This is a genomic window from Cupriavidus sp. FW216-B1, assembly GCF_058789195.1.
The window spans coordinates 133,246-227,459 of sequence record NZ_JBYTEL010000006.1 but is presented as its reverse complement, the minus strand read 5'-3'; the positions used below and the strand labels follow the sequence as shown (position 1 = coordinate 227,459).

The 94,214-nt window shown below is 69.4% G+C and carries 82 protein-coding genes, 1 tRNA gene and 1 pseudogene; 40 read left to right on the top strand and 44 right to left on the bottom strand.

Features of this window, described 5'->3' with window-relative positions:
• Window positions 1–181: 181 nt before the first annotated feature.
• Both AC3WXD_RS15500 and AC3WXD_RS15495 read left to right on the top strand, forming a co-directional pair.
• On the top strand, window positions 182–1,066 hold the full coding sequence (locus AC3WXD_RS15500; RefSeq protein WP_492324108.1) for a metallophosphoesterase family protein: 885 nt from the start codon (window positions 182–184) through the stop codon (window positions 1,064–1,066).
• A 43-nt stretch (window positions 1,067–1,109) separates the two neighbouring features.
• On the top strand, window positions 1,110–1,481 hold the full coding sequence (locus AC3WXD_RS15495) for a cupredoxin domain-containing protein (protein ID WP_020206029.1): 372 nt from the start codon (window positions 1,110–1,112) through the stop codon (window positions 1,479–1,481).
• Window positions 1,482–2,349: 868 nt separating this feature from the next.
• On the opposite strand, the gene AC3WXD_RS15490 is transcribed toward AC3WXD_RS15495, so the two are convergent.
• From AC3WXD_RS15490 to AC3WXD_RS15480, 3 genes are read right to left on the bottom strand one after another with little or no spacing between them, the layout of a single operon-like run.
• On the bottom strand, window positions 2,350–5,547 hold the full coding sequence (locus AC3WXD_RS15490; protein ID WP_454731061.1) for an efflux RND transporter permease subunit: 3,198 nt from the start codon (window positions 5,545–5,547) through the stop codon (window positions 2,350–2,352).
• Window positions 5,544–6,776: an efflux RND transporter periplasmic adaptor subunit gene (locus tag AC3WXD_RS15485; RefSeq protein WP_454731062.1), complete on the bottom strand. Its 1,233-nt coding sequence runs from the start codon at window positions 6,774–6,776 to the stop codon at window positions 5,544–5,546. The genes AC3WXD_RS15490 and AC3WXD_RS15485 overlap by 4 nt, the downstream gene beginning before the upstream one ends.
• A 34-nt stretch (window positions 6,777–6,810) precedes the next feature.
• Window positions 6,811–8,316 (bottom strand): efflux transporter outer membrane subunit, encoded by a 1,506-nt coding sequence (locus AC3WXD_RS15480; protein ID WP_492324107.1) that lies wholly within the window; start codon window positions 8,314–8,316, stop codon window positions 6,811–6,813.
• A gap of 620 nt (window positions 8,317–8,936) precedes the next feature.
• On the opposite strand from AC3WXD_RS15480, the gene AC3WXD_RS15475 reads away from it, so the two are divergent.
• The 3 genes from AC3WXD_RS15475 to AC3WXD_RS15465 all read left to right on the top strand — a co-directional run bounded on the left by AC3WXD_RS15475 (window position 8,937) and on the right by AC3WXD_RS15465 (window position 11,042).
• On the top strand, window positions 8,937–9,221 hold the full coding sequence (locus AC3WXD_RS15475; RefSeq protein ID WP_020206761.1) for a winged helix-turn-helix domain-containing protein: 285 nt from the start codon (window positions 8,937–8,939) through the stop codon (window positions 9,219–9,221).
• A 149-nt stretch (window positions 9,222–9,370) separates the two neighbouring features.
• Window positions 9,371–10,051 carry a 2OG-Fe(II) oxygenase gene (locus AC3WXD_RS15470; protein ID WP_492324106.1) on the top strand — a complete coding sequence of 227 codons (681 nt, stop codon included), beginning with the start codon at window positions 9,371–9,373 and terminating at the stop codon, window positions 10,049–10,051.
• Between the two features lie 82 nt (window positions 10,052–10,133).
• Complete coding sequence (locus AC3WXD_RS15465) at window positions 10,134–11,042, top strand: LysR family transcriptional regulator (protein ID WP_492324105.1); 909 nt, start codon at window positions 10,134–10,136, stop codon at window positions 11,040–11,042.
• Here the strand turns inward: AC3WXD_RS15465 and AC3WXD_RS15460 are convergent.
• Window positions 11,039–11,980, bottom strand: a complete 942-nt coding sequence (locus AC3WXD_RS15460) for a GGDEF domain-containing protein (protein ID WP_020206764.1) — start codon at window positions 11,978–11,980, stop codon at window positions 11,039–11,041. The two genes, AC3WXD_RS15465 and AC3WXD_RS15460, sit on opposite strands and share 4 nt — an antisense overlap.
• A gap of 47 nt (window positions 11,981–12,027) precedes the next feature.
• Window positions 12,028–12,744 (bottom strand): hypothetical protein, encoded by a 717-nt coding sequence (locus tag AC3WXD_RS15455; RefSeq protein WP_492324104.1) that lies wholly within the window; start codon window positions 12,742–12,744, stop codon window positions 12,028–12,030.
• Window positions 12,745–13,077: 333 nt separating this feature from the next.
• Here AC3WXD_RS15455 and AC3WXD_RS15450 point away from each other — a divergent pair, with 333 nt between their 5' ends.
• A complete protein-coding gene (locus AC3WXD_RS15450) occupies window positions 13,078–13,365 on the top strand; it encodes a hypothetical protein (RefSeq protein ID WP_492324103.1) in 288 nt (95 codons plus the stop codon).
• Window positions 13,366–13,405: 40 nt separating this feature from the next.
• On the opposite strand, the gene AC3WXD_RS15445 is transcribed toward AC3WXD_RS15450, so the two are convergent.
• Window positions 13,406–14,410: a zinc-dependent alcohol dehydrogenase family protein gene (locus tag AC3WXD_RS15445; RefSeq protein WP_492324102.1), complete on the bottom strand. Its 1,005-nt coding sequence runs from the start codon at window positions 14,408–14,410 to the stop codon at window positions 13,406–13,408.
• 337 nt (window positions 14,411–14,747) lie between these two features.
• Here AC3WXD_RS15445 and groES point away from each other — a divergent pair, with 337 nt between their 5' ends.
• Both groES and groL read left to right on the top strand, forming a co-directional pair.
• Window positions 14,748–15,038, top strand: a complete 291-nt coding sequence (gene groES / locus AC3WXD_RS15440; protein ID WP_017225479.1) for a co-chaperone GroES — start codon at window positions 14,748–14,750, stop codon at window positions 15,036–15,038.
• 38 nt (window positions 15,039–15,076) lie between these two features.
• Entirely contained in the window at window positions 15,077–16,720 is a 1,644-nt protein-coding gene (groL, locus tag AC3WXD_RS15435; RefSeq protein ID WP_059410720.1) for a chaperonin GroEL, read from the top strand.
• A gap of 140 nt (window positions 16,721–16,860) precedes the next feature.
• Here the strand turns inward: groL and AC3WXD_RS15430 are convergent, their stop codons facing one another.
• The 14 genes from AC3WXD_RS15430 to AC3WXD_RS15365 all read right to left on the bottom strand — a co-directional run bounded on the left by AC3WXD_RS15430 (window position 16,861) and on the right by AC3WXD_RS15365 (window position 30,054).
• Window positions 16,861–17,649 carry a metallophosphoesterase gene (locus AC3WXD_RS15430; RefSeq protein ID WP_020204517.1) on the bottom strand — a complete coding sequence of 263 codons (789 nt, stop codon included), beginning with the start codon at window positions 17,647–17,649 and terminating at the stop codon, window positions 16,861–16,863.
• A gap of 121 nt (window positions 17,650–17,770) precedes the next feature.
• Entirely contained in the window at window positions 17,771–18,451 is a 681-nt protein-coding gene (locus tag AC3WXD_RS15425) for a methyltransferase family protein (RefSeq protein ID WP_020204518.1), read from the bottom strand.
• A 67-nt stretch (window positions 18,452–18,518) separates the two neighbouring features.
• Window positions 18,519–19,982, bottom strand: coding sequence for a vWA domain-containing protein (locus AC3WXD_RS15420; RefSeq protein ID WP_492324101.1), 1,464 nt, complete (start codon window positions 19,980–19,982; stop codon window positions 18,519–18,521).
• A 34-nt stretch (window positions 19,983–20,016) separates the two neighbouring features.
• Window positions 20,017–20,655: a TadE family protein gene (locus AC3WXD_RS15415; RefSeq protein WP_020204520.1), complete on the bottom strand. Its 639-nt coding sequence runs from the start codon at window positions 20,653–20,655 to the stop codon at window positions 20,017–20,019.
• Window positions 20,655–21,134 (bottom strand): TadE/TadG family type IV pilus assembly protein, encoded by a 480-nt coding sequence (locus tag AC3WXD_RS15410; protein WP_020204521.1) that lies wholly within the window; start codon window positions 21,132–21,134, stop codon window positions 20,655–20,657. Before AC3WXD_RS15410 ends, AC3WXD_RS15415 begins: the two co-directional genes overlap by 1 nt.
• Before the next feature lie 69 nt (window positions 21,135–21,203).
• Window positions 21,204–22,160 (bottom strand): type II secretion system F family protein, encoded by a 957-nt coding sequence (locus AC3WXD_RS15405; protein ID WP_492324100.1) that lies wholly within the window; start codon window positions 22,158–22,160, stop codon window positions 21,204–21,206.
• Window positions 22,161–22,191: 31 nt separating this feature from the next.
• Complete coding sequence (locus tag AC3WXD_RS15400; RefSeq protein WP_020204523.1) at window positions 22,192–23,166, bottom strand: type II secretion system F family protein; 975 nt, start codon at window positions 23,164–23,166, stop codon at window positions 22,192–22,194.
• Window positions 23,167–23,197: 31 nt separating this feature from the next.
• Entirely contained in the window at window positions 23,198–24,553 is a 1,356-nt protein-coding gene (locus tag AC3WXD_RS15395) for a TadA family conjugal transfer-associated ATPase (RefSeq protein WP_020204524.1), read from the bottom strand.
• A 67-nt stretch (window positions 24,554–24,620) separates the two neighbouring features.
• Entirely contained in the window at window positions 24,621–25,832 is a 1,212-nt protein-coding gene (locus AC3WXD_RS15390; RefSeq protein ID WP_020204525.1) for a CpaE/TadZ family protein, read from the bottom strand.
• Window positions 25,833–25,919: 87 nt separating this feature from the next.
• Window positions 25,920–26,240, bottom strand: coding sequence for a hypothetical protein (locus tag AC3WXD_RS15385; protein WP_020204526.1), 321 nt, complete (start codon window positions 26,238–26,240; stop codon window positions 25,920–25,922).
• A gap of 14 nt (window positions 26,241–26,254) precedes the next feature.
• On the bottom strand, window positions 26,255–28,162 hold the full coding sequence (locus AC3WXD_RS15380; protein ID WP_492324099.1) for a type II and III secretion system protein family protein: 1,908 nt from the start codon (window positions 28,160–28,162) through the stop codon (window positions 26,255–26,257).
• A gap of 68 nt (window positions 28,163–28,230) precedes the next feature.
• A complete protein-coding gene (gene cpaB, locus AC3WXD_RS15375) occupies window positions 28,231–29,082 on the bottom strand; it encodes a Flp pilus assembly protein CpaB (RefSeq protein WP_059410725.1) in 852 nt (283 codons plus the stop codon).
• Window positions 29,083–29,230: 148 nt separating this feature from the next.
• Window positions 29,231–29,758 (bottom strand): A24 family peptidase, encoded by a 528-nt coding sequence (locus tag AC3WXD_RS15370; RefSeq protein WP_059410726.1) that lies wholly within the window; start codon window positions 29,756–29,758, stop codon window positions 29,231–29,233.
• Between the two features lie 110 nt (window positions 29,759–29,868).
• Complete coding sequence (locus AC3WXD_RS15365) at window positions 29,869–30,054, bottom strand: Flp family type IVb pilin (RefSeq protein WP_020204530.1); 186 nt, start codon at window positions 30,052–30,054, stop codon at window positions 29,869–29,871.
• 1,259 nt (window positions 30,055–31,313) lie between these two features.
• Here AC3WXD_RS15365 and AC3WXD_RS15360 point away from each other — a divergent pair.
• Window positions 31,314–32,387 (top strand): YjgN family protein, encoded by a 1,074-nt coding sequence (locus AC3WXD_RS15360; RefSeq protein WP_492324098.1) that lies wholly within the window; start codon window positions 31,314–31,316, stop codon window positions 32,385–32,387.
• 36 nt (window positions 32,388–32,423) lie between these two features.
• A complete protein-coding gene (locus AC3WXD_RS15355; protein WP_492324097.1) occupies window positions 32,424–33,572 on the top strand; it encodes a M48 family metallopeptidase in 1,149 nt (382 codons plus the stop codon).
• Here AC3WXD_RS15355 and AC3WXD_RS15350 read toward each other — a convergent pair.
• A complete protein-coding gene (locus AC3WXD_RS15350) occupies window positions 33,569–34,609 on the bottom strand; it encodes a LysR substrate-binding domain-containing protein (RefSeq protein ID WP_492324096.1) in 1,041 nt (346 codons plus the stop codon). The two genes, AC3WXD_RS15355 and AC3WXD_RS15350, sit on opposite strands and share 4 nt — an antisense overlap.
• A 77-nt stretch (window positions 34,610–34,686) precedes the next feature.
• Between AC3WXD_RS15350 and AC3WXD_RS15345 the strand changes: the two genes are divergently transcribed.
• Window positions 34,687–35,994 (top strand): MFS transporter, encoded by a 1,308-nt coding sequence (locus AC3WXD_RS15345; protein ID WP_492324095.1) that lies wholly within the window; start codon window positions 34,687–34,689, stop codon window positions 35,992–35,994.
• Between the two features lie 48 nt (window positions 35,995–36,042).
• Here AC3WXD_RS15345 and AC3WXD_RS15340 read toward each other — a convergent pair whose 3' ends face one another.
• Genes AC3WXD_RS15340 through AC3WXD_RS15330 form a run of 3 tightly spaced genes read right to left on the bottom strand, consistent with a single transcriptional unit; the run spans window position 36,043 to window position 38,140 of the window.
• Window positions 36,043–36,549, bottom strand: coding sequence for a TPM domain-containing protein (locus tag AC3WXD_RS15340; protein WP_454731074.1), 507 nt, complete (start codon window positions 36,547–36,549; stop codon window positions 36,043–36,045).
• Window positions 36,550–36,555: 6 nt separating this feature from the next.
• Window positions 36,556–37,449, bottom strand: a complete 894-nt coding sequence (locus AC3WXD_RS15335) for a TPM domain-containing protein (RefSeq protein WP_492324094.1) — start codon at window positions 37,447–37,449, stop codon at window positions 36,556–36,558.
• A gap of 58 nt (window positions 37,450–37,507) precedes the next feature.
• Complete coding sequence (locus AC3WXD_RS15330) at window positions 37,508–38,140, bottom strand: LemA family protein (protein ID WP_059410731.1); 633 nt, start codon at window positions 38,138–38,140, stop codon at window positions 37,508–37,510.
• A gap of 454 nt (window positions 38,141–38,594) precedes the next feature.
• Here AC3WXD_RS15330 and dapA point away from each other — a divergent pair, with 454 nt between their 5' ends.
• Complete coding sequence (gene dapA / locus AC3WXD_RS15325; RefSeq protein ID WP_454731076.1) at window positions 38,595–39,527, top strand: 4-hydroxy-tetrahydrodipicolinate synthase; 933 nt, start codon at window positions 38,595–38,597, stop codon at window positions 39,525–39,527.
• Window positions 39,528–39,550: 23 nt separating this feature from the next.
• On the opposite strand, the gene hemL is transcribed toward dapA, so the two are convergent.
• Window positions 39,551–40,843: a glutamate-1-semialdehyde 2,1-aminomutase gene (gene hemL / locus AC3WXD_RS15320; RefSeq protein WP_492324093.1), complete on the bottom strand. Its 1,293-nt coding sequence runs from the start codon at window positions 40,841–40,843 to the stop codon at window positions 39,551–39,553.
• Between the two features lie 214 nt (window positions 40,844–41,057).
• On the opposite strand from hemL, the gene AC3WXD_RS15315 reads away from it, so the two are divergent.
• The 6 genes from AC3WXD_RS15315 (at window position 41,058) to AC3WXD_RS15290 (ending at window position 51,765) form a co-directional block, all read left to right on the top strand.
• Complete coding sequence (locus AC3WXD_RS15315; RefSeq protein ID WP_017225880.1) at window positions 41,058–41,228, top strand: rubredoxin; 171 nt, start codon at window positions 41,058–41,060, stop codon at window positions 41,226–41,228.
• A 412-nt stretch (window positions 41,229–41,640) separates the two neighbouring features.
• Window positions 41,641–42,159, top strand: coding sequence for a response regulator (locus AC3WXD_RS15310; protein WP_454731078.1), 519 nt, complete (start codon window positions 41,641–41,643; stop codon window positions 42,157–42,159).
• Between the two features lie 20 nt (window positions 42,160–42,179).
• Entirely contained in the window at window positions 42,180–42,548 is a 369-nt protein-coding gene (locus AC3WXD_RS15305; RefSeq protein ID WP_020204541.1) for a response regulator, read from the top strand.
• Between the two features lie 58 nt (window positions 42,549–42,606).
• A complete protein-coding gene (locus tag AC3WXD_RS15300; RefSeq protein WP_020204542.1) occupies window positions 42,607–43,179 on the top strand; it encodes a chemotaxis protein CheW in 573 nt (190 codons plus the stop codon).
• Between the two features lie 148 nt (window positions 43,180–43,327).
• Window positions 43,328–45,493 (top strand): methyl-accepting chemotaxis protein, encoded by a 2,166-nt coding sequence (locus tag AC3WXD_RS15295; protein WP_020204543.1) that lies wholly within the window; start codon window positions 43,328–43,330, stop codon window positions 45,491–45,493.
• 71 nt (window positions 45,494–45,564) lie between these two features.
• A complete protein-coding gene (locus AC3WXD_RS15290; RefSeq protein WP_492324092.1) occupies window positions 45,565–51,765 on the top strand; it encodes a hybrid sensor histidine kinase/response regulator in 6,201 nt (2,066 codons plus the stop codon).
• A gap of 111 nt (window positions 51,766–51,876) precedes the next feature.
• Here AC3WXD_RS15290 and AC3WXD_RS15285 read toward each other — a convergent pair whose 3' ends face one another.
• From AC3WXD_RS15285 to AC3WXD_RS15275, 3 genes are all read right to left on the bottom strand, one after another.
• Complete coding sequence (locus AC3WXD_RS15285) at window positions 51,877–53,181, bottom strand: MFS transporter (RefSeq protein WP_020204545.1); 1,305 nt, start codon at window positions 53,179–53,181, stop codon at window positions 51,877–51,879.
• 95 nt (window positions 53,182–53,276) lie between these two features.
• A complete protein-coding gene (locus tag AC3WXD_RS15280) occupies window positions 53,277–53,519 on the bottom strand; it encodes a hypothetical protein (protein ID WP_020204546.1) in 243 nt (80 codons plus the stop codon).
• Window positions 53,512–54,948: an aldehyde dehydrogenase family protein gene (locus AC3WXD_RS15275; RefSeq protein ID WP_492324091.1), complete on the bottom strand. Its 1,437-nt coding sequence runs from the start codon at window positions 54,946–54,948 to the stop codon at window positions 53,512–53,514. The genes AC3WXD_RS15280 and AC3WXD_RS15275 overlap by 8 nt, the downstream gene beginning before the upstream one ends.
• 236 nt (window positions 54,949–55,184) lie before the next feature.
• Here AC3WXD_RS15275 and ppa point away from each other — a divergent pair, with 236 nt between their 5' ends.
• On the top strand, window positions 55,185–55,712 hold the full coding sequence (ppa, locus tag AC3WXD_RS15270) for an inorganic diphosphatase (protein ID WP_017228479.1): 528 nt from the start codon (window positions 55,185–55,187) through the stop codon (window positions 55,710–55,712).
• A 191-nt stretch (window positions 55,713–55,903) separates the two neighbouring features.
• Window positions 55,904–56,482: a cytochrome b gene (locus AC3WXD_RS15265; protein ID WP_492324090.1), complete on the top strand. Its 579-nt coding sequence runs from the start codon at window positions 55,904–55,906 to the stop codon at window positions 56,480–56,482.
• Between the two features lie 50 nt (window positions 56,483–56,532).
• Here the strand turns inward: AC3WXD_RS15265 and AC3WXD_RS15260 are convergent, their stop codons facing one another.
• On the bottom strand, window positions 56,533–57,807 hold the full coding sequence (locus AC3WXD_RS15260) for a GNAT family N-acetyltransferase (protein ID WP_492324089.1): 1,275 nt from the start codon (window positions 57,805–57,807) through the stop codon (window positions 56,533–56,535).
• A gap of 211 nt (window positions 57,808–58,018) precedes the next feature.
• Here AC3WXD_RS15260 and glnK point away from each other — a divergent pair, with 211 nt between their 5' ends.
• Window positions 58,019–58,357: a P-II family nitrogen regulator gene (gene glnK / locus AC3WXD_RS15255; protein ID WP_006162803.1), complete on the top strand. Its 339-nt coding sequence runs from the start codon at window positions 58,019–58,021 to the stop codon at window positions 58,355–58,357.
• Window positions 58,358–58,775: 418 nt separating this feature from the next.
• On the opposite strand, the gene AC3WXD_RS15250 is transcribed toward glnK, so the two are convergent.
• The 3 genes from AC3WXD_RS15250 to trxB form a co-directional block, all read right to left on the bottom strand.
• Window positions 58,776–59,417, bottom strand: coding sequence for a trimeric intracellular cation channel family protein (locus AC3WXD_RS15250; protein ID WP_059410746.1), 642 nt, complete (start codon window positions 59,415–59,417; stop codon window positions 58,776–58,778).
• Between the two features lie 13 nt (window positions 59,418–59,430).
• Window positions 59,431–60,114 (bottom strand): Smr/MutS family protein, encoded by a 684-nt coding sequence (locus AC3WXD_RS15245; protein WP_020200901.1) that lies wholly within the window; start codon window positions 60,112–60,114, stop codon window positions 59,431–59,433.
• Window positions 60,115–60,352: 238 nt separating this feature from the next.
• Complete coding sequence (gene trxB / locus AC3WXD_RS15240; RefSeq protein WP_020200902.1) at window positions 60,353–61,300, bottom strand: thioredoxin-disulfide reductase; 948 nt, start codon at window positions 61,298–61,300, stop codon at window positions 60,353–60,355.
• A gap of 168 nt (window positions 61,301–61,468) precedes the next feature.
• Here trxB and AC3WXD_RS15235 point away from each other — a divergent pair, with 168 nt between their 5' ends.
• From AC3WXD_RS15235 to AC3WXD_RS15220, 4 genes are all read left to right on the top strand, one after another.
• Window positions 61,469–63,796 (top strand): DNA translocase FtsK, encoded by a 2,328-nt coding sequence (locus tag AC3WXD_RS15235; protein WP_020200903.1) that lies wholly within the window; start codon window positions 61,469–61,471, stop codon window positions 63,794–63,796.
• A gap of 197 nt (window positions 63,797–63,993) precedes the next feature.
• Window positions 63,994–64,629 carry an outer membrane lipoprotein chaperone LolA gene (gene lolA / locus AC3WXD_RS15230; protein WP_020200904.1) on the top strand — a complete coding sequence of 212 codons (636 nt, stop codon included), beginning with the start codon at window positions 63,994–63,996 and terminating at the stop codon, window positions 64,627–64,629.
• A gap of 8 nt (window positions 64,630–64,637) precedes the next feature.
• Entirely contained in the window at window positions 64,638–65,057 is a 420-nt protein-coding gene (locus AC3WXD_RS15225) for a hypothetical protein (protein ID WP_492324088.1), read from the top strand.
• Window positions 65,058–65,244: 187 nt separating this feature from the next.
• Window positions 65,245–66,291, top strand: coding sequence for a Fe(3+) ABC transporter substrate-binding protein (locus AC3WXD_RS15220; RefSeq protein WP_059410748.1), 1,047 nt, complete (start codon window positions 65,245–65,247; stop codon window positions 66,289–66,291).
• Window positions 66,292–66,339: 48 nt separating this feature from the next.
• Here the strand turns inward: AC3WXD_RS15220 and AC3WXD_RS15215 are convergent, their stop codons facing one another.
• Together AC3WXD_RS15215 and AC3WXD_RS15210 are read right to left on the bottom strand one after the other, a co-directional pair.
• Window positions 66,340–67,011 carry a hypothetical protein gene (locus AC3WXD_RS15215; protein WP_231586370.1) on the bottom strand — a complete coding sequence of 224 codons (672 nt, stop codon included), beginning with the start codon at window positions 67,009–67,011 and terminating at the stop codon, window positions 66,340–66,342.
• 202 nt (window positions 67,012–67,213) lie between these two features.
• Window positions 67,214–68,866, bottom strand: a complete 1,653-nt coding sequence (locus AC3WXD_RS15210) for an ABC transporter permease (protein WP_492324087.1) — start codon at window positions 68,864–68,866, stop codon at window positions 67,214–67,216.
• Window positions 68,867–69,133: 267 nt separating this feature from the next.
• Between AC3WXD_RS15210 and AC3WXD_RS15205 the strand changes: the two genes are divergently transcribed.
• The 6 genes from AC3WXD_RS15205 to AC3WXD_RS15180 all read left to right on the top strand — a co-directional run bounded on the left by AC3WXD_RS15205 (window position 69,134) and on the right by AC3WXD_RS15180 (window position 76,499).
• Complete coding sequence (locus tag AC3WXD_RS15205) at window positions 69,134–70,252, top strand: ABC transporter ATP-binding protein (protein ID WP_492324086.1); 1,119 nt, start codon at window positions 69,134–69,136, stop codon at window positions 70,250–70,252.
• A gap of 61 nt (window positions 70,253–70,313) precedes the next feature.
• On the top strand, window positions 70,314–71,360 hold the full coding sequence (locus AC3WXD_RS15200; protein WP_052165774.1) for a TRAP transporter substrate-binding protein: 1,047 nt from the start codon (window positions 70,314–70,316) through the stop codon (window positions 71,358–71,360).
• A 145-nt stretch (window positions 71,361–71,505) separates the two neighbouring features.
• Entirely contained in the window at window positions 71,506–72,858 is a 1,353-nt protein-coding gene (locus AC3WXD_RS15195) for a replication-associated recombination protein A (RefSeq protein ID WP_020200911.1), read from the top strand.
• A gap of 157 nt (window positions 72,859–73,015) precedes the next feature.
• Window positions 73,016–74,329, top strand: a complete 1,314-nt coding sequence (gene serS, locus AC3WXD_RS15190; protein WP_492324085.1) for a serine--tRNA ligase — start codon at window positions 73,016–73,018, stop codon at window positions 74,327–74,329.
• 80 nt (window positions 74,330–74,409) lie between these two features.
• Window positions 74,410–74,499 (top strand) — tRNA-Ser (locus AC3WXD_RS15185).
• Window positions 74,500–75,092: 593 nt separating this feature from the next.
• Window positions 75,093–76,499, top strand: a complete 1,407-nt coding sequence (locus AC3WXD_RS15180) for a lactonase family protein (RefSeq protein WP_492324084.1) — start codon at window positions 75,093–75,095, stop codon at window positions 76,497–76,499.
• A 508-nt stretch (window positions 76,500–77,007) separates the two neighbouring features.
• On the opposite strand, the gene AC3WXD_RS15175 is transcribed toward AC3WXD_RS15180, so the two are convergent.
• The gene (locus AC3WXD_RS15175) at window positions 77,008–77,238 is read right to left on the bottom strand and encodes an SIR2 family NAD-dependent protein deacylase (protein WP_196812833.1); all 231 of its coding nucleotides are present in this window, start codon (window positions 77,236–77,238) and stop codon (window positions 77,008–77,010) included.
• On the opposite strand from AC3WXD_RS15175, the pseudogene AC3WXD_RS15170 reads away from it, so the two are divergent.
• A pseudogene (locus tag AC3WXD_RS15170) lies at window positions 77,220–77,350 on the top strand (recombinase family protein); the annotation flags it as partial. The gene AC3WXD_RS15175 and the pseudogene AC3WXD_RS15170 overlap by 19 nt on opposite strands.
• Window positions 77,351–77,561: 211 nt before the next feature.
• Here AC3WXD_RS15170 and AC3WXD_RS15165 read toward each other — a convergent pair.
• Window positions 77,562–79,001 carry a PepSY-associated TM helix domain-containing protein gene (locus tag AC3WXD_RS15165; RefSeq protein WP_492324083.1) on the bottom strand — a complete coding sequence of 480 codons (1,440 nt, stop codon included), beginning with the start codon at window positions 78,999–79,001 and terminating at the stop codon, window positions 77,562–77,564.
• A 329-nt stretch (window positions 79,002–79,330) separates the two neighbouring features.
• Here AC3WXD_RS15165 and AC3WXD_RS15160 point away from each other — a divergent pair, with 329 nt between their 5' ends.
• Window positions 79,331–81,406, top strand: a complete 2,076-nt coding sequence (locus AC3WXD_RS15160; protein ID WP_492324082.1) for a TonB-dependent receptor — start codon at window positions 79,331–79,333, stop codon at window positions 81,404–81,406.
• 193 nt (window positions 81,407–81,599) lie between these two features.
• Here AC3WXD_RS15160 and AC3WXD_RS15155 read toward each other — a convergent pair whose 3' ends face one another.
• A complete protein-coding gene (locus AC3WXD_RS15155) occupies window positions 81,600–82,169 on the bottom strand; it encodes a TetR/AcrR family transcriptional regulator (RefSeq protein WP_020200925.1) in 570 nt (189 codons plus the stop codon).
• A gap of 125 nt (window positions 82,170–82,294) precedes the next feature.
• Between AC3WXD_RS15155 and AC3WXD_RS15150 the strand changes: the two genes are divergently transcribed.
• From AC3WXD_RS15150 to AC3WXD_RS15130, 5 genes are read left to right on the top strand one after another with little or no spacing between them, the layout of a single operon-like run.
• Window positions 82,295–83,146 carry an alpha/beta fold hydrolase gene (locus tag AC3WXD_RS15150; protein WP_492324081.1) on the top strand — a complete coding sequence of 284 codons (852 nt, stop codon included), beginning with the start codon at window positions 82,295–82,297 and terminating at the stop codon, window positions 83,144–83,146.
• Complete coding sequence (locus AC3WXD_RS15145) at window positions 83,143–84,237, top strand: alkene reductase (RefSeq protein WP_020200927.1); 1,095 nt, start codon at window positions 83,143–83,145, stop codon at window positions 84,235–84,237. The genes AC3WXD_RS15150 and AC3WXD_RS15145 overlap by 4 nt, the downstream gene beginning before the upstream one ends.
• 60 nt (window positions 84,238–84,297) lie before the next feature.
• A complete protein-coding gene (locus AC3WXD_RS15140) occupies window positions 84,298–85,086 on the top strand; it encodes an SDR family NAD(P)-dependent oxidoreductase (protein ID WP_059410756.1) in 789 nt (262 codons plus the stop codon).
• A gap of 43 nt (window positions 85,087–85,129) precedes the next feature.
• Window positions 85,130–85,576, top strand: coding sequence for an SDR family NAD(P)-dependent oxidoreductase (locus tag AC3WXD_RS15135; RefSeq protein WP_492324080.1), 447 nt, complete (start codon window positions 85,130–85,132; stop codon window positions 85,574–85,576).
• A complete protein-coding gene (locus AC3WXD_RS15130; RefSeq protein WP_492324079.1) occupies window positions 85,573–86,580 on the top strand; it encodes an NADP-dependent oxidoreductase in 1,008 nt (335 codons plus the stop codon). Before AC3WXD_RS15135 ends, AC3WXD_RS15130 begins: the two co-directional genes overlap by 4 nt.
• Before the next feature lie 144 nt (window positions 86,581–86,724).
• On the opposite strand, the gene AC3WXD_RS15125 is transcribed toward AC3WXD_RS15130, so the two are convergent.
• From AC3WXD_RS15125 to AC3WXD_RS15095, 7 genes are all read right to left on the bottom strand, one after another.
• On the bottom strand, window positions 86,725–87,600 hold the full coding sequence (locus tag AC3WXD_RS15125) for an IclR family transcriptional regulator (RefSeq protein WP_492324078.1): 876 nt from the start codon (window positions 87,598–87,600) through the stop codon (window positions 86,725–86,727).
• A 78-nt stretch (window positions 87,601–87,678) separates the two neighbouring features.
• Window positions 87,679–88,431: an alpha/beta fold hydrolase gene (locus AC3WXD_RS15120; protein WP_492324077.1), complete on the bottom strand. Its 753-nt coding sequence runs from the start codon at window positions 88,429–88,431 to the stop codon at window positions 87,679–87,681.
• On the bottom strand, window positions 88,428–89,360 hold the full coding sequence (locus tag AC3WXD_RS15115; protein ID WP_082079418.1) for an alpha/beta hydrolase: 933 nt from the start codon (window positions 89,358–89,360) through the stop codon (window positions 88,428–88,430). The genes AC3WXD_RS15120 and AC3WXD_RS15115 overlap by 4 nt, the downstream gene beginning before the upstream one ends.
• Window positions 89,357–90,175: an enoyl-CoA hydratase/isomerase family protein gene (locus AC3WXD_RS15110; protein WP_020200933.1), complete on the bottom strand. Its 819-nt coding sequence runs from the start codon at window positions 90,173–90,175 to the stop codon at window positions 89,357–89,359. The genes AC3WXD_RS15115 and AC3WXD_RS15110 overlap by 4 nt, the downstream gene beginning before the upstream one ends.
• A gap of 12 nt (window positions 90,176–90,187) precedes the next feature.
• Window positions 90,188–90,640: a DUF6841 family protein gene (locus tag AC3WXD_RS15105; protein ID WP_020200934.1), complete on the bottom strand. Its 453-nt coding sequence runs from the start codon at window positions 90,638–90,640 to the stop codon at window positions 90,188–90,190.
• Between the two features lie 33 nt (window positions 90,641–90,673).
• Window positions 90,674–91,663 (bottom strand): Bug family tripartite tricarboxylate transporter substrate binding protein, encoded by a 990-nt coding sequence (locus tag AC3WXD_RS15100; protein WP_492324076.1) that lies wholly within the window; start codon window positions 91,661–91,663, stop codon window positions 90,674–90,676.
• 53 nt (window positions 91,664–91,716) lie between these two features.
• A complete protein-coding gene (locus AC3WXD_RS15095; RefSeq protein WP_043365258.1) occupies window positions 91,717–92,493 on the bottom strand; it encodes an SDR family NAD(P)-dependent oxidoreductase in 777 nt (258 codons plus the stop codon).
• Window positions 92,494–92,950: 457 nt separating this feature from the next.
• Here AC3WXD_RS15095 and AC3WXD_RS15090 point away from each other — a divergent pair, with 457 nt between their 5' ends.
• The gene (locus tag AC3WXD_RS15090) at window positions 92,951–93,733 is read left to right on the top strand and encodes a COG4705 family protein (protein ID WP_492324075.1); all 783 of its coding nucleotides are present in this window, start codon (window positions 92,951–92,953) and stop codon (window positions 93,731–93,733) included.
• A gap of 48 nt (window positions 93,734–93,781) precedes the next feature.
• Window positions 93,782–94,214: hypothetical protein (locus tag AC3WXD_RS15085; protein WP_492324074.1), on the top strand; the 433-nt coding region annotated here is incomplete at its 3' end.

Sequence of the window (94,214 nt, the reverse complement as noted above, 5' to 3'; positions counted from 1 at the left end):
CCCCCCCCCCCCCCCCCCCCCCCCCCCCCCCCCCCGATCCCGTATACCGGAGACGCGTCGAGTTTATTCCCGCTTTCCGGCCCGCGCGCGAAAAATAAATCCACCGCGCGGCCGGAATAAACGCGGCGCGGCATCGGTATGACAGGCATCCCCACATCACATCTGTCACGGAGGTGCCGGAATGCAGCAACGATCATGGAAGCGGCGCGACTTTCTCGGCCTGGCCGCCTGCGCCGGCGGCGCGGTATTCGCGCAGGCCCTGCCCGGCTGGGCCGCCGGGCGCGACGAGGCGTTCTACTTCGTGCAGTTGTCGGACGCGCACTGGGGCTTCCAGGGCCCGCCCAACCCCGACGCGCGCGGCACGCTGCCCAAGGCCGTGGCCGCCGTCAACGCGCTGCCGCAGCCGCCCGACTTCCTGATGTTCACCGGCGACCTCACCCACACCACCGACGACGCCGCCGAGCGCCGCCGCCGCATGCGCGAGTTCCAGTCCATCGTCGCCGGGCTCAAGGTGCCGGTGGTGCACCTGATGCCGGGCGAGCACGACGCCAGCCTCGACCAGGGCGCCGCCTACCAGGAACTGTTCGGCCCCACGCACTACGTGTTCGACCACAAAGGCATGCACTTCATCGTGCTCGACAACGTCTCCGACCCCGCCGGCCGCGTCGGCGAGGCCCAGCTCGGCTGGCTCGCCGACGACCTCGCGCGCCAGCCGCGCGACGCGCGCATCGTGGTGTTCACCCACCGCCCGCTGTTCGACCTCTACCCGCAGTGGGACTGGGCCACGCGCGACGGCGCGCAGGTGATCGAGCGCCTGATGCCCTACGCCAACGTCACGGTGTTCTACGGCCACATCCACCAGGAGCACCACCACATGACCGGCCACATCGCCCACCACGCGGCGCGCTCGCTGATGTTCCCGCTGCCCGCCGCCGGCTCCCAGCCCCAGCGCCAGCCGGTGCCGTGGGACCCGGCCCGGCCCTACCAGGGCCTCGGCTGGCGCGAAGTGCAGGCCGGCCGGCCCGGCGGCGAGTTCGGCATCGACGAAAAGCCGGTGGCCGGCTGAACGGCATCAGCCACGGCAACGCACGGACGCGAGGAGTCCCGCCATGACGAAGACAGAAACGAAACCCGGCCGCCGGCGCGCGCTGCGCTGCCTGCTGGCACTGGCGGCGGGCACGCCGCTATTGCACGGCACCGCCGCCGCGCCGCGCGTGATCAAGGTGCATGCGCGCAAGTTCATCTTCACGCCCGACCGCATCTCACTGCGCGTGGGCGAGCCGGTGGTGTTCGAGCTGACCGCGCAGGATGTGGTGATGGGGTTCAGCGTGCCGGATCTGGGGATTCGGGCCGATCTGCCGCCGGGGCAGGTGGTGAGGCTGGCGGCCACGCCCGCCAGGGCGGGGACGTTTGGGTTTTTATGCGATATTTTTTGTGGGTCGGGGCATGAGACTATGAATGGGGTGATTGAGGTTATGTGAGGTTTTTTTGGGGCTTGTGTGTTTGTGGGCCTTGAGGCTCGGGCGGTTGTTGGTGCTTGAACCCAAAGGCCATATGACATCCCCGCTGCGCGGGGCTGCCAGTCACTTTCTTTTGTCTGAAAAGAAAGTAACCAAAGAAAGCAGACCCCTTGCAGGGGGGCTGGGCGCTCAGACCTTATGTCTGGTGGTGGTTTCGTGGTGCGGGCGTTGGCTTCGATGAGGCTGCTGACGCTACCGGTTTGCTTGCCTGCGGCGTCGCAAGCGAAATTGGATTCGTGGTGACGCTGCATGATGGCGTTGGCCCAGGCCCTTCAGGCTGCTGCCGCGACCGGGGCGGATGGGTGCGGCATAGGGACGGTGCTGGTTTCGTGGTGGGCGCAGTGGCCCAGCAATCCCGGTTCCAGCAACCCCGCACACCCGCGCTGGGTCCACCGCGCCCACCACGAAACCACGAGGATGCTATGTCGTGGCCGCCCAAACCGGTAACGGCAGATAGCCGAACAAGCAGTGCACTCGCCATCATAGATCTGACCACGAAACCAACACCGCCAGCAAAGTCGCGGTGGTTCGCGCCGGTAACGGCAGGATGCCAGCAGAACCGCAGACCCCACGACGAAACCAGAAACACCAGAAACCCCAACGTTTCTGCCCCTGCCGGCCAGGCAGTCCGCTTTCTTGGCCTACTTTCTTTTCGGAAAAAAGAAAGTAGGTCGCGCCGGGGGCGCGAAAGCCTTTGACTTTGACTTTAAGACTTTGACTTTAAGACTTTGAATTTAAGATTTTGATCTTAAGCCTTTGACTTTGAAGTTAAGCCTTCGACATTAAAGCCTTTACCTTCGAAGCCAAATCAAAAAACCCAAAAACCCCCTCAATCCCCCTCCCCACCCGCCAACACACGCGGAACGGGCGCCCCAGGTTCGTCATGCGGCGCCAACCCCGCCCTGCGCCGCGCCCGGCGCTCCTTGCGCTTCACATACCAATAATGCGCCCGGTCCAGATACAGATAGACCACCGGCGTGGTGAACAGCGTCAGCGCCTGCGACAACACCAGCCCGCCGACCATCGCGTAGCCGAGCGGCCTGCGCAGCTCGGACCCGGCGCCATGCCCCAGCATCAGCGGCAGCCCGGACAGCAGCGCGCACATGGTGGTCATCATGATCGGGCGGAAGCGCAGCAGGCAGGCCTGGTAGATGGCCTGCTCGGGCGTCATGCCGTGCTCGCGCTCGGCCGTGAGCGCGAAGTCGACCATCATGATGCCGTTCTTCTTGACGATGCCGATCAGCAGGATGATGCCGATCAGCGCGATCACGGTGAGGTCGTAGCCGCCGGCGAGCAGGATCAGCAGCGCGCCCACGCCGGCGGAGGGCAGCGTCGAGAGGATGGTGAGCGGGTGGATGTAGCTCTCGTACAGCAGGCCGAGCACGATGTACACGGCGATCAGCGCGGCGGCGATCAGGTAGGGCTGCGATGCCAGCGACGCGCCGAAGGCCTGGGCGGTGCCCTGGAACGAGCCGCCCAGCGTCTGCGGGCGGCCCATGCCGGCGAGCGTGCTGTTGATGGCGTTGACCGCGTCGCCGAGCGCCGCGCCCCTGGCCAGGTTGAACGAGATGGTGACGGCGGGGAACTGCCCCTGGTGGCTGATCGACAGGTAGGCGGTGCTGTTGGTGTCGATCTTGACGAAGGTGGACAGCGGCACCTGCTCGCCGGTCAGCGGCGAGGTGACGTAGAGCTTCGAGAACAGGGTCGGGTCTTCCTGCAGCGCCGGCGTGGCTTCGAGGATCACGTGGTAGCTGTTGATCTGCGTGAAGTACTGCGCCACCTGGCGCTGGCCGATGGCGTCGTACAGCGTGGCGTCGATCAGCGCCGGCGTGATGCCGAAGCTGGAGGCGCGCGCGCGGTCGATGGTCAGGCGCGCGGCGGCGGCGGCGTTCTGCTGGTCGGAGGCGACGTCGGTCAGCTCCGGCAGGCCGCGCAGGCGCTCCAGGATGCGCGGCGCCCACTGGTTGAGTTCGTCGAGGTTGGCGTCCACCAGCGTGTACTGGTACTGCGTGCGCGACAGCCGCCCGCCCACGTTGATGTCCTGGCCGGCCTGCAGGAACAGGTTGGCGCCCTGCACCTGCGCCAGCTTCGGGCGCAGCCGCGCGATGATCTCGTCGGCGCTGGCGGTGCGGCCCTGGTCCTTGGGCCGCAGGCTGATGAAGAAGTTGCCGGTGTTGATGGTGTTCTGCCCGCCGGTCATGCCGACCGCCATCACGTCGGGGTCGGCGCGCACCACGTCGGCCAGCTGCACCATGCGCGCGTTCATCGACTTGAACGAGGCGTCCTGGGCGGACTCGGCGAAGCCGAACATGAAGCCGGTGTCCTGCTGCGGGAAGAAGCCCTTGGGGATGTAGACGAACAGCGCCACGGTGGTGGCCACCGTGCCGATGAACACGCACAGCGTGATGAACTGGTGGCGCATCACCACGTCGAGCCCGCGCTTGTAGCCGGCCAGCATGGTGTCGAAGCCGCGCTCGAACCACTGGTAGAGGCGCCCGTGCTGGTGCCCGCGCGGCGGCGTCAGGTAGCGCGAGCACAGCATCGGCGTGAGCGTGAGCGAGACGATCACCGACACCCCGATGGTCAGCGTGACGGTCACGGCGAACTCGCGGAACAGCCGCCCGACGATGCCGCCCATCAGCAGCAGCGGGATGAACACCGCCACCAGCGAGACCGAGATCGACACGATGGTGAAGGCGATCTCGCCGGCGCCCTTGAGCGCGGCCTCCATCGGCGTCATGCCGTCTTCGACGTGGCGGTAGATGTTCTCCAGCATGACGATGGCGTCGTCCACCACGAAGCCCACCGCGATGGTGAGCGCCATCAGCGACAGGTTGTCCAGGCTGTAGCCGAGCAGGTACATCGCGCCCGCGGTGCCGAGCAGCGCCAGCGGCACGGTGACGCTCGGGATCACGGTGGCGGCCACGTTGCGCAGGAAGATGAAGATGATCATCACCACCAGCGCGATGGTCAGCACCAGCGTGAACTCGACGTCGGCCACCGAGGCGCGGATGGTCTGGGTGCGGTCGACCAGCGTGTTGACGCTGATGGTGGGCGGGATGGCGGCCTGCAGGCGCGGCAGCGCGGCGCGGATGCGGTCCACCGTCTCGATCACGTTGGCGCCGGGCTGCTTGGTGATGGCGAGGATGATGGCGCGGCCGTTGTGGAAGGTGTTGTCCGCGGGCGCGGCCGCGCCGGCGAAGCCCCAGCCGGCCAGCTTGACGTTCTCGGGCGCGTCCACCGCCACGCCCACGTCGCGCACGCGCACCGGCGCGCCGTTGCGGTAGGCCAGCACCATGTCGTTCCACGGCGCGGCCTTGGTGAGCTGGTCGTTGGTGTAGACGTTGAAGGCCTTGGTGCGCCCGTCGGTGGCGCCGGTCGGCTGGTTGACGGTGGTCGAGGCGATCACGCCGCGCACGTCTTCCAGGCTCATGCCCATCGAGGACAGCTTCTGCGGGTCCACCTGGATGCGCACCGCGGGCTTCTGCTGGCCGCCGATGTTGACCAGGCCCACGCCGGAGATCTGCGAGATCTGCTGCGCCAGCACGTTGTCGGCGTAGTCGTTGATCTCGGTCAGCGGCAGGGTGTCGGACTGCACCGCCAGCACCAGGATCGGCGAGTCCGCGGGGTTGATCTTGCGGAAGGTTGGCGGCGTCGGCAGGTTGCTCGGCAACTGGCCGCTGGCGGCGTTGATGGCGGCCTGCACGTCGACCGCGGCGGCGTCGATGTTGCGGTTCAGGTCGAACTGCAGCGTGATCTGCGCGTTGCCCTGGGCGCTGGCCGAGGTCATCTGCGTGAGGCCGGCGATCAGCGAGAACTGGCGCTCGAGCGGCTGCGCCACGTTCGACGCCATCGTCTCCGGGCTGGCGCCGGGCAGAGAGGCCGAGACCTGGATGGTGGGGAAGTCGACCTGCGGCAGCGGCGCGATCGGCAGCAGCGGCCAGGCCGCCACGCCGACCAGCAGCAGCGCCAGCGCCAGCAGCGAGGTGCCGATCGGGCGCTTGATGAAGTTGGCGGAAATGCTCATGGCCGTGCGTTCCCGGCGCCGGCCGCGGCCGGGGTGGCGGGTGGCGCGGCGGCAGGTCCGCTGCCCGCGCTGGCCACGGTGCCGGCGGGCGCGCTTTCGGTCACGCGCGCGCCGGGCTTGAGCTTGTACTGGCCGTCCACCACCACGCGCTCGTCCGGGGCCAGGCCCCGGGCGATGATGGCGCGCGTGTCCTGGATCTCCGTCACCTCGACCGGGCGCGAGGCCACGGTGTGGTCGGCCTGCACCACGTAGACGTAGGTGCCGGCCTGGCCGCGCTGCACCGCCGGCGCGGGGATGGTCAGCGCCTGGTCGCGCTCGCCCAGCACCAGCCGCGCGTTGACGTACTGGCCCGGCCACAGCGTGTGGGTCGGGTTGGGGAAGCGGCCCTTGAGCTGGATCGTGCCGGAGGTGGTGTCGATGGTGTTGTTGAGCAGGATCAGGCTGCCGCGGCCGAGCGGCTTGCCGCTCTCGCGCTCCATCGCTTCCACGGCCAGCGGCGTGCCGCTGGTCTGGATGGCGTGGTTGATGCGCTGGAAGTCGCCGTCGGGCAGCGTGAAGACCACGTCGATCGGGTCGATCTGGCGGATCACCACGATGCCGCTGGCGTCGGCCGCGTGGATGATGTTGCCGGGGTCCACCAGGCGCGCGCCCACGCGCCCGGACAGCGGCGCGTTGATGGTGGTGAAGTCCAGCTGCACGCGCGCGGCGTTGACCTGCGCGTCGTCGTTCTTCACGGTGGCGGCGAGCTGCGCCACCAGCGCGCGCTGGGTGTCGAGCGTCTGCTGCGTGGTGGCGTTTTCGAGGATCAGGCCCTCGAAGCGCTTGAGGTCCACGCGGGCGTTGGCAAGCTGCGCCTCGTCGCGCGCCTTCTGCGCCTGGGCCTGCTGCAGCTGCGCCTGGAACGTGCGCGGGTCGATCTGCGCGAGCAGCTGGCCGGCCTTGACGTCCTGGCCCTCGACGAAGCCGACGCGGTCGAGCTGGCCGTCCACGCGCGACTTGACCGTCACCGTGGCCATCGCCTGCACGGTGCCGACGCCGGTCAGGCCGATCGGCACGTCCTCGCGCCTGGCCAGCGCGCTGGACACGGCGACCGCGGGTGCGGGCGCGGCCGCCTGCCGCGGCGCCAGCATGTGCTTGAGCGGTCCGCTGGCGAACCAGGCCAGCACGGCCAGCGCGAACACGGCGAGGCCGATCAGGAAGGGGTTGCGGCGGGAGGGCTGAGTCGCCATGGAATGCCTTGGAAAGTAAGTCTGCCGATGCAAATCAGGGGTGGGCCGGGGCGGGCGAGGGCGGGGTGGCGCCGGTGGTACTGTCGCCGCCGCTCGCGCCCGTGCCATCGGCCCGGGCCAGCGCATCGCTGCTCCAGCCGCCGCCGATCGCCTTGATCAGCCCCACGCTGGCGGCCAGCTCGCGGCCGCGCACCTGGATCGCGCTACGTTCATTGGACAGCGAAAGGGCCTGTGCCGTTACCACCGTCAGGTAAGACGTCGTGCCGGCGCGGTACTGCGCCAGGCTCACGCGCTCGGCGGTGCGCGCGGCTTCCACCGCGCGGTCCTGCACCACCACTTCGTCGTCGAGCACGCGCAGCGCGGAGAGGTTGTCCTCCACTTCCTGCATGCCGCCGAGCACGGTCTGGCGGTAGACGGCCGCGGCGCCGTCGTAGGCGGCCACGGCCTGGTCGTTCTGCGCGTTGCGCAGGCCGCCGTCGAAGATGGTGCCGGCCAGCGCCGCACCGAGCGACCACACGCGCCCGGGCGGGCCGAACCAGTCGGCGAGGCTGCTGCTGCTGCCGCCGCCCACGGCCGACAGCACCAGCGAAGGGAAGTACGCCGCGCGCGCCACGCCGATGTTGGCGTTGGCCGCGGCCATGCGGCGCTCGGCCGCGGCGATGTCGGGGCGGCGCTCGAGCAGCGCCGAGGGCAGCCCCGGCGGCACCGCCAGCGGGCGCATGGCGAACTCGGCCGGCGGCAGCGAGAACTCGGCCGGCGCGCGCCCGACCAGCACGGCGATGGCGTGCTCGAGCTGGGTGCGCTGCACGTCCAGGTCGATCGCCTGCGCGCGCGCCGATTCCAGCGTGACCTGCGCCAGCGCGACGTCGCCCGAGGTGGCCACGCCGGCGCGGAACTGGCTCTGGGTGAGCTTGAGCGATGCCTCGTAGGCGGTCAGCGTGCGCGCGAACAGCGCCTTGAGCACGTCGGTCACGCGCAGCTGCACGTAGTCCTGCACCAGCTCGCCCTGGATGGTCAGTCGGGCCGCGGCCAGATCCGCGGCGCTGGCCTGCGAGTTGTCCCGCGCGGCTTCGATGGTGCGCCGCACCTGGCCCCACAGGTCGACTTCCCAGCTGGCGTCCAGGCTGGCCGAATGCGTGTTGGACACCGACGCCATGCCCAGCGTGCTGCTGCGCGCGCGGCCCACCGAGGCGCCGGCGCCCAGCGTCGGGAACAGGCCGGCGCGCGCCGCCTGCGCCAGCGCGCGCGCCTGCCGGTATTGCGCCTCGGCCTGGCGCAGGGTCTGGTTGGCCGCGTTGGCCTGCGCCACCAGTTGGTTCAGGCGGGCATCGTCGAAGCCGCTCCACCAGTCGTGGTCCAGGTCCACCGGCCGCGGCTCGGCGATCTTCCACTGGTGGTCGGGCGGCGTGGCCTCGCGGTAGGCGGCCGGCGCGTCGGCCGGCGGGCGCTGGTAGTCGGGGCCGACGGCGCAGCCGGCCAGCCAGGCGCAGGCCAGGGCGATGCAGAGCTTGCGCGGCGCAAGCGGGCGCGCTGTCTTCATGGGCGGGGTAGACGGTCGGGCGTCATGGACGAGCCTTCATGGGTGATGCCGGTTTTTTGCACTGTCCTGCAACGCTTCGCGGTGTGTCTCGCCCGGGGACACGGCGGCACGGCGGCGGGGGACCGGGATGCCGTCGGGCATGGACGGATGCGCGCCGCCCGCGGGGCGCCGCGAAGTTGCTTATCGCAAGGATAGTGCCGCGCGCGGCGCGGTGAAACGCGCCGCGCATTACCGAATATTTCATTGGTTTACGGCGTTGCGCGCCGCCCGCGGCATGCCGCCGCCGCGATGTGCCGCGTGCACGACACCGGGCGCCGGGGCCGCGACGCCGGTTCGCGGCCCTGTTACGGCATCTTGCAGCGGGCGGGGGCTTGTGCGGTGCGGCAGCGCCGCGCTGCGCGCGGCTGGCAGGAACCATTCGCCACGCGCATTGTCTTGCCGCGCGGTCTGACGCGGCCCGTCCGGGCGCGCGCGCAGGGCTGTTGTAATCTTGTGTAATTGTGCGGCGGCGCGCGCCGGCAGGTTGCTTTTGCCTGGGCCGCCGCGTAGAAAGTAGGTGTCGGGCGGGCCGCCGGCCGGCGCGCAGCGACGAACCGGACGACCAGCGGGAAGGCGGGGTTATGGAGACCGATCAAGAAAGCACACTCACCTATGCGCTGCTGACCGTGCCGGCGCGCGCCGCCATCTGCCGCGCGCTGCTGGAGGCGGGCGACGCGGGCATGCCCGCCAGCGACCTGGCCAGCGTGGCCGGGCTGAACCTGGCGCGTGCCAGCCACCACTTCCGCGAGATGACGCAGGCCGACGTGCTGGCCCTGATCATCCGCGACCGCCAGGTCGTCTACGCGCTCAAGGCGCGCCGCGCGGTGCGCATGGCGCTGGAATATCTCGACAGCGGCGGCATGTAGGCCGGCGCGGCGGCGCGCCGTATAATCGCCGCCGGCGGTGGCGCCTGCCCGGCGCGGTCGCGCGGTCGCGCCGCTCCGGCCGGCTTCGCCCCGGCGGTGCCGCCTTGCGCCGCCCGCCTCATCCCATCCATTCCTGCATCCCCTTGTCCATGTCCGAGCTGGAAAACCTGTTTGCCGACCTTGAAGCGCAAGGCTGGGCGGTCTCCGACGACCTGATCGGCCGCGCGCTGGCGACCCGCCTGCACGGCGAGAGCCGCGCGGCCTGGGAGGCCGGGCTGTTCCATCCGGCGCGGGTGGGCCGGGGCGAGGGCACGACGCGCGAGCCGGGCATCCGCGGCGACGCGATCCTGTGGCTCGACGACGCCCCGGCCGGCCCGGCCGTGCGCGAGTTCCAGGCCTGGGCCGAGGGATTCCGCCGGGCGCTCAACGCCCGCTACTTCCTCGGCCTGCGGCGCGAGGAATTCCACTTCTCGCACTATCCGGCCGGCACCGCATACAAGAAGCACCTCGACCAGCACCGCGCCATGCGCGACCGCCAGATCTCGCTGGTGCTCTATCTGAATGCGGAGTGGGGCGAGCACGACGGCGGCGAGCTGGCGATCTACCCGCCCGACGATGCGTGCGGCGACGTGGCCGAGAATGCGTCCGACAGCGCGTCCGACAGCGCGCCCGATAGCGCCCCCGGCGCCCCCGGCGCCGCGCCGCACCGCGTGCTGCCGCGCCTGGCGCGGCTGGCGGTGTTCCGCAGCGACCTGATCCCGCACGAGGTGCTGCCGTGCCGGCGCACGCGCTGGGCGCTCACCGGCTGGTTCCGCACCGACGCGGCCTAGCCCGCTGGGCGTGAGGCGCCCGTCGCCGCCGCCGTCGGTGCGCGGCGTCCGGCTTTTCGATTCGACCGGGGAGTGCAGGCGGATGGAGTGGAGCGACATCAGGATCTTCCTCGCGATCGCGCGGGCCGGCAGCCTGGGCGGCGCCGCGCGCGCGATCGGGCAGACCCAGCCGACGATGGGACGCCGGCTCAGGGCGCTGGAGCAGGCGCTCGGGCAGACGCTGTTCCAGCGCACCAGCGACGGCTTCGTGCTGACCGCCGAGGGCGCCGCCGTGTTCGCGCACGCGGAGCGCATGGAGGAAGAGGCGCTGGCCTTCGCGCGCCAGCTTTCCGGGCGCGGGCGGGAGCTCGACGGCATGCTGCGCGTCTCGTCGTCGGACTGGTTCGGCGTGCACATGCTCACGCCGGTGATCGCCGGCTTCATCCGCGCGCATCCGCGCGTGGCGGTGGAACTGGTGACGGACGCGCGCCTGTTCAGCCTGGCGCGGCGCGAGGCCGACCTGGTGTTCCGCATCCGCGCCTTCGACGAGGCCGACGTGGTGCAGCGCAAGCTCATGCGCATGGAATACGCGCTCTACGCGGCGCCCGGCGTGGCGCCGCCGCGCGCGGGCGGTGGCGAGGGCCACGCGCTGCTGACGCTCGACACCGGCTTCGCCGACCTGCCGGACGTGGCCTGGATGCGCCGGCTGCTGCCCGCGGCCAGGGTGGCGTTCGGCAGCAACAGCCGCGAGGCGCAGGCCCGGCTGTGCGCGGCCGGCGCCGGGCTGGCGGTGCTGCCGTGCCTGCTGGCCGAGCGCGTCGGCGGCCTGCGGGCGGTCGACCTGGGCGAGCCGGCGCCGGGCCGCGACGTGTGGGTGGGCTACCACCGCGACCTGCGCCGGCAGGGCCGGCTGCGCGCGTTCCTCGACGCCGTGTTCGAGCAGCTTGGCGATGGCGGCGCGCCGCCCGGTGCCGATCCTGCCGCCCCTCCTTCCATCCCTCCCGCCGGCTAGAAGGCCACCCGGTTGCGGCCGGCCGCCTTGGCGCGGTAGAGCGCCTCGTCGGCCTGGTGCACGAGCTGGTCCGCGCTGGCGGTCGCGTGGCAGGCCTGCGCCACGCCCACGCTCGCGCTGACGGCGATGGCGTGGCCGGCGTAGCGCACCGTCTCCGCGCGGATGGCGCCGCGGATCCGCTCCGCCACCGCGATGGCGTCGGCAAACGCCGTGTTCGGCAACAGCACGGCGAATTCCTCGCCGCCGTAGCGGGCCACGACGTCGCGGTCGCGCAGGCAGGCGGCGACCCGCTGCGCCACCGCCTTGAGCACCGCGTCGCCGCCCGGGTGGCCGTGGTCGTCGTTGATGCGCTTGAAGTGGTCCAGGTCGAAGATCAGCACGGAGAGCGCGCGGCCGGACTTGCGCCAGCGGTGGAATTCCTCCTGCAGGCGGTCTTCGATATAGCGGCGGTTGTAGAGCCCGGTCAGCGCGTCGCGGATCGACGCCTCGCGCAGCGCGTCGACGGCCTCGTCGCGCGCGCGCTGCGCGATGGCGAGCTCGGTCGCGTCGAGGATGGTCACGCACACGGCGATGACCTCGTCGCCTTCCATGAGCGGCAGGAACTCGCAGTCCTGCCGCATCCATTCGAAGTCGCACGTGACCGGCAGGTCGTGCGGGAAGCGGAACAGGTAGGGCCGGTGCTCCCACGAGGTGAACGCGCTGATCTTCAGCAGGAACACCGATTCGAGCGTGCGCCGCAGCCACGCCGCGGGCAGCTCGGGAAACAGGCCGAGCAGCCGCTGGCCCAGCGCGGCCTCCGCGCTCACGCCGCTGCGGTCCGCCATGAAGTGGTTCCACAGCGCGATGCGGTGCTCGCGGTCCACCACGAACACGCCGCAGCCCATGCGCGCCAGCGCCAGTTCGTGCAGGCGCGCCTGCTGGGACGGTTCGAGAGGCATGTCGGGGGCTCCGGGCGTTGCCGATGCTGCGGGCGGATGCCGCCGTGCTACAGGCTGTCGAGGGTCGCGTCGAGCGCCGCGCACAGCCGCCCGAACGCGCTGCGCGCCAGCAGCGCGGCCAGGCAGGCCCGGAAGCGGCGGTCCTCGATGCGGACGTGCAGGTCGAGCAGCAGCGCGCTGCCCGCGGCCGGATTGCCCGACCTGGCGATGGCGCCGACGATCTGCGCCGCGTCGGTCTCGCGCGGCACGGAGAAGGCCGGCACGCGGCCGAGCTGCCCGAGCAGGGCGCAGACGCACGCGCCCGCGAGCACGTTCGCCACTTCGGGCAGCAGGCCGCGCAGCGCGGTCCCGCCGCCTTGGCCGCACTCGCCGCACTCGCCGCTCTCGCCGCTCTCGCCGCTCTCGCCGGCCAGGTCCTGGCGCCCGTAGAGCGCCTCGCAGAGTTCGCGCGCGCCGTCGCGCGCGAAGAACACCAGGCTCTCGCCGGCGATGTCCGCGCGGAAGCTCTGGCGGAAGGCCACCATGCCGGGCATGGCGCCGAGCCGCCGCTCGATTTCCTCCTTGAGCCGCTCCGGGTCGGCCACGCCGATGCGCGGGATCGACAGCGTGACGTGGCGGCCCAGCAGGCAGGCGAGCCTGGCGCCGGCCACGCCGATGCCGGCGTTCGCCAGCGCCTGCAGCGCATCGTGCCGCGCCGCGCCGAGCACGGCCGGCGCGCGGCGCGAACTGCGCCGGTCGCGGGCGCCGTGGCCGCGTCCGGTCATGGCCGCGGCCATGCGCGCCGGCTGGCGGCAGCTTGCGCGGCACTGGCGTCGCGGACAAGCATTGGGCGTGGGACTGGGCGTGCCATGAATCTCCTCCGATCTTGACTGGGCGGCACGCGGTGGGGCTCCGCATGGGATTTGCCGGCGGCATTCGCGGCTGAACCGGCAATCCAGGCCGGTAAACAGTGACGGCGCCGGAATATCCGCGCGCCGCTCTCAATTAGATGGGGATGGCGGCGAAGAGTAAAGCGATTTGTTTTTATGCGGCATCGGTGGCGCGGCGGCGACCGGCGCGAGAAATACGGCGCGCGAAATTGGGATTGTTCTTAAACGATGACGATGCCGGAAGACGGCCGTTGCCTGCGCGGCAGTCGTCGGGCGGAGGCGGCGATGCGCTGGAAATACGGGGGGAATTTCCGCGTCTGGATGATGAAGGCGTCGAAGGCGGTTGACAGGGCGCCGGTGCGGCATCGTCCGATCCCTGTTTATTTGATGAGATTTGTCTTAATTTTTCTTAAAGGGTTTTCCATGAAAATGACGAACCAAAAACAGGGAATTCCCATGATCCGATTCCGACTCACGGGAAATGGGCCGGTTATCCGCCTTTGTTCCCCGTTTTGACTCGCGCGCCGCGCGCCACCTCCGCGGCGGCCGGCGCGCGTTAGCGCCGCGCGATTTCCACCACGAGCTTGCCCCGCGCCGTGCCGGTCTCGATGGCGCGGTGCGCCTCGGTGGCGTCGTCCAGGCCGAAGCGCCGCGGGTCGACGCGCACGGCGAGCTTGCCGGCGTCGGCCAGGCGCGCCGCCTCGCGCAGGATCGCGCCGTGGCGCGCGCGGCCGCGGCCGGTCAGCAGCGGGAGCAGCGTGAAGACGCCCGAGTACGTCGCGGCGCGCAGCGACAGCGGCGCCAGGCTGTGCGTGCCCCAGCCGAGGCAGCTCACCACGTGGCCGCCGCAGGGGCGCGCGGCGAGGAAGGCGTCGTCCAGCACCTTGCCGCCGACCGTGTCGTAGACCACGTCGAAGCCGTCGCCGCCGGTGTACTGGCCGACATACTGCTCGACCGTGACGGCGGCGAAGTCGATCGCGGTCGCGCCATAACCTTCGATGATGTCCCGGCTGGCGGCCGAGCCGGTGGCATGGACCCGCGCGCCGGCGGCGCGGGCGATCTGCACCGCGACATGCCCCACGCCGCCGGCGCCGCCGTGCACCAGCACCGTCTGCCCGGGCTGGACGCCGGCCCGGTCCACCAGCCCCTCCCACGCGGTGATGAACACCAGCGGCAGCGCGGCCGCCTCGCGCATCGAGAGCCGGGCCGGCTTGCGCGCGAGCAGGTCGGCGTCGACCGCGGCATACTCCGCCAGCGAGCCCTGCACGCCGCCCACGCCGCCGGTCATGCCGTAGACCTCGTCGCCGGGCGCGAAGCGGGTCACGCCCGGCCCGACCGCCTCCACCACGCCGGCCAGGTCGAGGCCGAGCACGGCCGGCAGCGGCTGGCGCGCATGCGCGGCGTTGCCGGCGCGGATCTTGGTGTCGAGCGGGTTGACGCCGCTGGCGAGGATGCGGACCAGCACCTCGCCGGGGCCGGCCTGCGGCCTGGGCAGGCTGGCAACCCGGAACGGCGCGTTGGCGCGCTCGGCGACCAGGGCCTGCATGGTGGCTTGGGACATGGGGGACTCCGTTGGCAATGTCGTGGTGGATGTCCCATTCTTGTGCATGCCCAGATGAAGATAAATCAACTTATCGGCATCCCGTCCATGCAGATCTGCATGCGTGCGGCAGCGCCCTCGGTGGCGGCGCCGGCGTGGCCGGCCAACAAATTCGCGCGATCCAAGGGTAAACACGTATCAAGTCGCTGACTTGAAAACGTAAACCCCCGTCCCTATAATTAGCACTCGTTGGGTTAGAGTGCTAACAGCGCTCTCTCAGCCTTCCGATTCTGCTGGCAGCTAGCCAAAGCGGCCAGTTTTGTGAACGTAAAATCACTTTTTGTACCAAGGAGTCCGTATGAATCTGCGTCCTTTGCACGACCGCGTGATCGTCAAGCGTCTGGACAATGAAACCAAGACCGCTTCCGGCATCGTGATTCCCGACAATGCTGCCGAAAAGCCTGATCAAGGTGAAGTGCTGGCCGTGGGCCCCGGCAAGAAGGATGACAAGGGTGCTTCGATCGCGCTCGACGTCAAGGTGGGTGACCGCGTGCTGTTCGGCAAGTATGCCGGCCAGGCCGTGAAGGTGGATGGCCAGGAACTGCTGGTCATGCGCGAAGAAGACATCATGGCCGTGGTGAACAAGTAATCACGCCCCCATCCGTACAGATTTAGGAGATTCAGAACATGGCAGCTAAAGACGTAGTGTTCGGCGACGCCGCCCGCGCCAAGATGGTCGAAGGCGTGAACATTCTCGCCAACGCAGTGAAGGTGACGCTGGGCCCGAAGGGTCGCAACGTCGTGCTGGAGCGCAGCTTCGGCGGCCCGACCGTGACCAAGGACGGCGTGTCCGTGGCCAAGGAAATCGAGCTGAAGGACAAGCTGCAGAACATGGGCGCGCAGATGGTCAAGGAAGTGGCTTCCAAGACCAGCGACAACGCCGGTGACGGCACCACCACCGCGACCGTGCTGGCCCAGTCGATCGTGCGCGAAGGCATGAAGTACGTTGCCGCCGGCATGAACCCGATGGACCTGAAGCGCGGCATCGACAAGGCCGTGCTGAACGCGGTCGAAGAGCTGAAGAAGCTGACCAAGAACACCACCACCAGCAAGGAAATCGCGCAAGTCGGCTCGATCTCCGCCAACAGCGACGAAGTGATCGGCAAGCTGATCGCGGAAGCGATGGACAAGGTCGGCAAGGAAGGCGTGATCACCGTCGAAGACGGCAAGTCGCTGGCCGACGAGCTGGAAGTCGTGGAAGGCATGCAGTTCGACCGCGGCTACCTGTCGCCGTACTTCATCAACAACCCGGAAAAGCAGGTTGTCGCCCTCGACAACCCGTTCGTCCTGCTGTTCGACAAGAAGATCTCGAACATCCGCGACCTGCTGCCGGTGCTGGAACAAGTGGCCAAGTCGGGCCGCCCGCTGCTGATCATCGCTGAAGACGTCGAAGGCGAAGCCCTGGCGACCCTGGTGGTGAACAACATCCGTGGCATCCTGAAGACCGCCGCCGTCAAGGCTCCGGGCTTTGGCGACCGCCGCAAGGCCATGCTGGAAGACATCGCCATCCTGACCGGCGGCGCCGTGATCGCCGAGGAAATCGGCCTGACGCTGGAAAAGGCGACCCTGCAGGAACTGGGTCAAGCCAAGCGCATCGAGATCGGCAAGGAAAACACCATCATCATCGACGGCGCCGGCGACGCAGCCTCGATCGAAGCGCGCGTCAAGCAGATCCGCGCCCAGATCGAAGAAGCGACCTCGGACTACGACCGTGAAAAGCTGCAAGAGCGCGTGGCCAAGCTGGCCGGCGGTGTTGCCGTGATCAAGGTCGGCGCAGCCACCGAAGTCGAAATGAAGGAAAAGAAGGCCCGCGTGGAAGATGCACTGCACGCGACCCGCGCAGCCGTGGAAGAAGGCATTGTCCCCGGCGGCGGCGTGGCCCTGCTGCGCGCCCGCGCTGCCATCGCCAACCTGACCGGCGACAACGCCGACCAGAACGCCGGCATCAAGATCGTGCTGCGCGCGATGGAAGAGCCGCTGCGCCAGATCGTCCTGAACGCCGGCGAAGAAGCCTCGGTCGTGGTGGCCAAGGTCATCGAAGGCAAGGGCAACTACGGCTACAACGCCGCCACCGGCGAGTACGGTGATCTGGTGGAAATGGGCGTGCTGGACCCGACCAAGGTGACGCGCACCGCGCTGCAGAACGCCGCTTCGGTCGCTTCGCTGATGCTGACCACCGACTGCGCCGTGGCAGAACTGCCGAAGGACGAGTCGGCTCCGGCAATGCCGGGCGGCATGGGTGGCATGGGCGGCATGGACGGCATGATGTAAATCTGCCGGCCCGCCGCACAGGCAGCCTGCTTTACCCGCATTACCCGCAGTAGCAAAAACCCCCGCTGGCGCGAGCCGGCGGGGGTTTTTGTCTTTGGCGGCGGCGTCTTACGTGGATTGGCCCGGACTCGCGCGGACGCTCAGATCTCCACCGTGAAGCACCAGTCGAAGGCGGGGTTCTCCGGCTCGCCGGTCTGGCGGCGCACGTAGCCGCGCGGGTTGCACACCACGCGCGCGCCGTCGAGCCGGTAGTCGAAGCCCGTGTGCGTATGGCCGTGGACCCACAGGTCGGCCTGGGCGACCAGGTCCGGGCGGCGCGAGATGAAACCGGCGGACACCACGTCGTGCGAATAGCGCGGGTCCAGGCTGCCGAGGTCGGGCGCGTGGTGCGTCACCACCACGGTCTTGCCACCGAACGGCGCGGCGAGCTGCGCCGCCAGCCAGGCGCTGGCCGACTCGTGCAGCGCCAGCGCGTCGGCCGTGGTGAAGCGCCGCCGCTGGCCGTCGTCCCCGTCGGTCTCGATCAGGCGGTGGTCCACCATGCGGGCCGCGCAGGCCAGCATCGCCTCCTCGCGCCGGCCGGTGCCGAACAGCGCGTAGTCGCTCCACCAGGTCGTGCCGATCACGCGCACCCGCTCGCCGCCGGCGCCGTCGAAGTACGCCACCGCGCCGTTGAGCACATGCACGTTCGCCGAGGCCCGCGCGGCGTCGGTCATGGCGGCGTCGGCCGCGTCGAATGAGCTCTCGTAGTATTCGTGGTTGCCCGGCACGTAGACCACCGGCTGGGCAAAGGCGTCGGCGGCCCAGTCCACGCCGGTGCGGCCGTTGGCGATGTCGCCGGCCAGCACCACCAGGTCGGCGGGGCAGGCGGGCATGGCTGCGGGGAAGTCGTGCTCGAGGTGCAGGTCGCTGAGGATGCGGATCTTCATGCTGTCTCCATGCCGTGCGCGCGCCGGGGCGGGGCGCGCGTATCCGCATGGATTCTTCAGAAAAGGGCGGCCGCGGTCAAGCGCGGCCGCATGCCGGGCCAGCCTGTTTGACGCGCCGCGCTCAGAAGACGCGGGGAATCATGCGGGAGCGCACGTTACTCTTGTAGCTGCGGTATGCGGGATCGTCGGACAGGAGCTTCTCCTCGCGGATGATCCGGATACCCTGGAGCAGGAATTGCCCGGCAAACACCAGGAGGTTCTGCATGCCGAAGTTGGCCAGCAGGAAGCCGATGTCGGTCACGAAGTAGCCGAGATAGATCGGGTGCCGCACGAACCGGTAGGCTCCCCTCGAGACGATGCCGCGGTTGGCCGGCAGTATGCCGAACGAATAGCGCAGCGACGCCTTTGCGAAGATCTGCCACCCCAGCCCGGCGATCTGGAGGCCGGCGCCGATCGCCTCCGGCACGACCCGCGTGCCGGGCGCGAGCTGGAAGGCGAGGAAGTAGTAGGTGCCGGCAAGCGAGCACAGCACGGCAACGGGATTCCAGTCGCGCCGCGCCGGCGCGCGCACCACCAGCGACAGGCCGAGCGTCAGGCACTCCGCCACCACCATGAGCAGCAGCGTGACGCGGGTCGGGTCGGCCATCCACTGCTTGATCGCAGCGAAGGCGAACATCCCCAGCAGGAAGGCGGTGCTGCCCCGCAGGCAGGCTTCCAGCGCCGCGTCGCGAAGGCGCAGCAGCGGCGGCAGCGGGTCGCGCGCGAGCGCGCGTGCGAGTGGGATGGACTTGCTGTCGATCATGATGCCTCCGGCGTGTCGTGTGTGCCTCGGTGTGCTTCGGTGCGCGTCGATGCGCGCTGTGTGCTGCCTATCTGGAGATCCGCAGGATCTCCGACGCCAGTTTCGAGAAGCAGGGCTTCAGGTTGTCGATGGTCTTGGCGTAGCAGTACACGCCGGAGGTCTGGTTCTTGTTGTAGAGCGGCGCGTCGGTGGTGTTGGCCATGTTCTTGAGCAGGCCCTCGTCGAAGCCGCCGTTGCCGTCCAGCCCGAGCGTGAAGATGTAGACGTTGTTGTCGCGCAGGTAGGAGGCCATTTCGATGGGCACGTTGGTGGCCGCGTAGTAGACGTTCTGCGCCGAATAGGCCGACGTGACGGTGTACGGCACGCTGGTGGGGTAGATCGCGTATTGCTGGTCGGCGGCGTTGTGCGCGTTGTACCACTGCGGCATCGCCATCGGCTGCGTCACCGTCGTCGTCACCGTGCCGTTGCGGCGGCCGTTGTTGGTGTCGCCGGTGGTGGTGGTCGTGCTGAGGCTGGCGCAGGCGCCGGACATCCTGGTGTTCTGCTGCGAGATGACGTAGAACCCGCTGAGGCTGCTGCCGGGCGAGGTGGCCGTGATGCCGCCGGCGCATACCGTGTTGGTGGGCACCGGCGCGCTGGTCGTGGTGGTGGTCGTGCAGTTGCGGTTGCAGTTGGTGGTGACGGCGGTGGTCGTGACCGTGCCCATCTTGTAGCTGGCCGACAGCGTGTTGGGCTGGCCGTCGGAGAAGAACACCACCACGCGCAGGCTGGAGCGGTTGCTGGTGATGCTGTCGAGCTGCGCGCGCGCCTGGTAGAGCGCCTCGGCGTAGTTGGTGTTGCCGCCGTTGGCCAGATTGCTGATGGTGTTCTGCATGTTGGGGCGGTTGAAGCCCCGGGTGGTGGTGCTGATCGGGATGTCGGACAGGCCGCCCGAGGCGAAATGCACGAGTCCGACGCGGTCCGACGACGGGCTGAACTGGTCGAGGAAGCTGTTGGCGTTGGACTTGACCGTGCTCCACACGGGCGACATCGAACCCGACGCGTCGATCACGAAGATCAGGTCGAGATCCCGGCGGATCGACTGGGCCGTCGTGGCGACCGCCACGTTGTTGAAGCCGAGCACCTTCATCAGCGTGAGCGGCATGGTGGCCGACGCCGAGACGTTGATGGTGACCGCGCCCGAGGTCGGGGTGTCGAACAGCACGCTCGGCGTGGCCATCGCCGGCACGGCCTGCAGGTAGCCGCTCGGGAAGTTGGCGTCGAAGAAATCCTGCGCCGCCTGCCGTGCCGCGGCCGCCTGGTCGGACTGCGTGGTGCCGTTGGTGACGGCGCGGGCCGCCGCGACCGCGGCGGAGTCCACCGCGGCGTTGAGCTTGGCCTTGGTCACGTAGGCCATGCCCGCGTCGACCGCGAGCCCGGCCGCGCCGAGCAGGCCGATCATCGTCATGGCGGCGATCAGGGTGATCTGGCCGCGCTGCCTGCCGGTGCCCGGCGCGCGCGCGGTTCGCAGTGTCGTTGCGGGGCTTCTCATGGCGGCTCCTTGCGTCGTGGTCTCGCGGCGGCAGTCAGAATGACGTGACCGAATACAGGTTGGGGCCGATGTCCGGCATCCTGAGCAATCCGATGGTCAGCCCCTTGAACAGCATGTCGAAGTTGTAGTAGGACTCGACCACGTAGGCGATCTGGCCGTCGGTGAGAAGGCCCGTCATGGCGTTCGCCGTGGGCGACGTGCTGCCGCCGGCGGGCATGCCGCCGCAGCTGCCGTCGTTCTGCCACTGGCCGGTGCCGCCGCCGCAATTCCACACCTTGCTGTCCGGCGCCGAGCCGCCGAGCGACCAGCCCCCGGCCCAGCGGTACTGCTCGAGCACGATGTTGCGCACGGCACAGTTCGAGCCGCTCTTGTTGCACTCGTTGTCGCCCATGATCTTGGTGATGTAGATCATGCCGCGCTGGCTCATCTTCAGCGGCGGCGTGGTCTGCGCCAGCGCGACCATGATGTCCTGCGGCGTATAGGAGGCGCTGCGCGAGGCGAGGCTGGCGCCCTCGCGCGTCAGGTTGACGAGGATCAGGTTGGCCTGGATGGCGCGCGCGAAGTCGATCACCGGCAGCGTGAGGAAGATGAAGATCGGCAGCAGGATGGCGAACTCGATGCTGGCGATGCCGCGCGCGGCGCGCCTGCGCGGAAGGGGGCGGATGCGGTTCATCAGAAGGCCTCGTTGCGCATGGTGGCGGCCACGCTGAACGTGTACTTGCCGCCCGTGGAGGAGAAGAACGCGGCCACCATCGGCGTGACCAGCGGCCAGGCGCAGTTGACCTGGATCACCACGAGGTCGCCCGCGCCGCCGAACATCGTGTTGCCGCTGGCCTGCGAGCTGCCGTTGACCCAGGTGGTCACGGTCGCGTTCGACATGTCGTAGATGCCCAGCGAGGCGTCGTGGATCCTGGCCAGCACGGCCTGGTAGCGCTGCTGGGCGGCGTTGGCCGGATCGAGGGTGTTCTGGCCGGTGATGGCGAAGCGCGCGCCCTCGCGCACGGCGTTCTGCATGGCGAGGTTGGCGAACATCATCATGCTGAAGTCGATGATGGAGAAGAACACCAGGAAGAACACGGGCGCCACCAGCGCGAATTCGACGGCGCTGGCGCCGCGCTGGCGCAGCCGCCCGAAGATGGCCGAAGGTTGCATGGTAGGTCCTCCTGTCCTGGGTTGTGCCCGCCTGGCGCGCCCGCTGTGTCGCCGCGCGGCCCGGGTTGCCTATTGGTTGTTGCCCATCATGAACGGGATCAGCGAGCGGTAGAACTGGATGGCCGGCGAGCCGAGCAGCACCACGAACAGCGACGGCAGGATGAACAGCGTCAGCGGAAACAGCAGCTTGACGGCGATCTTGGCCGCGCATTCCTCGGCGCGCTGGCGCCGCTTGGTGCGCAGCGTGTCGGCATGCACGCGCAGCGAGTCGGCCACGCTGGTGCCGAAGCGGTCGGCCTGGATCAGCATGCTGACCAGCATGTCGATGTCCTCCACGCCGGTGCGCAGCGCGAAGTTGCGCAGGGCCTTTTCGCGCGACAGGCCGGCGCGCAGTTCCAGCACCAGCAGCTCGAGCTCTTCGCCGAGGGCGCTGTTCTCGCCGCGGAATTCCTCGACGACCTTGAGCAGCGCGGCGTCGAGCGCCAGCCCGGCCTCGACGCAGACCGTGATCAGGTCGAGCGTGTCGGGGAACGCTTCGAAGATCGCCTGCTTGCGCACGCGGATGCGCCGGCGCAGGACCAGGTCCGGCAGGTAGAAGCCGGCGATGGCGGCGGCCAGCAGCGCCGCCGGCAGCAGGCGCGGGTTGTCCTCGCTGACCACGCCGCGCGTGAGCACCAGCACCAGCAGCGGGAATGCCACCGCCAGCACGGTCTTGGCGGCGAAGTAGACCGCGATCGCCGACGGGCTGCGCCAGCCCGCATTCATGAAACGGATGCGGATGGTGGAGGATTCCCAGCCTTCCTTGGGCAGGGCGAGCCTGGCCAGCGGCCTGGACAGCCGTTCCAGCTTGCGCATCCAGTCGTCCTGGAGCACCGAGGGCACGCTGTCCGCGCCCGCGGCCGACTTGCTCACCTGCGAGATGCGGCGCCGCAGGATGTCGGGCTGGAACAGCATCATGGCGGCCAGCGTCACGCCGAACGCCACCACGAAGGCGAGGATCAGGATCAGGATTTGCTCGATTGGCATGATGTGTCTCTCCCGGTTCTTCTGGCGGCGGCTACATGTGGATGCGCACGATCTTGCGCATCCACAGCAGGCCCAGCAGCATCAGCAGCACGGCATATCCCACGATCCACGGCCCGATGGGATCGTTGGCGAGCGGATCCAGGAACGTGGGGTTGAGCAGGTACATGGCCCCGGCCAGCGCGAACGGCAGCACGGCCAGGATGATTCCGGAGAAGCGCCCTTCGGCCGAGAGCACCCGCACCTGCCCCAGCAGCTTCATGCGCTCGCGGATGATGCGGGCGACGTTGCCGAGAATCTCCGCCAGGTTGCCGCCGGACTCGCGCTGGATCAGCACGGCGATCACCAGGTAGCGCAGGTCGGGCAGCGGGGCGCGCGCGGCCATGTTGTTGAGCGCGTCGTGCATGGACGCGCCGAAGTTCAGCTCGTCGAAGGTCAGGCGGAACTCCGCGCCCAGCGGATCGGGCAGCTCGTCGCCGGCCATGTCCAGCGCGCTGGAGAAAGAGTGCCCGGCGCGCAGCGCGCGGCTGATCAGGTCGGCGCCTTCCGGAAGCTGCGTCTCGATCAGCTGGAGGCGGCGACTGCGGCGCCGGAGCACAAACCAGAGCGGCGCCGCCGTCGAGCACAGGGCGGCGATGCCCACCGCCGGGGCGGGAAGGCCCATCAGCATGCCGAACGCGCAGATCGCCAGCGCGGGCAGCAGGTTGAAGCAGAGAAACGTCGACACCGTCCAGTTGAGCCCCGACTGCATCAGCAGCCGGTCGAGCGCGTGGATGCGCGGCAGCAGGCGCAGCAGGCTGGCGAACGACGCCGAGCTGCTCAGGGCGCGCTCCTTCATGATGGACGACGACTGCTCCTGCCAGCCGGCCTGGACCGCCGCGCGCACGCGGCGCCCCAGGCGCCGCGCGCCGGCGCTGTGCTTGCTCTGCCACCACTGGTAGCCGGCCACCACCGCCAGCACGATGGCGATGAAGAGCGAGAGGCCGAAGGCCGCGAAGGTCTGGTTCATGGCGTGATCTCCTGGACGGTGCGCGCGCGGCTCATACCTCGAAGCGCATCGAGGGCTCGAACAGCCGTTCCGGCACGTTCACGCCAAAGGCCTGCAGGCGCTCGCAGAAGTGCGGCCGCACGCCGGTGGCGCAGAAGTGTCCCTTCACGCGGCCCTCGGCGTCCACGCCGGTGCGCTTGAAGGTGAAGATCTCCTGCATGTTGACCACGTCGCTCTCCATGCCGGTGATCTCCTGCACGCTCATCAGCTTGCGGCGGCCGTCGGTCAGGCGCGAGACCTGCAGCATCACGGTGATGGCCGAGGTGATCTGCTGGCGCATGGTGCGCGGCGGCAGCGACAGGCCCGCCATGCTGATCATGTTCTCGAGCCGGGTCAGCGCGTCGCGCGGGGTGTTGGCGTGGATGGTGGCGAGCGAGCCTTCGTGGCCGGTGTTCATCGCGTGCAGCATGTCGAGCGCCTCGGCGCCGCGCACTTCGCCGAGGATGATGCGGTCGGGGCGCATGCGCAGCGCGTTCTTCACCAGCGCGCGCTGGGTGATCTCGCCGCGGCCTTCGATGTTGGGCGGGCGCGTCTCCAGGCGCAGCACGTGGTTCTGCCGCATCTGGAGTTCGGCCGCGTCCTCGATGGTGACGATGCGCTCGCTGGCCGGGATGAAGCCCGACAGGATGTTGAGCATGGTGGTCTTGCCGCTGCCGGTGCCGCCCGAGATCAGGATGTTCAGCTTGGCCTTGACCATCGCCTCGATCAGCTGCGCCATCGGCGGCGTGAGCGTCTGCAGCTCCACCAGGTCCTTGACCATCAGCGGATTGACCGAGAAGCGCCGGATCGAGAGCAGCGGGCCGTCCACCGCCGAGGGCGGGATGATGGCGTTGACGCGCGAGCCGTCGGGCAGGCGCGCGTCCACCATCGGGCTCGACTCGTCGATGCGCCGGCCCACGCGCGACACCATCTTGTCGATGACCTTCATCAGGTGCGCGTCGTCGCGGAAGGTCACGTCGGTCAGCTCGAGCTTGCCGCGCCGCTCCACGTAGACCTGCCTGAAGGTGTTGACCAGGATGTCGGAGACGGTCGGGTCGGTCAGCAGCGGCTCGAGCGGGCCGAAGCCGAGCATCTCGTCGCGCACGTCCGACACCAGGCGCTTGCGCTCGCTCTCGTTGATCGGGATGTTGCGCTCGTCGATGATGCGCTCGACCAGCAGGGCCAGCTCGCGGCGCACCTGGTCGGGCGCGAGGCGCTGCAGCTTTTCCAGTTCCACGCGCTCGATGATGGCTTCGTGGATTTCCATCTTGAGCTGCTGGTAGGCGGCGTTCGCGGTGGGGGCGGCGGGGCCGACGCGCTCGGCCACCGTTTCGCCGGCCTTCTCGTAGAGTTGTTCGCGCAGTGACATCTCGTTTCTCCGTGGCGCGTCGCGCGCCGGTATCTGGGTTGCCGGGGCGGCCGTCGCCGCGATCCGTTCAGGCGTGCCGCTCCACCGGCATGGCCTGCCCGGCGCGTTCCCTGCCGTGGCCGAGCAGCTTGCGCAGCAGGCCGTCCTCCTGCTTCGCGGTGTCCGGGAACACCGCGTCCACCATCTGCGCCAGCGCGCGCGCGATCGGGCTGCGCTCGGCGAGCTGCAGCACCGGCACGCCCTGGTTGCTGGCGTCGCGGGCCGGTTTGAGGTCGGACGGCAGGATGTGCGCGACCTTGCCGCCCAGCGTTTCTTCCAGCGTGCGCACGCTCACCGGCGAGTGCTTCTCGAACTCGTTGATCACCAGGTGCAGGCGGTCGGCGGGGTAGCCCAGCGAGCGGAAGATCTCCATCAGGCCGCGGCCCGCGCGCAGGTAGGGCAGGCTCAGCTGCAGCACCGGGTAGATGGTGTCGCTGTGGTCCAGCACCATGATCGAGGACGGGTTGATGTCCTGGCCGATGTCGAAGAGGATCACGTCGTAGGCCGGGCGCACCAGGTCGAGGATGTTTTCCAGGTGGGCGGACTTGATGTCGCCCGCCTTGACCGGATCGCCCGCGCCGGCGATCACGTCGAAGTTCGGGTGCGCATGCGTGATGCAGGCATCGAGCAGCGCCAGGTCGAGGCGCTCGACCTGCTGGCAGATGTCCGCGAGCGTGGCCGGCGGCGCCTTGTCCGTGACCAGGAAGGCGCCGTCGCCGAACTGCTGCACCAGGTCCACCAGCAGCACGCGCTTGCCGCGCCGGGCGGCGATGGCGTAGCCGAAGTTGGCGGCGACGAAGGTGGTGCCGCTGCCGCCCTTGCAGGAGGCAAAGGTGAAGGTGCGCGCCTCGGCGTGGCTGCCGTTGAGCGGCTTGACCGCGAGCCGCTCCAGTTCCCCGTTGAACTCGCGCGGGTCCAGCGGCCAGCGCAGCACGCTGCGGATGCCCATGCGCATGGCGCGCATCAGCAGCTCGGCCGACGGCGACGGCGTGACCAGGATGCAGGGCACGTCGCCGGGCTCCGGGAAGCGCTGGCGCAGGCGTTCCAGCACGTCGGCGCTGAAGTCGTCGGCCTGCAGGATCAGGAAGTCGGAGGGATGGATCAGCCCGGCCATGCCGAGTGCCTTCTCCGGGTCGGCGCAGACCAGCTGCAACTGCCTTTGCGTGGCGGCCTGGCCGGCCATCGAAGACATCTGCCGGGCCCGCGCCTCGTCGGCCGAGACCAGAATGAGCTTTGCCATCACTGTTTCTCCCAGATTGTGTTGTGCCTGGCGGCCCGCGGCGGCGTTGCAGCGGGCCGCCGCATGTCACCGCGTGCCGCCATCGGGTCAGGGCGCCGACGAAGCGGACGAAGTGCCGACGCCGATCGCGTACGCATTCGTGTCCGCGGGCGGATTGCGGAACGACGTGTTGTAGCGGTCCATCGCGAAGGTGGCGCTGCGCGCGTCGACGCCGGTGACGGGGTCCGCGTTCAGCGAGGCATCGGGATTGAGCGTCTGCATGGCGCGCACGATGCGCACGGCTTCGCCGAAGTGGGCGTCGTACACCGGCGTGGTGGTCATGCAGCCGGCCAGTCCGGCGGCCGCGCCCGCGGCGGCGGCGGCCAGGGCGAGCCGCGCGCAGCGGGCGGCGAGTGTGCGGATGTCCATGATGTTTCCCCTGTTCATTGCGCGGCATCGGCAGGCGTTGCCGTGCCGGCGATGGTCGGCGCCGGCGCGGCCGCGTCGGCGCTGTCGCGCGGGCCCGCCATCGGGTCCTTGCTGGTGGTGGGCGCGGCCGGGGCGGGCGCCATCGGCGCGGCCGGCGCGCTGACCGGCGCCGGCAGCGGCGCGCCGGCGGGCGCTCTCGGCGGCATGACCACGTCCGGATGGCCTTCCATGTTGCCGTTGATGAAGACCTCGCCCGGGGTGGGCCTGCCGAAGGAGTCGGTCGGCATCGGGTAGTTGGCCGGCAGCGGCTTGACCAGGCGCGGCGTGACCACGAACAGCAGCTCGCTCTTGTCCTGCTGGAAGTTGGTGCTGCGGAACAGGTTGCCGAGGATCGGCAGTTCGCCGGCGCCCGGCAGGGCCTTGAGGCTGCCCGTGACGTTGCTCTTGATCAGGCCGCCGATGGCGAAGCTCTGTCCGTCCATCACCTGCAGCGTGGTGGACGCGCGGCGTGTGGTGATCAGCGGCAGGATGGTGCTGCCGCTCAGGTTGGGCGCCGAGAGCGCGACGCCGGTGGGCGACAGCTCGGACACCTCGGGCGCCACCTTCAGGTTGATGCGGCCGTTGGCCAGCACCGTCGGCGTGAAGCGCAGGCCGACGCCGAAGGTCTCTTCCTGCAGCGTGATGGTGGTGCCGCCCGCGCTGGAGGCCTGCGGCACCGGGATGAAGACCTTGCCGCCGGCCAGGAAGCTCGCCTCCTGCCCGCTGATCGCCATCAGGTTGGGCTCGGCCAGCACCTTGACCAGGCTGTCGCCCTTCTGCGCGTCGACCTGGAAGTTGAACGGCAGGTTGTTGTGCTTGATGCCGGTGATCACGCCCGCGCCGCCCGAGAGGAAGTTGGCCAGCAGGCCGAAGCTCCAGCTGCCGAAGGCGCCGTTGAGGTTGGACGCGGCGCCGAGCTGGTCGATCAGCGTCTTGGACACCTCGGCCACCTTCACTTCGAGCATCACCTGCTGCGGCGAATCCACCGTCATCATGTTGATGATGCGCTGGCTGCGCAGCGGCTGTCCGCCGGCGTTGCCGGTGCCGGCCATGCCCATGCCCATGCCGCCCATCGGCATGCCGTTCATGGCCAGCATGGGCTGGCCGGGCGCGCCGAAGCCTTGCGGCGGCGCCTGCAGGGGGCCGCGCGTCTGGCGCACGACAAAGGCGTTGGCGATGTCGATCACCATCTGGGCCACGGTGGAGTCCGGCACGTTGCCGGTCAGCACCAGGCTGTCGGCGGCGGCGGACACGCGCACGCCGCGCGCGCCGGGCAGCAGGTCGTGCAGGGTCGACTGCAGGCCGCCGGGGTCGGCGCCGACCGTCACGTCGATGACCGTGCAGTTGCCGCTCTTGCCTTGCACGATCATGTTGGTGGTGCCGACATCCAGGCCGAGCAGGTAGAGCGTCTGCGGCGACACCAGCATGGCCTGCACCACGCCGGGATTGCCCAGCGTGCGCGTGCGCACCGGCTCGGGCAGCGGCAGCATGCGCGACTTGCCCACCGGCACCGCGATCTGCTGCGGCTCGCGCGCCGCGCCCATGCAATTGGGCCCGCGGCTGACGCCGGCATCGCTCGGCGGCGGCGGTACGCTGGCCGCGCCGATGGTGAGCTGGATCGGACCGTTGGCGGCGAGCTTCATCGCCTGCGGCGCAGCTTGTGCTGCCTGCGCGGCCTGTGCCTGGGCGGCGCCCGCCGCGCCCGCATTCCCCGTCGCGCCGGCGGTGCCGGCGGCCGCGGCATCGGCGGCCCGGGCCTGCTCGCTGCCCAGCCAGACGCAGGTCATCGACAGCACGGCGAGCGCGGTCAGGTTCAGGCGTGAGGGGCCGTTGCGCGGCGCGCGGCCGCGCGGGCTGCCCTCCTGGGTATGGTGTCGGTCCATTTGATTTTCCCCCCGGTTGTTGACCCCAGTGGCTGGGGCCGGCATCTGGCGTCGTCGGCGTCCGTGCCTTAGAAGCATTCCTGGTTTTGCTGCATGCCGCTGATCACGCCCACGCAGTTGCTGGCGATCTTCTTCTCGGTCAGTCGCTGCACGACCTGTATCACCTTGGCCACCGGCGCCGGGGCCACCGCGGCCTTGAGCACGGGCTCGTTGAGCAGGCTGCGCTTGGTGGCGCCGGCGGTGTCGACCGGGCGCGGGTCGACCTGATTGCGCAGCACCAGCGAGAGCGTGCCCACGCTGCGCGCCAGGTCGAGCTTCTCGGCTTCTTCCGGCGAGACTTCCAGCGTCACGGCATTGACCACCTTGGGCTTGGTCTCGTCGCGGTTGACCTCCTGCGCGATGGCCAGCACCAGGATCTTCTCGAGCACGATCTTGGAGATCGACTGCTCGTTCTGCGTGGCGCCCTCGCTCCTGGCCTGGTCTTTCTGCGTGTTGACGATGATGTCGACGAAGCTGCCCGGCAGCGCGAAGCCGGCCACGCCCACCACGTCGTTGACGCGCACGGTGATGGCGCGCTTGCCCTCGGCGATCACGGCGGAGAGGCCGCCGCGCGTGCCGACGGGCGTGAGCTTGGATTCGAGGATGGGCTCGCCGCGCATCACGCTGGCCTTGGTCACGCGGCCGTCGATCAGCTTCTGGTCGGTCAGCGCGCCGGGCGGCAGGCTCTCGCGCGGCCAGTCCACGACCTTGACGAACTCGGGCGCGAGCCGCTGGCCGAGGTTGATGTCGGTGCCGGCCACCACCACCTTGGTGACGCTGCCCGAGCTCTGCTGCATCATCCAGCGCGAGGCCAGCACCACCGCCGCCAGCCCGGCCAGCGCCGCCACCAGCAGCATCACGATTGCGCGTACGTTTCTCATTTGATGGTCCTCCCCAGTGTGGATCCAGGCATCGGCGCCGCCGGCGAGGCGCGAGTGCCTCCCCTGGCCCTGGCGCCAGTTCCGTTCATCGTCGTCGTCGTTGTTGTTTTGTCTTTGTCTTTCGTGGCGGGGCCGTGCGCCCGGCTCGTCAGAGCACGCCCGTCATCACCAGCACCACGCCGCCCGCGATCGCCACCGCGTAGGGCAGGCGGGCCGCCGTGGTCAGCTTGTCCCTGCCGGCCAGATTGGCCCGCAGGCCGAGCGGCAGCCACAGCAGGCGCGTGCCGATCCCGGACAATGTCTTTCTCACCCGCTTGCGCATCAGCATGACGGCCAGCGCGAGCAGCCCTCCCACGGCGAAGCTCGCGATGGCGATCTCCAGCGCCGCCTGCGGTCCGGCGAAGGCGCCGATGCCGGCCATCAGCTTGGCATCGCCGGCGCCCACGGCGCCGAGCAGGTACAGCGCCAGGTAGGGCGCGAATCCGGCCAGCGCGCCGGTCAGCCAGGCCTGGGCGCCCTGGCCTGGCCCGTGCAAGGTCATCTGCAGCGCCAGCGCCAGCAGGAGTCCGGCCGCGACCAGCCAGTTGGGGATACGGTGGCTGCGCATGTCGCTGGCGGCGGCAAGTCCGGCCAGGGCGAGCAGGTATCCGCTGGTAAGAGGGTCAAAGGTACTCATGGCATCCTCGTTGCATGAAGCGCGTGACGGCGTGATACCGAGGCATTCGCGGGCAGGCAGCGCGCGGCCCGGTCGGATTCGGATCCGGCCGGGACGCGCGGGCGGCAGGCTCAGGCGGCCGCCGTCGTCAGCGCCGCCTGGATCTTCGACCAGATGCTGCCGACCGCGGTGGCCAGGGCCGGGCCCGACACGATCATGACCAGCGCCACGAACGCCAGCAGCAGCGCATATTCCACGCCGGCAGCCCCGTCTTCTTCACGCGCAAAACGCTTGATGCCTTCGAACATGGTGTTCATGTCCTTCTCCTTTACGTCATGGTTCAAGGGGAAAAAGCGCCCGCTGAGAGTCGGGCACAAGATTCGGCCGGTGGTGCCGGCCGTGGCCAAGCCAGGGGGATTCCTCGATGACGCGTGCGCGGTGGCGCAGCAGCGATGCAAGCATCGCCGCCTCCCCGTGGCGCTACGCGACAAGGCGGGCCTCCCGGCTCCACCAGTCTTCAGGGAACCGTGTGGCTGGGTGCCAGCCGCGGGTTCTCACCCGGCGCGGTCGCCGCTTGCTGCGGCTTGTTGCGCTGGTAGGTGCCGCGAACCGGTTCTGACCTCCCTCAGGAACCGGTCCGCGCCTGAAAGTGCTGCAAGACTGCCTGTGATCGCCGCCGCGGCGCGTTGCTCGTCGCCGCTGCGGCGTGGGCCGTGGAAACAAAGATTGCGCCGGCCCGCCGCCAAACCTCCCCGCGAAACGGCTGCCCTGTCACGGCAACCGCTTCACCCCCGTTTTCAATGCTTTGTCGTGATGCCGGGGCTGCCGGATTGCACCGGCTTGGCCCTGGCATCCTCGGCGTACCGTGTTGTCTTGTTCCCGGTCGCTCTGGTCTTTGTAACGGGCATAAGAGCGACGAACATGCCAGTGAACTTAAGTAATTGATTTGATTGGTGATGTTTTTGAGCTACTTGTAACTTGACGCGGTTCTTGTAACAGGATGTTTCCCTGGTGTTACTGTGGCGCGGTGCTGCCGTGCCCGGCCGGATCGCGCGGGCCGGCCGCGTAGTGGCGTGACCGGCGCCTGGCGGCGCGATCAAGTGCATGACAAGGCGCGCTCGTCGTGTTTTCAGGCAAAATCGTGCCCGGCGGGGTCGGGTAAGCGCGCAGGCGCATCCGGGTGGTGGAGCAGCCGCCGCACCGTCGCGCAAATGGTTTCATGCGCGATACGGCGGGGCCCGGAGCGGGCCGCGTGGGCCAGCGCACGCTGCGCCGCGCGCATGCCCGCCGGCGGTGCGGGCAACGCGCGTCCGGATGAGGCCGGCGCCAAAAGCTGTAGCCGCGCTGTAGTCGCGCGGTAGGCCAACGTGGGCCGGCGCACGCCCGGGGCGGCGCTTTCTCGCTCTGTTGGATGAGGCAGGAACTTCTTACAAATCGGCCCGGTGACGGCGATTTTGGTTGCAGTCCTGATACATTGCTCGCCGCCACGATGGCGGTGGGCTATCGTCGCCCGATTTTCCGCCGGCGCATGGGCCTCGACGGGTACCGTTTGCGGCATTCAAGGGAGAAGCCAGCAATGCACGACAGCAATAACGATTTCCCGGTGCCGGCCTCGGCCGCGCCCGCCGCGCAGCCGAGGCCGCTGCGGTTCGAGTTCGTCGGCTCGGGCTCGGAGTACTTCCGCATCTGGATCGTCAATGCGCTGCTGACGATCGTCACGCTGGGCATCTACTCGCCCTGGGCCAAGGTGCGCACCATGCAGTATTTCTACCGCAACACGCGGCTCGACAACGCCAGCTTCGACTATCACGGCCGCCCCACGGCCATCCTCAAGGGCCGGGCCATCGTGTTCGCGCTGGCGGCGGTGTTCCAGCTCACCGGCCACGTCTCCATACTGCTGTCGCTGGCGCTGGGCCTCGCGCTGGCGCTGGTGTTCCCGCTGCTGCTGGTGCGCTCGCTGCGCTTTCGCATGGCGAACTCCAGCTACCGCGGCCTGCGCTTCGCCTTCACCGGCGGCGACGCCGAGGCCTACAAGGTGTTCCTGCTGTGGCCCGCGCTCGCGGTGCTCACGCTCTATGCGCTGGCGCCGCTGGCGCACCAGCGCTTCAAGCGCTACCAGCACAACCACACGCGCTTCGGCACGGCGCCGTTCGCCATCGATGCCGCCGCGGGCGGCTTCTACGGCGTGTACCTGCGCGCTTTCGGCATGATGGTGGCGGTGGGCGTGCTCGCCGCGGTCGTCGTCGGCGTGCTCGGCCATGCCCTCGGCGGCAGCGCGGGCGGCGCGGCGATGGCCTTCCTGGCGGCGGTGGCGGGTTTCTACGTGGCGCTGCTGTCGATCGGGCCGTTCTTCATGGCGCGCCTGCAGAACCTGGTGTGGAACCACACCACGCTGGCGCCGCATGCGTTTCGCAGCGAGGTCAGGGCCGGGCGGCTGTTCTTCATCTTCTTCACCAACCTGATCGCCACCGTGTTCACGCTGGGCCTGTTCATGCCGTTCGCCAAGGTGCGCTCGACGCGCTACCGGGTCGAGAGCATGACCATGCTGGCGGCGGCGCCGCTGGATGCCTTCGTGGCCGGCGAAACCCAGCAGGTCGGCGCGCTTGGCGACGCGGCGGTGGACTGGTACGACATCGACATCGCGCTGTGAGCCCGCCGTGAGCCTTGCCTTGATCCCGTCCGCCTGATGCCGCATTCCTCCCAGGCCCCGGCCCCGGTCGCCGCCACTTACTACGACGGCCGCTCGTCGCGCGCGCACGCGGCCAGCTTGGCGGTCGAGGGGCGCGAGGCGGTGCTGCGCGACGGCGGCGGCGCGGTGCTGCGGCGCGCGCCGCTGTCGGCGCTGCGGGTGTCAGAGCGCGTGCGGCGCGCGCCGCGCCTGGTGACGTTCGCCGACGGCGCGTTCTGCGAGATCGCCGACCACGCCGGGCTGGCCGCGCTGCTGGCCGCCAGCGGCCATCGCGAGGGCTGGGTGGCGCGCGCGCAGAACAGCTGGCGGCTGGTGCTGCTGTCGGTGCTCGGGCTGGCGGCGGTGCTGGCGGTCGGCTACGTCGTGGTGCTGCCGTGGGGCGCTGGCGTGGTGGCGCGCCGCGTGCCGCCGGCGCTGGAAGCGCGGCTCGGCGAGGCGACGCTGGCCAGCATCGACGACGGGCTGCTGGCGCCGTCCCGGCTGCCGGCCGCGCAGCAGGAGCGCATCCGCGCGGACTTCGCCGCGCTGCGGCGCCCGCCCGACCCGGGCCACGACTACCGCATCGTGTTCCGCCGCGGCGGCCAGCTTGGCGCCAACGCGCTGGCGCTGCCGGGCGGCACCATCGTCGTCACCGACGAACTGGTGAAGCTGGCCGGCGCCGGCCCGGGCCTGAGCGGTGTGCTGGCCCACGAAGCCGGGCACGTGGCGCAGCGCCACGGATTGCAGCAGGTGCTGCAGGCCTCGGCGGTGGGCGCGCTGGCGGCGTATTTCTTCGGCGACTACTCCAGCGTGCTGGCGGGCGTGCCGGCGACGCTGCTGACGCTGCGCTACTCGCGCGAGCACGAGCGCGCGGCCGATGCCTACGCGGTTGAGGTCATGCGGGACAACCGCCTGCCGGTGTCGGCCTTCGCCGACGTGCTGGAGGCGCTGGAGGCCGCGCACAGGCAGGAGGAGGCGGCGGCGCCGGCGGCCAGCGCCGACGCCTCCGCCGGCGCCGGCGGGCGCGAGACCAAGCGCGAGCGCCGCAGCCGCCGCGCCGCCGAGGATGGCGACAAGGCCGGGGACAACGATTTCTTCTCCACCCATCCGCTCACGCGTGAGCGCATCGAGGCCCTGCGCGCGGCGGCGCGGAACCAGGGCGGCTAGATCCCCGCGGGCCGCACGCTGTCCGGCAGCGACGAAGCCGCCACCTGCGCCTGCAGCCAGGCGTGGAACTGCTGGATGGTCTTCTCGCGCGGATTGGCTTCGCGCCAGATGACCCAGTAGTGCAGGCTGGACGGGATGCGCGCGGTGCCCAGCTGCACCAGCTCGCCGCTGGCGAGATAGTCGCGCGCCAGCTGCAGGCGCGCCGTGGCCGCGCCCTGGCCGGCCACGGCCGATTGCAGCAGCATGCCGGCATCCTGGAAGATCGGCCCGCGCTCGGGCTCGCTGGGCGGCAGGCCGGCCGCTTCCAGCCAGTCGCGCCACGGCCGCAGGGCGAAGCGCAGCATCGGCAGGCGCGGCAGGTCCGCCAGCGTGAAGCCGGGATAGCGCGCCAGCAGCGCCGGGCTGGCCACCGCGACCACGTGGTCCTCGATCAGGTTGTGGCAGGCGAAGCCGGGCAGGTCCACGCGCTGGTGCCAGATGCCCACGTCCACCGCGTAGGGGTCGGGCGGGCTGATCTCGGCGTGCAACCGCAGGTGCAGGTCCAGCCCCGGCAGCACGTCGCGCAGGCTGGGCAGGCGGCGGATCAGCCAGGCATTGGCGAGATCCGCCATCACGCTCACTTCCAGCCGTATCACCTGCGGCGCGCAGCCGTTGCTGGCCTCGCGCAGGCCGTCCTGCAGCTCGGCCAGGCCGTCGCGGATGCGCTCGGCCAGGCGCGCGCCCACGCTGGTGGGCATCATCAGGTGGGCGGCGCGCTGGAACAGCTTGGTGCCGAGGCTGGCTTCCAGCGCGCGGATATGGTGGCTGATCGCGCTGTGGGTCAGCGACAGCTCCTGCGCCGCGCGCGAGAAGCTGCGGTGCCGGGCCGCGGCCTCCACGGCGCGCAGCGCCTGCAGCGCGGGCAGGTGCGGGGTGGCGCCCTGGCGCGTGGCGCCGGGCGCCGGCGCGCCAGCGGGGCCATCGGCCACGGTGGCGGCGGTGGCCGGGATGGACGGCGGCGCGGCCGGCGGGGCGGGCTTGGGCGTTCGGGAGGTCATTGCCGTCAAATTCTACTCACAATCGCGGCAGGTATCTTTCGTTGGCCTTGCATGGTGCGACTCGGGACAATGCCGGCATGACTTCCGCCAATCCTGCTTCTTCCTCCGCCGCCGTTGCCGCCCCGCCCGCGCCCGCCGCCGGCAGCCGGCCCGGGCCGGCCCTGCCGCGCGACGCCGGCGCGCGCTGGCGCGTGCTGTGCATCTTCTCGCTCGGTTTCCTGGTGTCCTATGTCTACCGCGGCGTCAACCTGGGCTTCGCGCCGCACCTGATCCGCGAGATGGGCCTGAGCGCCGCCGATCTCGGCCTGCTGACCAGTTTCTATTTCCTCGGCTTTGCCTGCGCGCAGATTCCGGCGGGCCTGCTGCTCGACCGCTTCGGCCCGCGCCGCACCGAGGCCGTGCTGCTGCTGGCGGCGGTGGCCGGCGCGCTGGTGTTCGCCAGCGCGCCCGGCATGGCGGCGCTGGCGGCCGGGCGCCTGCTGATCGGCATCGGCGTGTCGGTGTGCCTGGGCGCGGCCATCCAGGCGCTGTCGATCTGGTTCCCGCCGTCGCGCATGCCGCTGCTCAACGGCGTGGTCATGGCCATCGGCGGCCTCGGCGCGGTGGTGGTGGGCGCGCCGCTGGCGTGGCTGCTGTCGTGGACGGACTGGCGCACGCTCAGCTACGGGCTGGCCGGGCTGACGCTGGGCATGGCGGCGCTGCTGTGGTTCGCCGCGCCCGAAGCCGGCGGCGCCGGCCAGCAGCGCCTCGCCGAGCAACTGCGCGGCACCTGGCAGGTATTGCGCAACGAGCGCTTCCTGCGCGTGGTGCCGCTGGCGCTGCTCAACCAGGGCATCTTCCTGTCGGTGCAGACCTTGTGGGTGGGCGCCTTCCTGCGCGACGTGGCGGGCCAGTCGCCGGGGCAGAGCGCGCGGCTGGTGTCGGTGATCGGCTTCGCCATGATGGGCGGCTGCGTGTGCGCCGGCTGGGCCGCGCGCCACCTCGAGCGCGCCGGGCTGAGCCTGTATGCGTTCGCCGGCCTGGGCATGAGCGGCTTCATCGTGGTCCAGTGCCTGATCATCGCGGGCGTGCCGCTGCCGCCGGTGCTGGTGTGGAGCGCCTACGGCGTGTTCGGCTCGAGCGGCATCCTGGCCTATGCCGTGCTGGCGCGCGGTTTTCCCGACGCGCTGATCGGCCGCGCCACCACCGCGCTGACGCTGGCGGTGTTCCTGGCCACCTTCGCCTGTCAGGTCGGGGTGGGCATGGTGCTCGATCTCTGGCCGGTCGCGGACGGCCGCTATCCGGCGCGCGCGCACCTCGTGGTGTGGGGCGGGCTGGTGGCGCTGCAGGTGGCGGCGGCGGCCTGGTACGCGCTGGGCCGCGAGCGCGGCGCGCGGGCGGCCTGACCGCGATCCGCGGCGAAGGCGCGCCTGCCGCCGCGCGGCCGGGTGGCGCTACAGCACCACCGGCCGGTCGTCCAGCTGGTTGTGGTTGGGTTTGCCGTCCTCGGCGGGGAAGTGCGTGGCGAGCAGGTGGTGGATCTGCTCCACCGCCGCCAACACCGGCCTGACCGAAAGGTCGCGCGCCAGCCCGGCGGCCAGTTCGCTGCACAGCGCGCGCCAGGTCTCGGGGCCGACGCGGGCGTCGATGCCGCGGTCGGCCAGCAGCTCGACGGCGTGGTCGGCCAGGTTGATGTAGAGCAGCACGCCGGTGTGGCCTTCGGTGTTCCAGACCTCGAGCGCGCCGAACAGGGCGCGCGCCCGCGCGCGCGGCGTGATGCCGGCGAAGGCCAGGCCGACCGGCAGGCTGGATTCGATCACCACGCGCACCTCGCCGTGGTGGCGCTGCTCGCCGGCGGCGACCGCCTGCTGCAGCTGCTGCCGGGCCTCGGCGGGGAAGTGGCGGTTGGCGGCGCCGGGGCGGGTGCCGAGATGGCGCAGCGCGCGTTTGAAGTGGGGCATGCGTGGCTACCAGTTGCCGGAGGCGCCGCCTCCGTCGAATCCGCCGCCCCCGCCGCCGCCGAAGCCGCCACCCCCTCCGCCGCCACCGCCACCGAAGCCGCCACCGCCGCCGCCGCGTCCCCAGCCGCCGCCGAGCCCGCCGAGCGTGCCGCCCAGGCCGCCCGCGGCCGCGTCCCAGCCGCGCCGGCCGGTCACGATCTGCGGGCCGCGCGGGCGCCGCGCGGCGGAGATGAAGAAGAACAGGATGATGGCGAGCGGGAACAGCACCGGCAGCCAGTCGGCCAGCGAATCGCGCTGGGCCGGTTTGCCGCCGGCCTGCGGGCCGGGCAGGCCTTCCTTGTCGATGGTGGCCTGGATGGCCGAGACGCCGGCCGCGAGGCCGCCGTAGAAGTCGTTCTGGCGGAAGTGCGGTGCCATCACGTCCTGCAGGATGCGCTTGGACATCGCGTCGGTGAGCGAGCCCTGCACGCCGCGGCCCACCTCGAGCCGCATCTTGCGCAGCCCGGGCGGGTTGTCCTTGGCGATCAGCAGGATCACGCCGTCGTCGATGCCCTTGCGCCCGGCGCGCCAGGCGTCGGCCACGCGGATGCTGTAGGCGTCGATCGGCTCGGGCTCGGTGGTGGGCACCATCAGCACGAAGATCTGGCTGCCGCGCTGCTGCTCGTATTCGGCCAGCACGTTTTCCAGCGCGCCGCGCTGGCTGGCGCTGAGCGTGCCGGTGAGGTCGGTCACGCGCTGGGTCAGCGGCGGCACCGGCACGAAGCCGTCGGCGCCGGCAGCCGCCGCGGCCGCGGCCGGCCACGCCAGCAGCGCGCCGAGCATCAGCGCCAGCGCCAGCAGCGCGCCGCGCCAGCCGCGCGCGGCCGGCAGGGGGAGGGGTCGGGCCAGGTCTTGCCGCATGGGTTCAGCCTCTTGGGTTCAGCCTCTTGGGTCTAGCCTGCTGCGTGCGCGGCGCGGATCAGAACTTCACCGCCGGCGGCGCCGAGATGGCCTTTTCGTTCTCCACCGAGAAGGACGGCTTGACCGGGTACTTGAACACCATCGCGGTCAGGTTGGTGGGGAAGCTGCGCGCCAGGACGTTGTAGTCGCGCACCGCGGCGATATAGCGCTGGCGCGCCACCGTGATGCGGTTCTCGGTGCCTTCGAGCTGCGACTGCAAATCGCGGAAAGAGGCGTCGGCCTTGAGCTGCGGATAGTTCTCCGACACGGCCAGCAGGCGCGACAGCGCGCCGCTCAGTTCGCCCTGGGCCTGCTGGAAGCGCTTGAAGGCCTCGGGGTCGTTGAGGGTCTCGGGCGAGACCTGGATGCTGGTGGCGGCGGCGCGGGCCTTGGTCACGGCTTCGAGGGTCTCGCGCTCGTGCGTGGCGTAGCCCTTGACGGTGTTGACCAGGTTGGGGATCAGGTCGGCGCGGCGCTGGTACTGGTTGATGACTTCGCCCCAGGCTGCCTTGACGGCCTCGTCCTTGGCCTGGAAGTCGTTGTATCCGCAGGCGGACAGCAGGCTGGCGCACAGGGCCAGCAGCAGCCAGCGCAGGACGGACCGCGCGGAGGCCGGGACAGAGGACAGGGCAGGGGACAGGGATGCGCGCATCGAACACTCCGGAAATCGGGGAAGCACCAGTGTAGCGCAGGGGGCGCCGCCGGCAAGCGCCGGCGTGCCGGTTGACGCCAGCATGCCGGTGCCGGTAGATTGTCGGCTTCGGCCCGGCGGCCGCGGTCCCGCACCGGCACCGCCGCGGCCTTGCCCGGATTCTCGATCCCCGGTTTTCCCGATCCCCGCTTCGCCATGCGCGCCTTTCCGCCGATTTCCGCACCCGCCCGAGCTGCCTCGCAGCCGCGGATGCCCGCGCGCGCCAAAGCCAAAAAACAGCCGCTCGTCTGACCGGGGCGCGCTGTTCCGTCAGATGAGCGACGGAACGGCACCTGCGACCAGGGGCGAGGCCGGCTTTGCCGCTTCCATCTTCCCGCAGTCCACGGCAGACCCAGCCGCCAATCCGGCGCCCTTCTGTACGGTTTTTTCCTGACCGGTCGTACAGGAGTGTTTCATGCAGCAAGCAGAACAAGCAGAGCAATCACAACAACCGGCACGGCCGCCGCGGCAGGCCTTCGCCGGCATCTGGCTGCCGCTGGTGACGCCGTTCGCCCACGGCGAGGTCGACCACGCCGCGCTGGCGCGGCTGGCGCGCCGCTACGCCGCCAGCGGCATCGCCGGCTTCGTGGCGTGCGGCAGCACCGGCGAGGCGGCCGCGCTCGACGAGGACGAGCAACTGGCCGTGCTCGACACCGTGCTCGAGGCCGCCGGCGGGCTGCCGGTGATGATGGGCGTGGCGGGCAGCAACGCGCGCCAGGCGCAGGCGCGCGTGCGGCGCCTGGCCGCGCGGCCGCTGGCGGGCGTGCTGGCGTCGGCGCCGGCCTATGTGCGGCCGTCGCAGGCCGGGCTGATCGATTATTTCCACATGCTGGCCGACGCCGCCGCCGCGCCGCTGGTGCTGTACGACATTCCGTACCGCACCGGCGTGAAGCTGGAGACCGACACCATCCTGGCGCTGGCCGCGCATCCGAACATCCATGCCGTCAAGGATTGCGGCGGCGACTATCACGGTACCCAGGCGGTGATCGCCGACGGCCGCCTGGCGCTGCTGGCCGGCGAGGACCACCAGTTGCTGGGCACGCTGTGCCTGGGCGGCAGCGGGGCGATCGTCGCCTCGGCCCATCTGCGCCCGGAGTCGTTCGTGGCGCTGGCGCGCGCGGTGGCGGACCAGCGGCTGGAGCAGGCGCGGCGCCTGTTCCACGCGCTGATGCCGATGATCCGGCTGCTGTTCGCGCAGCCCAACCCCGGTCCGCTCAAGGCCATGCTGGCGCGCGAGGGCTGGCTGCGCAACGAGCTGCGCGCGCCGATGACGCCGGCCGGCGAGGCGCTGGCGTCGGCGCTGGCACGCGCGGGCGCCAGCCTCGGCGAGGCGGTCCCGCGCGGCTAGCCACGCGGTGGTGCGCAGGCCGCTCAGCCGGCGGCGAACGCCTTGCGCGCCGCCTCGATGGTGGTGGCGAGGATGGCGTCGTCGTGCTGCGCCGAGACGAAGCCGGCCTCGAACGCGGACGGCGCCAGGTAGACGCCGGCGTCCAGCATGGCGTGGAAGAAGCGGTTGAAGCGCGCGGTGTCGCACCGGGTGACTTCGGCGAAGCTGCCCGGCACGCCCTCGCGGAAGTACAGGCCGAACATGCCGCCGATGGCGTCGGCGGCGAACGGCACGCCGGCTTCGCGCGCGGCCGCAGCGAGGCCGTCGGCGAGCTTGCGGGTCTGCGCGGCGAGGCGGTCGTGGAAGCCGGGCGCCTGGATCAGCTTGAGCGTGGTCAGCCCGGCCGCCACCGCGAGCGGGTTGCCCGACAGCGTGCCGGCCTGGTAGACGCCGCCCAGCGGCGCCAGGCAGGCCATGATGTCGCGCCGGCCGCCGAAGGCCGCGGCCGGCATGCCGCCGCCGATCACCTTGCCCAGGCAGGTCATGTCCGGGGTGATGCCGTAGTGCGCCTGCGCGCCGCCCAGCGCCACGCGGAAGCCCGTCATCACCTCGTCGAAGATCAGCACGGCGCCGTGCCTGGTGCACAGCGCGCGCATGGCCTGCAGGAAGGCGTCGCTGGCGCGCACCAGGTTCATGTTGCCGGCCACCGGCTCGACGATCACCGCGGCGATCTCGCCCTCGTGCTGGATGAAGGCCTGTTCGAGCTGCTCGACGTTGTTGTACTCCAGCACCATCGTGTGCTTGGTCACGTCGGCCGGCACGCCGGCCGAGGACGGCGCGTTCTGCGTGGTGTCGGCGAACGTCAGCAGGCCCGAGCCGGCCTTGACCAGCAGGCTGTCGGCATGGCCGTGGTAGCAGCCCTCGAACTTGACGATCAGGTCGCGCCTGGTGAAGCCGCGCGCCAGGCGCAGCGCGCTCATGGTGGCCTCGGTGCCGGACGACACCAGCCGCACCTGCTCGATCGACGGCACCAGCTTGCAGATTTCCTCGGCCATCTCGATCTCGGCCTCGGTCGGCGCGCCGAACGAGAAGCTCAGGCCGGCGGTCTCGCGCACCGCGCGCACCACCTCGGGATGGGCGTGGCCGACGATCATCGGGCCCCACGAGCCGATGTAGTCGATGTAGCGCTGGCCGTCGGCATCCCACATGTAGGCGCCTTCGGCGCGCGTGATGAAGCGGGGCGTGCCGCCCACCGAGCGGAAGGCGCGCACGGGCGAATTGACGCCGCCCGGGATGGTTTGCTGGGCGCGGTCGAAAAGCTGCTGGTTACGAGACATGGCTTTGCGTGAGATCAAAAGCAGGAGGAACGCGTTCTATCGGGCGGCAAGTCTGGCGGAAATGCCGGCAAAAAATCCCCAATGAAGGGCATTTGCGCGGTAACGTGCGCGAACACGGCGTGTTTGGCCCGGATCGTGCTTGCCCGGCTGGCGCCGGCGCCGCCGATTCGGTACCATCTGGCCCTGAATTTTAATGGAGAGTGACTGAACCGTTATGGAATACAAGACCTGGATGTGCCTGATCTGCGGGTGGATTTACGATGAAGCCGCCGGCGCGCCCGAAGACGGCATTGCCCCCGGCACCAAGTGGGAAGACGTGCCCATCAACTGGACGTGCCCGGAATGCGGCGCGCGCAAGGAAGATTTCGAGATGGTGGCTCTGTAAGCCGCCGTCGCGCGGCTCCGTGCCGCCGCGCGCGCCGGGGTGTCGCATCCGCCGGCGGCGGGGCGTCCCGGGCAGGGCAGCATGACGTGCCCGTGACAAGCCGGCCCGCGCCGCCGCGTCGCGTCGATGCGACAGATCGCCGGGGAATGTTCCGGATTCCGGATTGACGGCCCCACGGCGAGTTGTCACACTCTGTTTCAAATTTGAAAATCCCCCCTTTGGGGGCGGACTTGGGCAGGCGCGGGTACCACGCGCCGCCGTTTGCCGGGCGCGGGCCACCGCGGCGGTGTGTTTTTCGGGAATCAGGACGTTTTGTTTCGGGGTCCGCCGGCACAGCCATGCTGCGCCGCGCGGAAGTTCTCAGGTGAATGCCGGCGGGTCCCGCGAGGGGCGCGCTGGTTGCGGGAACGGGATGCGGGTCGCTCAACCACTAGAAAGTATTCGGGTCAACGCCGAACGGGTCAGTGCCGGAGCCATCGGAGCCACCGGCGTGGCCGAAGCCGGCGCGGCCGCCGGCGGCACGGTCGCGCCCGCGCGCCGCAAGGTGCTCGTCATCGACGACTCCAGCACCATCCGCCGCACCGCCGAGATCTTCCTGTCGCAGGCCGGCTGCGAGGTGCTGCTGGCCGAGGACGGCTTCGAGGCGCTCGCCAAGGTCGGCGACATGCACCCGGACCTGATCTTCTGCGACATCCTGATGCCGCGCCTGGACGGCTACCAGACCTGCGCCCTGATCAAGAAAAGCCCGCGCTTCCATGCCATTCCGGTGATCATGCTGTCGTCCCGCGACGGCGTGTTCGACCGCTCGCGCGGCCGCCTCGTCGGCGCGCGCGACCATCTCGCCAAGCCGTTCACCCGCGAGTCGCTGCTGCAGGCCGTCGATGCCTGCGTGCCATGTGCCGCCGCCGTGGCCAGCGCCGAACCGGCCTGAGCGCATATCTAGGAATACTCATGACCATCAGCAAGATCCTCATCGTCGACGACTCCCCGACCGAAGCCCTGTTCATGTCCGACCTGCTCGGCAAGCAGGGCTTCAAGGTGTCGGTGGCCGGCAACAGCGACCAGGCCTTCGCCCGGCTCGAAAGCGAGCGCTTCGACCTGATCCTCATGGACGTGGTGATGCCGGGCCAGAACGGCTACCAGGCCACCCGCGCCATCAAGCGCGACGACCGCTTCAAGGACATCCCGGTCATCATGTGCACCAGCAAGGGCCTGGACACCGACCGCATCTGGGGCATGCGCCAGGGCGCGGCCGACTACATCGTCAAGCCGGTCGACGGCGCGGAGCTGCTCGGCAAGATCGCGGCGCTGGCCCACTGAGCCGGATCGCCGCCCGCCTGCCCACCCGCCTACTCCCTTGCCACGACGGAATCCGCCCATGAACGCGCCGCGCCAGGATCTCCGGGCCAGACAGACCCGGCTGCAGGACTACCAGGCCATGCTGGCCCGCCGCCTGCGCGAGGCGCGCAGCCTGCCGGCGATGGACAGCTTTCTCGGCCTGCAGGTCGGCCAGCGCCACTGGCTGCTGCCGCTCAAGGAGACCGGGGAAGTGCTGGAGATGCGCCAGCCCAGCCGCGTGCCGCTCACGCAGGGCTGGTACACGGGGCTGGTGAACGCGCGCGGCAGCCTGCTCGGCGTGATCGATTTCGGCCTGTTCTGCGGCGAGGGTGCCACCCCGCTGCAGCCGGGCAGCAAGATCGTGGTGCTGTCGCGCCAGGTCGAGCGCGCCTGCGGCATCCTGGCCACGCGCGTGATCGGCCTGCGCCATGCCGGCGAGCTGAGTCTGCCGGCGGAGCCGCCGTCCATGCCGCCGCCGGGCCAGCCCCAGGACGCGCCGGAATGGGAGGGCGCGCGCTTCGCCGACCGCGACGGGCGCGACTGGCAGGTGCTGGACGTGAACCGCCTGCTGGCGTCGCCGGCCTTCCTGCAGGTCGGCCGGCAGGCTGCCTGAGGGGCGCCGGCGGCACGGAGACGCATCGCGGGCGGCACGGAGAAGCGGCACGAAGAAGCGGCAGGCGGCGGGGAGGAGGCGGGTCCGCGCTGGCCGCGGACGCGCCGCAGAGAAACCAAGAATCGAAGAATAACGAACAGAGGGTGCTATGGGTTTCAAGAACATCAGCCTGGGTCGCCGGGCGCCGGTGGCCGCTGCCGCCGAGGTGGCGGTGAACGCGGCGGCGCCGGCGGACAGGAGCACCCCGGCCGAGCGCATCGCCGACAGGCTGGCCCGCATCCCGTTCGCCAGCCAGCAGCGCGCGCTGACCGGCGGCGTGGTGCTGTCGCTGGTGGCGCTGCTGGCGTCGGTGTACGCGGACAACCGCGAGGCCAACAACGGCGCGGCGCAGATCGAGATCGCCGGCGACATGCTGATGCACTCCCAGCGCCTGGCCAAGGCGGTGCCGGTGGCGCTGCTGGGCAATGCGCAGGGCTTCACGCAGCTGCGCCAGTCCAAGGCCGAGCTGGCCGGCGACTTGCAGTCGCTGCAGAACGGCAGCGATGAAAAGCACGTGCGCGCCACCGGCGGCGCGGCCGCGCCGCTGCTGGAGAAGGCCATCGAATCGTGGCGCCGCACCGAGAAGAGCGCGGGCGACGTGCTGGCCCAGCAGCCGACCCTGACCACCATCGGCCAGACGCTGCAGATCTTCAACGCCTCCAACCCGGAACTGCTGGAAAGCGCCGAGCAGGTGGCGGCGATCAAGCTGCAGGGCGGCGCCAACGCGCGCGAGGTGGCCGCCTCCGCGCAGCTGGTGATGCTGACGCAGCGCCTGGGCAAGAACCTCAACGAGTTCCTGGCCGGCGAAGGCGTCAACCCGGAAACCGCGTTCCTGCTGGGCAAGGACACCAACACCTTCCGCGAGACGCTGGACGGCCTGCTCAACGGCAGCGAGGCGCTGCGCCTGGCGGCCACCGGCGACGCCGAGACGCGCACCTACCTGCAGCAGCTCTCGCAGCGTTTCGACGCCGTGCAGAAGACCACGCAGACCATCCTGCAGAACCTGCCCGGCCTGATCGCCGCCAAGCGCGCCCAGCAGCAGATCTTCAACGACAACGAGGCGCTGCGCGGCGAACTGTCGCAACTGCAGTCGGCCTATGCCGAAGGCGCGCGCGTGCGGCCGCTGACGCTGGGCGCGACCATCGTCTCGGCGGTGCTGACGCTGCTGTTCCTGGCCGGGCTGGCGGCGCTCTACCTGCGCGATTCGCGCGCCCGCGCCAGCGAGGCGGAAGCCCGCGAGCACGAAGCCGAGGCGCGCCGCCTCGAGGAAAAGCGCAACAACGACGCCACCCAGAAGGCCATTCTGCAGTTGATGAACGAGCTGCAGGACATCGCCGACGGCGACCTGACCAGGCAGGCCACCGTGACCGAGGACATCACCGGCGCCATCGCCGACTCGGTGAACTACACCGTGGAGGAACTGCGCGAGCTGGTCGGCCGGGTGCAGCAGACCGCGGGCGAGGTGACGCAGGCCTCGGGCCAGGTGCAGGACACCTCGACCCAGCTGGTGGCCGCCTCCGAGGAACAGTCGCGCCAGATCCGCCAGACCGGCGAGTCGGTGGTGGAGATGGCCGACCGCATCACCCAGGTGTCGCGCGGCGCGGCCGAGTCGGCCAACGTGGCGCGCGCCTCGCTGGCCGCCGCCGAGCAGGGCCAGCACGCGGTGCAGAACGCCATCGCCGGCATGAACGACATCCGCGAGCAGATCCAGGACACCTCCAAGCGGATCAAGCGCCTGGGCGAGTCGTCGCAGGAGATCGGCGAGATCGTCGAGCTGATTTCCGACATTACCGAGCAGACCAACGTGCTGGCGCTCAACGCCGCCATCCAGGCCGCCTCGGCCGGCGAGGCCGGGCGCGGCTTCTCGGTGGTGGCCGAGGAAGTGCAGCGCCTGGCCGAACGCTCGGGCGAGGCGACCAAGCAGATCGGCGCGCTGATCCGCACCATCCAGACCGACACGCAGGACGCGGTGCACGCGATGGAGCGCAGCACGCAGGGCGTGGTCGAAGGCGCCAAGCTGTCCGACAATGCCGGCGCCGCGCTGGTGGAGATCGGCCGCGTGTCGCGCCAGCTCGCCGAGCTGATCGAGCAGATTTCGCAGACCACCTCGCACGAAGCGGGGCTCGCCACCGCGGTGGCGCGCAATATCGAAGGGATCCTGCAGGTGACCGAACAGACCTCGTCCGGCACGCGCCAGACCGCGCTGTCGGTGCGCCAGCTCACCCTGCTGACCGAGGAACTGCGTAACTCCGTGCTGCGATTCAAGATCGCCTGACGGGTTACGCGAGCCACGGCCGCCGCGCGCCACGGACCGGCGCCACCGCATTGGACGCATTGGATGCAGTCATGTCATTGAATTTCCCCGCCTCGCACGAGCCCGCCGGCGCCGGTCCGGCCGCGCCGGACGTGCCGGCACCGGCGGCCCAGCGCGCCGCCGGCACCACGCACGCCGCCGAAGCCGCCGGCAGCCCGGTGTCGCGCGACCTTTCCATGCTGGCATGGCTGGCGCCGAGCCTGCGCGCGGCGCTCGACGATGCCGCCGCCGAACTGGGCCACTACGTCGACGAGGTGCAGCAGGCGCCCGAGGCGCTCGGCGCGCGCGACACCACCTCGCTGCGCCTGGCCGGCCAGCACCTGCACCAGGCCGCCGGCGCCGTGCACATCGTCGGCCTGCGCGGCGTGGACCCGTACTGCCAGGTGCTGCGCCGCCTGCTCGACGCCATCGACGCCGGCACCGTGCCGGCCGACGCGCAGACGCTGGGCGTGTTCCGCCTCGGCGTGCAGGCGCTGGCCGAGTACGTCGACGACCTGATGGCCGGCGACGACGAAGACCCGGTGCGCCTGTTCCGTTCCTATGCCGACGTGCTCGGCCGCCTCGGCGAAGACCGCGTGCATCCGGCCGACCTGTGGGTCGACGAGCTGCAGATGCTGCCCGGCATCCTGCTGCCGATGCGCATGGCCGCCTCGGTCACGCGCGCGCGCCAGCGCTTCGAGGCCGCGCTGCTCAAGGCGCTGCGCCTGCCGGTGCCGTGCCACGACGAGAGCCTGCTGCGCGAGGCCTACCTGCCGCTGGAGTCCGCGCTCGAAGACGTGCGCGCCAGCGAGCAGGAGCTGCGCCGCGCCACCGACCACCCCGACCGCGGCGTGTGGCACGTGCTGGCGCTGGTGTTCGGCGCGCTGGCCCACGGCCTGCTGCCCTCCGACCTGCTCGCCAAGCGCCTGGCGGCGCGGGCCCACCTGCTGCTGCGCCAGTACCTGCAAGGCCAGGTGCGCGTGCCGCAGGCGCTGCTCAACGACGCCGTCTACCTGCTGGTCACGACCACCGGCGCCGGCGCGGCCGCGCCCGCCGGCGAGGCCGAAAGCCAGCCGGTGCTGGCGCTGCGCTCGGCCATCCGCGAATGCCTGCAGGCGTTCCGCATCGACGCCGCGCACGGCGTGGCGCGCGCCGATTTCCGCGTGCGCTACTACGGCTGGCTCGACCCGATCGACACGCGCAACCTGCAGCAGGCCGCCGCCGCGCTCGAGCGCGCCGCCGCCGACCCGCAGCACGGCGACTGGCAGGGCGCGCTCGCGGCGCTGGCCGAAGCCGCGCAGCCGCTGGCCCAGCCCGCCTTGCTGCGCTGCCTGGACGCCGCCGCGCAGCCCGCCGTGCTGGCCGGCGGCGCGCGGCGGGGGGGCGTGCAGCAGGAAGGCGCCGAAGGCGAGGACATCGGCATCGGCGCCGTCGCGCTGTTCCTCGGCCGCGCGCTGGCGCTGCCTTGGCGCGTGCATGGCAACACCGGCCACGCCGCGGCCGCCGGTTTCGCGCAGCGCTGCGACGAGCTGGCCGCCTACCTGGGTGAGCGCCAGCGGGGCCACGCCGCGGCGCCCGCGCCGCGCTGGCTGGCGCAGATGGTGGAGCAGGCGCGCGCGCAGCGCCTGCGCGAGGCCGCCGTGGCGCAGCTGCGCGGCCATCTCGACAGCGGCGAATCCTGGCTCGACGCCTACGACCGCGACGCGGCCCGCCCCGAATCCGGCGCCCACCTGCGCGATGCGCAGCGCGCGTTCGTCGCGCTGGGCGCCACGCTGGAACAATTGCAGGACGCCGGCGCGCTGCCGGAGACGCTGCGCGCCGAGGCGCTCACCGTGGCCGCGGCGCTGCAGCGCGTGGCGCAGTCGCTCGGCCTGCTGGCCGGTGCGCGCGCCACGCCGGATGCTGCGCCGGACGCCGCCGCCGAGCGCGCCGGCTGGCTGGCCGCGATCGCCGGCGAGCTCGGCGCGGTGCATGCGTTCATCGACGCGCTCGCGTTCGGCCGCCGCGCCGCCGCCGACGCGCCGGATGGCGCGGAATACGATGCGGCCGGCCACGCCGCGGCGGAAGGCGGCGCGGTGTCCCACGCGGCCCTGCTCGCCAACGCGCGCGCGGCCGCCAGCGAGGTGGTGCGCCACCCGGCCGCCGCCGACGCGCCCGAGGTCAAGGCGCTGCGCGCCGCGCTGCAGGCGCTCAACGAGCAGGCGGCCATCGACGACGACGCCGGCCTGCGGCGCCAGGCCGACGAAGCCACCACCCAGCTCAATGCCTGGCTGGCCGGCTCGCAGGGCGCGGCCGAGCGCCTGGTGGTGGCGCTGGCGGACGCGCTGCCGGCCAATGTAGCGAGCGCGCCCGCCGCCGCGCCGGCGCCGCCGGCTGCCGCGGACAGCGCCGCCATCGATGCCGAGCTGCTCGACATCTTCCTCACCGAGGCCGACGAAGTGCTGGGCGAGGTCGCCAGCGACCTGCGCGCCGGCCTCGCTGCGCTCGGCGACGCCGATACCGTCAGCCGCCTGCGGCGCGCCTTCCATACGCTCAAGGGATCGAGCCGCATGGTCGGGCTGCACCGCTACGGCGAGGCGGCCTGGGCCATCGAACAGGTGATGAACCTGTGGATCGCCGAGGCGCGCGGGCCGTCGCAGGCGGTGGTCGACCTGCTGCTGCGCGCGCACGGCGAGCTGGCCGCGTGGGTGACGGCGCTGCAGGTCGATCCGCTGGCCACGCACGACACCGCCGGCCTGCTGGCCGCGGCGCAGGCGGTGCGTGCCGGCGAGGAGGCTGCCGCTGCTGCTGCCGATGTCGCCGCCGCCGCCGCGCCGGTGGAAGACCCGGCCGCGTTCGCGGCGCCGGCCTTCGTGGACGGGCTCGCGCTGCTCGACGCGGACGGCCAGCCGGGCGGCGAGAGCGGCGTGGCCGCCGGACTCGCGGGCGAACTCATGGCCGAATTCGTTCCGGGGTCCGAATTTGGGACCGGAAATGGGGCCGAAGCCGGGACCGAATCCGGGACCGGACCGGCAGCGCAACCCGCCGACCAGGCAACCGGCCTGACCGCCGACGACGAAGCCGCGGCCGACGCCAAGGTCATCCCGTTCCGCTTCGCCAGCACGCCGGCCGAGCAGAACGACCATTTCAAGGTGATCGGCCCGGTCCGCATCAGCCTGCCGCTCTACAACGTCTACCTGCAGGAAGCCGACGATCTGGTGCGCCAGTTCGCCACCGACGTCTCCGAATGGCGCCACGAAGGGCGCCCGTGCCCGAGCGAGCTGGCGCTGCGCGTCGCGCATACGCTGCAGGGCAGCGCCTCCACCGTGGGCCTGGAGCCGGTGCGCGCGATCGCCGAGGCGCTCGAGCGCCTGATGCTGCAACTGGGCACGCATCCGGTGGCCATGCACCCCGGCGATTTCCGCCTGCTCGAACAGGCGGTCGAGCGCGTGCGCGGCATGCTGCACCAGTTCGCCGCCGGCATCTGGCCGGATGCCGACGACGCGCTGTGCCGCAGCCTGGCCGAGCTGGGCGAGCGCGCCATGGTGCGCCCGCGCCTGGCCGTGCCGGAATCGGCCGGCATGGCGCCGGAGGCGGAAGGCGCGCCGGTCGCGCTGCTGTTCGGCAAGCCATCGTCGCCATCGTCACCGCCGTTTGCCGAGGCGCAGGACGGCGCGGCCGGGTTTGCCGCGGCCATCCCGCTCGTGCCCGAACCCGCTTCCGCGCACGCGGCGGCGCCGCTGGCCGAGGCGGCCAACGAAAGCATCGCGCCGGACGGCGAGGCGCCGCTCGACCCCGCGCTGGTCGAGATCTTCCTCGAGGAAGCCCACGGCAGCCTGCCCGAGCTCGGCCGGCTGCTGCGCGGCTGGGAAGCCACCGCCGGCGACGGCCAGGATGCCCGCCACGCCGGCCTGATCCTGCGCGCCCTGCATACGCTCAAGGGCAGCGCGCGCATGGCCGGCGCGATGGCGCTGGGCCAGGCCGCGCACGAGATGGAGACGCTGCTCGACGCCGCCGTGCGCGGCGGGCGCGTCGACGCCGCGCTGTTCGCGCGCCTGTATGCCTGGTACGACCGCATCCTCGCGCATGGCGAGGCGCTGCAGGGCGGCCGCCTGCTGGCGGTGGACGACCCCGAGCTGATCAATGCCGGCGACGCGCAGGTTGGCGAGCCGGAAAGCGGCGTGGCGGCCGAGGTGCGGTCCGATGTGCAGTCCGATATGCGGACCGAAGCGCCGGCCCTGCTACAGCTGCCGCAGGCCGGAGCGAGGCCGCTGTCGCCGGGCGCGGTGGGCGTGGGCATGCTGCAGCCCGCCACCGTGCCGGTGCCGGCCGAGACCGGCGAGCGCCTGCGCGCGCTGGTGCGCGTGCAGGCCCGCACGCTCGACACCCTCATCACCGACGCCGGCGAAGTCGGCGCCACGCGCGCGCGGCTGGAAAGCGAGCTCGACGCGCTGCGCAGCTATCTCGGCGAACTCAACGACAACGTGGCGCGCCTGCGCGGCCAGTTGCGCGAGATCGAGATCCAGGCCGAGTCGCAGATGGCGTCGCGCATCGCCGACGCCCAGCATTCGCAGGACTTCGATCCGCTCGAATTCGACCGCTTCACGCGCTTCCAGGAACTGACCCGCATGATGGCCGAGTCGGTCAACGACGTGGCCACGGTCGAGCAGAACCTGCAGCGCGGCTTCGACCGCGCCACCGGCGACCTCGACGCGCAGGCCCGCCTCACGCGCGGCCTGCAGCGCAGCCTGATGCAGGCGCGCATGGTGCAGTTCGACGCGCTGGCCGAGCGGCTCTACCGCGTGGCGCGCCAGGCCGCCAGCGAGACCGGCAAGGAAGTGCGGCTGCTCATCAAGGGCGGCACGGTGGAAGTCGACCGCTCGGTGCTGGACCGCATGGCCGGCCCGATCGAGCACCTGATCCGCAACGCGGTGGTGCACGGCATCGAGCCGGCCGAGGTCCGCCGCGCGGCGGGCAAGCCGGCCGCCGGCGCGCTCACGCTCGAGGTGCAGCAGGAAGGCAACGAGGTGGTGCTGCATTTCGTCGACGACGGCGGCGGCCTGGACCTGGCGCGCATCCACGCGCGCGCCATCGAGCGCGAGCTGCTCTCGGCCGACGACGACGCCGGCGAGGCGCGCCTGACCGAGCTGATCTTCGCGCCCGGCTTCAGCACCGCCGAGTCGGTGTCCGAACTGGCCGGGCGCGGCGTCGGCATGGACGTGGTGCGCGCCGAGACCGTGGCGCTGGGCGGGCGCATCGCGCTGGCCACGCAGGCCGGGCAGGGCACCCGCTTCACCGTGCACCTGCCGCTGACCACCGCCATCACGCAGGTGCTGCTGGTCACGCTGGGCGGGCGCCAGTTCGCCATTCCCAGCGGCATGATCGACCAGGTCCAGCAGCTGCGCTCGCAAGGCCTGCTCGAAGCCTACAACCGCGGCCGGCTCGACGCCGCCGGCGGCGAGGTGCCGTTCTACTACTTCGGCACGCTGCTGGAGGAAACGCCGGCCATCGCCGCGGGCCGCAAGTACTCGCCCGTGGTGGTGGTGCGCAGCGGCGCCGAACGCATCGCCGTGCACGTGGACGAAGTGATCGGCAACCGCGAAGTGGTGGTCAAGCACATCGGCCCCCACCTGGCGCGCCTCGAAGGCATCGCCGGCGCCACCACGCTCGGCGACGGCGAGATCGTGCTGATCTACAACCCGGTGGTGCTGGCGCAGCGCTTCGTGCGCGAGCGCGGCGAGCCGCCGCGCCTGCCGCTGCCGGGCCTGGAGCAGGCCGCGCAGCAGCCCGCGCTGGGCGCGGTGGCCGAACTGGGCCACGGCGGTGCCGCGCCGGTGGCTGGCCTGGGCACGCAGCCGACCATCATGGTGGTGGACGACTCGCTCACCGTGCGCAAGGTCTCGCACCGCCTGCTGACCCGCGCCGGCTACCAGGTGGTGCTGGCGCGCGACGGCGTGGACGCGCTGCGGCAACTGCAGGACGTGATGCCCGACGCCATGCTGGTCGACATCGAGATGCCGCACATGGACGGCTTCGACCTGACCCGCAACGTGCGCGGCGACAGCCGCACCGCCCACATGCCACTGGTGATGATCACCTCGCGCACGGCGGAAAAACACCGCCGCTACGCCGCCGAGATCGGCGTCAACGTGTATCTGGGCAAGCCGTACAACGAGGATGAACTGCTGACCACGCTGCACCATCTGCTGGGCGAACGCGCCGCGGGCACCGCGGGCTCGGTGGCGCAGATGCTGGGAGACGATGCGGGGAATTGAGGCGGAGGCGGGCTAGCTCCGGCCCTCTCCCCCGGCCCCTCTCCCGCGAGCGGGAGAGGGGAGCACACCGGCGGAAACTGCATTCGCCGGCGGCCCGGTTTTTCCACTTGCCTACTTGTTCACCATCTTCGCCGGCACCGACAAGGTCAGCGCCGCGCCGGCCACCAGGCACGCGGCCAGCAGGTACATGCCCGAATCCGTGCTCTGCGTCAGGTCCTTGAGCCAGCCCACCGCGTAGGGGCTGATGAAGCCGGCCAGGTTGCCCAGCGAATTGATCAGCGCGATGCCGGCGGCCGCGCCGGTGCCGGCGAGGAACGCCGTGGGCAGGCTCCAGAACAGCGGCAGCGTGGTCAGGATGCCGATGGTGCCGAGCGTGAGCCCGAACAGCGCCAGCGCGGTGTTGCCGTGCCAGTGCACCGACAGCAGCAGCCCCGCCGCGCCCACCAGCGCGGGGATGGCGATGTGCCAGCGGCGCTCGCGGTTGCGGTCGGCGCTGTAGGCCACCAGGATCATGCCGATGACCGCGCAGCCGTAGGGGATGGCGGTGAGCAGGCCGATGTCGAGCGTGCTCTTGACGCCGGTCTGCTTGATGATGGTCGGCAGCCAGAAGCTGACGCCGTACAGGCCCATCACGAACGAGAAGTAGATCGCGCTCATCAGCCACACGCGCGGGCTGGTCAGCACCTGCCTCACCGGCGCGTCTTCCTTGTGCATGTCCTCGCTGGCGATGTTGCGCTGGAGCAGCGCCTTCTCGTCCTCGCCGAGCCATTTGGCGTGGGCGATGCGGTCGTCCAGGTAGGCCAGCACGATCAGCCCCACCACCACCGACGGCACGCCTTCGATCAGGAACATCCACTGCCAGCCGGACCAGCCGTTGTGGCCGTCGAAGGACTGCATCACCCAGCCCGAGAGCGGGCCGCCGATCACGCCCGAGAGCGCGATGGCGGTCATGAAGAAGGTGGTGGTGCGCCCGCGCCGGTGCGCCGGGTACCAGTAGGTCAGGTAGAGGATGATGCCGGGGAAGAAGCCGGCCTCGGCGATGCCGAGCAGGAAGCGCAGCACGTAGAACATGGTCGGCGTGGTGACGAACATCATCGCCGCCGAGATCAGGCCCCAGGTGATCATGATGCGCGCGATCCAGATGCGCGCGCCCACCTTGTGCAGGATCACGTTGCTCGGCACCTCGAACAGGAAGTAGCCGATGAAGAAGATGCCCGCGCCCAGCCCGTAGATGGTCTCGCTGAACTTGAGGTCGCTGAGCATCTGCAGCTTGGCGAAGCCGACGTTGACGCGGTCCAGGTAGGCCACCACGTAGCACAGCAGCAGGAAGGGCACGAGGCGCCAGCTCACCTTGCGGTAGGTGGCGTCCTCGAAGGCGGTGCCGGAGGCACCGGGGTGTACTGCGGTCGTAGTCATGCTGTCTCCTCTGGGATTTGCTCTCTCTGGTTGCACGATACCGCTGGATGTGGCGCCGCTCGGCGCGGCGCCGGGAAACTGTTCCGTGTGTTCTCCTAGTGGGCGAACGGGCCGCGCCCGCGCAGCGCGTTGGCCGTCATCATCAGCGCCAGCAGGAAGGGCAGCGCCACGTAGAGGCACCAGTGCACGCGGTCGCCCACGGCCTCGCCCCACTTGCGCTTGAAGACCTGCAGGCGCGGCATGCCGGAAGGATTGGTGGCGCGCTTGTTTCTGACGTGCCATGCCATCCAGAAAAAGAAGATGGCGAAGGCGACCGACAGGAAATTGATATTACCCATGTTGTATGGCGATGGTTTTCAGTGTGGTGAATCCGTACAGGGCCTCGAAGCCCTTCTCGCGGCCGTGGCCCGACTGGCCGGTGCCGCCGAACGGCAGCTCGACGCCGCCGCCGGCGCCGTAGTTGTTGATGAAGACCTGGCCCGCGCGCAGCTTGTGCGCGAGGCGCAGCTGGCGCGCGCCGTCGCGCGTCCAGATGCCGGCCACCAGCCCGTAGGGCGTGCCGTTGGCCAGCGCGACGGCCTCGGCCTCGGTGTCGAACGGCGTGGCGGCCAGCAGCGGGCCGAACACCTCTTCCTGCGCCAGCCGGTGCGAGGGCGGCACGTCGCGGAATAGCATCGGCACCTGGTAGTAGCCGGCCTCGGGCGCCTCGGCCACGATCTGGCCCTGCGCCATCGCGGCGATGCCGGCGTGCTGCGCGTCGGAGACGAAGTCCCACACGCGCTGCTGCTGCTTGCGGCTGATCAGCGGGCCGCATTCCAGGTCGAGCCCGGACGGGCCCACGCGCAGCGACTCGAACACCGTGGCCAGGCGGTCCAGCACGGTGTCGTAGAGCGCGCGCTCGACCAGCACGCGGCTGCCGGCCGAGCAGGTCTGGCCGGCGTTCTGCACGATGCCGTTGACGATGACCGGCACCAGCGCGTCGAGGTCGGCGTCGGCGAACACGACCTGGGGCGACTTGCCGCCCAGCTCCAGCGTCACCGGCACATGGTTCTCGGCCGCCATCTGCGCGACCTGCCTGCCGGTCTGGGGCGAGCCGGTAAACGAGATGTGGTTGATGCCGGGGTGGCGCGCCAGCGCGGCGCCGGCCTCGTGGCCGTAGCCGGTGACGATGTTGAGCGCGCCTTCGGGCAGGCCGGCTCCGGCGGCCAGCTCGGCCACGCGCAGCAGCGACAGGCAGGCGTCCTCGGCCGGCTTGACCACGCAGGCGTTGCCGGCGGCCAGCGCCGCGCCCACGCTGCGCCCGAAGATCTGCAGCGGGTAGTTCCACGGGATGATGTGGCCGGTCACGCCGTGCGGCTCGCGCACCGTCAGCACGGTGTAGCCGGGCTGGTAGGGGATGGTCTGGCCGTGCAGCTTGTCGGCCGCGCCGGCGTAGAACTCGAAGTAGCGCGCCACCGCGCGCGCGTCGGCGGCGGCCTGGCGCAGCGGCTTGCCGGTGTCGCGCGCTTCCAGCGCGGCGAGCTCGGCCTCGTGCTCGATCAGCACCAGCGCCACGCGGTTGAGCAGGCGCGCGCGCTCGGCCGGCGCCATCGCGCCCCAGGCGCCTTCGGCGGCCTGGCGGGCGGCGTGGACGGCCACGTTGATGTCGACGGCGTTGCCGCGCGCGATCTCGGCGAAGGGCTCGCCGCTGGAGGGGTCGAAGACCTTGATGCGCATGCCGGAATCCGGCGCGATCAGGCGGTTGGCAACGAAATGCTGGGCATGCATTGATGGGGCTCCGGCTGGATGCGACCGCCGCCGTGCGGCTGGCGGTGCGCCTGTCGATGCGTGGTTCGGACAATTCAGCATTATCACCCAGCGCGCGCGGCCCGCAAGGCACGCGGCCCGGGCCGGCCGCCATGCGGTCCCCAGGGCGGTCCCCGGCCGGCAATCGTCAGGGCCGGGTCAGCTTCGAACCGCTATAATGCCCGCCATCCACAAACACAGGCATCTGGAGAACTCGCATGAGCTTCAACCTCGTCTCCCCGGGCAAGGACATCCCCAACGATTTCAACGTCATCATCGAGATCTCGGCCCAGAGCGATCCGGTGAAGTACGAAGCCGACAAGGAAACCGGCCTGCTCTTCGTCGACCGCTTCATCGGCACCGGCATGCGCTATCCGGCCAACTACGGCTTCATTCCCCAGACCCTGTCGGGCGACGGCGACCCCGTCGACGTGCTGGTGCTGTCGCCGTTCCCGATCCTGGCCGGCGCGGTGGTGCGCTGCCGCGCGCTGGGCATGCTGAAGATGACCGACGAATCCGGCGTGGATGCCAAGCTGGTGGCCGTGCCCCTGGACAAGCTGTCGCCGGCCACCGCCTTCATGAAGGGCCTGTCGGACGTGCCGCAGAACCTGCTGGACCAGATCAAGCACTTCTTCGAGAACTACAAGGCGCTCGAAGCCGGCAAGTGGGTCAAGGTCGAAGGCTGGGCCGGCATCGAGGAAGCCCACAAGGAAATCACCGACGGCGTGGCGAACTACAAGAAGTAAGCCGAACCCGCCTGTCGCCGGCGGGGGGGGCCCCCCCCCCCCCCCCCCCCCCCCCCCCCCCCCCCCCCCCCCCCCCCGGACCCCGACCCGCCACGGCGGGTTTTTTGTTGCCGCCGGATTGACCGAGACCAATGCCGGCGCCGCCGCGCGGGGTTAAGCTCCAGGCACATAGCACAAGGAGCCTCATCCCCATGAGCGCGATCTCCCCCGCGTATTCGTTCGACCGGCGCTATTCGGGCGCGGCCGTGTTTTTCCACTGGGCGGTGTTCCTGCTGGTCGCGGTGGCCTACGCGGCGATCGAGCTCAAGGGGTTCACCGCGCGCGGCAGCGCGGCCCGCATGGCCGCCATGACGGCGCACGAATGGGCCGGCATGCTGGTGCTGGCGCTGGCCGTCCCGCGCCTGCTGTGGCGGCTGCTGGGCGGCGCGCCGGCGCCCGAGCCCGGCCCGCGCTGGATGCGGCTGGCCGGCGCCGCCGTGCACGTGGCGCTGTACCTGTTCATCCTGGCGCAGCCGCTGCTGGGCCTGCTCACCGTCAACGCGGCCGGCCACCTGCTGGCGCTGCCGGTGCCGGGCCTGGAAGTGCCGGCGCTGGTCGCCCCGGACCCGGCCCTCAAGGACACGCTCAAGTCCATCCACGAAACCCTGGGCACGGCGTTCTATACGGTGATCGGGCTGCACGCGCTGGCGGCGCTGTTCCATCACTACATGCTCGGCGACGATACCCTGCGCAGCATGTGGCGGCGCCGGCGCAGCCGCATGGCCGGCTAGGCTTCGGCAGTCGGCCGGGTCCGGTTGGTTCTGCGGCTGGTCCCGGCCGGTCAGGCGCCGCCGTTGCCGGCGGTGCGCGCGAACGGCGTGCGGTCGTTGAGCTCGTCGAGGTAGGCGTCGATGCCCTGGCGCTCGCGCTCCAGGAAGCGCTCCACCGCGTCGGCGAAGTCCGGATGCGCCAGCCAGTGGGCCGAGCGCGTCGCCACCGGCAGGAAGCCGCGCGCCATCTTGTGCTCGCCCTGGGCGCCGCCCTCGAAGGTGCGGATGCCCTCGGCGATGCAGAATGCCAGCGGCTGGTAGTAGGCGGTCTCGAAATGCAGGCAGGGATGGTGTTCCAGCGCGCCCCAGTAGCGCCCGAACAGCGTGCTGCGGGCCGGGTCGGCGTCGTACACCACCAGCGAGGCGGCGATCGGCCTGCCTTCGCGCTCGGCCACCACCAGCAGCAGGTTTTCGGGCATCGCCGCGCCGATGCGCAGAAAGAAGTCCAGGTTCAGGTAGGGCGTGGAGTGATGTTCGCGGTAGGTCTGGCGGTAGCAGCGGTGGAAGAAGCGCCACGCTTCCTCGTCGATCTGCGGCCCGCGCAACTGGCGAAAGCCGACGCCCGCCTCCGCCACCCGGCGCCGCTCGGCGCGGATGTTCTTGCGCTTTTTCTGCGACAGCGTGGCCAGGAAGGCCTCGAAGCTCTCGTAGCCGGGGTTGGTCCAGTGGAACTGCACGCCATGCCGCATCAGCAGGCCGGCGTCGTCCATCAGCGCGGCTTCGTGCGCGTCCGGGAACAATATGTGCAGCGAGGACAACCCGCTCTGCCCGGCCACCGCCAGCGCCGCCCGCAGCAACAGCCGGCGCTCGTCCTCGCCGCGCGCCAGCAGGCGCGCGCCCTGCACCGGGGTGAACGGGATCGCGCACAGCAGCTTGGGGTAGTAGGGCAGGTGGTGCTGGGCGTAGGCGTCGGCCCAGGCCCAGTCGAACACGTATTCCCCGTAGGAATGTGACTTGGCGTACAGCGGCATGGCCGCGGCGAGGCGGTCGTCGCCGTCCTCGCGCGCCCACAGGGTCAGGTAGCGCGGGCTCCAGCCGGTGTCGTCGCAGGCGCTGCCGCTGGCGTGCAGGGCGTGCAGGAAGGCATGGCGCAGGAACGGCGTGGCGCCGGGCTGGGCGTCCACCAGGGCATCCCAGCGGTCCGCCGGGATCTCCGACAGATCCGAAACGATCTGCGTGCGATAATCCCCCGTCCGCCCGGGTTTCTGTCCGTCTTGTGCCGAAGCCGCCCCTGGCGCGTTTTCGGCGGGACGGTCCGGACCGGGCTTGCAAGATTCCGACTGCATTGCGCTTGATTCACTCACCGTTGGCTGCCGGCCGAGTCTACCGGAAACGCCGCGGTGCTGCAGCGCGGCAGACCGGGCTGGCCGCTGCCTGGCGAGGCGCCGGCGAGGGTCCGGCGGAAACCGGGTTTGCCGCGGTGCGGCAACCCACATCCCGCCGCCATGCCGCAGGGCTAGAATCTTTCACCAACCAATGAGAAGACAAGGGGCCGACATGAAGCAGATTACCGCCATCATCAAACCGTTCAAGCTGGACGAAGTGCGCGAGGCGCTGGCAGATGTGGGCGTCACCGGGCTGACGGTGACAGAGGTGAAGGGCTTTGGCCGCCAGAAGGGGCATACCGAGCTCTACCGCGGCGCCGAGTACGTGGTCGATTTCCTGCCCAAGATCAAGATCGAGGTGGTGGTGGCCGAGAACCAGCTCGACACCGTGCTGGACGCCATCGTCAAGGCCGCTCACACCGGCAAGATCGGCGACGGGAAGATTTTCGTGACCGAGATCGAGAGGGTGATTCGGATTCGGACCGGGGAGCAGGATGAGGCGGCGGTTTGAGAGGGAGTGAGTTGGGTTGGGCGGCTTTTGGTTTTTGCGCTTCGGCTTCAAAGTCAAAGGCTTTCGCTCCCCCGGAGCGACCTACTTTCTTTTCCCCGAAAAGAAAGTAGGCAAAGAAAGCGGGCTGCCTGGCCGGCAGGGGCAGAAACGTTGGGATTGCTTGGGTTGCTGGTTTCGTCGTGGGGTTCGTGGTTCTGCTGGCATCCTGCCGTTACCGGTGCGAGCAGCCACGATCTGGCTGGCGGTATGGGTTTCGCGGTCAGACCTATGATGGCGGGCGCACTGCCTGTTCGGGCATCTGCCGTTGCCTGTTTTGACCGTCACGACATGGCGCCCTCGTGGTTTCGTGGTGGGCGTGGTGGACCGGTGCGCTGGTGTCGGCGGTTCAAGTACGGCCGGTACGGCTCGATGCTGACGCCTAGCTCGGCAGCTTCCAGCCGAAGCGGACCGACAGCAGGCGCGCGGCGGTGATGGTGATCGCGCCTGCCAGCAGGGCCACTTCCTGGTCGGCGCGCAGCCAGGTCAGGCCGATATAGACCCAGCAGCCCACGAACGCGCAGGTGGCGTAGGGCGAGCGGTCGCGCAGGATCATCGGCACTTCGTTGCACAGCACGTCGCGCACCACGCCGCCGAACACCGACGAGATGATGCCCATCATGACCGCCACGGTCGGCGTCATCTGCGCCACCAGCGCCAGCGAGGTGCCGGTGACGGAGAACAGTCCCAGGCCGACCGCGTCGGCGGCGATCATGGCGCGTTCCGACGCCACCCGGCTGACCACCCGCAGCACCAGCGAGGCGCCCAGCGACAGCAGGAAGATCAGGATCACGTAGCCTTCGTGGTCGACCCAGTAGAAGGGCCGGCGGTCGAGCAGCACGTCGCGCACGGTGCCGCCGCCGAAGGCCGTGGCGAAGGCCACCACGAAGGTGCCCACGGCATCGAAGCGCTGCTTGCGCGCGTCGACCACGCCGGAGATGGCGAAGGCCAGCACGCCCGTGACTTCCATCACATGCAGGATCAGGGGCAGCCGCCCCATCAGGAGATCGAGCGGCAGGTGCATCGCGCCCGCGTGCTCAGGCGTGCGGCTGGCGCAGCAGCACCATCAGCGCGCCGGCGCCGCCTTCGGCGCCGCGCGCCTGCACGAAGGCCAGCACTTCTTCCTTTTGCACCAGCCAGCTGCGCACCTTGCCCTTGAGCACGGGCGTCTTGTCGGGCGAGCCGTTGCCCTTGCCGTGGATCACGCGCACGCAGCGCACGCCGCGCTTGACCGAGCGCCGCACGAACTCGGCCAGCGCCTCGCGCGCTTCGTCGCTGCGCAGGCCGTGCAGGTCGATCTTGTCCTGCGGCACCCATTCGCCGCGGCGCAGCTTCTTGACCACGTCGATGCCGATGCCGGGGCGGCGGAACGACAGCGTCTCGTCGGTATCGAGCAGGTTCTCGACGTCGAATTCGTCGGACAGCGAGGCGGCCAGCACGGCCTGGTCGTCGAGCCGGGTCTGCACCGGCACCGGCGCGGGATGCTTCGGCGCGGGCGCCACGCGGTTGCGGTCGCGCAGGGTGTTGACGTTGCCGACGCTGCTGCGGAACACGTCGGCTTCCTCGCGCGCGCGTTGCGCCGCCGCCTCGGCCTCGCGGCGCTCGGCTTCGCGCTGTTCGGTCTGCGCTTTCAGCGTGCTGCGCAGGCCGGACAGGTCATCCAGGCCGAAGCGCCTGGTCGGCTTGGGCTGGCTGGCGGGTTTCTTGGCGCCGTGCGGCATGGGGTCTCTCCGGGAAGGCTCGGTCTGGTCTCGGGAGATTATAGGGGAGGGCGGTGGGCGCAAGAAGGGCGCCGGATGTGCAGCGGATGCGCGCCGGCGCCCCAGGTGGTCGGCAAGGCTTGCCTGCCGCTTGTGTTCTCCCCGCTCCCGCGTGCGGGAGAGGGGCGGGGGAGCAAACCACCGGCGGCGGGATGCTCGGAGGCAACCCGCCCCTTTTTGCCGGCGCGGCTGGCGCCGCTTACTGCAGCGCTTCCACGTAGCGCTGCGCGTCGAGCGCGGCCATGCAGCCGGTGCCGGCGCTGGTGATGGCCTGGCGGTAGATGTGGTCCTGCACGTCGCCGGCGGCGAACACGCCCGGGATGCTGGTGGCGGTGGCATCGCCGGCCAGGCCGCTCTTGGTGACGATGTAGCCGTTGTGCATCTCGAGCTGGCCTTCGAACAGCTCGGTGTTGGGCTTGTGGCCGATGGCCACGAACACGCCGGCCAGCTTCACTTCCTCGACCGCGTTGGTCTGGGTGTTGCGCACCTTGATGCCGGTCACGCCGGAGTCGTCGCCGACCACTTCGTCGAGCACCGCGTTCCAGCGGATCTCGACGCGGCCTTCCTTCTCGCGCTGGAGCAGGCGGTCGACCAGGATCGGCTCGGCGCGGAACTTGTCGCGGCGGTGGAGCACCGTGACCTTGCTGGCGATGTGCGACAGGTACAGCGCTTCTTCCACGGCGGTGTTGCCGCCGCCGATCACCGCGACTTCCTGGTTCTTGTAGAAGAAGCCGTCGCAGGTGGCGCAGGCCGACACGCCGCGGCCCATGAAGCCTTCTTCCGAGGGCAGGCCCAGGTACTGGGCCGAGGCGCCGGTGGCGATGATGAGCGCGTCGCAGGTGTACTCGCCGGCGTCGCCGACCAGGCGGATCGGGCGCTCGGTCAGCTTCGCGGTGTGGATGTGATCGAAGATGATTTCGGTGTTGAAGCGCTCGGCATGCTCCAGGAAACGCTGCATCAGTTCGGGGCCTTGCACGCCGTTGGCATCGGCGGGCCAGTTTTCCACGTCGGTGGTGGTCATCAGCTGGCCGCCCTGGGCCAGGCCGGTGATCAGCACGGGCTGCAGGTTGGCGCGCGCCGCGTAGACGGCGGCGGTGTAGCCGGCGGGGCCGGAACCGAGAATCAGCACTTTTGCGTGTTTGGCCATGATGCGTTCCTGTGGCCGGTGCGGCATGCTGCGCACCGGCGTGAATCGAAACCAGCATTATAAGTGGACCGGCGTTTGCTCACTGTTGCAAATTCCAATGGGAGCGATAGCCCCGGGCAAGGTTAAAATGGCCGGCACCGCAATCCCAGACGGCAACCCAGACCAGGCATGGCCCGAGCTACCACCACCACCCGTACCGATCCCTCCGCGCTGCCTTCGCGCATCGGCAAGCTGCTCGGCGAGGTGCGCTGGTTCCTGATGCTGGCCGTCACGCTGGCCTTCGTCTGCATCCTGGCCAGCTACAGCAAGGCCGACCCGGGCTGGTCGCACGCCAACCAGGTGGCCGACATCCACAACCTGGGCGGCCGCGTCGGCGCCTGGCTGGCCGACGTGCTGTTCTTCATCTTCGGCTTTTCCGCCTATTGGTGGGCGGTGCTGCTGGTGCGGCGCTGCTGGCGCGGCTGGCGCGCGCTTAGCGCCGAGCTGCCCGAGCGCACCGCCGAGGCGCGCCAGGGGCTGGTGGTGAGCTGGATCGGCTTCGCGCTGTCGCTGACCGCCAGCATGGGGCTGGAGGCGATCCGCATGTACCCGCTGCGCTCGGCGCTGCCGCGCGCGCCCGGCGGCGTGCTGGGCGACCTGCTGGGCGGCTGGATGCAGATGGCGCTGGGCTTCACCGGCGCCACGCTGCTGCTGCTGCTGCTGCTGGCCATCGGGCTGTCGCTGTTCTTCCATTTCTCGTGGCTGTCGGTGGCCGAGCACGTCGGCGGTTTCGTCGAGAACCTGTTCCTCGGCTTCAAGGCGCGCCGCGAAAGCAAGCAGGACCGCATCATCGGCGAGGCCGCCAAGGTCGAGCGCACCGAGACCGTGGAGGTGCAGCGGGTCAAGATCGAGGAAGCGACGCCGGTGCAGATCGTGCGCCCGCAGGCCGTGCCCAAGCACGAGCGCGTGGAGCGCGAGAAGCAGCAGCCGCTGTTCGCCGACATCCAGGACTCCGACCTGCCGCCGCTGGCGCTGCTCGACCCGATCCCGGCGCACCAGGAAACCGTGAGCGCGGAAACGCTGGAATTCACCTCGCGCCTGATCGAGAAGAAGCTCAAGGACTTCGGCGTCGAGGTCAAGGTGGTGGCGGCCTATCCGGGCCCGGTCATCACCCGCTACGAGATCGAGCCGGCCACCGGCGTCAAGGGCAGCCAGGTGGTCAACCTGGCGCGCGACCTGGCGCGCTCGCTGTCGCTGGTGTCGATCCGCGTGGTCGAGACCATTCCCGGCAAGAACTACATGGGGCTGGAGCTGCCCAATCCCAAGCGCCAGACCGTGCGCCTGTCCGAGATCCTCGGCTCGCAGGTCTACAACGAAAGCGCGTCGATGCTGACGATGGCGCTCGGCAAGGACATCGCCGGCAAGCCGATGGTGGCCGACCTGGCCAAGATGCCGCACTGCATGGTGGCCGGCACCACCGGCTCGGGCAAGTCGGTCGGCATCAACGCCATGATCCTGTCGCTGCTGTACAAGGCCGGCGCCGAGTCGGTGCGGCTGATCCTGATCGACCCCAAGATGCTCGAAATGAGCGTCTACGAAGGCATCCCGCACCTGCTGTGCCCGGTCGTCACCGACATGCGCCAGGCCGGCAATGCGCTGAACTGGTCGGTCGGCGAGATGGAGCGGCGCTACAAGCTGATGAGCAAGCTCGGCGTGCGCAACCTGGCCGGCTACAACAAGAAGATCGACGAAGCCGCCGCGCGCGAGGAAAAGATCCCCAACCCGTTCAGCCTGACCCCGGACGCGCCCGAGCCGCTCGACAAGCTGCCGGTCATCGTCATCGTCATCGACGAGCTGGCCGACCTGATGATGGTGGTGGGCAAGAAGGTGGAAGAGCTGATCGCGCGCATCGCGCAGAAGGCGCGCGCCGCCGGCATCCACCTGGTGCTGGCCACGCAGCGCCCGTCGGTCGACGTCATCACCGGCCTCATCAAGGCCAACGTGCCGACCCGCATCGCCTTCCAGGTCAGCAGCAAGATCGACTCGCGCACCATCCTCGACCAGCAGGGCGCCGAGGCGCTGCTCGGCATGGGCGACATGCTGTACCTCGCGCCCGGCACCGGGCTGCCGATCCGCGTGCACGGCGCTTTCGTCTCCGACGAGGAAGTCCACCGCGTGGTGCAGAAGCTCAAGGAAGGCGGCGAGGCCAACTACATCGAGGGCATCCTCGAGGGCGGGCTGGCCGAGGGCGAGACCGGCACCGACGGCCTGGGCGGCGGCGCCGGCATCGGCGGTGGCGGCGGCGAAGCCGACCCGCTCTACGACCAGGCCGTCGAGGTGGTGCTCAAGAACCGCCGCGCCTCGATCTCGCTGGTGCAGCGCCACCTGCGCATCGGCTACAACCGCGCCGCGCGCCTGCTCGAGGACATGGAAAAGTCCGGGCTGGTCTCGGCCATGTCGGGCAACGGCAACCGCGACATCCTGGCCCAGCCGGGCGCCGCGCGCGAGGACGAATGAGAGGCGCCGGCAAGATGATCCCGGCGCCGTTGCGCGGCTGATATGCGCGGCTGACGTGCACGAGTAACATGCGGTTACGCGCGATGCACCCGGTTGCGGAATCCGCCGGGCGCGCGCCGCTCTAACCGGACATGCGGCGCCGCGCGCGTGCATCGCGGCACGGCGCGGCGGCCTCTCCATCCAGCAAGGAAAACTACATGCGAAACCGCTTTCTCGTGTCGGCATGCGCCGCCCTGGCCATGTCGCTGGCGGCGCCGGCGGTCATGGCGGCCGGCGTGGACCAGCTCCAGACCTTCGTCGCCAGCGTCAAGAGCGCGCGCGGCGAGTTCACCCAGCGCCAGGTCAAGGGGCAGGGCGACAGCCTCAAGGTCACCGGCACCTCCAGCGGCACCTTTGCCTTCGCGCGCCCGGGCAAGTTCACCTGGCGCTACGTCAAGCCCTACGACCAGCTGCTGCAGGCCGACGGCCAGACCCTCTACATCTACGACAAGGACCTCAACCAGGTCACCGAGCGCAAGCTCGACGGCGCGCTCGGCTCCAGCCCGGCGGCGATCCTGTTCGGCAGCAACGACCTCGAGAAGAACTTCGTGGTGAAGAACGGCCCGGCGCGCGACGGCGTGGAATGGATCGAGCTGACGCCCAAGGCCAAGGACACGCAGTTCGAGCGCATCGGCATCGGCTTCAAGAGCGGCAACCTGGAAGCGATGGAGCTGCGCGACGCGTTCGGCAACACCACGCTGCTGACCTTCAGCGCCATGCAGAAGAACCCGGCGCTGCCCGCCGACACCTTCCGGTTCACGGTGCCGAAGGGCGCCGACGTGATGAAGCAATGAGGCCGCCCATGACCGCACTTTTCCCGCCGCGCCGCGCCGGTACCCGCGCTGTCCTCGCCGCTCTCGCGGCGGCCACGCTGCTCGCGGCCTGCGCCGGCAGCGGCGGCGCCAGCCGGCATTTCGACGTGGACGCCTTCCTGCGCGCCTCCGACACGGCCCTGCCCGAAGTGCTGGCCAACCCGGACTTCCTCTCCGCCACGCAGGCGCCCGCCAGCGACTGCGCGGTGCTGCTGCAGTCGGTCAGCAGCGGCGTGCTGGAAGGCCTGCCGCCTACCGGCAGCGGGCGCGGCCCGGCCTGGCTGCTGCATCCGGCCGGCACGCCGGACAAGGTGTGGCTGGTGGTGAGCAAGCCCGGCGGCGAGCGTACCTGCCACGGGCCGCTGCCGGCCGACGCGATGAAGGTCCTGGCGGAGCGCGCCGGCGCCTGACGCGGCGCGCATGGAAGAAGGGCACGAAAGGCCGCGGGCCGGGCGCTCTGGCATTGCCGCGGGCCAACATGACAGCGTTGTCACTTGACCTCGAAAATAGGAATGATTATTGTTTCTTGCCCGTCTTGCCGAAGGTGCCGGCACGGCATCTCCAGGGCGGAGCAGAACAATCATCGAGGGGAGAGTCATGATCGCATTCCGTCACTTGCTGCCGCGCGCCGCCGCGCTCGCGGTGCTCACCATGCTCGCCGCGCTGCCGCTCGCCGCGGGCGCCCAGGAAAAGGTGCTGAACCTCTACACGGCGCGCCATTACCAGACCGACGAGGCGCTCTACGCCAACTTCACCCGGCAGACTGGCATCAAGATCAACCGCATCGAGGGCCAGGAAGACCCGCTGCTCGAGCGCATCAAGAGCGAGGGCGCCAACAGCCCCGCCGACGTGTTCATCACCGTCGACATCGGCCGCCTGTGGCGCGCCCAGCAGGCGGGCGTGTTCGCGCCGCTCAGGTCGGGCGTGCTGGAGGCGCGCATTCCCGCCAACTACCGCGACCCCGGCGGCGACTGGTTCGGCTTCTCGGCGCGGGCCCGCGTGATCGCCTACAACAAGGACGCGGTCAAGCCCGGCGACATCCGGGACTATGAAGACCTGGCCGATCCCAGATGGAAAGGCAAGCTGTGCATCCGCTCCAGCGGCCACGTCTACAACCTGTCGCTGATGTCCAGCCTGATCGCCCACGACGGCGAGGCCAGGACGGAGCAGTGGGCGCGCGGCGTGGTGGCCAACCTGGCGCGCGCGCCCAAGGGCGGCGACACCGACCAGCTCAAGGCGGTGGCCGCCGGCGAGTGCGATCTCGCGGTCGCCAACACCTACTACATCGCCCGCATCCTGAAATCGGCCAGGCCCGAGGACAAGGCCGTGGCCGACAAGCTCGGCGTGCTGTGGCCCAACCAGGCCAGCCAGGGCGTGCACATGAACATCTCCGGCGGCGGCATGCTCAAGCACGCGCCCAACAAGGAGTCCGCGCGCGCCTTCCTCGAATACCTGGCGAGCGACGAGGCGCAGCGCTATTTTGCCGACGGCAACAATGAATGGCCGGTGGTGCCCGGCGTGAAGGTCAGCAACCCGGCGCTCGAGGCGCTGGGCAGCTTCAAGGCGGACAAGATCAATGTCGCGGAACTGGGCAAGCACCAGCCGCAGGCGCAGAAGCTGGCGGACAAGGCCGGCTACAAATAAGCCCGGCGCGGCGCCGCCGGACGGGCATGGCGGCGCGCGCCGCCATGTTCACGGCACGGCCTTCGGCTTCGGCCGCGGCACGGCGGCCGCCTCCTTGTTTTCCTCCCCGTTTTCCACGCGCCGGAAGCGCAGCTTCGCGCCGCGCTCCTTGTGCCGCTCGAAGGCCAGCTTCAGCTGCTCGCGCCGCCGCACGCGCGTGTGGCCCACGGTGCCGTCCGCGTAAGGCAGCTTGGCGATCACCGTGCCCGCGGTCTGGCGCGCCAGCAGCACGTCCAGCGCCTGCCGCGCGCGCACCTGGGCATGCAGCAGCGCGTCGCCCGGGTTGGCGCGGGAGCGCTCCAGGTCGTAGGGCAGCATGACCGGGCCGGCCAGCTGGCGCAGCGCCGCGCGGATGTGCGGGCTGTCCAGCCCGGACTCGTGCAGGATCCAGGCGGCGTCATGGCGCAGCCACGGATCGGGGTCGCCGAGCTTGCGCAGCAGCGCGAGCGTGATGTCGGCCTGCCGGTAGCCGTGCGCGCGCCTCACCGCGTTGAGCGCGATGCGCCTGACATGGGCGTTCTCGTGGTCGAACAGGTCCGCCACGAGGCGCTCGACCATGCCGGGCTTGTCGAGTTGTTCCGCCAACTGGCCCGCCAGGGCGATCTCATCGACCGGGCTGATCCGCTCCTGGCGGGGCAGGCGGCCCAGCTTGAACACGAGCATGCGGTAACGAAGCTGCATAACACTCCCTGAAGACGCTGCGAACAAGTACGGGGCAAGTGCGGCGATATCGCCGCAATGCAGCGCGAAGCCGGCCAGCGGCGGGGGCGGACCGGTTGGCGCGCGCGGCAACGCGCACGCGCCGGGGCGCAGCTTCGGACCAGCGATATATCGGCAGCCCGTCGGAGAACTTTAGGAAAAGAAGCGCGGCGGCCGCCTGGGCCTATTGCCGCGCGTCGCGGCGGATCGAGCGCGACAGCAGGATCACCGGCAGCAGGCCCACCGCCACGATCACCAGCGATGCCGTGGCGGCCTCGGCCAGGCGCTCGTCGGCGGCCAGGTTGTAGGCCTGCACGGCGAGCGTGTCGAAATTGAACGGGCGCATCACGAACGTCGCCGGCAGCTCCTTCATGACGTCGACGAAGACGATCAGCGCCGCGGTGAGCAGGCTGCCGCGCAGCATCGGCAGGTGCACGCGCCGCAGCGTGGCGCCCGGGCCGTGGCCGAGGCTGCGCGCCGCCGCGTCCATGCCGGGCGTGATCTTCGCGAGGCCGGCGTTGACGGTCTGCAGGGCCACGCCGAGAAAGCGCACCAGGTAGGCGTAGACCAGCGCGGCGATGCCGCCGGTCAGCAAGAGCCCGGCCGACCATCCCAGGTGCTGCTGCAGCCAGGACGACAAGGCGTTGTCGAGCCGCGCCACCGGCACCAGCACGCCCACCGCGATCACCGAGCCGGGCAGCGCGTAGCCCATGCCGCAGACCCGCGTCAGCGCGCGCAGCAGCCAGCCCCGGCCGGCCCCGATGCCGCGTCCCGCATAGCCGATCAGCAGCGCGGCCAGCACCGCCGCCAGCGCGGTGACGCTGGCCAGCAGGAAACTGTTGCGCACCAGCCCGACGAAGCGCGGGCCGAACTGCGCGTCGCCCTCGGCCAGCGCCATCCTGCACAGCATCAGCGCGGGAACGGCGAAGCCCAGCAGCACGGGCAGCAGGCATGCCAGCAGCGCCAGCGCGGCCCGCCAGCCATGCAGGCGATAGGCCGGCGCGCGGCGCTGGCCGCCGTGCACGCGCGCGCGCCCGCGGCTGACGCGCTCGGCCAGCAGGATGCCGAGCACGAATGCCAGCATGCAGGCGGACAGCTGGGCCGCGGCGTTCTTGTCGCCGAGCGAGAACCACGCGCGGTAGATGCCGGTGGAAAACGTCGGGATGCCGAAATAGGCCACGGTGCCGAAGTCGGCCAGCGTCTCCATCAGCGCCAGCGCCGTGCCGGCGACGATGCCGGGGCGCGCCAGCGGCAGCATGACGCGCCACACGCTGCCCCAGGTGCCGTAGCCGAGCAGGCGCGCCGCCTCCAGCGTGTTCAGGGTCTGCTGCAGGAAGGCCGCGCGCGCGGTCAGGTAGACATAGGGATAGAGCACCAGCGTGAACAGCACGATGGCGCCACCCAGCGAGCGGATGTCCGGGAACCAGTATTCGCGCGCGCGCCAGCCGGTCAGCGCCCGCAGCCAGCCCTGCACCGGGCCGGCGAACTGCAGCGCGTCGGTGTACGCGTAGGCGATGACGTAGGCCGGCATGGCCAGCGGCAGCACCAGCGCCCACTCCAGCCAGCCCCGCCCGGCAAAGCGGTAGGTGCTGACCAGCCAGGCGGTGGGCACGCCCAGCAGCAGCACGCCGGCGCAGACTCCGGCCAGCAGCCACAGGGTGTTGCCCACGTATTCGGCCAGCACCGTGTCGGCGAGGTGCCGCCAGGTGTCGCCGCCGGGCGCGAGCAGGCTGCCGGCCACCTGCGCGACCGGCAGCGCGATCAGCAGCGCGGCCAGGCCCGCGACAAGGGCGAGCGGCTGCGGGCGGCTGGCATGGCGAAGGCGGGGCAGGCTCATTCGGCGGCGGGATGGCGTCGGTTGCGGTCGGTCGGCGGGCGAGGCCCGGCGGGCCGGTGCCGGCTGGCGGCACCGTTGGGCAGGCTCCGCATTCTAGCAATGGCGGCGGGCCGGCCGGGACGCGCGCCGCCCGTCCCGCCATCGACGCCGATTCCTGCGCCGATGCTTGCCCGGATCCTCGCCCCCGATTTCCTCCCCCGATTTCCTCCCCCGGTTTCCGCCCCGATCCCCGCCGCATGCGCGCGCCCGCCCCATATAATGCCTGGCATGCGAGGCCACCCTCATTCCACCTCCGCGCCCGCGCGCGCCGATGCCGACACCGTGATCGAGGTCGACCGCATCCGTCACGGCTTCGGCAGCCACGCCGTCGTCAATGGCATGTCGTTCACCCTGGCGCGCGGCAGCATCGCCTGCCTGCTCGGCCCCAGCGGCTGCGGCAAGACCACCGTGCTGCGCGCCATCGCCGGCTTCGAGCCGCTGCGCGAAGGCCGCATCCTGCTGCAGGGGGAGGTCGTATCGTCGCCGGGCTTCGCGGTGCCGCCCGAGCGGCGGCGGGTGGGCATGGTGTTCCAGGACTACGCGCTGTTCCCGCACCTGAGCGTGGCCGACAACGTGGGTTTCGGGCTGCGCCACGCGCGCCGCGGCGAACGCGCCGCGCGCGTGGCGGAGATGCTCGCGCTGGTCGGCCTGGCCGGCGCCGGCGGCAAGTTCCCGCATGAATTGTCGGGCGGCCAGCAGCAGCGCGTGGCGCTGGCGCGCGCGCTGGCGCCGCGTCCCGGCCTGCTGCTGCTCGACGAGCCGTTCTCCAACCTGGACATCGACCTGCGCGAACGCCTGAGCCTGGACGTGCGCGACATCCTCAAGGCCCAGGGCACCACCGCCATCCTGGTCACGCACGATCAGTACGAAGCGTTTGCCGTGGCCGACGAGATCGGCGTGATGCATGCCGGCGCCATCGAGCAGTGGGACAACGCGCACAATCTCTATCACCGCCCCGCCACGCGCGTCGTCGCGGATTTCATCGGGCAGGGCGTGCTGATGCCGGGGCGCCTCGACGGCCCGCATGCCGTCACGCTGGAGCTCGGCACGCTGCGCAGCCGCGAGCCGCTGCGCGTGCCGCCCGCCACGGCGGAGGTCGACGTGCTGATCCGGCCCGACGACATCGTCCACGACGACGCCAGCCCGCTGCGCGCGGAGGTCCTGCACAAGGCGTTCCGGGGCGCCGAGATCCTCTACACCCTGCGCCTGGCCGGCGGCGGGCAGGTGCTGGCGCTGGTGCCCTCGCACCACGACCACGCGCTCGGCGAGCGGATCGGCATCCGCGTGGAGGTCGACGACGTGGTGGCGTTCCCGCGCGGCCAGGCCCGCGGCCACCTCGCGGCCTGATTGCCGGTTGCCTGCCCCGAAGTTTTCATTTCCCCACCCACGACCCCCAGGACCTTTCATCATGCCCGCTTCCCCGAAGTCCGCGTTCCACCCGTTGCGCCGCCGGCTGCTGCGCGCCGGCGCGCTGCTCGCGCTGATTGCCAGCGGCGCCGGCCAGGGCTGGGCGCAGCCGGCCACGGCCACGACCTGGCGCATGGCCACGGAATACCCGGCCAGCGCCATGCCCGGCGAAGGGCTGGCCACGTTCGCCGAGGAGGTCGGAGCGCGCACCGCGGGCGCGCTGGCGGTCAGGCCGAGCTACGACGCCAGCGCCGGCATCCGCTCCGCGCAGATGCCGGCCGCGGTCCGGGAAGGCAAGCTGGAGGGCGGCGATGCCTTCGGCGGCGCGCTGGGCGCGGTGGACCCGCTGTTCCTGCTGTCGTCGCTGCCGTTCGTCGCCACCTCGGTGGACGGCGCGCGGCGCCTGGCCGAACTGGCGCGCGCCGACTACGCGCGCGCGTTCGCGGCGCAGGGCCAGCACCTGCTCTATCTCACGCCGTGGCCGCCCACCGGGCTGTGGTCGCGCGACCCGGTCGCCACGCTGGCCGGGCTGCGCGCGCTGTCGGTGCGCACCTACGACGAGACCTCCACCGAGGTCATGAAGGCCGCCGGCGCGCAGGCCACCAACCTGTCGTTCGCCGATGCCATGCCGCGCCTCAAGGACGGTTCGGTCAACGCCGTGCTGTCCTCGGGCGACGGCGGCGCGGGCCGCAAGCTGTGGGATTACCTGCCCAATTTCACGGCGATCGGCTACGCCATGCCGCTGTCGTTCACCACCGTCAACGCCGCGGCCTACGCCGCGCTGCCGCCGGCCACGCGCGCGGCCGTGGACGCCGCCGCGCAGGCCACCGAGCAGAAGCAGTGGGCGCGCCTGGACACCCGGCTGGAAGAGAACACCGCGCGCATGCGCGCCAACGGCGTGGCCATCCAGGCGAGCCCCGCGCCCGCCGTGCAGCAGGCCTTGCGCGAGGCCGGCGCCGGCGCGGTGAGCGCCTGGCGCGCGCGCGTCGGCGGCGAGCGCGCCGGCGTGCTGGATGCGTTCACGCGCAACGAGCAGGCCGCGAAGTAGAGAACGGGGAGGGTGGCGCGAAGGCGCGGGCAGGCCCGCCGCGCGGCGCGAACGCCGGGCCGCCCGCCGCGATGGTCTACACTGTCAGGTTCCAGGGCGCAGCGGCCTGCCCGTGCGCCCGCCCTGACCAAGAGGCCTGATTACCGTGGCGGATTCGCTGTTCTCCGAAGCTCCCGACCGTTCCCAACAACCGCTGGCCGAGCGCCTGCGCCCGCGCAACATCGACGAAGTCATCGGCCAGCAGCACCTGCTCGGCCCGGGCAAGCCGCTGCGCGTGGCCTTCGCCTCCGGCGAGCCGCATTCGATGATCCTGTGGGGCCCGCCCGGCGTGGGCAAGACCACGCTGGCGCGCCTCATGGCCACCGCCTTCGACGCCGAGTTCATCGCGCTCTCGGCGGTGCTGTCCGGCGTCAAGGACATCCGCGAGGCGGTCGAGCGCGCCGAGCAGTACCGCGCCCACGGCCGCCGCACGCTGGTGTTCGTCGACGAAGTGCACCGCTTCAACAAGAGCCAGCAGGACGCCTTCCTGCCGCACGTCGAAAGCGGTCTGTTCACCTTCATCGGCGCCACCACCGAGAACCCCTCGTTCGAGGTCAACGGCGCGCTGTTGTCGCGCGCGGCCGTGTACGTGCTCAAGAGCCTGGACGACGCCGAGCTCACGCAGCTCGCGCGGCGCGCCAGCGAGGAGCTCGGCGGCCTGCAGTGGGAGGACGAGGCGCTGGCGCTGGTGGTCGCGTCCGCCGACGGCGACGGCCGCAAGCTGCTCAACAACATCGAGATCGTGGCGCGCGCCGCGCGCAACGCCGGCGCCGCCAGCGTGGACACGGCGCTGCTGGGCAGCGCGCTGTCCGAGAACCTGCGCCGCTTCGACAAGGGCGGCGACGCCTTCTACGACCAGATCAGCGCGCTGCACAAGTCGGTGCGCGGCTCCGACCCCGACGCCACGCTCTACTGGTTCTGCCGCATGCTCGACGGCGGCGCCGACCCGCGCTACCTGGCGCGCCGCATCGTGCGCATGGCCTGGGAAGACGTCGGCCTGGCCGACCCGCGCGCGGCCCGCATCACGCTCGACGCGGCCGAGACCTACGAGCGCCTGGGCTCGCCCGAAGGCGAGCTGGCGCTGGCGCAGGCGCTGGTCTACCTGGCCGTGGCGCCCAAGTCCAACGCCGGCTACAACGCCTACAACGCGGCGCGCGCGTTCGTCGCCAAGGACAAGTCGCGCGGCGTGCCGGTGCACCTGCGCAACGCGCCCACCAAGCTGATGAAGGAACTCGGCTACGGCCACGCCTACCGCTACGCGCACGACGAGCCGGAAGCCTACGCGGCCGGCGAGCACTATTTCCCCGACGACCTCAAGCGCCAGGGCTGGTACCAGCCCACGCCGCGCGGGCTCGAAGGCAAGATCGGCGACAAGCTGCGCCACCTGCGCGAACTCGACGCGCAGTGGCTGCGCCAGCAGGGCAAAGGCAAGGGCAAGGACGAGGGCGGCGAGCCCTAGCCGGCACACCCCGGCGCCGGGGCCGCCCGTCCCGCGGAACAGCGGCCGCCGCGGCCGTCTGTTCCGCGCCTGGCCGAACGGCGGGCGGCGGGGCCAGTGCAGTAAAATGGCGGGTCCGCCGGCATGTCGCCGGCCCAGCACCCTCCACACACGCAACATGCTAGACATCCAGTTGTTCCGCAAAGACATCGACGCCGTGGCGCAGCGCCTTGCCGCGCGCGGCTTCCAGCTCGACGTAGCGGCCTTCCAGGCACTCGAAGCCGAGCGCAAGCAACTGCAGACCCAGACCGAGGAACTGCAGGCGCGCCGCAACAGCCTGTCCAAGCAGATCGGCATGCTCAAGGGCAAGGGCGAGGACGCCTCGGCCGTGATGGCGGAAGTGGGCGGCATCGGCGATGCGCTCAAGGCCTCGGCCGCGCGCCTGGACGAGATCCAGGCCCAGCTCGCGGAGACCATGCTGGCCATTCCCAACCTGCCGCACGACAGCGTGCCGGTGGGCCGCGACGAAACCGAGAACGTGGAAGTGCGTCGCGTCGGCACGCCGCGCAGCTTCGACTTCGAAGTGAAGGACCACGTGGACGTGGGCGCGCGGCTGGGGCTGGACTTCGACACCGCCACCAAGGTCACCGGCTCGCGCTTCGCCATGCTGCGCGGCGGCCTCGCGCGCATGCACCGCGCGCTGGTGCAGCTGATGCTCGATACCCACACGCTCGAGCACGGCTACACCGAGATGTACGTGCCCTACATCGTCAACGCGGCGTCGATGCGCGGCACCGGCCAGTTGCCCAAGTTCGAGGAAGACCTGTTCAAGGTACCGCGCAAGGTCGGCGGCGAGAACAACGAAGGCGGCGAGCGCACCGAGAACTTCTACCTGATCCCCACCGCCGAGGTGCCGCTGACCAACATCGTGCGCGACGCCATCGTGGCCGGCGACAAGCTGCCGCTGCGCTTCGTCGCCCACACGCCGTGCTTCCGCTCCGAAGCCGGCTCGTATGGCCGCGACACGCGCGGCATGATCCGCCAGCACCAGTTCGACAAGGTCGAGCTCGTGCAGGTGGTGCCGCCCGAGCAGTCGTTCGACGCGCTCGAGCAGCTCACCGGCCATGCCGAGGCGATCCTCAAGAAGCTCGACCTGCCGTTCCGCACCATCGTGCTGTGCACCGGCGACATGGGCTTCGGCAGCACCAAGACCTACGACCTCGAAGTGTGGATCCCCGCGCAGAACACCTACCGCGAGATCAGCTCGTGCTCGAACATGGGCGACTTCCAGGCGCGCCGCATGCAGGCCCGCTTCCGCACGGCGCAGGGCAAGCCCGAGCTCGTGCACACGCTCAACGGCTCCGGCCTGGCCGTGGGCCGCACGCTGGTGGCGATCCTGGAGAACTACCAGAACGCCGACGGCTCGCTGACGGTGCCCGCCGCGCTGCAGCCGTACCTCGGCGGCCTCGCGCGCCTCGAACCCGAGGCATAAATTTTCTCGCGTAAGGGACTTGCGGTCGCGGTGGACTTCACTCTATAATCTTGTTCTTCGCGACACGCGACCAAGTTACCGGAGAGGTGGCAGAGTGGTCGAATGTACCTGACTCGAAATCAGGCGTACCGGCGACGGTACCGTGGGTTCGAATCCCACCCTCTCCGCCAGAAATACAGAAAAACCCCCGTAGAATCAATGATCTACGGGGGTTTTTGTTTTTCGACTCACAGTGCGACTATCAAACTGATGAGTGTCATGCTGGCCGATAATTGGGCAGTTTGAGCTCCTCCACTCGAACCCGCAGCGCCGTGGTGAGTGGGACTAGGGGGAACTGCCTAGAGGGCTGGGGATGGTCTAGGGGAGGGGTATGGCCGAGTTCGGCCACAAGCGGCCGTTTTGAAATAGGGCCCACATTGCGTGCAATCCACCGTAGAGGTGCCTCTCCGGTGCTTCGGCTGCGATCGCACGGCCGTGATGCGATAAACGCGAAGGCCGGTACGGCTCCAGGGGCTGTTCAGTGGAATTCAGTTACCGGAAAGCGGCCAGTCTGATCGGTGGTAGTTGCAGTCCCGACGACCGGACGCTCGCCTTTGCTCGAGGCGCGACCTGTCCGACTATACCGAATTGAACGTGATGGTCCGATGCATGCCGAGAGGAGAATTCTTGTCGAGCAATTCGGGGCGGCGCTTACTTACAAATGCTCAAGAAACAGCTTCACATGCCGTTGGAATAGGTTCCGTCGGCAACCAAGAAGAAGGCAATGAAAAGCTCTGATCAAACTGTCCCGTTTCGCCGGGGTTCCTGGCTGATATCAGCCACGGCCTCCTTGTGCTTCTTCCTCAATGCCTGTGGCGGCGGAGATTCGCCGGCCGTTGCCACTGCCGCACCCATTTCGGCGCCAATCTCTGCCCCCAACACGTACACCATCGGTGGGACCGTTAGCGGCCTGAGCGGCTCGGGTCTGGTACTGCAGGACAATGCCGGGGATGATCTGGCGATGGCGACCAATGGCGGCTTCACCTTTGCCACTGCCTTGAGCAGCGGGGCAGGCTATGCCGTCACCATCAAGACCCAGCCAACCTCGCCGAAACAGACTTGCAGCGTGACAGCTGGGAATGGGACGGCAACGGCCAATGTGACCAATGTCACCGTCAATTGCGTGCTGGTGCCAATGCTCACCTATGTGACAAACTGGGTGGACTCCAACGTCTCGGTCTATACCGGCAATCCCTCCACCGGCGCACTGACGCAGATCTCCGGATCTCCATTTGCTATCGGTGCGCATCCACAGGCCGTCGCTGTCGCTCCCAACGGGAAGTTCGCCTATATTGCGGCCAATAACATTTACGCCTACACAATCGACGCCACCACCGGTGGACTGAGCCTCGTCGCGGGATCGCCCGTTGCGGCAGGATTAAATCCGATCTCGGTCACGGTCGACCCTAGCGGAAAATTTGCTTATGCGGCGAACAATTCCAGCGCTTCCGTTTCAGCCTACACCATCAACGCGGCCACCGGTGCCCTGACTCAGGTCGCAGGCTCGCCTTTTGCAGCAGGCGCCAGTCCGCGTAGCGTGACGGTCGATCCCAGCGGGAAGTTCGCCTATGTGACGAACGGCGCCTCCAATACGATCTCGGGCTACACCATCAATGCGACCACCGGTGTCTTGACCCCTATTGCCGGATCGCCATTCTCGACGCCTCTGCCGACCACAATTGCAATCGACCCCAGTGGGAAGTTTGCCTATGTGACAAGTTCAAATAACGGTACGGTCTCGGCTTTCAGCGTCGATGCAACTACCGGTGCATTGACAGCTGTCGTCGGCTCTCCTTACACGGCGGGGTCCAATCCATACGCCGTGACGATCGACCGAAGCGGAAAGTTCGCCTATGTGACGAATGACGGTGACAGCACCATCTCTGCCTACACGATCAACACCACCACTGGTGCGTTGGCGCCGATGACCGGATCTCCATTTGCGACGGGGTCAGCCCCTGAGTTCATCACGGTCGACCCCGCCGGAAAGTTTGCCTATGTGGCGAGTCGAGGCAGCGCCAACGTCTACGCCTACAGTGTCGATGCGACCACGGGTGCATTGACGTCCATCGCAGGATCGCCTTTCGCAGCAGGGGCCGGGACGGACGGCATTGCTATCGTCGCACCGTAGCGGGACTGAGGTGCCCCTCCCCGTGGACTGAGTCCGGGGAGGGGGGCGATCTTGCCGTAGGTCGCCGTCGCACTCGGCATGCGTGTCGCGACGGAAACGCGGCGAGCGCCGTTCAGTGGTAGCCGCCGCCGGCAACGTCTTCCAATCTATGGCAGATCTCCGCCTTGGGTCGTTGCCGCTTCGGCACCCAGACCAGCTCCTGCGCGTGTGCGCAAGCCAGCGTCTCCACAGCGCTCAAGAAAGTTGGGCTAGTAATCCGAACGCATAACCGCACTGCGTCACCCTGAATGGCCGCTTTCGGGATCGTCGATTGTCCGCTCCGGGTCGTCAGTGGCCCTCCTTGGCCAGCGGGAGTCTCGGTCTCAATATCGCAGGCGGACCTCGGCTCTCCAGGCGGCCCGTGGCCGTGGAGATGGTCATAACGGACCTTTCCGCGTTGCTGGTGCACTCGGGGCACCGGTATCTGCTAGAACGGCCCCGCGACCACGGATGTGGGCGGGCGGGGCCGTCAGCCGTTGATATCGTCGATCTGCCGAAGAGTTTCGAGTGCGTTGCCCTGCAGACCGATGGCACGCGCGCGGGACACTTGCCAGTCGCTGGGGTTGATCCGGATGAAGCGGCCGTCGCAGCGCTCGCCGAAGCGCCTGACGGTCGAAATGGCTTGTCCCGCGCCGATCTCAACGATCACAAGCCGGCCATCAATGAACAGTTTCGGGAAGAATGTTAGTCGGGTACGCAAGGGTAAGCACGCAGGAACAAGAAACACACGCTCAAACCGACGCACTGCACCAGCAGGCGTCGGTTTTATTTTTTCCGGGAAGCGGTCGGGCGGCACATTGAAGGCAGGGCCCGCGAGGCCATTTGCTTGCCGTCGAGATTCACGGCGCGATGTCCAAATCTCCCGGCCTTGCTGTCAAAGAACCTGCGATGCACGCGCCAGGAAACAGCACGATGGATTGCGTCGTGGCGCTTCCCAAGCCGCGGGTTCAGGGCATGCGCATCGCGCCGCGCCGCGCTGCGCCTCCGGCATCGGCGCAGCCACCACGCCGCGATGCGCCTGCCTCACGCGGCAACGCGCTCCGACGCTGCCGGCGGCGTACCCTTGCCGCGTGCAATCATCCGATCGATCAGCCAGACCCCTGCCAGGGTGACGCCCATCATCGGGAAGATCACGCCAAGCAACCCCAGCCCGATCACCCATGCCCGCATGGCCGGCAGCGCCGACGGATGGGACGGCGCGCCAAGCGTCCGCGCGGGCTTGCGCCGCAACCACATGACACATCCGGTGACGGCCAGCGCCATCAGGCCAATTGATATCGTCGCACAGGCGATCTGATTGGCCAGCCCGAAGTAGCGCCCCATGTGCAGCGACGTTCCGTAGGAGACGGCCTTGGCCACGGCGCCGTAGTCTGCGAACCGGATGTCCTTGACAACGTCGCCGCTATGTTGGTCGATATGCAACGTGCGTTCACCTTGCGGATCGCTCGGGAAGCAGGAAACCGTGTAGACGGCGCTGGCCGACGCCGGCAATGCTATCTGGCAACCCGCCGACGCGCCACGCGCCTTTGCGATTTCCAGGACGCGGTCGAGCCCGACAGGCGTGTGCCCGGAGGAACCTGTCGGCACCGTCGTGAACCCGGTGGCCCAGGGCACGTCCGTCAGCGGCAGGCTTTCCATGGTGTGGCTGTGCGAGCCGCGCGCAGCAGGCGCGTCATGTGGTGCCTGCTGGCGCTGCTGTGCGACGGGATTGCCGTGCTGGTGCGCAGCCGTGCCCGTATCGGGACGGCCCAGGTTCGCCGCGGTGGTGATGGCCTTGAACTGCCTGCCCCATGATGCCGTCCACGGCAGGCCGGACAGCACGAAGGCCAGTGCGCCGAGCGCAAGCCATGCTCCCAGCAACAGGTGGATCTCCTTCCACCATCCGCGCTTGCTCGTTGCATTGGCCATCCGGAATGCCCCGATGCCGGCGGCACGCAGGCGCGGCCACCACATGGCCACGCCGGTGGCGATCATCACCAGCGTCCAGCAGCCGGCCAGTTCCATCAGCAGCTCCCCGGGCTTGCCGGCCAGCAGCGCGCGGTGCAGCATCCGGACTTGCTTCATGAAACGGTCCTCGACGCTCAGGCGGCCCAGCACCTCGCCGGAATGGGGATTCAGATAGACGCTCTCGCTCATTCCCGTCGGCAGGCGGAAGATGAATTCGGCACTGGCATCGGGGCGGGGATCGATGGTGTACGTCGTCGCGACGGCGCCCGCTGGCGCGGCCGCGCGCGCGCGATCCAGCAACGCCTGCGCGGACATGGATTCACCGGCCGGACGGACCTTGAGCAGATGGGGGTAGAGCAGCGGCTCGATCTGTGGCTGGAAGCAGTAGATCGTGCCGGTGATCGCCAGCACGATCAGGAACGGCATCACGAACAGGCCGGCATAGAAATGCCAGCGCCAGAGCATGCGATAGGCGCAGGCCGCGGCAGCGACGGTGGGCGGGGGACTCTTGCTCATGGGAATGAATGCGGGGCGGCTTTCAGGTCGCAAGCATACCGCGCACGTGATTGCGGCTCGTGCGACCAATGGCCGCGCTGGATCCTTTCCGGTTCTTCCATGCACGCCAGGCCGTTCCGGGCATGCGGATCGGACATGCCCGGGCTCACGGGCCTGACTGGTTGTGCGTCCCTGTGCCGCATGCCGTCATTGCCTCCGGATTCATACAATGCGTGCCCATTCCTCCACTTCCAGGTCGTGCATCGCCGCGTGCGGCTGCCGCCTGCTCATCCATGTCCCGCTGCCTTCCTCGCAAACGTTTTCTCGCACTGGCTGCCGGGGCCGCCTGCATGCCTCACGTCCTCGCGCACGCGGCGGAGCCCGGCGCCGACATCCGGGAGCTGGCCCCGGTCACGGTGAATGCGTCGGCCGTGTCCGGGTTGCGGGAGCCGACCACGACGGGCTCGAACCTTGGCCTGACGCTCATGCAGACGCCCGCCAGTGTCGACGTCATGACGCGAGACCGGATCGAAGAGCGCGGTGACGCTTCGCTGGTGGACGCCATCACTCGCGCGCCCGGCATGACCAGCCTTGGCCATCCGGGCAACGGCGGCGCGTCGTTGTCATCGCGCGGCTTTACCGATGCCACATCGGTCATGCGGCTCTACGACGGCCTGCGCCAGTACGGCGGCATTGGCGTGACCTTTCCGTTTGATACATGGTCGGTCGAGCGCATCGAGGTATTGCGCGGCCCGGCCTCCGTCATCTATGGCGAGGGTGCCATCGGCGGCGTGGTCAACGTGGTGCCCAAGAAGCCCATGCGCGGCGCCATCGAGAACGAAATCCAGGCGGTCATCGGCATGGAAAACACCCAACGGCTGGCTTTCGGCAGCGGCGGTGCCATCAACGACAAGTGGTCCTACCGGCTGGACGTGAGCGGCAATCGCTCCGATGGCTGGGTCGATTTCGGCAACTCGCGCAACTTGTCGGTCTCCGGCGCGCTGCAGTGGGACCCCACCCCGGAGTTGAGCGTGAAGCTCAGCTATGCCAAGGGATGGCAGGAGCCACCGCGATACTTCGGCGTCCCGCTCGTCAACGGGCAACAGGACCCGGCGCTGCGGACCAGGAACTACAACGTCGGCGACAGCCTGATCAAGTACGACGACCAATGGTCCGAGCTGTCCGCGCAATGGACGCCGAACAGCAACCTCACGGTCCGTTCGCGGCTGTACTACATCGACAGCAAGCGGCACTGGCGCGACGCCGAGTACTACGACTACCTTCCGGCGAGCGGACTGATCAACCGCTCCTCCTACACGGAGATCCTGCATGACCAGTGGCAGGTGGGGAACACGTCCGATGCCGCGATCCGCCATGACCTGCTCGGCATGAAGAACAACGTCTCGGCCGGTTATGACCTGAACCGCGCCTCCTTCCAGCACACGAACAATGCGCCGTACTCGGGCAGTTCCGTCGTCGATCCCGAGGTGTTCGACCGCGGCACGTTCATCAACGTGGCGGGCACCACGCCGCGCTACGCCAACCAGGCTACGCAGTACGCGCTGTTCCTCGAGGACCGGCTGGAGATCACGCCGAAATGGTCGGTGCTGGCCGGCCTGCGCTACGACCATGCCGACATCACGCGCCACGACCTGACCAGCAACCAGCAAGCCTATGACAAGTCGTTCTCGCACGTGGGGTGGCGTGCCGGCACGGTCTACAACCTGACCGACAACCTCGCTGTCTACGCGCAGTACTCGGCGGCGGCCGACCCCGTCAGCGCGCTGCTGATGCTCTCGCCAGCCAACAGCAACTTCAGCCTGTCCACGGGCCACCAGGTGGAAGTCGGCCTGAAGCAGTCGTTCTGGCGGAGCAAGGGTGAATGGACCTTCGCCGCGTACAGGATCGTGAAGAACAACCTGGTCACACGCGATGTGTTCAACCCCGCGCAGAGCGTTCAGGTGGGCCAGCAGTCCTCCAGGGGGATCGAAGCCACCGTCGGACTCGAATTCCTGCCGGGCTGGCGTCTCGATGCCAATGCCGCGCTGCTGCAGGCCCGCTACGACGACTTCACGGAGTCGGTGGGCGGCGCGCCTGTTTCACGCGCGGGCAATGTGCCGACCGACGTTCCCGAACGCGTGGCCAATGCCTGGCTGACCTGGCGTTTCCTGCCGGGCTGGACGGCTGGCGCGGGCCTGCGCTACGTGGGGCGCCGCTTCGCCGATCGCGCGAACACGCTGGAGATGCCGGCCTACACGACGACCGACGTGCTGCTGCAGTGGCGCCCGCGCAAGGATACGACGCTGTCGCTGCGCGGCTTCAATGTGTTCGACAAGCATTACGTGACGACTGCCTACTACAACCCCACGCAGTGGCTGCAGGGCTCCGGCCGCCGGGTGGAACTGGCCGTCAACTACCGCTTCTGACGACATCCGGCATCCCGTCGGTCGTGGCGGATTCCGGACGAAACCCTGGCGCTTGCCGATGCGGCGGCGCTCAGTAGACGAGCGCGCGAGGCCGATCTTCGTGACCGAGGTGCCGCGCGCCGCCGCGCCGCGCCCGGCTTCAATGTCCACTGGCGGCGCCTTGCCGCATCGGTGTTTTCAAGACCGAAAACGCCTAGTTCATGTGTGGTGCGAGAAGTGCGGCGCGACAGACCTCCAGGATTTCGTCCGCCAGCGGGGAGTCGTCGGGACACGCACGCGACAGCACGACCGCCCCGATCAAATGGGCAAGCGTGTCGATCCTCCTCGCGCGTGCCTTTCGCCGATCGGCCGCGTCCAGTTCCGTGTCTTCGCGCTCCAGTACTGCCAGCAGACCTTCAATTCCGGCCGCGAACGTGGCCTTGACTGCCTCGGGCTGACGCGCGGCGTCACCGCCCAGTGCCGCTAGCGTGCAGCCGGTGGCGCGAGCATCGCGGTGTTCGCGGGAAAGGTATTGCCGTACGAACCCGGGGACGTCCACCGTACCTGTCAGGGCAACAGTCTGCGACATGCCGCAGGCCGATGCCTCCGCCATCAGGTCGGCTTTGGAGCCGAAGTGCTTGTAGAACCCGCCGTGGGTGAAGCCGGCGGCCGCCATCAAGTCCGCAACGCCCACACCGTCATAGCCGTGCTCGCGGAACAATTCGGAAGCCGTCTCGACGATGCGCGTCCGGTTCTCCTGCGCCTGTGTCTTGGTGACTTTCATGCCAGCACGCCTTTTTCTTCATCCAAAGTCTGGATACTACATTGATTACGATCATCATCAAAGTTATTGACGGTTATGATGATGGTCATCATCATTGAGTTCCGTTGACTTGATGAGCCGATGCCATGACCGATACCCACTTGACCGCGCCGACGCGCTTCATCGAAGCCGATGGCGACCGGTTTGCCTACCGCCGCTGGGGCAACGCCGCCAGCGGCCAGCCACCGCTGTTCTTCGTCCAGCATTTCCGTGGCGGCCTGGATCACTGGGACCCGCTGCTGACCGACGGCCTGGCCGAAGGTCGGGAAGTCATCCTGTTCAACGGCCGCGGCATCGCCTCCTCGACAGGCACGCCGCGCAACCGGATCGAAGACCTGGCCGACGACATTGCCCTGGTGATCCGGGCGCTGGGCCTGTTGCAGGTCGATGTGCTCGGCTTCTCGATTGGCGGCATGCAGGCGCAGGAGGTCGCGCTGCGCCATCCAGAACTGGTACGCAAGCTGCTGTTGCTCGGCACCGGCCTGCGTGGCGGCGATCCGACGATGGCACCCAAGGTGCTGGAAATCGCACCGAATCCCGTGCCGACCGCCGAAGACTTTCTCTACCTGTTCTTCGGCCACTCCGATGCGGCGAAGAAGGCCGGGCTGGCCTTCTGGGAACGGCGCCATCTCCGTGCTGACCAGGACCCACCCAGTTCGGCGGCGGTTGCACAAGCGCAGGCCCAGGCACACGCGGCTTATTTCGCACCGCTGTCGAGCGAGAACCCCTATGCCTATTTGAATGCGATCAAACAGCCGACCCTGGTGCTCAACGGCACCAACGACATCATGATCGCCTCAATCAATTCCTGGCATCTGGCCCAACACATTCCCAACGCTCAGTTGCTGATCTATCCCGATGCCGGGCATGGCGCGCAATACCAGTATCCCGAGCGTTTCCTGAAGCATGCAATCCAGTTTCTGGAGGAAAAAGCATGAGTGGCAAGACGTTGTTCGATCCCTACACCCTCGGCCCGTTGACGCTTTCCAACCGGATTGTGCTGGCACCGTTGACGCGCAATCGTGCCGGTGCAGGCTTTATACCGAGTGAACTTGCCGCGACCTATTACAGCCAGCGTGCATCGGCGGGCCTGCTGATCTCCGAGGCCACGCAGATCTCGCAGCAAGGACAGGGCTACCAGGACACGCCCGGCATCTACACGCAGTCGCAGATCGACGGCTGGCGCAAGGTTACTGATGCCGTGCATACGAAGGGCGGGCGAATCTTCCTGCAACTCTGGCATGTCGGCCGCGTCTCGCACGTCGACCTGCAGGCGAACGGCGCTGCGCCGGTAGCACCGTCGGCCATTCGCGCCGAAACCAAGACCTTCGCCAACAACAGCTTCGTGGACGTTTCCGAGCCGAGGGCGCTGGCGCTCGATGAGTTGCCGGGGATCGTCAACGATTTCCGCCAGGCCGCAGCCAATGCCATCGCCGCAGGTTTCGATGGCGTGGAGATTCATGGCGCCAACGGTTATCTGCTGGAACAGTTCATCAAGGACGGGGCCAATGTCCGCACCGATGCCTACGGTGGTTCCATCGAAAACCGCGCACGGCTACTGCTGGAAGTCACCGCTGCCGTGGTGGCCGAGATCGGCGCAGGGCGCACGGGCGTACGCATCTCGCCGGTTTCGCCGGCCAACGGCATCTCCAGCAGCGATCCGCAGCCACAGTTCGATTACATCGCCGACCAGCTCAACGCCTTGGGCATCGTCTATCTGCATGTGGTCGAGGGCGCGACCGGCGGCCCGCGCGATGTAGCGCCGTTCGACTACGATGCGCTGCGCCGGCGTTTCAAGAACACCTACATCGCCAACAACGGCTATGACCTGGAACTGGCCACCTCGCGCCTCGACGAAGGCAAGGCAGATCTGTTCGCCTTCGGCCGTCCGTTCATTGCCAACCCCGATCTGGTGGAGCGACTGAAGGCCGGTGCACCGCTGGCTGCCTTCAACCCGGCCACGCTCTACGGCGGGGGCGCCGCGGGATACACCGACTACCCGGCGCTGGCCGGAACAAGCGCCCAGTAAAGCCGAAGGGGCCGTGCTTCGGCACGGCCTCGCAAACACTGAAATTCAGAGAACAAGCCCATGTCCATTCGCTCCACGGTCCTTATCACCGGCGCCTCCAGCGGCATTGGTGCAACCTATGCCGAACGCTTCGCGCGTCGTGGCCACGATCTCGTCCTTGTCGCACGCGACAAGGCCAGACTGGATGCGCTGGCCGCCCGTCTGCGCCAGGAAAACGGCGTCGCCGTCGAGGTGCTCCAGGCCGACTTGACCCGGGCCGATGACCTGCAGGCGGTCGAGGCGCGCCTGCGCAGCGACGCCCGAATTGGTGTCCTCATCAACAATGCCGGAGCCGCCCAATCGGGCAGCTTCCTTGCGCAAACAGCAGACAGCATTGATCGGCTTGTCACGCTCAACACGACGGCCCTGGCACGGCTTGCCGGCGCCATTGCCCCACGGCTGGCGCAGGCTGGTGAAGGCGCAATCGTCAACATCGGTTCGGTCGTCGGCCTGGCGCCGGAATTCGGAATGTCGATCTACGGCGCGACGAAAGCCTTCGTGCTGTTCCTCTCGCAAGGGTTGAGCCTGGAACTCTTGCCCAAGGGCGTCTATATCCAGGCCGTGCTTCCCGCGGCCACCCGCACCGAGATATGGGAACGCGCGGGCATTGACGTCAACACGCTGCCCGAAGTCATGGAAGTGAGCGAGCTGGTCGATGCCGCACTGGCCGGCTTCGATCGCCGCGAACTCGTGACCATCCCGCCGCTGCACGATGCCGAACGCTGGGAGCGCCTTGACGCCGCTCGGCAGGCCCTGCTTTCGGGTATCAGGCAGGCACACGCCGCAGAACGTTATCGGACGGTTTCCTGAGGTGCCGAACAAATACATCCCTTATTGTGAATAGGCCAGTCCAATGAAACCAGATAACGACACATCGGTGCTCATCTCCGGCGCATCCACCGGCTTCGGTGAAGCGTTCGCCAAGCAATATGCGCAGCTTGGCCACCAACTGGTACTCGTTGCCCGTCGATTGGACCGGCTTGCAGCGTTGGCGCAATCGTTGCGGGCGTATGTTCTTCGGCTTGGTGAGGCGCCTCACCGGGAGTTCAAGCGTGATGGCGTGACGGTGACATCGCTTTGCCCGGGACTGACGGATACAGGCCTCGCAAGTGTCGCGCGGCAAAGAATGACTCCCCAACTGAAGGCCCTCATGATGCAGACGCCCTCTGTCGTTCGAGCGGGCATTCGTGCATTGGATGCCGGGCGGATCACAGATCATGCGGGCACCGGAATCCGGGCGGCCGTTCTGGTGGAGGCCGTACTCGCATCGGCGTTTCCATTCATCGGGAAGAAGTCATGAAAGCCTTCATCATTGATCGTTACGGCAGCAAAGGCGGTGGGCGGATCGGCCAGGTGGCCGAACCTGAAGTGCGGACGGATGATGTTCTGGTGCAGATCCATGCGGCAAGCGTCAACGTCCTGGATTCAAAGATCCGGAAAGGCGAGTTCAAGCTGATCCTGCCGTATCGCTTGCCTCTGGTTCTCGGAAATGACGTGGCTGGCGTCGTCGTCCGTGTCGGGGCCAATGTGCGGGGATTCAAGCCAGGCGACGAGGTTTATGCGCGTCCGGACCAGGATCGCATTGGCACGTTCGCCGAACTTATTGCGGTAAAGGAAAGTGCGCTGGCGTTGAAGCCCAGCAACCTCAGCATGGAGGAAGCGGCCTCCATTCCTCTGGTCGGCCTGACCGCCTGGCAGGTTCTGGTCGAAACCGCGAAATTGAAAAGGGGGCAGAAGGTGCTGATCCACGCCGGTTCCGGTGGCGTGGGAACGATCGCCATTCAGCTCGCCAAGCATTTCGGCGCTTTCGTGGCCACGACCACCAGCACGAGCAACATCGACTGGGTGAAAGCCCTGGGCGCGGATATTGTCATCGACTACAGGAAACAGCACTTCGAAGATGCCTTGCATGGCTACGATGTCGTTCTGAACAGCCTTGGCAACGACGTGCTTGGGAAGTCGCTGCGCGTGCTGAAGCCCGGCGGAAAACTCATCTCCATATCCGGCCCTCCCAGCCCGGAGTTCGCGGTGGAGCAAGGCTTATCTTGGCCGTTGAAGCAGGTGATCCGCCTTCTGAGCTATCGGATCAGAAAGAAGGCCAAGCAGCAGGGCATCAGCTACTCGTTCGTGTTCATGCGTGCCAGCGGAGATCAATTGCGCGAGATTGGTTCGTTGATCGACTCCGGCGCAATCAAGCCAGTCATTGATCGAGTGTATCCGCTGGACTCCACGGCAGATGCGTTGGCCTATGTCGAGAATGGGCGATCGAAGGGAAAGGTGATCGTCAAGGTGAAGCAGCCCTGAAAGGGAGGGGCAGGCAGGGAGGGGCAGGCGGTGGCGTTCATTTCTGGTCAGCCCGAGCGGTGACTTCTCCGCGGCGCGAACCGATATGGCCGGCCGGACGAAGTCTTGGTGTCCGGAAAAAGCCCAATTGCGGGCGGATCGTCATCAGTGATGCTGATAGCGGTTCTCGATCATGCGGGCCGTGGCAATCAGCCGCGGACGGACGTCGGAGATGAAATGCCCGGCGGACATGGTTCGCGATGGCGCTGCGGCATTGATGACCACTGGCGGCAGTTCGGCACCGAGCCTGAGTGGCACCGCGATGCCGTTGATCTCCTTGTTCCATTCGCCGAACGACGTGACGCAGCCGATTTCCGACAGTTCCGAGAACGCGCGTGCAATACCCTGCTCGATGGCTGGCCACTGCGCTTCCCCCAGTGCCTGGAGCCGCTGCATGACGGAGCGCCGTTCCGCCGCGCCCATGATCGCGATGTGCGCCCGGCCCACGGCGGTTGTCCCAAGCGCCAGCCGGCTGCCGACGTCGAGGTTCAGCGTGACGGCGGTCGACTGGCTGCGACGGCAATCGATATAGAGCACCGACAGGTCATCGCGTATGCCAAGGGAAATCATGGTGTGGGTACTGTCGGCCAGCGCCTGAAGCGCCGCGTCGCTGGCCGCGCGCAGGTCCAGCCGCGCGTGCGCCACATGAGCCAGTGTCAGCGTGGCGAGGCCAATGCGATAGCGCCCGAGATCCGCGATGTGATGGAGAAAGCCGAGTGTCGTCAGCGTATAGGTCAGGCGCGTGACGGTGGACTTGGGCAAACCGCAGCGGTGGGCGATTTCGAGGTTGCTGAGCCGCTCCTCGCTGGAATGGAACACCTGCAGGATGCGCAGGCCCCGCGCCAGTGCCTCGACGAAATTCCGGTCCGATCCCTCGGCGATGATCGACGCCACGGCGCCCGCGTTGTCCGGCGCTTCGGATGCCGCCGCGCGCGCCGCAAGCACGCTCGGAGTTTCTGCCTTGCCCGATGCTTTTTTCACGGCGTCTCCTCTTTCCGCTGGCAGCGTTCCCGCATCGCGCGCTTGTCGTACTTGCCCACGCTCGTGCGCGGCAGCGCGTCAACGAAGTGTATCGCCTCTGGCACGGCATACAAGGAAGCGTCTCAGCACTTCCGCAAGCGCCTCCGGTTGCTCAAGCTGCGGCCAATGGCCGGCACGCGGCACCTTCTCGAGGCTCGCATCCTTGAAGCGCGTGGCCGTGGCCGCGATGATGTCTTCGGTAAAGAACGTGTCGTCGGTCGCCACGCAGAGGACGGGGCAGGGCAAAGCCGATGGCGTCCGGCCGGCGGGGTGGCCGCCGGTCCATGCCTGCAGTTGGGCCAGCGCATCCTCCCGCCGTGTCGCCACGGTGCCATCGACGAGGATGTCCAGCGCATCGGCATCGAGCTCCACCGCCAGCCCGCGCTTGCCCGCGCCGATAGCCTCACGGTCCGTCAGTCCGGCCCGTGCGGCGAACCGTGCCATGACAGCCGGCGGCAGCGGATAGCCGGCCAGCGGTGCGGCGGTGATCAGGGCAAGGCCGGCGAGTCGGTCGCCCAGTTGCAGCGCGGCCAGTTCCGCCACCTGGGCGCCCATGCTGTGGCCAACCACGACCACCGGCACCGGCGCGTCCGCTGTGATTTCCCCGATCTGACGCACCACGTCCGCGGCATAGCCTTCGAGTTGACGGTCCGGCCCGGCCCCGGCCGCGCCGGAGCGCAATGCCACCGGGACAATCTTCCAGCCCTGCGGCGCGAACCGGCCGATCAGGCGGCTCCAGACGCCCGGGCCGTCGAGATAGCCGTGCACGAGCACCACGATGCCCTGCGTCATGCTCTCACCTCCGGCATCAGATGTTCCAGATACCACTGCAGCGCCGCCGAGCTGGACGCCTCGAACGACTTCCGGTATGCGTCGAAGTGGCCGCCGGCGATGAGGCGCAGCCGCTTGGGCTCCACGGCCCGCTCGTAAGCTGCCAGCGCCAGGTCGGTCGGCGTGACGACGTCGTGTTCGGCGACGACCATCAGCAAAGGCTTCGGCCCGATGCGCGGAATCCAGTGGCCGGGCTCGTAGAGCTGCGACAGCCGGGACGAGCGCAACGTCACGTATTCGCTGGGTTCGACGCCGTCGGGAATGTCGTAGGCGTTGTGGTAGTCCATCATGTCCTTCGACCGGTAGACCGCGCGCACCGCCGGGTCCAGGCTGACGACGCGCTGCATCGTCGGCGGCTCGCCGCGCAACTGCGCCCGTTCGTCGTCGTCGAACAGCGCCTGCTGGGCCGCGCGCGCGTCGGGCGCCACGCGGCGCAGGCTTTGCTCGTAGCCGCTGACGATCGGCACCTGCGCCACGACCGCGCGAATCCGCGCATCGGTGGCGCCCAGCACCACGGCGTGGCCGCCGGCGTAGCTCGTGCCCCAGATGCCGATTCGCTTCGCGTCGATGCCGTCGAGCGATGCCAGGTAGCCGATGGCGCGCCGCCAGTCGGCAATCTGCTGCCACGGGTCGATGTCGCCGCGCACCGCGCCGCCGCTCAGGCCGAAATTGCGATGATCGTGGACGAGCACCGCGAAGCCCGCGGCCGCGAAGCGCTCGGCATACTCGCGGAGTCCGCGGTATTTCAGGCCGGAGAAGCCATGCGCCATCGTGATGGCGGGAGCGGGCCCGTCGTGCGGGGCCGGCCGGAAGACCCAGGCATGCAGTTCGATTCCGCCTTCGGCCGGGATGTAGTGTTCTTCGGGTTGCATCATGTCGTTGCCTTTCATTGTCCGTGGAACGGGACTTCCGGCCGGGGCAGGCCGGCTTCGATGGCCGCGATGGCCGACTGCACGCCGCGTTGCACGTCGTCGGTCGCCAGCAGCACGGAAACCTGCTCGATCATCACTTCGTCCGCGGCCCGCACGCCGCCCGCGGACCAGGCGCCGAGCACCGACTTGGTCACGGCATGCGCGCGCGTGGGACCGGCGGCCAGCTGCATGGCATGCCGCATGGCGGTTTCGGCCAGCGCACCGTCGGGCACGACCTTGGCGACGATGTTCAGCGAGAGCGCCTCGGCCGCGGTGATTTCCTCGGACAGCATCACCAGGCGCGCCGCCACGCCGCGGCCGCAGCGCTCCGCTATGCGCTGGATGCCGCCCGCCAGAGGCGAAACCCCCAGCGTGGCTTCGGTGAAGCGGAACCGCGTCGATTCGGCGGCGAAGATCAGGTCGGTATGCAGCGCAAGCTCGAAGCCGCCGCCATAGGCGCGGCCGTTGACCTCGCAGATCGTGGGAATCGGCAACGATTCGATGGCATTGAGAATGCCGTTCGAATAGCCGAAGCGCTCGCGCCTGGCACTGTGCGTTTCAAGGTGAGGCCATTCGCGGAAATCGCCGCCCAGGCAAAAGTCGTCGAGTTCGCTGCGGAACAGCATGGCGCGCGCGCCGGCGCGCACGCCATGACGGATGGCGGCCTCGAGCTCGGCATACAGCGTCCGGGTCAGGCGGTTCTGCGGGGGGCGATTCAGCGTGACGATCGCCACGCCGTCGCGCATGGCATGGCGGATCAGCGGTTCGCCGGTGGATTGGGTGGATGCGGTCATGTCGTTGCTCCGTCAGACGGTTTCCCAGATGTCGGCGAGCGACGTGCGATCGGTCAGCGCGCTGGCGACGGACACCACGCGCCAGCCCTTGTCCGTGCGGTGGATGCCGAAATGCACGGCGCGGCGTTCGATCTCGCTCTCGTCGGCGCGCCGCCGCGACCAGATCACGTCGATCGATCCGGCGTTGTGGTTGTAGCCTTTGACGGCGCGGTCCAGCACGACGGTATGGGTGTACCGCTCGGCCTGCAGGGGGGCCTGGTTGGCCCGCAGCAGCCCGATGACCTGGTCTCCGGTGTGCAGGCATCGGGTCATGTTGACCGAAGCGGCATGCAGCGGCGCGCCCCAGTATTTCAGGATGGCCTCGGGATCGTGGTCCGTGTCGGCCCCCATCCGCACCCAGTCGGGCAGGTAGGTGTCGAAGAACCAGCTATTCATTTCGCGGACGGCGGTGCGGTCTGTGCTCATGGCGTGGGTGTTCCTCGGGGTGAATCGATTCGGTCAATCGAGCCTGGCGCCGGATTCACGGACGACCTGCTTCCATACCGGGGCTTCGCGCCGGTAGGTGGCCGCCACGTCGACGGGGCCCTGGAAGCTGGGCGCCCACCCCAGGTCGCGGATGCGCTTCTGCACGTCGGGCTTGCGCAATGCCTTGTCGAGTTCCAGCGCCAGGCGGTCCACCACCGGCGCCGGCGTGCCGGCGGGCACGGCCACGCCGACCCAGCCCACCGCGCGCAGCAGCGCGTCGTCGATGCCGGTCTCGGTCAACGTGGGGACGTCGGGCAATGCGGCCAGCCGCGCCGGCCCGGTCACGCCGATCGGCTTGAGCCGCCCCGCGGCGATGAACTGGGGCGCCTGCGCGCCCGTGACAAAGGACACCTGGATGTTGCCGGCGACCAGATCGTTGATCATGGGCGATTCGCCGCGATAGGCAACGTGCGCCATGTCGCCGCCGAGCAGGTCGTTGAGGCGGCTGGCGCTCAGATGGGAAATCGTGCCGACGCCCCAGGAGCCGTACGACATCTTGCCCTTGTGCGACTGCACGTACTTGCGCAGGTCCGCCAGGTTGCCGACGTGGATGCCGGACGTCACGACCAGCACCAGCGGCGCCTCCGCGACCTTGGCGACGAGCTTGAGGTCCTTCTCCGGCTGGTAGGGCAGCTTCGTGTACAGAAACTGGTTGATCATGAGGTTCGAGCTCAGCGCCACGGTCAGCGTGTAGCCGTCGGCCGGCGCCTTGGCCACGACATCCACGCCAAGATTGCCGGCCGCGCCGGTCCTGTTGTCGACCACGAACGGCTGGCCCAGCGCCTGGCCGAGCGGCTGCGCCAGCGTGCGGGCGACGATGTCGATCGCGCCGCCGGCCGCGTATGGCGCCACGATCTTGACCGGCTTGGAGGGATAGTCCTGCTCCGCGATGCAAAGCGGGGCGAGCGAAAGCAAAGCGCTGCCCAGCACGCCGGCCAGCGCCGTGCGCGTTCTGTGATGCATGGTTGTCTCCTGATAGTTCTGGTTCTGGTTCTGGTTTGATGCGAAAGGCGTTGCTACATCCAGCTAAGCACCTGGCCGCCGTCGACGGGAATGACCGCCCCGGCCATGTACCGGCCGGCATCGGACGCCAGCAGCAGCATCGCGCCGTCGAGGTCCGACGGCTTGCCGAACCGGCGCATGGGAATCCGCCGGAGAATTCCCTCCTCGATGCCGCGCCCGGCGAACTCGGCGTGCATGTCCGTTTCGATGTTGCCCGGGGCGATCGCGTTGACGCGCACCCCCTTGCCGGCCAGTTCCAGCGCCATGATCTGCGTCAGGTGAATGAGCCCGGCTTTCGATGCGCCGTAGCTCGACATCTGGCCGCCGGCGCGCAGCCCCGAGGATGAAGCGATATTGATGATGCTGCCCCGCCCGCGCGCCACCATGTGGCGTGCCGCTTCCTGGGCCATCAGATAGGCCCCCTTCAGGTTGGTGTCGAAGACACGCGAGATGGCCTCGGGCGATTGCTCGACGAAGCGCGCCACGTGAATGACGCCCGCGTTGTTGACGAGGATGTCGATGGGCTGGTCCAGCGCCGCCTCGGCCGCCCGCCATGCGGGCGCGATGGCCGTAGCGTCGGTCACGTCCAGTGCCACGGCGCATGCCCTGTGTCCCGCCGAGCGCAACTCGGCGGCGACGGCTTCGAGCCGGTCGGTGCGCCGTGCCGCCAGTGCCACCGCCGCCCCCGCTTCGGCAAGCATGCGCGCGGTGTGCAGGCCGATGCCGCTCGAAGCGCCGGAGATGAAGGCGGCGCGGCCTTGAAGATCGAATGGTGATGCGTGCAGGTGCATGGAGACGGCTTCCTGGCCGTCGCCCATGACGTGCCGGAAGTCGGGCCATGCGGGCGACGGTGTGGAAAGTCTAGGGGGCGCCGGACCGCGCGCCAACGGCGCGTTCCGCTGTGCGGTCCGGCGTTGCGTCCGCGCTCGCCGGCGGCGGCGCTCCTTCCGTGCCGTGGCGATTACCCACTTTCCAGCCGGCGAAGTCGTTCCGCCAGCGTTTGGAGCGGCCGGTCTTCGTCGTCATATGGCCTCCGCTCGACCCGAAGGAGACGAACGCCGAGGCGCCGGGGCGGCGACGGTTTCCGGGGACGCAGCAGCCGTTCGTCGGCCAACTGGCCTGTCCGAGTCGCGGCGGGCCGATCGCGCCGGGAAGGGTTCGCGGGTGAGCCGATGGTGAGCCTATGGCAGGGCTAAGTCAGCCTGGTCAGACTGATGGCAACCCATTTCACCTCGGCGGAAGAACACCATGAACAACTTGCCCACGGCCAGTTCCACGGGCTGGCTCAACAAAGTTCCGGAAGTCGCGCTGTCGTTCTGGATCATCAAGATCATGTCCACCACGGTGGGGGAGACGGGCGCCGATTTCCTGGCGGTCGACGCGGGCTGGGGCCAGGGCATGACCCGCGCGGTCATGGCCGCCTTGCTGGCGGCCGCCTTGTTCACGCAGTTGCGTACCCGCCGCCATACCCCGTGGATTTACTGGCTGACGGTGGTATTGGTCAGCGTGGTCGGTACCCAGATCACCGACCTGCTGACCGATGGCCTGGGCGTCAGCCTGTACGTCAGTACTTCGGCCTTCGCGGTGACGCTTGCCGCGATCTTCTTCGTCTGGTATCGGGTCGAGCGCACCCTGTCCATCCACGACATCGTGACGCGCCGCCGCGAATTGTTCTATTGGGCCGCCATCCTCTGCACGTTTGCTCTGGGCACCGCCGCCGGCGACCTGGCGACCGAGGCACTGGGCCTGGGCTTCACCTGGGGCGCCGTCGCGTTCGGCGTGCTGATCGGCATCACCTACACCGCCTGGCGCATGGGAGGCAATGCCGTGCTGACCTTCTGGATTGGATACATCCTGACCCGTCCCTTCGGCGCGGCGCTCGGCGACCTGCTGACGCAGGCCAAGACCTACGGCGGCCTCGGCATGGGGGCCATGTGGACCAGTGTCCTGTTCCTTTCGGTGATCGTCATGCTTGTGGCTCTTGCACAGATCGGCATGAACGGAAGCAGCGCCGCGCAAGCCGCCGAGTAACCCCCTTTAACTCCCTTTTAACTCCCTCCTCAAGCTCAAGGAGAAATCATGACCATGCAGCACTCGATCGTTCGTCCTGTGGCCGCCGTGTCGGCAGCCGTGCTCCTGGCGTTGGCGGCCGGTTGTTCCAAGCCAGCCGATCAGAGCCACGTCGGCGCAGCACCTGCCACGCCGGCCCGGACTGCCCCGGCACCGCAGGGCAAGACGGCCTCCAGACTGGGCGACCTGTCGGCCTTCCGCGGCATCGCCGCCGATGTGGCCGCCATCGTTGACAAGGGGGATCTACCCGCGGCCAGGACCCGCATCAAGGATCTGGAAGTCTCCTGGGATTCGGCCGAGGCCGGTTTGAAGCCGCGAGCAGCTGAAGACTGGCATGTGCTCGACAAGGCCATCGACAAGTCGCTTGCGGCGCTGCGCGCCGATACGCCAAGCCAGCCTGACTGCAAGGCAGCGCCGGGCGCCCTGCTGAAAACCTTCGACA

Coding starts and splice junctions, on each gene's coding strand:
- groES (WP_017225479.1), top strand. CDS start 14,748: ATGAATCTGCGTCCTTTGCACGACCGCGTGATCGTCAAGCGTCTGGAC.
- lolA (WP_020200904.1), top strand. CDS start 63,994: ATGCGAAACCGCTTTCTCGTGTCGGCATGCGCCGCCCTGGCCATGTCG.
- AC3WXD_RS15400 (WP_020204523.1), bottom strand. CDS start 23,166: ATGAACCAGACCTTCGCGGCCTTCGGCCTCTCGCTCTTCATCGCCATC.
- AC3WXD_RS15205 (WP_492324086.1), top strand. CDS start 69,134: ATGCGAGGCCACCCTCATTCCACCTCCGCGCCCGCGCGCGCCGATGCC.
- AC3WXD_RS15310 (WP_454731078.1), top strand. CDS start 41,641: ATGCGGGTCGCTCAACCACTAGAAAGTATTCGGGTCAACGCCGAACGG.
- AC3WXD_RS15130 (WP_492324079.1), top strand. CDS start 85,573: ATGAAAGCCTTCATCATTGATCGTTACGGCAGCAAAGGCGGTGGGCGG.
- AC3WXD_RS15120 (WP_492324077.1), bottom strand. CDS start 88,431: ATGACGCAGGGCATCGTGGTGCTCGTGCACGGCTATCTCGACGGCCCG.
- AC3WXD_RS15500 (WP_492324108.1), top strand. CDS start 182: ATGCAGCAACGATCATGGAAGCGGCGCGACTTTCTCGGCCTGGCCGCC.
- AC3WXD_RS15385 (WP_020204526.1), bottom strand. CDS start 26,240: ATGGACATCCGCACACTCGCCGCCCGCTGCGCGCGGCTCGCCCTGGCC.
- AC3WXD_RS15450 (WP_492324103.1), top strand. CDS start 13,078: ATGACGATGCCGGAAGACGGCCGTTGCCTGCGCGGCAGTCGTCGGGCG.
- AC3WXD_RS15315 (WP_017225880.1), top strand. CDS start 41,058: ATGGAATACAAGACCTGGATGTGCCTGATCTGCGGGTGGATTTACGAT.
- AC3WXD_RS15275 (WP_492324091.1), bottom strand. CDS start 54,948: ATGCATGCCCAGCATTTCGTTGCCAACCGCCTGATCGCGCCGGATTCC.
- AC3WXD_RS15265 (WP_492324090.1), top strand. CDS start 55,904: ATGAGCGCGATCTCCCCCGCGTATTCGTTCGACCGGCGCTATTCGGGC.
- glnK (WP_006162803.1), top strand. CDS start 58,019: ATGAAGCAGATTACCGCCATCATCAAACCGTTCAAGCTGGACGAAGTG.
- AC3WXD_RS15295 (WP_020204543.1), top strand. CDS start 43,328: ATGGGTTTCAAGAACATCAGCCTGGGTCGCCGGGCGCCGGTGGCCGCT.
- AC3WXD_RS15340 (WP_454731074.1), bottom strand. CDS start 36,549: ATGCCCCACTTCAAACGCGCGCTGCGCCATCTCGGCACCCGCCCCGGC.
- hemL (WP_492324093.1), bottom strand. CDS start 40,843: ATGTCTCGTAACCAGCAGCTTTTCGACCGCGCCCAGCAAACCATCCCG.
- AC3WXD_RS15150 (WP_492324081.1), top strand. CDS start 82,295: ATGACCGATACCCACTTGACCGCGCCGACGCGCTTCATCGAAGCCGAT.
- trxB (WP_020200902.1), bottom strand. CDS start 61,300: ATGGCCAAACACGCAAAAGTGCTGATTCTCGGTTCCGGCCCCGCCGGC.
- AC3WXD_RS15250 (WP_059410746.1), bottom strand. CDS start 59,417: ATGCACCTGCCGCTCGATCTCCTGATGGGGCGGCTGCCCCTGATCCTG.
- AC3WXD_RS15490 (WP_454731061.1), bottom strand. CDS start 5,547: ATGAGCATTTCCGCCAACTTCATCAAGCGCCCGATCGGCACCTCGCTG.
- AC3WXD_RS15345 (WP_492324095.1), top strand. CDS start 34,687: ATGACTTCCGCCAATCCTGCTTCTTCCTCCGCCGCCGTTGCCGCCCCG.
- AC3WXD_RS15445 (WP_492324102.1), bottom strand. CDS start 14,410: ATGTCCCAAGCCACCATGCAGGCCCTGGTCGCCGAGCGCGCCAACGCG.
- AC3WXD_RS15405 (WP_492324100.1), bottom strand. CDS start 22,160: ATGCCAATCGAGCAAATCCTGATCCTGATCCTCGCCTTCGTGGTGGCG.
- cpaB (WP_059410725.1), bottom strand. CDS start 29,082: ATGAGAAACGTACGCGCAATCGTGATGCTGCTGGTGGCGGCGCTGGCC.
- AC3WXD_RS15300 (WP_020204542.1), top strand. CDS start 42,607: ATGAACGCGCCGCGCCAGGATCTCCGGGCCAGACAGACCCGGCTGCAG.
- AC3WXD_RS15370 (WP_059410726.1), bottom strand. CDS start 29,758: ATGAGTACCTTTGACCCTCTTACCAGCGGATACCTGCTCGCCCTGGCC.
- AC3WXD_RS15365 (WP_020204530.1), bottom strand. CDS start 30,054: ATGAACACCATGTTCGAAGGCATCAAGCGTTTTGCGCGTGAAGAAGAC.
- AC3WXD_RS15210 (WP_492324087.1), bottom strand. CDS start 68,866: ATGAGCCTGCCCCGCCTTCGCCATGCCAGCCGCCCGCAGCCGCTCGCC.
- AC3WXD_RS15155 (WP_020200925.1), bottom strand. CDS start 82,169: ATGAAAGTCACCAAGACACAGGCGCAGGAGAACCGGACGCGCATCGTC.
- AC3WXD_RS15110 (WP_020200933.1), bottom strand. CDS start 90,175: ATGACCGCATCCACCCAATCCACCGGCGAACCGCTGATCCGCCATGCC.
- AC3WXD_RS15225 (WP_492324088.1), top strand. CDS start 64,638: ATGACCGCACTTTTCCCGCCGCGCCGCGCCGGTACCCGCGCTGTCCTC.
- AC3WXD_RS15460 (WP_020206764.1), bottom strand. CDS start 11,980: ATGCCTCTCGAACCGTCCCAGCAGGCGCGCCTGCACGAACTGGCGCTG.
- serS (WP_492324085.1), top strand. CDS start 73,016: ATGCTAGACATCCAGTTGTTCCGCAAAGACATCGACGCCGTGGCGCAG.
- AC3WXD_RS15495 (WP_020206029.1), top strand. CDS start 1,110: ATGACGAAGACAGAAACGAAACCCGGCCGCCGGCGCGCGCTGCGCTGC.
- AC3WXD_RS15245 (WP_020200901.1), bottom strand. CDS start 60,114: ATGCCGCACGGCGCCAAGAAACCCGCCAGCCAGCCCAAGCCGACCAGG.
- AC3WXD_RS15430 (WP_020204517.1), bottom strand. CDS start 17,649: ATGAAGATCCGCATCCTCAGCGACCTGCACCTCGAGCACGACTTCCCC.
- AC3WXD_RS15115 (WP_082079418.1), bottom strand. CDS start 89,360: ATGAAAGGCAACGACATGATGCAACCCGAAGAACACTACATCCCGGCC.
- AC3WXD_RS15160 (WP_492324082.1), top strand. CDS start 79,331: ATGCCTCACGTCCTCGCGCACGCGGCGGAGCCCGGCGCCGACATCCGG.
- ppa (WP_017228479.1), top strand. CDS start 55,185: ATGAGCTTCAACCTCGTCTCCCCGGGCAAGGACATCCCCAACGATTTC.
- AC3WXD_RS15200 (WP_052165774.1), top strand. CDS start 70,314: ATGCCCGCTTCCCCGAAGTCCGCGTTCCACCCGTTGCGCCGCCGGCTG.
- AC3WXD_RS15290 (WP_492324092.1), top strand. CDS start 45,565: ATGTCATTGAATTTCCCCGCCTCGCACGAGCCCGCCGGCGCCGGTCCG.
- AC3WXD_RS15420 (WP_492324101.1), bottom strand. CDS start 19,982: ATGAGAAGCCCCGCAACGACACTGCGAACCGCGCGCGCGCCGGGCACC.
- AC3WXD_RS15480 (WP_492324107.1), bottom strand. CDS start 8,316: ATGAAGACAGCGCGCCCGCTTGCGCCGCGCAAGCTCTGCATCGCCCTG.
- AC3WXD_RS15215 (WP_231586370.1), bottom strand. CDS start 67,011: ATGCAGCTTCGTTACCGCATGCTCGTGTTCAAGCTGGGCCGCCTGCCC.
- AC3WXD_RS15165 (WP_492324083.1), bottom strand. CDS start 79,001: ATGAGCAAGAGTCCCCCGCCCACCGTCGCTGCCGCGGCCTGCGCCTAT.
- AC3WXD_RS15455 (WP_492324104.1), bottom strand. CDS start 12,744: ATGACCGGACGCGGCCACGGCGCCCGCGACCGGCGCAGTTCGCGCCGC.
- AC3WXD_RS15280 (WP_020204546.1), bottom strand. CDS start 53,519: ATGGGTAATATCAATTTCCTGTCGGTCGCCTTCGCCATCTTCTTTTTC.
- AC3WXD_RS15355 (WP_492324097.1), top strand. CDS start 32,424: ATGCCGCATTCCTCCCAGGCCCCGGCCCCGGTCGCCGCCACTTACTAC.
- AC3WXD_RS15095 (WP_043365258.1), bottom strand. CDS start 92,493: ATGCACCTGCACGCATCACCATTCGATCTTCAAGGCCGCGCCGCCTTC.
- AC3WXD_RS15260 (WP_492324089.1), bottom strand. CDS start 57,807: ATGCAGTCGGAATCTTGCAAGCCCGGTCCGGACCGTCCCGCCGAAAAC.
- AC3WXD_RS15475 (WP_020206761.1), top strand. CDS start 8,937: ATGGAGACCGATCAAGAAAGCACACTCACCTATGCGCTGCTGACCGTG.
- AC3WXD_RS15135 (WP_492324080.1), top strand. CDS start 85,130: ATGAAACCAGATAACGACACATCGGTGCTCATCTCCGGCGCATCCACC.
- AC3WXD_RS15380 (WP_492324099.1), bottom strand. CDS start 28,162: ATGGACCGACACCATACCCAGGAGGGCAGCCCGCGCGGCCGCGCGCCG.
- AC3WXD_RS15285 (WP_020204545.1), bottom strand. CDS start 53,181: ATGACTACGACCGCAGTACACCCCGGTGCCTCCGGCACCGCCTTCGAG.
- AC3WXD_RS15100 (WP_492324076.1), bottom strand. CDS start 91,663: ATGCATCACAGAACGCGCACGGCGCTGGCCGGCGTGCTGGGCAGCGCT.
- AC3WXD_RS15235 (WP_020200903.1), top strand. CDS start 61,469: ATGGCCCGAGCTACCACCACCACCCGTACCGATCCCTCCGCGCTGCCT.
- AC3WXD_RS15395 (WP_020204524.1), bottom strand. CDS start 24,553: ATGTCACTGCGCGAACAACTCTACGAGAAGGCCGGCGAAACGGTGGCC.
- AC3WXD_RS15305 (WP_020204541.1), top strand. CDS start 42,180: ATGACCATCAGCAAGATCCTCATCGTCGACGACTCCCCGACCGAAGCC.
- AC3WXD_RS15220 (WP_059410748.1), top strand. CDS start 65,245: ATGATCGCATTCCGTCACTTGCTGCCGCGCGCCGCCGCGCTCGCGGTG.
- dapA (WP_454731076.1), top strand. CDS start 38,595: ATGCAGCAAGCAGAACAAGCAGAGCAATCACAACAACCGGCACGGCCG.
- AC3WXD_RS15330 (WP_059410731.1), bottom strand. CDS start 38,140: ATGCGCGCATCCCTGTCCCCTGCCCTGTCCTCTGTCCCGGCCTCCGCG.
- AC3WXD_RS15360 (WP_492324098.1), top strand. CDS start 31,314: ATGCACGACAGCAATAACGATTTCCCGGTGCCGGCCTCGGCCGCGCCC.
- groL (WP_059410720.1), top strand. CDS start 15,077: ATGGCAGCTAAAGACGTAGTGTTCGGCGACGCCGCCCGCGCCAAGATG.
- AC3WXD_RS15105 (WP_020200934.1), bottom strand. CDS start 90,640: ATGAGCACAGACCGCACCGCCGTCCGCGAAATGAATAGCTGGTTCTTC.
- AC3WXD_RS15335 (WP_492324094.1), bottom strand. CDS start 37,449: ATGCGGCAAGACCTGGCCCGACCCCTCCCCCTGCCGGCCGCGCGCGGC.
- AC3WXD_RS15410 (WP_020204521.1), bottom strand. CDS start 21,134: ATGCAACCTTCGGCCATCTTCGGGCGGCTGCGCCAGCGCGGCGCCAGC.
- AC3WXD_RS15470 (WP_492324106.1), top strand. CDS start 9,371: ATGTCCGAGCTGGAAAACCTGTTTGCCGACCTTGAAGCGCAAGGCTGG.
- AC3WXD_RS15145 (WP_020200927.1), top strand. CDS start 83,143: ATGAGTGGCAAGACGTTGTTCGATCCCTACACCCTCGGCCCGTTGACG.
- AC3WXD_RS15390 (WP_020204525.1), bottom strand. CDS start 25,832: ATGGCAAAGCTCATTCTGGTCTCGGCCGACGAGGCGCGGGCCCGGCAG.
- AC3WXD_RS15090 (WP_492324075.1), top strand. CDS start 92,951: ATGAACAACTTGCCCACGGCCAGTTCCACGGGCTGGCTCAACAAAGTT.
- AC3WXD_RS15465 (WP_492324105.1), top strand. CDS start 10,134: ATGGAGTGGAGCGACATCAGGATCTTCCTCGCGATCGCGCGGGCCGGC.
- AC3WXD_RS15485 (WP_454731062.1), bottom strand. CDS start 6,776: ATGGCGACTCAGCCCTCCCGCCGCAACCCCTTCCTGATCGGCCTCGCC.
- AC3WXD_RS15140 (WP_059410756.1), top strand. CDS start 84,298: ATGTCCATTCGCTCCACGGTCCTTATCACCGGCGCCTCCAGCGGCATT.
- AC3WXD_RS15425 (WP_020204518.1), bottom strand. CDS start 18,451: ATGATCGACAGCAAGTCCATCCCACTCGCACGCGCGCTCGCGCGCGAC.
- AC3WXD_RS15350 (WP_492324096.1), bottom strand. CDS start 34,609: ATGACCTCCCGAACGCCCAAGCCCGCCCCGCCGGCCGCGCCGCCGTCC.
- AC3WXD_RS15415 (WP_020204520.1), bottom strand. CDS start 20,655: ATGAACCGCATCCGCCCCCTTCCGCGCAGGCGCGCCGCGCGCGGCATC.
- AC3WXD_RS15180 (WP_492324084.1), top strand. CDS start 75,093: ATGAAAAGCTCTGATCAAACTGTCCCGTTTCGCCGGGGTTCCTGGCTG.